This window comes from Jeotgalibacillus sp. JSM ZJ347 (assembly GCF_044383825.1).
In the GTDB taxonomy this organism is placed as follows: Bacteria; Bacillota; Bacilli; order Bacillales; family Jeotgalibacillaceae; genus Jeotgalibacillus.
In genome coordinates, this window is record NZ_JBISEN010000002.1 from 228,895 (window position 1) to 344,237 (window position 115,343).

Consider the following 115,343-nt stretch of genomic DNA (forward strand, 5'->3'; position numbering starts at 1 on the left):
TGAACATCCTGTTGAGGGATTAATTCCTTTACCTGACCAAAAGCAGAGAGAGCCTGAGGTGCTGTTATTATCAGAGGCGGATGGGGTCCCGCCTGCACAAGCAGTAGAAGTTGAAAGTCCTGCGCCTGATGAAGCACCACTCAGAAGGTTTAACATCACGGCTTTTCATGTGCCATTAACCTACAGTAAATATGGTGAGCATGATCCTTATGGCATCATTTTCGCTCATACTGAAGATATGGAGGACATTTTAACAGGGAAGAAACCACCGGAGCCGCTGATTCTGCGTGCCAATGCAGGTGAAGAAGTGGAGGTTCGGTTAACAAATGCCCTCACGCCGGGCAAATTCCCGTATCCAGATGGAATATGGCCTTATCCGAAAGTGAAAGAACAGGCTTTTTACCCACCTTCTCTACACATCTCACTTCACCCGCAACTGGTGCTGGCAGATGTGAAAACGTCATCGGGTGAGACAGCGGGTTTTAACTTCAGACAATCAGCAGAGCCGGGTGAAACGATCACCTATCGCTGGTATATCGATCATGCGTTCGGCGCAAGCGGATTATGGGATATGGCGGATATCAGAAATCACCGGTCACTTGGCACATTCGGCATTTTAATCGCAGAACCAAGAGGGACAGAAATGCTTGATCCAATGGAACTAACTGATAATAGCAAAGCTTCTTCCATTGTGTTAAAACATCCGTTTTTACCTGAAATAAGAGAGTTTGTACTTGTGATGCACGATGGAGTCAGGCTTGAGGATAAGAGTGGAGCCCTGATCATTGATCCGGCTGACGGCATACTTGGAGAGACAGAGGAAGAAGATCTGTTTGATACGTATGATCAGGGATCAAGAGGATTTAACTACCAGACTGAGCGATTAGTGAGAAGAAATGAGAAACCTTACGAGTGGCTCTTCAGTTCCAAAGCCCACGGTGATCCATCAACACCTGTATTTGAAGCCTATCCGGGCGATCCGGTTACGATCAGGCTTGTCAATCCATCTGAGCGCAGGCGGGCCCATACGTTCAGGCTGCATGGTCACTACTGGAATACAGATGCAATGGATCTGACCTCGCAGGTGAAATCATTCGATGGACATATCATTACCGGTCACACAGCCGATCTGAAGCTTCATTACGGCGCCGGTGGATGGTACGGTTTATCAGGTGATTACCTTTACCGTTCAGGCAATATCCGCTGGGATATCGAGCTTGGGATGTGGGGCATGTTAAGAGTATACAAAAGGATGCAAAAGCATTTGCCACTGCTGAATGTGCGTAAAGATGATGGGAAATGAAAGTACTCACGACTGGGATTTTCTTCTTAATACTGGCAGGCGGGTTGTGGGGGCTCTGGTATCTGCAGACCTCACTTCCTGTCCTGAAAACAATTGAACCATTTGAGATGAAGTCTGTATTGGATGGACATGATTATGGATCTGAAAACGGCCGGATAAAGGTTGTCGCATTTTTTTACACTGCCTGTCCGGATATCTGCCCGTTTACAATGAGCGATTTAAAGGAAGCGCATGATGAGCTTCACGAGCAAGGCGTTTTTGATGAGCAGGTGGAATTTGTGTCTATTACATTGGATCCTGAAGCAGATACAGAGGAGCGGGTTGTGAATTATGCTGATTCATTCGGTGCTGTCACAGATCACTGGCACTGGCTGAGAGGCACAGAGCAGGAAACCGCTGCAGTGGCTGAACAGTTTCTGATGCAGCGCGTGAAGCTTGAGGGACAGATTATGCACAGCACGACACTTTATTTAGTCGATGCAGACCACCAGATTCGCGGGACTTACCCTATGGCGACTGCGAGGGACCGGGTAAACAGGGAAGAGCTGGTTAGTGATGTTTTGAGACTGATAGAGGAGTAAAATAAAGAGGATGGGACATTTTCAATGTGTTCCATCCTCTTAACCGTTCCGCTGCGCTTCAGGTGGACGCTTTCCGTGGCCGGGCGGTGAGTTAGCAGGCTTCTTCGTGCTTTGTCTCACCTGGCCCTTCCTGCTACAGGAGTCGCCACCTTACGTTTCGCTACACTAAGTTTTCATTACTAACTTTGTTTTGCATATTAAAATAGGTTGTCCTGACTCAACCTTCCTTTGACGTATTGAAATAAAACTTACACCAGCTCAGGCTTACGCGTTTCGGCTGCTGCAAGCCCTGCTTTATTCAGGAAGTTCCATGGCTGGTTAAAATGCGGCTGGAAGAAGAAGTCGACAAAGCCGAGTTCATCGATCGTCATGCCAGTCTGAATGCAGACGCTGAGTGTATTAATTGATTGTGTAACATCTGCTTTTGATAGTACCTGTGCGCCAATGATCTTACGGCTTTCAGGCAGGTAGCTGACTTTCAGCAACACATCTTCTGCTGTCGGCATAAATTCAGGACGGTGCTTTTCAGAGATTGTGACGCTTTTCACATGAATGCCCGCAGCTTGTGCACTGGTTTCAGTCAAACCGGTTGATGCCATATTCAGATCATAAATGTGAAGTCCTGAAGTCCCTTGTGTACCGACATTTTTCATGACAGGCTCCATCAGGTTACGTGCAACGAGTGTACCCATTCTGACTGCGTTTGTTGCAAGTGGAATGTAAGCCGCTTTACCAGTCGGATTGTATTTTACTGCACAGCAGTCACCAGCTGCAAGAATATCAGAGTCGCTTGTGCGCATGTAGTCATCTACTTTAATTGCCCCGTTTGGCAGCATATCCACTTTTCCTTTTAAAAGCTCTGTATTTGGACGGAAGCCAACACACATGATGACAAGGTCCGTTTCCACGCGACCTGCATTTGTTACGACAGCTTCAACAGTGTTTTCACCTTCAAAGCGGGTAACGGTCTCCCCAAGTCGGAGCTCGACACCACGGTCAATAAATGCCTTCTCTACCTGATCTGTAAATTCCTGATCAAGATATTTATTCAGTATGCGGTCCACACCATCAATCAGCGTGACTTTTTTACCTGCCTGCTGGAATGCTTCTACAAGCTCAACGCCGATATAACCTGCACCAACAACCGTTACGTGCTTTACGTCGCGTGACTTTTCAATAATAGTATTGGCCTGGTTAAAGTTTTTTGCCAGCAGAATATTATCCAGCTTAATGCCGTCAATTGGCGGAATGATTGGCCATGAGCCTGTAGACATCACAAGCTTATCGTAGCTATCACTCACTTCTTCACCGGTTACCAGATTTAACGCTTTGATCTGCTTGCACGCAGTATCGATTTCCTGCACGGCATGCTGCATTTTCATCGTAACACCGAGGCTTCTAAGCTGTTCAGGTGAGCTGTAGAAAAGTCCCTGCGGATCTTCAACGACACCTCCGACATATAATGCTAAACCACATGAAAGAAAGGATACATTATCGTTTTTCTCATAGACTGTGATCTCTGCTTCAGGATACATATTGGCCATATTCGTTACAGCTGCTGTTCCAGCGTGAGTACTTCCGATTACTGCGATTTTCATGTAAGAATTCCTCCTAAGTTTCAATTGTGAAAAACTTCACAATCAATGATTGATTTAAGTATACGACGGGTTGAAATAGAATGCAAGGATTTTGTTCAGTATTTCACAAAGTAATTTGTGTATATCAATTTTAGTGATAGTATTAAAGGAAATGTCATTAATATAGCTTTAATGTATAAGTAAATGAAAGGAGTGGAGGGTATGCAAAGGTATGTAATTGGTCTTGATCTTGGTACGACCAGTGTAAAAGCGGTCCTTTTTACCAAAGAGGGTAGAGTGAAGGCTGAGACAGAACAACTGATTAAAACGGTATATTCAGCTGGTGGGCGTGCTGAACAAGATCCTGATGTCATCGTTTCTTCAGCTGTTTTTGCATTGAAGAATGTAATGGCAGAAGCTGAAGTTTCCGCTGAAAATATCGTTGGGATCAGCTTCTCAAGTGCGATGCATTCATTGATTTGTACTGATAAAGAGGGCCGTGCACTTTCGAAAGCCATAATCTGGGCGGACGGAAGAAGCAGCAGTCAGGTAAAGAATTTGTTGAATGCTAACGGTCGTGCGGTTTATGAACGTACAGGCACACCGATTCATCCCATGTCTCCAATGACTAAATTATTATGGATGAAAGAGACTGATTATCAGCCTTACCTGCAAGCTGCATACTTTATGTCGATAAAAGAGTACCTTGTCTTCCAATGGTTTAACGAGCGGGTTACTGATTATTCGATGGCAGCTGCAACAGGGATGCTGAATGGGGAAACTTTAAAGTGGGACAAAGACATACTAAAAATGGCAGGGATTACAGAAGATCAACTTGGTCAACCGGTTTCACCGGATTATCGTCTTGGAGATTTAAATAAAATAATAGCAGAATATTTACTTCTTCCTCATACTGTCCCATGTGTGATTGGGGCAGCTGATGGTCAATTGGCGAACTTAGGGGGCAGCGGGGTTGAAGAGGATTGTCTGACCATTTCAGCAGGAACAAGTGGCGCGATTCGTAAATGGACCAAACACTTTACTGTGAGTGAGGGAAATGAAACCTTTTGTTATGCTTTTACATCTGATCATTATATTGTTGGTGGTCCCACGAATAATGGCGGGGTAGCCATTGATTGGCTGAAAAACACGTTAAATTACCAGGGGACTCACGCTGAATTGATAAAAGAAGCAGAATCAGCCAGTCCTGGAGCAGATGGACTGACTTTCTTACCTTATATTAACGGTGAGCGGGCCCCGCTTTGGAACCAGGATGCAAGAGGAAGTCTCATTGGACTGTCTATTTCTCATAAAGTTCCGCATTATATACAGGCAGTTCTTGAAGGCATCACTTTCAATTTGTATCAAATCTACCTTTCCATGGGGTCTACAGGAGCTGATGTAGATGTGATTTATATCAATGGAGGATTATCGAAATCTGCATATTGGGTTCAAATGCTATCAGATGTCTTTAATAAACCGGTCCAGCGTTCTGAGAGTCATCACAGTGCGGCTTGGGGAGCAGTGTGGCTGTTATTAACGGCACTTGGAGAAGCCGATTCCCTCAAACAAATCAAAGAAAATATTCCTTTGGGTGATCGATTTGAACCTGATGAAGTTCAGCATAAAGAGTATCGGAAGGTTTATGAACGATACAGCAGGCTGGTCAAGGCGGTTAATGTATAAATATAAATCTGCTCCTTCTCTTCAATAGATCCGGCACTGGGAGTCCGGAACTGAGCTGCCGTGTTTCGGGTCAGATTCACAGAATTTCGGATCACATTATGAGCGCCTTCCGCTTTTCACGAGATTCAGCTCCAGCTCCAGCAGGCAGGTCCTCGAGTCATAAGCCACTCTGAGAAAATGTGGAAGTTCGCCCCATTTCTCTCAGTGCGTCTTATGCTTGTCGGACCTAACCGACTGCTTCCGCTTTTCATGAGATCCAGCTCCAGGCGCTAGCTCCTCGGGACATAAGCCACGCATCGGTAAACGGGAAAGACCACCCGTTTTCCGCTCCGCGCCTTATACCTGTCGGAGCTGACCAAGCGCCTTCCGCTTTTCATAAGATCCAGCTCCAGCAGGCAGGTCCTCGAGTCATAAGCCACCCTGAGAAAATGGGGAAGGTCGCCCCATTTGTCTCAGTGCGTCTTATGCTTGTCGGACCTAAACGCCTGCTTCCGCTTTTCATTGTTCCACGTGAAACATTTTCAGATTTTTTGCGCAATAATTTGTATCACATGCGAAAGTCCGTTATGAAGTTTTCCTTCTTTCCGCATCACTTCACCGGTGAAGAAGTGAATGATTTTCCAGTCTTTAAATGTCTCAAGCATTTTTCCTGCATCATATAGAAACGCTTCCTTTGGCGGTCCTCCGGTTTTATAGGGCAGCTGATGCTTAGAATAGACTTCGCTGATAAAATAGCCACCCGGTTTAATTGTGCTTTTAATTCCTTCAAGCATACTGTCTCTGCTGGCAGGGTCAATATGACCAAAAACGTTTATGACAGCATCGTAGGTTTCGGGTGACCAGTCTGCATCAGTCAGATCTGCCAGTGCAGTCTGAACATGGGCCTGTTTTTCAGCAGCCAGCATCTGTGTTTTCTTTAACCCTTCTTCTGCATAGTCCCAGGCAGTCACATCAAGCCCCATGCCCGCCATATAGACAGCATTTCTTCCTTCACCTTCAGCGACTGCAAGCAGTTTCCCTCTCTTTAATTTCAGCTTCTTTTGTGCGTAGACGATAAATTCATTCGGTTCTTTTCCGTAAATATAAGTTTTGTTCTGAAATTTTCTATCCCATGCGTTCATCTCATCACTCCTTATCTGAAATTATAATGGTTCGGAACAGTAATCTCATTTGTAAGCGGTTATAATGAAACTACATTTATCATACAGGAGGGATTCACATGAAAAAGACATGGTGGAAAGAAGCGGTCGTCTATCAGGTATACTGGCGCAGCTTTTATGATAGCAATGGTGATGGATATGGAGACCTCAGAGGCGTTCTTGAAAAACTGGATTACATAAAAGAACTTGGTGTGGATGTGATTTGGCTGAATCCATTCTATGAATCACCGGACCGCGACAATGGGTATGATATTTCAGATTATGAAGCAGTGATGGAAAAAGCGGGTGACATGGCTACGTTTAAGGAGTTGCTAGAAGCCATCCATGCTAAAGGGATGAAGGTGATCATGGACCTGGTCGTGAATCATACATCAGATCAGCATCCGTGGTTTCTGGCATCCAAGTCATCCAAAGATCATCCGAAACGCGACTGGTATATCTGGCGGGAAGGGAAGAATGGCGGACCTCCGAATAACTGGCGCTCATATTTTGAACCATCAACCTGGACGAAAGATGATGGAACAGGGGAGTATTATTTTCATTCCTTTGCAAAAGAGCAGCCGGATCTGAACTGGGAAAATGCTGAGGTCAGACAGGAAATCTTCCGGATGATGCGTTCATGGCTGGACCTTGGTATTGATGGATTCAGAATGGATGTCATCAATCTTCTGGCCAAAAAGGAAGGGTTCCCGGATGCTGACAACCCGAATCATATCAGCTATTTGGCTGATAACCCCGGCATTCATGATTATCTGCAGGAAATGAACCGTGAAGTGCTGTCACATTATGATGTGATGACAGTTGGAGAAATTCCATTTGTGAACCCTGAAACCGGCTTATTGTATGTGCACGAGGATCGTCATGAGTTAAATACGCTCTTTCACTTTCAGGTAGCGGATGAAATGCCGGTCATGGATCTTCCTAAGTATAAGGACATTCAGGAGCAGTGGTACAAAGGTGTATTTGAAAAAGGATGGAACTCACAGTTTTTAAATAATCATGATCATACGCGTCAGGTGACCCGCTATGGAAATGATGGAGAATATCGCACTGAATCAGCCAAACTGCTTGGAATTATGCTTCATACGCTGCCTGGGATGCCTTACATCTATCAGGGAGAAGAAATCGGGATGACGGGTGTCCGTTTTGATTCGATTGATGATTACAATGATATTGCCATGAAAAACAAGTACAAAGAAGAAGTGGCTAAGGGAAGAGATCCAAAAGAGGTATTTGAAGATCTGCTGCTTCTCAGCCGGGATAATTCACGCACGCCAATGCAGTGGAATGACACGGAACACGCAGGCTTTACTGAGGGAAAACCGTGGATTAAAGTGAATCCGAACTACCCGGATATTAACGTAGAGCAGGCGCTGAATGATCAAAGCTCGGTATTTTATACGTATCAGAACCTGATTGAGCTCCGTAAAGAACATCCGGTGATGGTATATGGTGATTACGAGGACCTGTCAAAAGGGAAAGAGCCGCTTTATATGTATAAAAGAACGTATCAGAATACGTCATGGCTGGTCGCGCTCAATCATTCAGACCAGTCGCTGGCAGTTGAGAGTCCGAAAGCCTTTTCAGGAGCCGCTGCACGCCTTGTAATCGGCAACTATAAGGTGGATGCTGAAGCAAGGTCAGTACTGCCTGCACAGCTTGACTTAAGACCTTATGAGGCACGTGTGTATGAAATTGTTTCAACAGATTAAAAAAGACAGCGCACGTGCGCTGTCTTTTTTCATGACACTTAAACTTGTAAACTGTAAAGCTCTACTTCAGACTCCACCCATTTTGCATAATCACTGATTTCCTGCAGCTGCTCGTTGCTAAACGTGCGCGGCAGATAATCTGCAATGCATAATGTACCGATCATCTCACCCCGGGAGACAATCGGAATGCCGGCATAAAATTGTAGGCCGCTCACTTTAAAGAATTCACGAATATTTTCGTTTGGATGCTCAGAAATATTTTCAATGACGAGCGGTTCCTGCTGACTGATGACATAGTTACAGAGACTTTGGTCGCGCGGGACTTCTCTGGTCGTCTGGACTGGCTCAGGAATGCCGATGCATGATTTAAACCACTGTCTTTTCTCATCAATAATTGAAATAAAACAAATAGGTGCGTGAAAAGTATTTTTAATCATCCGTGTGATGCGATCAAATCGCTCTTCTTCCGGTGTATCAAGAATACGAAGTCTCTCGATTTCCTTCAGGCGGCGTGCTTCTCCTGCAATATCTTGAGCAGCTGCTGCTTCAAGGTAAGACGGATCTTTTGAAGGGTTATTTTCAAAAAAGCGGTCAATTGTACTTTTTACCTTTTCGAGCGGCAGGGGTCTGCTGAAATAATAACCCTGAATTTCGTTACATCCAAGACTTGTCAGTATATCGAACTGTTCTTTCGTCTCCACTCCTTCAGCAGTTACGTAAAGGTCCAGTTTTCTTGCCAGCTGAATAATAAAATGCACAATACTAACGTCTTTTTGGTTGTGGTGCTGATCAATTTGTGAAATAAATGAACGATCAATCTTAATCCCATCAAGTGAGAATTTCCTCAAATAATTTAAAGATGAATAACTGACCCCGAAATCATCAATGACGATTCGATACCCCAGTTCTTTTAACTGATTGATGATTTCCACGCCTTTAATCGGATCTTTCATCAGCATATTCTCAGTAATCTCCACTTCAATGCTAGACGGGTCAATCTGATTTTCATTCACTACTTTGATAAAGTGACTGTCAATCAGGTCCGGTTCGAACAAAGCGGCAGACAGATTGATTGAAGCCCGTGCGCCTGTAAATAGTTCAGGCGAGTTTTTAATATCATGACACACCATCTGTACCACAGCTCTGGTCACATCCTGAATGAGCGTTGTTTTCTCAGCCACAGGGATAAATTTAAGTGGCGGAACTGTTCCGAGTACAGGGCTGAACCATCTGACCAATGCTTCGTAATGTACTTTATTCGTCCGGGTATTTAACTTCGGCTGATAATAAACAGTCAGTTCATTCTGTTCAAGCGCTTTATAAAGCTCAGCTTCCATAATGGCTTCATTTATGTTTGTCATCAGGTGATTTTCAGTTTCGAATAGACGAATAGAGTTTCTACCTTCTCTTTTTGCTTCAACCATTGCAGCGCTTGCATTTGTAATGAGTGAGTTCGGATGACCAGGGCTCATACAGATGCCAATACATCCTGTGACAGGAATGGCTACGCTGTTCACTTCATAAGTAAAGGCTGAAAGTGAAGATAGAATCTTTTCAGCAACCAAAAACACATCGTTTTCAGTGTGATCAGTTACAGCTACAATAAATTCATCTCCGTCGATTCTTCCCAGGATAGATTCGGACGGCAGCAGGTCAGCAATCGTTTTAGCAATCTTTTTCAATAATTCATTCGTTGCTTCAATGCCAAGCCAGTCATTAATCAGCTTAAAACGGTCTATATTTAAATATAAAATGGACATGATCCCGTCTTCCATTTTAGAAAGCTCTGATTTTACCTGCAGCAGACTCGGAAGTCCTGTTAAATAATCAATGTTTTCAATGGAAGCAAGCAGTTTCATAGATGTTTCATCGGAAAGGTCATTTGTTAGACCGATAATATACCGCACGTGGTCGTGTTGATCTGTAATTGGCATAAGTGCCGATGCGGCGTATTCAGAGATATTGGAGAGTTTATTCATCTGATCAGAATAAAAAACGGGCTGTCCGGTAGAAGCAACCTCGTCATACTGGCTGATTAAAGGCGCTGCCACATTTTCATCATAGACTTCATGAAGATAGCGGCCTTTCCAGTTATCAGGAAGAGATGACAACTGAATGGCTTCATCGGTAACATCTACATACTTGTAACCTTTTGTATCCACTTCCATCAGAAAAACCATTTTGTACAGCCCGGTGAAAAAATCAAACAGGTATTGGGGATCAGCCTTCAGATTCTTCACATATTCTCCTCCTTATTACACAAAGCCAGTTAATATAAGAAATGATTAATTATTTCTATCATAAATCGAAAGGGTACGTATGTCACGATTATCTTTTGACATGCGTGTAAAAAGAAATGATCTGAAAAGAGTCTAAAGGACCTGATGAAGTGATGAAAATGAATAGGTATTTTTGTTAAAATAAAGATAAAAAGTAAGATGGAGTGAATGGCTTGAAGGAAAATAAACTGAGACAGCTGGAGATCAGGATTTCAGATACGACGGGTACATCCTATCGAACGGTAGTGGACTTTGAACAGAGCCTGATTTTACGATCAGGAGTTATGAATCATGAAAAAGTGGATCTGCAGCCTGCTGTTCTAAATGAACTTGAAAAAACCAGGTTAATAGAAAAGCTTTCACACCTGAATATCAGCACGTTAAAAAACAGCCGGAAGTCTGATGGGCAAATGCCGGACCTCTATTGGCAGGTGATCATTTCAGGTGATGAAGTAATAGAGGAAGTGGGAATTGATCAGCTTCCGGAAGAGTGGGGGCAATTTTTCAGGCTGCTTTCTTGAGCAGCCTGAGCCTATTTTTTAGCATACTCTGACACCACATAGGCAAGCTCATCATTGCCAAATACCTGTAATACATGAATGAGCGTTCCGGAGTCAATTGTCATTCCGAAGCTTTCACCATCTTCACTTAGTTTCTTCAGCAGACTGTTAGGAGCTTGTGCCGGGTAAGCTTCATGATAGACTCTTTCCGGATCCAGGTTGTGTTCGTGGCACCACTGGATAAAAATACGTACCATTACCTGCTCATCTTCCTGATACTGCTTGATAATATAAGCTTCTTTTTCTTTCTGATTCACCGTCAATTCTCCTCTCAAATTTTCTGTTTGGTGGCTTTGTTAAAGTTGGCTGTTGATTTCCACTTTGTGCAAAAAGCTGTGTTAAGATAACAAATCGCTGTTACTAAACTTAAATTAAGGGTCATAAACTAACAATATTCGTATATATTAAACAGACAGTCGAAGCAATGTGCCCAAGGTGGTTTTAACTTTCAATACCGTGGGTAAATATTCTTTGTGACCACGTAAAACAACGGTGGGGTGGCGGAGAAATGAACCGCTATTTTGCTGCATTGTAGTGACTGCCGGGAAGACAGCGGCTTTCTTAAAGAAAAAGGATCCAACTACCCGAATTGGCGATTAAGAGGGCATATCTTCTTCCCCATATAAGTGACATTGCGGACATCTCTGGTGATAGCCAGAGATTTTTTCGCGTTTAAAAGCTTACTATCATGTATCCTAAAGCCGCGAAAAGCGTGCCGGCTAAGAATGTAACCAGTAAATAAATCAGTGCACTGAGCCGTTGATCTGCTTCAAAAAGTTTGGCGGCTTCAGTCTGCATTGTTGAAAATGTGGTAAAAGCCCCAAGAAAGCCTGTGGCAAAAAGGGCATTGAATGATGAGTTCAACTCAATTGCAATTACGATACCAAGAAGAAAAGAGCCGAGCAGATTCACCATAAGTGTGCCGAAGGGTATAAATGACATGAGTTTGTTCCCATATGATGACAACTGGTACCTTGCCATTGCACCGAGGAAGCCTCCAACACTAAGTAATACCAGATTCATACACTCCCACCTGCTTTCCTGCCAACCTTCATACCTGCATAAGCGAGTAGAAATCCACCCGTTAAGCTAATCAGAAAATATGTAAGAGCAAATCCATATTGTTCATTTCGTAAAAAATCAAATAGCTCTGCACTGACGGCTGAAAGTGTTGTAAAAGAGCCAATAAGGCCTGTCACAATAGCGAGTCTGATGCCCTGACTTATTTTCCATGGGGCTGTCGTAAGCATCCCGAGTAAAAAAGAGCCAAGCAGATTCACAATTAATGTCGAAAAAGGAAAGGAGGTTTGTATAAGCGCACCAGCTGAGGCCCTCAGCAATACACCGGCAGCCCCGCCAAGGCCGACCCACAAAAGATTCATATTCATCACCTGCTAAATGATTAAATTAAAAAATGAAGCCGTCATTAATGCTGACGGCTTGCTGAGTAACGGAATGAATCCGCTGCTTCCTTTACTTTCTCATAAGCTTCATCCATTGATTCGGCTTTAATAAATGTATGTGATCCATCCTGCGAACTGATCGCATGCTCATATCTTGGATCATAATAATGAACCAGTAATAAACGGAATGCTTCCCTGAACTCACCATTCGTCAGGAACTGACGTATTTCCCGGGAAATTGGCGTGTGAATCCGGCGCTCGATCTTCCCGAATGCTTCCATGAATTGTTCAGGCACATCATCAGGCTGATAATCTTCAAGGATGTTTTGTACACGAACATCGGCAGGAAGATCAAGAAACAGTTGTGGTGCTTTCTCTTTTTTTTGATGAAGAAATTCCGGCATGTGCACACGTCCGATTCTTCTGCTTTCCCCTTCAATCAGAATATAAGGGGAATCCTTCAGCTTTCGGAGTTCAGTTATAAGAAGTGAGTCGAATTTTTTCTGATTACTCGGATTCAGTCCGATCTGACCAAACACTGAGCCTCTGTGTCCGGCCATTTGCTCGAGGTCAATTACCGGGTAGCCTTCTTCTTTCAGCTGGTTCAGAATTACTGTCTTCCCTGACCCTGTATAGCCGTTTAACACAAGTAACTCTGGTTTGAACTCATAATCTTCAAGTGACTTCACGACCCACTGTCTGTAGGTGCGGATTCCGCCTGTCAGTCTGTTCACATCAACGCCCATCAGTTCAGTCATTGTCGCCGCCGTTTTACTTCTCATACCGCCTCGCCAGCAAAATACTGAAACAGGACCTCCCAGGGCTTTGAACTGCTTTACAAACGCCGGCAGTTTGGCAGCAAAGATTTCAAGACCACGTTCTTTTGCAGCTTCCTGTCCAACCTGTTTATAGATGGTTCCGATTTCTGCACGCTCTTCATTATCAAAAATCGGGATATTCACACTTCCTGGTATAGAACCTTCCTCAAATTCACCTGGAGAACGTACATCGACGAGAATTCTTTCGTTATGTTCATGCGCATCCATCAAATCATTTAAGCTGATTTCTCTAGTCAAACTGTTCACCTTCCGAATTATGATTGTATACTGATTGTTCCGCTATGTTCATTGACCACTTCTCCAATGATATAGGCATCCACGTCATGCTTGCGCAGCTCAGCAAGCAGCTGGTCCGCCTCCTGCTCAGATACTGAAATCAAGAGACCTCCCGATGTGACAGCATCACATAAAATATAGCGGTCAATCTGATCCATTGCATCAGGGAACATGACTTTGCCTTCTAAATGAGCAAAATTATTTTTCGTGCCGCCTGGAATTGTGCCGCCTTCAGCAAGCTCGCGAACGCGTGGTAACACAGGAACCCTGCTGCTGAAAATGCGGATCCCTGCTCCGCTACCAGCAGCCATTTCTGACGCGTGCCCCAGCAGGCCGAATCCGGTTACATCAGTTGCTGCGCGAACATCAAAGTCAGCCATCGTTTCGGCAGCCTGTTTATTCAGTGTAGCCATTACTTTTGTAACGTTTTGTTTTTCATCTTCTGTCAGCAAGCCATTTTTCAGGGCTGTCGTCGAAATACCCACACCAATCGGTTTCGTTAAAATCAATTTATCTCCAGGCTTCGCACCGGTGTTTGCTCTTACTTTATCCGGATGTACTGTACCTGTTACAGCAAGGCCGAATTTTGGTTCCTGATCATCAATTGAGTGGCCGCCTACAAGCGTAACGCCAGCTTCTTTTAACTTATCACCGGCACCGCGAAGAATATCTGTCAGAATGCTTTTATCAAGCGTTGAAATTGGAAACGCAACAATATTCAGCGCAGTTAGCGGTGTACCGCCCATTGCGTATACATCACTGATCGCATTTGCAGCAGCAATCTGACCGAAATCGTAAGGGTCATCGACGATTGGAGTGAAAAAATCAAGTGTTTGAACAAGAGCAGTCTCATCATTAATTTTATAAACGCCTGCATCATCACTTGTATCCAGTCCTACGAGCAGATTAGGGTCGGCTACTGCCTGCGGAAGGTTTTTCAGAACCTGAGAGAGATCAGCAGGTCCGATTTTACAGCCGCATCCGCCTTTAGAAGATAGTGAAGTCAGTTTGATTGTATTTGTCATGTATATCAACCTTTCATAATCAATTCATTCCTTTAAGTTTAGCACAAAACAAAAAACTTCATTCTATAGAAGGTTTGTGAGAAACAAGTAACTTGCAACGATGAGTCATTCATGTTTTAATATAAAGCGTAATCGTTACGATTTAAACAAACAGGAGGTACTATATATGAAACAGAATACACATCCCGAATATCGCAAAGTCGTATTTATGGATACAAATAGCGGCTATAAGTTTCTGACTGGATCAACGAAAGGATCAAATGAAACAATTGAATGGGAAGATGGCAATACGTATCCACTATTGAAAGTGGAAGTAAGCTCAGATACACATCCGTTCTATACAGGGCGTCAGAAATTTGCAGATAAAGACGGTCGTGCAGAAAGATTTAAAAAGAAATATAATTTGTAACATACATGTACTGCTGCATCGAATATTGATGCAGCAGTATTTTTGTCTATTTACGAAAGTTTTTCGTTATAACTTTAGAATAATTGCGGAAAAAACTGAAAATAATGTATTGACAGCGCTTTACATACAGTTTAAAATCCAAATTAACGAAACATTTTACTTAAATAAAAAATAAAGCGAAAAATTTTCGTGGAGTTTTTGAGGATGGTGGCTATGAGAAAGTTTCCTGAGAATTTTGTATGGGGTACTGCAACTTCCTCCTTTCAAATAGAGGGTGGAAGAGAGACAAGAGGAGAATCAATCTGGGATCAGTTTTGTAAGAATCCAGGTAAGGTTTTAAATGGAGATCATGGTGAAGTCGCATGTGATCACATTAACCGCTATAAAGAAGATGTACAGTTAATGAAGGATTTGAATGTACCATGGTACCGTTTCTCGATTTCATGGTCACGAATTTTCCCGAACGGTGACAGAGTTGTCAATGAAAAAGGGCTTCAGTTCTACGATAACCTGTTAACGGAGCTTGAACAGCAGGGAATTAAGCCGGCTGTAACCCTTTATCACTGGGACCTTCCACAGGCGCTTCAGGATAAAGGCGGATGGATGAACAGAGACATCGTTGAAGAGTTTGCTCATTATTGTGATGTTATTTTTGACCGTTTCGGCGATCGGGTTTCAAACTGGATTACACACAATGAGCCATGGGTAGTCAGCTGGCTTGGATATGGTTCAGGAGAACACGCACCGGGCTATCGTGATATTCCGGCGTTTCTGAAAGCTGCACACCATGTGCTTCTGTCACACGGAGTCGTTGTTAAACGCTTCAGAGAAAGACAGCTTCCGGGTGAGATCGGCATTACACTGAATCTGAATTCTTCTTACGCATTTAATGAAAGCGCTTCATCTGAAGAAGCTGCTCTCAGATGGGATGGTTTCCTGAATCGCTGGTTCCTCGATCCGGTATTCAAAGGACAATATCCTGCAGACATGCTTGAACACTACAGCGTGTACACAGACTTCTCTTTCGTAAAAGACGGAGACCTGGACACAATGTCAGCAGCTGTAGATTTCCTGGGCATTAATTATTATTCAATTTCCTACCTGACTCATCAGCCTGGCGCATGGCTTGAAGCCGGACATGAAGGTGGCGGCCACAGACGTACTTCAATGGGATGGGAAGTATACGCAAAAGGATTATCCGATCTGCTTATCAGATTGAAAAATGATTATGATAACCCTGTCATCTATGTAACTGAAAATGGAGCAGCATACGATGATGAAGTAACTAATGGAGAAGTTCAGGATCCTGAACGTGTTCAATACTTACAGGAGCATCTTGATGCATGCCTGGATGCGATTGATGCAGGTGTTGACTTAAAAGGATATTTTGCCTGGAGCTTCCTTGATAACTTTGAATGGGCATTCGGCTATTGCAAACGCTTTGGTCTGGTATATGTTGATTTTGAGACACAAAAGAGAATTCCAAAAGAAAGTGCTAAATGGTTTCAGCAGGTTATTGTGAACAATGGGTTAAAGATTCAAAAACAACATACTTAAGGGGATGAAGGAATGAAAAAGGTACTAAAAGCAGGACTTGTAGCTGGGGGAGTAATGGCGATACTTGCAGGATGTTCAAGTGATAAAGGGGATAGCGGGACAGCAGGAAGCAGTGGCGATTCAGGCACAATTGATATGTGGGTATTCGGTACAACAGGTTATGAAAAGCTTGCAGAAGCTTATATGGAAGAAAATCCGGATGTTGATATCAACATTCAGACAACTGAAATGGGTGACCACCACAACAACTTATTCACTGCACTATCAGCAGGTCAGGGAGCACCTGATATCGCAATGATCGAGGTTGGGGAAATTGAGCGTTACCGCGATGCACAGGATCGTTTCGTGAACCTTTATGACCTTGGTGCAGGAGACGTTCAGGACAACTATCTTGATTGGGTCTGGAACGTAGGCGGAAACGCTGAAGGCGATTTCCAGTTTGGACTGCCAACTGATATCGGACCAACTGCGATGTACTACCGTACAGACGTAGTAGGAGAAGCGGGCTATCCAACTGATCCGGCAGAACTTGCTGCAGAAGTTGATACTTGGGATAAATACGCAACATTTGCAAAAGACATTGCTGAAGCGACTGGCAAGCCGGTTGTAGATAATGCAGAGCTGATCTTCAACGCTAAGCGTGATCAGGCATCTGAACATTACTTCAACCGTGATAATGAACTGATTGTTGAAGAAAATGCTGAAATTCGTGAAGCATACGACTACACAGTAGAGCTGATTCAGGCAGATGCTGTTGGAAACATGCCGCTTTGGACACCTGAATGGGGTCAGGGTATGGCTGAAGGTTCTTACGCAACACTTCTTGGACCAGCTTGGATGCAGGGTGTTGTAAAAGGAAATGCACCTGATTCTGAAGAGTGGATGATCACAACAATGCCTGAAGGTGCCGGTAACTGGGGTGGTTCTTACCTGACGATCTCTGAAGAGTCAGAGCAGCAGGAAGAAGCTTATGCATTCATCGAGTGGTTAGTATCTCCTGAAAACCAGCTTGAGTCATTTAAAGATATGGGGCTATTCCCTTCAACACCAGCTGTATATGAAGAGGAAGAGTTTACAAGTTATACAGATGAGTACTTTGGTGACATCAATACTGCAGCTGTATTTGCAGAAGCTGCTGAGCAAGTAAATGATGTGTACAAAGGACGTAACTACCTGCTTGTACAAGGTGAAATTATGATGGCGCTTGATAACGTATTAAGCAGCGGCGGAGACCCTGACCAGGAGTGGGAAGATGCAATGGAAAGAATCAAACAGCGTCTTGAGCGTGAGTAAATAAGATTTACTAAGGGTGAGGTCCGCTTTAGCCGGTTCCTTGCCCTTTTCATTAAAAGGAGATGACCTTGTAAAATGGTATCAAAATCTGAGAAATACACTGAAAAAAAAGCAAGGCGATCTTTCACTGAAGAAAAGCGGCATAGTTTAGCAGGCTATCTGTTTATCTCTCCGTTTTTCATTCTCTTTGCGATTTTCGGCTTATTCCCGATGCTGTTCAGCTTCTATCTTGCTTTCTTTAAGTGGAATGGCCTTGGAGAAATGACGTATAACGGTATTAACAACTTCACAATTATATTCAATGACCCGGTCTTCTGGAAGTCGATTTATAACACCGTAGTGATTGGGCTTTTGGGGACTGTGCCGCAGCTAATTGTAGCCTTTTTACTTGCATATGCACTGAATTCACAGGTGCTTCGTTTTAAGAATACCTTCAGAGTAGCTATCTTTATGCCATACGTAACATCAATTGTAGCGGTAGCGATTCTGTTCAGTATTATCTTTAACAATCAATCATTCGGATTAGTTAACAGCTTTCTTGGCCTCTTTGGTGTTGATCCAATTGTTTTCACCCAGTCTGAGTGGGGGGCAAAAATTGCGATTGCAGCGATGATCTTCTGGCGTTGGGTTGGTTATAATACGATCATTTTCCTTGCAGGAATGCAGAGTATTTCAAATGATTTATATGAAGCTGCAAAAATCGATGGCGCAACACTTCGACAGCAGCTGCGTTATATTACGCTGCCAATGTTAAAACCTTTCGTTCTGTTTACAGTATTTATGGGAACAATCGGCTCACTGCAGATCTTCACAGAGCCGCTGATCTTCTTTAACGGAAACCTTCGTCCGGAAGGGATTACAGTTGTAGCTTATCTGTATCGTGATGCTTTTGAAAGTAACTTCTTTGGAACAGCATCTGCAACAGCGATCGTGCTGTTTGTCATCATCATGGTGTTCTCGGTATTAAACCTGTTAATTACAAACCGGCTTGGCCGCGGGAAAGCGAGGAAGGCTTAAATGAAACCAGCAACAGCTAATCAACCTAAAAAGCAACCGGGAAGATTCGTCCTGTACGGCTTACTGATTTTCGCCGGACTCGTTTCACTATTCCCGTTCTACTGGATGTTTGTCATGGCGACTCAGCCGAATCACGTAATCAATCAGACGCCTCCTGCTCTTCTGCCGGGGCCTGAGCTTGTAACAAACTTTACGAATGTACTTGGACAAATTGATTTCTTTGGAGCAATGATGAACTCACTGATTGTATCAGTAGCCGTTACTGCCGGAAGCCTTTTCTTATGTTCATTAGCAGGTTTTGCTTTTGCGAAGCTTAAGTTCAAAGGGCGAGACGTACTATTCGTGCTGATTCTGATTACAATGATGATCCCGCCTCAGCTGGGATTAATTCCGACTTACTATATCATCAGTCAGCTTGGCTGGTTAAGTGACCTGAAGGCGATCATTGTGCCGGGTCTGATCAACGCGTTCGGGATCTTCTGGATGCGCCAGTATATTAAAGAAGCTGTACCTGATGAGTTGATTGAAGCAGCGCGTATTGATGGATGCTCGATTTTCAGAGTGTATTGGAACATCGTTACTCCAGCAATTCTTCCTGCATTCGCAACACTTGGTATCATCGTCTTCATGAACGTATGGAACGACTTCTTATGGCCGTTAGTGGTACTTCAGGACCAGTCAAGTCATACTTTACAGGTAGCGCTTCGTGCACTTAATGATTCTTACAGCCGTGATTATGGTATGATATTATCAGGTACATTCTGGGCAACAGTACCATTAATTATTGTCTTCCTGCTATTCAACAAAGCGTTTATCAGCAGCCTTACACAAGGGGCTGTAAAGAGTTGAGTGTGCTGAAGACCGGGGAGTCTAAGAAAATGAAGGTAACCATAAAAGATATCGCCAAATTAGCCGGCGTTTCTCAGGCTACTGTTTCTAAAATCATTAATAACTATCATGATGTCGGGCAGGAAACGAGAAAGCGCGTCATAGAAATTATGGAACGTGAAGGCTATCGTCCTTCCCAGTCACGCATGATCAACGATAAAAAAACCAACGTAGTTGGTGTAGTATTTGCCGGACGGGTTAACGCGGATTTAACCCATCCGGTTTTTGTTGAAGTGCTCAACGAATTCAAAAAAACAATCGGTCAGCTTGGTTATGACCTTATTTTATTTTCAAATGAACAATTCTTTGAAGTGCGGGAAAACTATCTTGCCAGATGCCAGCATTTTGATGTAGATGGCTGCCTGATTATTGCTGGTGATCAGATTGAGTCCTCAGTGTATGAGCTTGATCAGAGTCCAATTCCCTGTGTAGGTGTGGATATTGAACTGACCGGACCATTTTCAAGCTATGTCATGAGTGACAGTAACAGTATTGCAGCAAAAGTCGTTGAACATTTTTATCTGAACGGACACCGAAAGATTGCTTATATCGGCGGTACAAATGGTTCTCTTGTTGCTGATTCCAGATTAAGCGCATTCAAGCAGACGCTAAAGTTTTACGGTCTTCCGATGAAAAGTGAATGGTTTTACGAAGGTGATTTCTTCGAAAAGAGTGGATATGACGGGATGCACCGTCTGCTTGACCTTGAGGATACACCGACTGCTGTTTTTGCAAGTGCGGACCTTATGGCAATTGGCGCAATGAAAGCTGCAAAAGAGCGCGGACTTCACGTGCCTGATGATATTTCTATTATCGGGTGTGATGATATTCTGCCAGCAAGATATGTGGAACCGCCGCTGACGACGATCAGACAGGATAAAGCAAAGATGGGCAAAATGGCTGCTCACATTTTGCTTGATCTGATTAAAAATCATATCGAGTCCAGTACAGTTGCTGTCGAGCCTGAACTTGTTGTCAGACATTCAACAGGTGCTGCACTGCAGACAAATAGCTGAGAAACTGCCGGGAGCACCGGCAGTTTTTTGTATGCGCATATACTAGGCTGCGCATTATATTTGTGTCATTATTTTTGATATGTAATGGTCGTGATATTCAGATGAAGAAAGGGGCTTTCAACAGATGGGTGCAAAAGTGTTTTTAATTCATGGGTTTAATAAAGAAGCAGTAGATATGTATCCTCTTGAGCGCTTTCTGAGTCAGAAGGGTTATGACTGTATTACCCTTTCATTTGAGCTCAGATATCATCCTTTTGAACGCGCGGCAGAGGTGCTTTCAGGTCTGCTGAAACATAAAATACATGATGATGAAAAAGTATTCCTAGTCGGTCACAGTACAGGAGGCATTGTTATTCGTAAGGTGCTCTCAGACCCTGAATGTGCGAGTAAGGTTAAGCGTGCTGTGTTAATTGCCGCGCCGAATCAGGGGAGCGGTCTCGCTGGCGCTGCTCATTTGATCCGTCCTTTTACAACAGTATATAAAACGCTTTTTTCAATTACCCCTGCTTTCATTAGCGGGTATCCGTTTGCAGCTTCAAATGTTGAAGTCGGAGCCATTGCAGGTGACCGTGCAGGCCTTCTACTCGGTAAAATGCTCAGGCAGCGCAACGATGGACGTGTTGAAACGGCATCAGTCTGGCTGCCGGATATAAAAGATTTTCTGATTCTTCCATACCATCATAAGCAGATTCATCATCAGCCGGAAACTGCCGGACTGATCGATCACTTTTTCCGGCATGGCCGCTTTCTTTAACATATCCGGTAGGTGGTCAACTGACTGCTGGGTATGAAACTCTGATATAGTTAAGGAAAAGAGTAACGGGGCTGATGACATGGAAGAACATAAAATCATTGAACGGCTTCAGGCGCATGAACCAATTATTCTCGGGGAAGAAGCCGTACGAAATTATTCGATCTTAATCCCTTTTATTAAAAAAGAAGGTGGACTTCATCTGCTGTTTGAAGTGCGTTCGCTGACCATGCGGAGGCAGCCGGGAGAAATCTGCTTCCCTGGCGGTAAAGTTGATCGTGATGACGATAGTGCAAAGGGTGCAGCGATCCGCGAAGCTCAGGAAGAATTAGGACTGGGTGACGCATCGATTGGACGCGTCTACTCCTTTGGGAAACTGGTATCACCTTTTGGGATGACGATCAGTACGTATGTCGGATTTATTGATCATGAATCCGAAATCCAGCCGAACTCTGCAGAAGTGGAAGAGGTATTCACAGTGCCCCTTTCCTACTTTCTAAACGAAAAACCGGATGAACATATGATTAAAGTGGAAGTAAAACCTGAAGATGGCTTTCCTTATGAGCTGATTGCCAATGGTCGGGAATATAAGTGGCAGACGAGGCAGTATTCAGAGTACTTCTATCACTATGAAGGCAGAGTGATCTGGGGATTGACAGCGCGTGTGCTGAAAGAGTTTGTAGACAAAGTGTTAAAGAAAGAATAAGAGGTTCCCCCCCCCGCGGCGATTAAAGCAGTTGGGTGGAGCTTTTTTATGCGGGTCGAATGTCATGGAGTGTCGAAGATTAGGTGATGAGTGTTGGAGATTCATGGATAACTGTCGAAGTGTTCACGCTTAATGCCGAACCCTACGTCTTTTTCGTCGAACATCAAGTGTTTTATTCTGAACCCTGTCAAAACGCCCGCTATAAAAATACAATTATTTCTGAATTTTTTCACTTTAGCACTTTTAATCACTAAAACTTCTGTGTACAATGGTTCAAATAAAGAACCAAAAAAGGAGTTATGACAGATGAAGACAAAATCATTAGAAATTGTAAAAAGACAACAGCTGAAAGAGAAGCCATCTGCGGGGGTTCCTTTTGGTACAACGTTCACCGATCACATGTTCATTATGGAGTATGAAGAAGGGATAGGCTGGCATGATGCGCGGATCACACCTTACTCACCGCTGACACTCGATCCTGCAGCGATGATTTTTCACTATGGACAGACGATTTTTGAAGGATTAAAAGCTTACCGTACAGAAGACGACCGGATCCTTCTGTTCCGTCCTGAGAAAAACTTTGAGCGCTTGAATCTGTCAGGCGAACGCCTCAGCATTCCGCCGGTTGATGAAGAGGGGGTGCTTGAATATCTGAAAACACTGATCGAGCTTGAAAAAGACTGGGTACCATCTACACCGGGACACTCTTTATATATTCGTCCGTTTATTATTGCAACAGAACCGAACCTTGCAGTCAGTCCGTCTAAAACATACCGGATGATGATTCTGCTTTCACCGGTCGGCCCTTATTTCCCGGGTGGCCTGAAGCCGGTCACGATCCACGTGGAGCAGGAGTTCACGCGCGCTGTAAAAGGCGGAACAGGTATGGCAAAAACAGCAGGAAACTACTCATCAGGCTATCAGGCGCAGGCCGGTGCTAAAAAAACAGGGAACGCAGACGTGCTATGGCTTGACGGTATTGAAAAACGCTACATTGAAGAAGTGGGCAGCATGAATATTTTCTTCAAAATCAATGGAGAAGTGGTCACACCTGCTTTGAGCGGCAGCATTTTAAAAGGTGTTACGCGTATGTCTATTATTGAAGTGCTGAATTGCTGGGGCATTCCTGTGACTGAGCGCCGGATTGCGATCGACGAGCTGCATGACTTATATGAAAAGGGTCAGGTTGAAGAAGCGTTCGGAACAGGGACAGCAGCTGTCATTTCACCGGTTGGCGAGCTGAACTGGGGAGATAAAAAAATGGTCTTCAATGACCACAATATTGGTGAACTTTCTCAAAAACTGTATGACACAATTACGGGCATCCAGACAGGTAGAAGACCTGACGACTTTAACTGGACAGTCGAGGTAAAATAACTTCCTTCATACGCTCTTCCTGATGTAAAATAACAGTCAGGGAGGGCGTTTTATATGGTTTATGTTGCATTAATTATGACGCTGATGATGCTCGCTTTAATCATTGCTGTGGTGATGAACAATAATAAAAAAATGCATCAGGATGTCTCAGGCAGACTAAGTAATGATAAAAAACTTGAGCAACAGGTAGTCAACCTGATCAGAAGCGGTCAGGATCAGGAAATGATCGTACGTTTTGTCAGAGATGAAACAGGCTTTAATCAGCCTGAAGCACAAAAATATATTCGCAGACTTCAAACCGAGCGTGGGCTGTAATTGGTTTAAGAGTATATATAGTGGGAAAAGACTTACCAATTCGTAAAAAGGAGTGGTAAGATGACCCAATTACTTGAACCGGGCAAAAATTACACAGGGGAAGAGTTGCAGAAAATCAGTGAAAGTGAAGATATTTTGTTGTTATCCTCTAATGAAGATCAGTTATTTACTGATGCGTCACGTGAGTATAGAGTTGTTTCTTGGTATGAGGGCTTTTACAGTCATGGTGCATCCTACCAGATGAAGCAGGCTTATATTGTTGAAAAAGTTTAATGTTAATGAAGCTGGGACAAATCATTGTTTCAGCTTTTTTAATGGTTCCGCTGTGATTCGGGCAAATGCTATGTGAATATGTTCAATCTTATTCACACTCTTTCTAATGACCTATTTCTCGCCTCCTGTCTATATTTTTCTGAACATTGTGATAATATGAAAGGGAACAAATGGTAGGAAGGGGTAAGTGTATGATTGAGAAAACGGTCGGTCAAATTGTGAAGGAGATGGCGCATTCATATGGGGATGTAGAAGCGTACGCGTATCCGGAACATAACATGCGAAAAACATATAGTGAGTTCGATCAGGAAACAGATGAACTAGCAAAAGCGTTTATGGGAATGGGGATTAAAAAAGGTGAACATGTCGCGATCTGGTCTGATAATAAACGTGAATGGTTGTTAAGTCAGTATGCTACCGGGAAAATGGGTGCTGTACTGGTTACGGTCAATACAAACTACCAGCAGGCTGAACTGACATACCTGCTTGAACAGTCAGACGCTACAACACTGATCCTTGGAGAGGAGTTCAAGGGCACTTCTTACATAGATATTATCAACGCAGTTTGTCCGGCGCTTGCCTCAGCTGAAAAAGGGCAGCTAAGTGATCAGAAGCTGCCGCATTTAAAGCGGATCATCGTAATGAGCGACAAAGAGTATCCAGGTATTTACACATGGTCAGAATTTCAGCAGTTTGCAACTAAGATCTCAGATAGCGATCTGACTGATAGGCTTAATGAGCTTGACACACAGGATGTGATAAACATTCAATACACATCCGGCACCACAGGTTTTCCGAAAGGTGTCATGCTCACGCATCATAATATTGTGAACAACGCCCAGCTTATCGGTGACTATATGAAGCTGACCTCAAAAGACAGGGTCTGCATTCCGGTGCCGTTTTTTCACTGCTTCGGATGTGTACTTGGTACGCTTGCAGCAGTGACACACGGTTCAACAATGGTTCTCATTGAACAGTTTGATCCACTGAAGGTGCTGCAGGCTGTTGAAAATGAAAAATGTACGGCACTACACGGCGTACCAACGATGTTTATCGCAGAGCTGAATCACCCGGATTATCATACGTTTGACACATCAACGCTCCGAACCGGCATTATGGCAGGCTCCCCCTGTCCGATTGAAATCATGAAAAAAGTGATCCATGATATGGGGGCTGACGAGATCACAATTTGTTACGGTCAGACAGAATCATCACCTGTTATTACCCAGACGAAACCAGATGATGCAATTGAAAAGCGGGTAGCGACAGTCGGTAAGCCTCATCCGGATGTGGAAGTGAAAATTATTGACCCTGTGACAGGTCTCGAAGTAAAAATAGGCGAGCCTGGAGAACTATGTACAAGAGGCTACCTGATTATGAAGGGTTATTATAAAAATCAGGAAGCAACAGAGGCTGCGATTGACCATGACGGATGGCTTCATACAGGTGATATTGCAGTGATGGATGAAGATGGTTATATTGCGATCACAGGCCGCATTAAAGACATGATTATCAGAGGCGGGGAAAACATCTACCCGCGGGAAATTGAGGAGTTTCTTTATCTGCACCCGTCCATTCAGGATGTACAGGTAGTCGGCGTACCTGATGCAAAGTACGGGGAAGAGTTAATGGCCTGGATTATTTTAAAAGAGGGATCGGTTCTTTCAGAGGAAGAACTCAGGGCTTACTGCCGCGGTAAAATTTCGCATCATAAAATTCCAAGATACATTGAATTTACAGATGCTTATCCAATGACCGCTTCAGGTAAAATTCAAAAATATGTATTGAGAGAAATGTCGCTTGAAAAAGCCGGGGTTGAAACGTCATAATTGTCATTGAACCGGATCTTTAAACAGGTCCGGTTTTTTCATGGTGCATTTTATGAAGAAAGCCTATATGATGTTTTTAAACATATATCAAAACTGACTGAATTGCAGGGAGGGATCCAGGTGGAAGAATTGGCGGAAGTTCAATATTTAATCGAAGAATCAGGCTGGCTGGGTCCTGCTCTGTTTATATTACTTCATCTCATCAGACCCCTGCTCTTTCTGCCTGTTATCCTGGTATGTGTAGCGGGTGGTCTGCTGTTCGGCTTTATAGAAGGTGCGATATTATCATTTATCGGACTCACATTAATGAGTTTTGTCTCCTATGTGCTGATTTACCGTTTTCCCAAATTTAAAGAAAAGCTTTCAAGACTGAAAGACAAAGTTTTGCCGGCTCGTCATCTTTCGGTCGGACAGATTATGGTGCTTCGCATTATGCCTTTTGTACACTTTCATCTGCTGTCATTTTATCTGATGGAAATGACGGAGACGCGTAAAGAATATATGATCTACTCCATGGTCGGTGTGATTGCGCCAGCAGTCATTTATACTGCATTTGGCGGTGCGATTCATGAGCTGCCTTGGTATGGGACAGCGATATTGTTTATTTTGCTGCTGATCGTTTATAAAGTAATTGGCAGGATGAGTGACGATGAAATGGATACGATTTCCTGACCAGAGATGAAACGAAGGGTTATTTTAATCTTCTAATCGTTCCACTACGCTTCAGGCGGACGCTTTCCCCGGGGACGGCGGTGAGCCTCCTCGGACGCTTCGCACCTGCGGGGTCTCACCTGTCCGTCATATCCCGGTGCAGTCGCCGCCTTACGCTCCGCTGCACTTAAATTTCAATTTGTATATTAATAACTTAAAAGTTCGATCGTATTATTTCCTACGACTAAAATTTTTACAAGAGTGAATCGACGATCAGTTCGTATTCATCCGGACAAATGTCCTTTTTCTGATCTGATAAGATGATGATGGAAGATCTTACAGTTTGCAGTGGTGGAGATCCACTGTAAAAAGTAGTAAGGTTGAGTGAGCTTTGCCACCAGGCAAAGCTCTTATTCTTTAAATAAGTTGGTGTCGTAATGAAAATCTGGTATTTAATCATTGCATTATTTCTTATATCTATTAATCTGAGACCGGCGATTACATCCGTCGCACCACTACTGGATACAATTCAGCAGGATCTTGGCATGAGCGGAACAACCGCAGGGCTTTTAACAACGCTGCCTGTATTGTGTATGGGGATTTTTGCGCCGCTGGCCACGAAAATCAGTGAGCGCGTCGGTCTCGAGCGGGGAATTTTCTATGCTCTTGTTTTAATTACAATTGCGACTGCATTACGAGGTTTTTTCGGTACAGTCCCTTTATTAATTGTAACTGCATTTTTAGCCGGTGTTGGGATTGGTGTGGCGGGCCCGCTTGTATCGGGTTTTATCAAGCAGTACTTTCCGACAAAGCCGGGAGTCGTTGGTGTTTATACTGTTTCGATGGCAATTGGGGCCGGCAGTGCAACCGGGATATCAGCACCGATCTATGAATCTCTTGGAAACTGGGAGCCTGCGCTTGCGATCTGGGCAGTGCTTGGACTTGCTGCAATGGTTATCTGGATCAGATTCCCCGGTAAAAAGCAGTCAGGGCTCCCTGAAAAAACAGCGCTGCCCTGGACAAGCGGACGCGCGTGGCTCATTTTGTTATTTTTCGGGCTGATGTCGAGTATTTTCTATTCGGTGACGGCATGGGGCGCACCGATTATTCAGAGTATGGGCTATAACTCTGTTATTGCCGGTTCAATGTTAACTGCATTCGTTTTAATTCAGATTCCTTCATCATTTATCATACCAAGCCTTGTAGCGAGATTTGGTTACGTGTTCCCAACCTTAATTGGGTGTACAGTGATTGAACTGACCGGTGTGATTCTGCTGATTGCCGGAGGACAGCCGCTTGTAGCGATGCTGCTGATCGGTCTTGGCGCGGGTGGATTGTTCCCGCTTGCTTTAATGCTCCCAATTATAGAAACAGATTCTTACCAGAAAGCGAGTGCGTGGGCAGCAATGTCACAGGGTGGCGGTTACATCATTTCTGCACTCGGTCCGCTTGGCGTAGGGGCAGTGTATGATCTGACAGGAAGCTACCTCAATGCGCTATATGGCATGACGGCAATTATTTGTATGATGGGCGTACTTCAGGTGATGCTATGGGTAACAGCTGACCGTACATCGCTTAAAAAACGGCGGGTGTAGTTTGAGCTGATCAAGGGTAATGAAGGGATAGAGGTGACCTGAACATGAGGACATATACTGAGGTTCGTTCAAATGAAGAACTTGACCATATGATGAAACAACCGTTAAGCGTACTATATATTTCACGGGATGGCTGCAGTGTATGTCACGCACTGCTTCCGAAAATTCAGCAGGTGATGGAAGATTATCCTGAGGTTGAATTTGGTCATATCCTTGCTGATGAATATGAAGAAGTGGCCGGGAAACTATCTATCTTCACCGTGCCGGTCGTGCTGATTTTCTCTGATGGAAAAGAGCTATTAAGAGATGCAAGGTTTATTAGAGTGGAAGAATTCAGGGATTCATTAGATAAAATGACCGACATTCTGGAACAATAAAAAGGCAGGCTGCTCAGCTTGCCTTTTTGTGATTTATTTATTATCATTATTACATTATAATAATTATAAATAAGAAAAAAGGAAGTAATGACAATGACAAAAGATGCTCAGGCTGCAATTCAGTTCAGCCATGTAAATTATCAATCAGGCGACACGAAAATCCTGCACGATATTACAGGCTGGTTTCCGAAAAACAGAATTACCACACTTGTAGGGCCGTCCGGTGCAGGTAAAACAACACTATTCAGGCTTTGCAACGGATTGATTTCCCCTGATTCAGGTGAGATCTATATAGATGATCAGAGAATTTCTTCATACGAGCCGGTTGAGCTCAGAAGAAAAGTGGGGATTGCGCTGCAAACAGCCACAATGGTACCGGGTACCGTGCGTAAAAACATGGCGCTGCCCTTTGAACTTCAGGGTAAAGAGCTCTCCGATGAAACAGCAGAAGAGATGATCAGGCTTGTTGGTCTTGATGAAAGTTTTCTTGAACGGGATGCAAAGGACCTATCAGGTGGTCAGCGGCAGAAGGTGTCGATTGCAAGAACACTAGTGATGAAGCCTGAGATTCTGCTTCTCGATGAGATTACTTCATCGCTTGACCGTGTATCCCAGCAGGAAGTTGAAGAGCTGATTGTCAGAATCAATGAAACTTATCAGACAACGATCATGTGGATCACACACAACCTGCGGCAGGCGTTATCAATTGGTGAATACACCTGGGTCATGATGGACGGGGAGCTCGTAGAAACAGGTGAAAGCAGCCTGCTGAAGGACCCGCAGAACCCAAGAGTTAAAACCTTTGTAAAGGGGGAAGCGGAATGAGTTTTCTTTTACTTGGTTTATCACTTATTTTCGTATTGATTCCCCTTGTTTTGTCAAAAACACTGAACCTCGGTCTTGAAAAGGATGCAGTTGTTGCCACGATAAGAGCGATCATCCAGCTCCTTGCAGTTGGTTATATTCTGCAGTTTGTATTTAATGCGGAGAACTTTTTCTATATCTTTCTCATGGTGTTACTGATTATTGGTGCAGCAGTTCAGAATGCGCGTAAAAAAGGCGTTTCGATTAAAGGCATCACATGGAAGCTGATTGTGACATTTGTATTTATTGAAGTGTTGACGCAGGGCATTTTGCTCGGTCTGAATATCACACCGGCTACTGCGCAGTATATAATTCCAATCAGCGGAATGGTAATTGGTAACTCAATGGTTTTATCAATCTTGTTTTTAAACCGTTTCACTTCTGAAATCGAATCAAAAGAAGCTGAGACTGAGCTCATCCTATCACTGGGCGGCACACCGAAACAGGCCATTCACCGGCCTCTGATTGCATCAATTCAGGCAAGTACAATTCCGACAATCGAAAGTCAGAAGACAATCGGACTTGTTCAGCTTCCCGGTATGATGAGCGGTCAGATTATTGCAGGTGCAGACCCACTGCAGGCAGTCATGTTTCAGCTGTTGATTATCTTCCTTTTATTGACCACAGCGGTTGTGACAAGTGCAATGCTAGGTTTTCTTTCATACCCGACGTTATTTAATGAACGTATGCAGCTATTAAAGCCTGAGAAAAAATAATGCAAATTATTTTTGCGTAGACGTCCCTTCTAAATGGTCGTATAATTTTTACAAACGAATCTGATAAGGGCAAACTTCTCCGAAAGGGAAGGACGCAAAGCCGTGAACCTGTCAAATGGTTGTCTGGCTGCCGGGTTCTCATTCTATGAGGCCCACCTTATAGAATGGAGGACAACGTGAAAAAGGTGATTTGTTCTGCGCTAGTATGTCTAATTGTAGGAATGGTGTATAGTATGTCAATACCTGCAAAAGCTTCAACAATTGAAAGAGCCACATGGTTATGGAACCCATGGTCGTTGATTAATGAAACGCCTGACACACTGAACTTTTTAACTGAAAAACAGGTAACGAAAGTATATGTACAGATTGATCATGACGTCTCCGTTGACGTCTACCGGTCATTTATTCAAGGTGCGACAGCAAGAGGGATCGACGTGTATGCGCTTGATGGTGCACCGGACTGGGCTGCACCAAAGGGATATCTGCAGCTGAGACAGCTGCTTGGCTGGGTAGAGCAATATCAGGTGGCTTCACCAGCAGACGCTGACTTTAAGGGAATTCATCTGGATGTTGAACCGTACCTGTACAGCGGGTGGAATTCAAAACGTGCGACTGTGATTAAAGCCTATCAGTCTCTGATGAAAGAGGCTGGTGATAAAGCGGGTCAATTAAATATCGGGATAGAAGCGGATGTTCCTTTTTGGTTTGATGAAATTAAATATAAAAACACATATGGAACCGGGTTACTCTCTGACTGGGTTCAGAAGGAAACGGACAGTGTTACAATCATGGCTTATCGCGATTCTGCGGCTGCGCTGATTCCATTAACACTGCATGAACTGGAACACGGTCAAAAGCTGGGGAAACCTGTCACGATAGGAGTGGAAACGGGGATGACAGCTGAAGGAGATTATCTGACCTTTTACCAGGAAGGCGAAGCTGTGATGAAACAGGAACTGGACCGAGTATACGATCAAGTAAAGAACTATGCGAGTTTCAAAGGTTTTGCCATTCATCATACTGAAAGCTGGAAAACTCTGAGGCCTTAAAACTTAAAAAACTTTCCTTAAATTAAAAGGAAAGTTTTTTTCGTTGTTAAAAGAGTTGTATAATAGGAAAAAAGAACAGAATGCTAATGTGAAAATACGAACATTTACATAGGATGTGGAGCATATGAGTACAAAATATCAGGAGATGTTGAATAAAAGAATCGAACAGACAGTAAGGGAGTGGAGTGCAAAAGACGCTGTTACTGAAGATGAGTGTTATCGCTTCTTCCATGGATTAAAAGGAACAGCGGGAACAATCGGACTGACAGAACTATCCAATCAGGCTGAGCGGGCCCTGTCGGAGCTTAAGGAAGACAGTATGCGGGTATTATCAGGAAATGAATGGAGAAAATTTTTTTCAATACCTCAAACTGAGACTATCGTGCAGCAGGCGGCAACGATTGACCGGCTTGAAGAAGACCTGCAGAGAGAAGAGGATTATCAATACGAAGATATTCCATTCATTCTGATGATAGAAAAGGATGTTGAGTTTCTTAAAAGAATGAAAGGCTTTCTTGAAGAACACGAATTTCAGGTAATTACAGCAGTGACACTCACAAAGGGACTGGAACATTACTATGATCTGTCACCGGACTTATTGATCGTTGATCTGGGTTTGCTGTCGGAAGGTGAAGATCCATTGATCAGTGAAATGATGAAGAAAGCCAGAAAAGACCTTACGCCAATTGTGCTTGTAAGCGGGGAATTGACAGATGAAAAAAGAATCGCAGCTTATGAAACGGGTGTACTGGATGTAATCGGAAAGCCGATAAATGAAAATATTATCATTCCTTTTTTAAAAAACCGGATGTTTCAACGGAATATGCTCCTCAGGCAAATTAGAAATGATTTCTTGACCGGTGCGCTGAAGAGAGACTGTCTTGATCAGGAAGTCCTGAAAGTGACGAAGAAAATGGTTGATGGTGATATGAGTTCAGCTGTGTTCGCCATGGTTGATTTGGATCATTTTAAGCAGGTGAATGATTCTTATGGTCACCCTGCCGGTGATGAGGTGCTGAAGGCTTTTGCGAATATAATATTAGAAACGAAAGATCCCGGAGATCGATTAATCCGCTTTGGAGGAGAGGAGTTCTCAGTGATCCTGCCGGATACAACGTATCAAGAAGCGGAGAAGAAAATGCAGAACTGGCGGGAGACTTTCAATCAACAGGTGTTTACAGCAGGAGAGCAGGAATTTAACGTACAGTTCTCAGCAGGTTTGATGGAATGGCATCAGACTGTTCACGTAAAAGAGATTATTGAGTGTGCTGATAAATCTCTTTATTTTGCAAAAGAAAAAGGGAGAAATTGTACTGTACGCTATACAGAGGTTATTCAAATGCAACTTGCGGCTGAACAAATGATGCTGATTGTAGTAGATGACGACGAACTGGTAAGAGAGATGCTGAAGGATCACTTTGAAAGACGCGGAAAAGTTGGCGGACGTTCTGTCAGTGTGAGAACCTATTCGAACGGCGTTGATTTTCTGCAGGATGATTGGTATGTGCCAGGCAAAAAATATATGATCCTACTTGATGGAATGATGCCTAAAATGGATGGGATCGAGGTGCTTGCAAAGCTTAGAGAATTATATGGAACTAAAAATATTCTAGTTTCCATGTTAACTGCAAGACAGGGAGACCAGGAAGTTGAAAGGGCGCTCGGACTGGGTGCTGATGATTATATGGTGAAACCGTTCAATGTGAGGGAAGTAGCTTCAAGAATTGACCGTATGATGGAAAGGATGTTCAATTAATGATCACAGTGATTTTATGGATATCAGGTTCTTTCTTGCTGCTGCAGATCATTGTGCTAATGTACTTATCGTTTTCGAAGCGGAAAGTAAACCGGCATGATCAGGAGGTCTCACGTATATATCACCAGATATTAAATTCGTATCTGGCATATCTGCATGGGGAAACTGAACATGAGCCTACTTTGCCGTCTGATGAACAAGTGCGTAATAAAGTGCTGGAAAGGCTGCTGTCGGGTTATGTATCAAATATAAAGGGTGCTGAAAACGAACAGCGTATGAAAGAGGTCGCTGAACGATACCTTACTGATCATTACCGGCACGTCCTTAAGAAAGGAAGTTGGGCAGAGCGCATTAACATACTTTTCTTTATTGAAGATTATCAAATGAGCGTGCTGCAGCAGGAAGTGAAAAATCATTATCTTTCCCTTAAGGAAAAGGATGAAGAATACAGACAGGCACTTCGTGTGCTTGCGACATTTGGAGACGACAAAGTCCTTGAGGCACTTAAAAATGATCAGACTCTTGCTGTGGGTTTTATGAAAGAGTGCTTCAGAAGACTTCCGGAAGAGTTTGTTGAAATCCTGAAAAAAGATCCGGAATTGCCAACACCAGTGCTGCTTAGCGTCATTTCTTACTTTGGCGAGACAGGTCACTATGAGCACCTGCCATATGTTGAATCACAACTGAAACATGATGAAAAAGAAGTCAGGTTAAAATCGCTTGGTGCACTATGTCAATACCGGTATATTTCATCAGCAGACCGTCTCCTCCCATTTTTGACTTCTGATATTTGGGAAGAAAGAATGTTTGCTGCAAGATTAGCAGGAATTCTCCAGCTGACAAGGTATTCAACTGCCTTGATGGAACTTGCGGGTGATACAAGCTGGTGGGTGCGTTTTGCTGCATGTGAAGCACTAAAACAATTGCCTGATGGCGAAATTCTGCTGACGTTTGCAGCAGAAGGACATGAAGATATGTACGCCAGGGATATGGCAAAGCAGCTTCAAACTTTAAGAACTGGGGTGAGCAGATAATGGAGTGGTTAAATTGGCTGGTTTACACTGCTGCTATCATCATTATTATGTATATGACCACGGTTTCCCTGCTTTATATTGGCATGTTTCTTGTTGCGGGACCACAGATCAGAAAAGAACGCCAGTTAAACAGGGCAGCTCACATTGAAGAAATTTCGATGAATAAGGATACCTTTCCAATTTCGGTGTTAGTGCCTGCGTATAATGAAGAAGTGGGGATTGTCAGCACAGCGAGGTCAATGCTTGCTTTGAACTACCCGCAGTTTGAAGTGATTGTGATCGATGATGGTTCTTCTGACCAGACGAGTGAGCGCGTCATTAATGAGTTTCGGATGAAAGAGGTTGATCTTGCCATCCGCCGCTACTTTAACACAGCGGAGGTAGAACGTGCTTATCAATCTACATTATTTCCACACCTCTTTTTAATCAGGAAACAAAATGGCGGGAAGGCAGATGCACTGAATGCAGGGATTAATTTTTCAAAATATCCATATTTTGCAGCAATAGATGGTGATTCATTATTAGATAAAGATGCACTTTTAAAAACGATGAAGCCGATCATTGATTCTAATGGTATGGTTACTGCAACTGGAGGAACAGTCCGAATCGCAAATGGTTCAAGAATTGTCAGAAGTGAAGTAGAAGAGATTGCATTGCCAAAAAAACCCATTGTGCTTCTGCAGATTGTCGAATACTTCAGAGCTTTCTTAATCGGCCGGCTGGGCTTAAGCAGAATGAATATGCTGCTAATTGTTTCAGGAGCGTTTGGCGTGTTTGAGAAAACCCGTGTGATTAAAGCCGGTGGCTATAAAGTTAATACTGTAGGCGAAGATATGGAGCTCATTGTCAGGGTGCATAAATCGATTAAAGATGAGAGGTCTGATCAAAGAATTGAGTATATTCAAGACCCGGTGTGCTGGACGGAAGCACCCTCAACTTTAAGTTCTCTAAGGTCTCAGCGCAGAAGATGGCAAAGAGGATTGGCAGAGACTTTATGGACACATAAGTCAATGCTGTTAAACCCCAAATATAAAGGGATCGGTCTTTTTGCGCTTCCATACTATCTCTTCGTTGAGCTATTAAGTGCGATTTTTGAACTGCTAGGGTATGTCATCATAATTGCCGGGCTTATATTTGCTTTTATTTCCTGGGAAATTACGCTTGTTATGTTTATTTCGACAGTTGTATATGGATCACTAATATCCAGCCTTGCAGTGCTACTTGAAGAATGGACGTATCACAAATATCCTGATGTAAAGAGCCTGCTGAAGCTGTTTGCCTGGTCCCTGACAGAAGCATTCTGGTATCGTCCACTAACTGTTTTATGGAGATGTGAGGGTCTGATCGCTGCAATCCGCCAGAAGGGTTCATGGGGAAATATGCAGCGCAAAGGTATTTCTGAAGAAGAAGCAGCATAATAAAAATCCGGAGCTAAAATGGCTCCGGATTTTTACTTACTCTATAGATTCGAATTGTTCCTGAAGTATATAATATGAATCTTTCAATCTTTCTTCAGATTCTGGAATATCCCACTTTTCCCATGTGTAGGATTCAAATGGTGTTTGTTCAATTACTTCTTGATTCTTACTACTTACAACCGCTGCCGAAATATTAATTGATTCAATCTCAATTGATGATGTCAGTCCGTCCTGCATGATATTCCCCATAAATTCACGTTGACTCGGGTCCTTGGCATTTAATAGCATCCACGGAATGCGGACTTCAAGCAAACCTTCTTCAGTATAATAATAATCAGCCAGTGAATCGTAGTCCTCGTGATCAGGATCCCCAATTCCAAACTTTAAATCACCGGTTTCATAGCTGTCAAAAGGCATTTGCTCATTTGTATCAGGTCTGATAAACGCTTTATTCAGCGCCAGACGGATTGGGTGAAATTCGTCTGGTTTTTCATTCTGAGGAATCATCCCAAGTTTTGTAGCATAATCAAAGTAAAAAGTATCATAGTCGCCGGCTACTTCTAAGTCAGCTTCCTGCCCTTTGAATCTGGCTCTAAAGTGTGCTGGTCCCTTACCGGTTTCAATCCCTTTATCAGATCTAATACTGAAGTAAAGGTCAAGCCACTTGTCGTCAAAGAAACCATCTGAAAGCTCCGCTATATCAAGTTGGAGATACAGATATCGTTCGTCATGCAACGTCTTTAGTTCTTCAATTTGACCTGAGTATTGTCCAAGGTTTTTAGCATCTTCATCTTTTTCTCCATTAATTCTTCCCAGATGCCTATCAAAGCTCAGAAGACCGAATTGCTGCTCATTTGTCTGAGCATTTGACCAGTATGGACGCCTGTCAGGATTGTCATAATCCATTGTGTTCCATGTACGCTTAAACCACTCATCCTGCCACGTGAAAACAAGACCTCCGAGCATATCAAGGTGAATCATATCTTCGTACAGCCTTGAAAGGATCTCTCCCTGCTCTGTTTCTTCAATAAAGCCCTGGTTCCATCCGAATGGATTTTCGTGTGTCTTACCTCTTGAAGCCGGTATGCCGAATTCTGCAATGAGTATAGGAAGATCGTGACTTGCCTTCAGGTCAGCTAAATATCCTGCATAGTTATTAGGCTCGCCTCTGTGATCGATATATTCTGTGTATTTTTCCTCCAGGTTTAAAAAGTCCGGATAGTATGGATAGACATGGTAAGAAGCAAACATACCTGCTTCTTTGATATCACCTGATACAGAGATATGGTTCGGATCCACTGTAGCAAGGTCCTCCTGTTCAGATGGCTCTGCCGGATGCTCAAGGTTATCTGTTGTAACCCAGTTCGTAAAGCTTAATGGCCGCATGCTCTGATATTCTTCTAGCTCGTATTTGACAAGGTATTCGAACTGCTCTGCCAGCCAGATCTCCATCGGATCTGCATTTTCAGTGGAAATATAGTCTCCCGAAAAGTCTTCCATGTCCGGATACTTTGATTTCATTTGATCAACCATAATCGGGTACCATTCGATCCCAATCATCCAGCCGATCACATATTGAGAAACGTTTGACCGATATACGCCGGAAGCGTGACCAGGTACGTGGTCAATATTCGCATTTCCATGAATGGCATCAGTAATGTGCTTCATCTCTTCTCTGAAAGCATCTGTACTTTTTTCGTTAAAAGCATCAAGTGTTTCCTCAAGCGGTTCCTCATCCGCCCAGACACCATGCATCAAATAAATAGGTTCCTCTGCCTGTTCATTGTATGCAGCAAGTGCATCATAAAATGCAGGCGGATGGAGCGTGTAGACCCTTACTGTATTGGCATTCATTTCTCCAATCATATTGAACCATCTATCATATTCTTCTCTTGTAATTGCAGCCTCTCCCGGGAAGTAGCCGGGTTTACCCATTCCCATGTTAACGCCTTTGATCGTGATTGGCTGCCATTCACTGTCGCGGTAAACTTCATACTGTTGTTCGTTTATTCTTGCAGGATATGAAATGTCGTTGATAAAAGCCTGTGCTTCCCCGGCTGAACTTTGACCTGCTGCAGCATTTGATTTTTCTGCAGCAAGATCATAAGTTGTTTTAATTAGTGGAGCTGCTGTCCGCCAGAAAAAGCTTTTATCAGGAGAAAATGTTTCAGGTGATAACCAGCTCTGAACGGTTGCCATGCCTGACACTTGGAAAAAAGACGGCAGACTTTCAACATCAGCATAATCTCCGGCGAAGTAAGTAACATTCGCCTGTTGTTTTATATGATGCATTACAGCAGGGAATTGATCTGGAATACCTGCATCCTGCAACTTTTTACTGCCCCTAGCATTTGGCGCCCAGTCATACCACGCTGCGACATCTTCTTCATCCTGAGGAATCAAAATATCGAACCAATAACGATAACCGGGACTCTCTTCAAGTTCAAAAAGTTCTGTTCCTTTTTCAGTAAAATTTAATCTGATTGTTGTATCATCAAAGTCGTTGTGATCAAGGACAAGCATGCGGTCTGAAGATTCGTTCAGTAAAATAAATCCTTCACCTTCATACTGCCAGTCACCCTGGGATTTCTCATATTGATCAATCATCCATGACGGCACTTCTTCGCCTTCGAGTGAAGGGAAGTAACGGCCGATCCATCCTGTCCAATCTGCTTTGATAAATTCCATGACATCCTGCTTTACATTGTCAGCTGTGGGAGAAGCAAAAGAATTAAACTCCATTACAAGGTCAGTATCCTCACTTAATACCTGATTTTTAATGAGGTTCCATTCTTCCTGCTTCAGCCCACCCTCAATCAGGTCGCTGCTCCCGGGTGTAGCTTCTCCATCTGCAGACCAGGGCAGGTCAGACTCATACACGCCATAAGTATCAGCGATATAAATTAAATCTTTTCCCGTCAATGACGAAGGGAAAAGATAATTGTCGACAGACTCAGCCTGTTCATCTGTCTTCAATCCGATATAATCATTTTCTTCATTAAATTCAGTACCATCAGATTTTTGATAATGATGATGATTTAGTAGCCAGGTTAAACTGTGGTGTTCACGGTACTTTTCGTCAGGAACCGTATAATCGATTATGCTGACATCCAATTCTGTTTGATCTCTTGAAAACCATATTATTATAGGCGATGAAACAACTATAATGAGTACTGCGATCAAAATCAGTAGTTTTTTCAATAATTTGACCCCCGCTTTTTAAAAGAATTTCATTTTTATTTCCTTACTCTAATAATAGTTTGAAAGTCATATTTAAACAATATTAAATACCCACCTTTTATAGAAGGTGGGCACGAATTATATAACACCTTATTAACCTTTCAGGTCACGTTGCTTATAACTGAAAACACCTGCTGCATATAAGAGTGCAGCAATTAAAATTAAACTTAGAAGAGGTATAAAGCTAAAATCCTCTCCCGGTATCTGCGGCACATGTCCAAACGGTGACAGCTTAGCCGGCCATTCAGGCAGCTGTAAAAGCCCACCGAGATAGACGACAAGAAATGAGTAAATTAAATAACCCCATGCAACAGAGGCAATTCCCGTTTTAATACCTGTAAATAGTACACCAAGACCGATCATCACCCAGATTGCAGGTAGGTAAACGAGCCCTGATAACATGACCGTCCCAAGCGCCATAGGATCATCCATTACCTGAACAGATGCGCCCCATAGGCTGAGAGTTGCTATCACCATCATCAATGAGCCGAAAAGTACAGAGATGCCCAGGTAACTTAAAAACACTTTTTGTCTCGAAACTGCCCTTGCGTATAAGTTTTCTGTCCGGTTTTTGTTCTCCTCAGATTTTAATTTAAAGAAAAACATCAGTGCCGGCACTGCAGCCATCATGGACATAATCGCCATCAGCATAGAAACAAATTGTTTTGTCAGTGTGAGACCACTATCCGGATCAACCATATTGCTTAGCATCTCATTGCTCCCAAAAAACGACTCCAGGTCACCGAGTACTGAGCCATAGGAGGCACCAATTACCATCAGGGCAACTCCCCATACAATGATACTTGTTCGGAGTAGTCTGAGTGCGAGTCCGAATGGGCTGAGTAATAGCGGAGACGCATGGCGCCGCCCGGGTCTTGAAGGCAGCAGACCACTGCCAAGATCTCTTTTTAACAGGAAGCTGAAAGCGGCACCGACAAGCAACAGGCTGCCTGCAATCAAGATTAGCACGGGGCTGACATAATTGTTCGCGTATACTTCTGTTTTAAGCGCCCAGCCAAGGGGAGAAAGCCAGGAAACAGTTTCGTTACTGACATCACCAAGTGCTCTTACAATATAGGAGACGCCAAGGATTAAGAAAGCGAATCCTGTTGTTCCGCGGCTGCTCTCTGCCAGCTGAGCAAATAATGCGGTCACTCCTGCAAAAAACAGACCCGTGGCGCCAATCGCTGCACCGTATAAAAATGAATCTGGTGCAGGAAGTGTTTCAATGCCAAGCAAAGTCAAAGACCCACCAAGTGTCAGTGCAAGTATCAGCTGTGAGAGACCGATTGTGATCAGTACAGCGGTTAATGGCGCGAGTCTGCCGGCAGGAAGTGAACCGATCATCTCCAGCCGCCCATCCTCTTCATCACCGCGTGTATGTCTTGCTGTTAAAAGAATAGTCATCACTGCAGCTAAAATCGCTGTGAAAAGCAACATCTGATGAGCCATCATTGGACCGGTTGTATAATTTTCAAGGCCATATCCAGGACCAACCATCGCAGTCATTGCAGGGTTTCTCATCGTTTCAGCTACCGCCATCCGTTCAGCTTCTGACTGATACAGATCTTCAAATGCCCATGCAGTCAGAAGGGTGAGAGCAGTAATGGAAAGAATCCAGATAACTAATCTAAGAAGGTCAGTCCGCAAATAAAACCTGATTAACGCACCGGTCTGATGAAAAGATTTCCGGTTCATGTCCGATCACTTCCTGTCCCCTCATAGTGGCGCATAAACAGGTCCTCAAGTGTTGGCGGAGTGCTCTCGAGTCTGAGGATGCCAAGTGCACTCACTTTTTTAATCACAAGATCCAGCGCTTCAGCATCTACCTGCAAAGATGTACCTTTCTCCGTTTCAACTACCTCATGCACGCCCTGGATGTCCCTGATGCCATTTAGCGGCTCTTTTGTTTCTACAATTAAATTTGTTCTTGTTAGATGCCGCATATCATCGAGTGAACCGGATTCAATAATTTCCCCCTGTCTGATAATCGCAACGCGGTCGCACAGGCGCTCTACTTCAGAAAGAATATGACTCGAAAGCAGCACACTTTTTCCTTCTGCCTTTGCTTTTAGCACGTACTCCTGAAATACACGTTCCATTAATGGGTCAAGTCCGGAGGTCGGTTCGTCAAGAATGAAAAGCTCAGCATCTGAAGCAAAAGCAGCTACAAGCGCTACCTTCTGACGGTTTCCTTTTGAGTAGGTACGGCACTTCTTCGTTGGGTCCAGCTGAAACTTTTCAATCAGCTCCTGTTTTTTATCCGGGTTTTTGCTGCCTCTCAGCTTTAAAAATAGATCAATTACTTCTCCGCCTGTCAGGTTCGGCCAGAGGTTAGCATCACCCGGCACATAAGCAATGCGTTTATGAATATCGACAGATTCCTTCCATACATCCATACCGAATATAGAAGAGCTGCCTGCAGTGGGCTTTAAAATTCCTAACAGTATCCGAATCGTAGTGGATTTCCCGGCCCCATTAGGTCCGATAAAGCCAAAAATTTCACCTTTTTGAATAGAGAGATTTACATCATTCAGCGCCAGGAATTTACCAAACCTTTTAGATAAATGGTTAGTTTGAAGAATGGTCATAAGAGACCCTCCTTTGAAAGTTATGAAATATTTATGTTTGTATATTTCATAATATACCTATTTAAGCAAAAATACAATACTTTATGAAGTCATTTCATTGTTATATTTCATATTTTTGATAAAATAATGATAGTACGCCAGAGAAAAAGAGGTGACAGCATGAATGGTTTTGAGCGAAGGCGTGAGCTGAAGAAACAGCATATACTTCAGGCAGCAATGGAGCTGTTCAGTGAGCTTGGTATTCAGAAGGTATCGATCGCAGATATCGCTAAAAAAGCCCAGGTATCACAAGTAACGATTTATAATTATTTTAAAAGTAAGCATAACCTGATTCATGAGGTATTCATTTATTATGTAGATCAGGCATCTAATCAATTTGAAGAGATTGTCCGAAGTGATAAAAGTTTTCCTGACAAAATTAAAGGTCTTATTTTTAATAAAAAGCAGGTATCAACTAATATACATCCGGAGTTTTATCAGTATTTGATGAAGGAATACGCAGAAGAGGGTAACTATATTGAACAGGTTTATGCTGAAAAAGCGCTGCCTTATTTTATTCAGCTGTTTGATGAAGGGAAAAAAGAGGGGTATGTGGATCAAAATCTGTCAAACGAGGCGATTTTATTTTATATCCAAATGATGAAGGATTATCTTCAGAGAGAAGATATCTATGAGCGGATTCTCCCGTTAACTGAGGATATCACGAATATATTTTTTTACGGCATTATTGGAAAGAAGTCCTAGAACAAGCCCTGGCATTAGCGCCAGGGCTTGTTTTTTTATAAACTTTTTATCACTACCCCCAAAAACTGGTTTCCCATGACGAAATATTGTGAATGAAGGTGAAATAAGTCACAGTTTTTGAAAAAGAGATGTTACATAAGTAAAAAGAATGTGTTTTGTATCCGCTTACAGGGACTATCTTATTAATTGTTTGTAAAGATTCTAAATATTGTAGAGAAATCCAAACTTTTCTTTTAGTATTAAATTTGCACGATTACATAACCAGGAGGTAATACGTACATGCAATCTTACAAAAAGCACTTTTCGGTTTTTGTAGCTTTAGTCATGGTACTCAGCCTGCTGACACCTTTTTCATCTGTGTCAAAAGCGGCAAGCTTTACAGAGACGTTTGATAATGCGCCATCAAGTGGGTCTTATCAAGATACATCATTTGAAGGAGTGAATGGTGTCGTTTGGGAATACACCGATGGTCGAACAGACAGGGTGATCACTGGTAAAAGTTTGACGATCAGAAATGCAGGATCTTATCTGAAATCATCCCCAATCAATAAAGGTATCTCATCGTTATCATTTGATTTAGAAAGAGAGTTTACTAATACTAATACCCGACAGTTTGAAGTTTATATTAACGATCAGCTAGTTGGGACAACCCCTGATCTAGCAACTGAAACCGAAAACAATACAGTTGCGGTTGAAATAAAAGATATTGAAATTGAAGGTAACTTTGTACTTGAGTTTAGAAAAATAGGTGCAGGTCAACTTGGTATCGACAACATCACATGGACTTCCTATGAAGATCCGACTAAAGTATCGGCTGTTCAGTCAAGCGTACCTGCAGGCCAGGTAGCTGAAGGAACAGTAGTGGCATTTTCTACTTCAACTGCAGATGCGGAGATCTTTGTTTCTCAAAATGGTGGAGATTATGAAGCATATACTACACCATTCGCATTGACTGAAGATACAACGTTTGATGTGTACGCTTCGGCAGATGGACTGGATGACAGTGACGTGAGAACGTATGAGTATTCAGTTGTATCTGAAGAAAGTATTGCTGATGTAAGAAATCAGGAAATCGGTTCAATTGTGTCGACAACTGGTACAGTGAGTGCTGTATTTAACCAGGGTGGCGCAAACAACATTTATATGCAGAATGCAGGAACCGGCATTGTTGTCAGATCAACAGCAGCTGTTACACCGGGTGACATCATTTCTGTCTATGGTGAGCTTCAGGACTATAATGGACTCGCACAAATTGCAGCTGAAGCTGACGATGTAGTGGTTACTGGTCAGGAAGAGCCGCCGGCACCACAGCCGGTTCCTGAAACAGGTCTTAGCGAAGCGCTTGAAGGAACGCTTGTGACTGTTTCAAATGTTAATATCGCTTCTTCAGGCAACGGTAATTATTATGGAACAGATGAATTTGGAAATGAGATTGTGATTCGTCCGGCAACAGAAATGGATATTCAGACTGGCCGCACGTATGAAGTTGTAAATGGCGTAGTAGGAGAATTCAGAGGGACGTATCAGCTCATTCCACGTTCAACAGACGATATTATTTTTGATACAAATCAGGTTCGCCCTGTAAAAGCTGATCCTGAAGGCGGATTTGTAGAAGAAGGCGGTACAGTGACGCTTTCGACAGAAACTGAAGGCGCAACAATTTATTACACGACAGACGGTTCAGTACCGACTGAAGACAGCAGTCTTTATGAAAATGGCGTGACAATCACTGAAAACACTGATCTAAAAGCTGTAGCTGTAAAAGATGGTATGACAGCAAGCGATGTAGCCGAATTCAGCTATGTGATTCAGACAGATGATATTGAAATTCACGATATCCAGGCAGCAGAACACTTCTCACCTTATGAAGGACTTTCTGTTCCTAATGTAAAAGGCGTTGTCACATACGTTGTAAATGATAGCAGCTTCTACATGCAGTCACTGACTCCAGATGATGATTCTCGTACGTCTGAAGGGATTCTTGTTTATCAGAGAAGCCACGGACTATCTGTAGGAGATCAGGTGGAAGTAAGCGGAACGGTTCTTGAGTATTATGTGGAAGGCTACGGAGACCGCTTTGACAATGATCTTCCTGTTACACAGATCGAATCAACAAATATTAATGAAATAGCATCAGGTCTTGAACTTCCTGAACCGATCGTGATTGGTGGGGAAAATGGAATCGACGTACCGACTGAAGTGATTGATAACGACAATTTTGCACGATTTGATCCTGAAGAGGATGGCATTGATTTTTATGAAAGCATTGAAGGTATGCGCATTGAGGTAGCTGGCGGTACAGCGAGCGGTCCTCAGAAGTACGGTGAAATTGCAGTGCTTCCGAACAAGGGAGATGAAGTGTATACGCAGGCTGGCGGCGCGATTGTAAAGCCTGACGATTTCAACCCTGAGCGTGTATTTATCGATGTAGATGATGAAGACTTTGTTGTAAAAACAGGCGATGAGCTTTCAACACCAGCTGTTGGTGTGATGAGCTACGGCTTTGGTAAATACAAAGTACTTGTGAAGAATGGTCAGGTACCAACGTTCACTGATGGTGGACTTGAACCGGACTCTACAACAATTGAATACAAAGAAGATGAGCTGACGATTGCTTCTTATAACATTGAGAACTTTTCAGCGAATACGTCAAATACAAGTGATGAAAAAGCACAGCGTATCGCTGATTCATTTATTAATGACCTTGGATCACCGGATATCATTGCACTGACAGAGGTGCAGGATACAAATGGTCCGACAGACGATGGTACGGTTTCAGGTGAGGGAAGTGCTCAGCGTCTGATCAATGACATTATCGCGCTTGGCGGTCCTGAATATGCTTATACAGAAGTTGCTCCTGAAGACAAGCAGGATGGCGGACAGCCTGGTGGTAATATCCGTAACGGTTTCCTTTACAACCCTGAACGTGTTCAGCTGACTGAAGGAGAGCAGGGTGGAGCAAATGATGCAATTGACGTTGTGGACGGTGAACTAACGCTGAATCCTGGACGTATTGCACCATCAGAATTCCCGAATACGCGTAAGCCGGTTGTAGCTGAATTCGAATTCAATGGCGAGGAAGTCATTGTAGTTGGTACACACCTGAACTCTAAAGGTGGAGACCAGCCGCTATTCGGTCAAAATCAGCCGCCGTTCCTTGGCAGTGAAGCTGAGCGTGTTGAGCTTGCAGCAATCATCAACAGCTTCGTGCAGGACGTGCAGTCACAGTCGCCTGATGCAAACATTGTCGTTGCAGGTGATATGAACGATTTTGAATTCTCTGCACCACTTGAAGCACTGAAGGGTGAAGAGCTGACGAATCTGATTGACGGAGTGGAAAAAGAAGAGCGTTATACGTATAACTATGAAGGGAATGCACAGGTGCTTGACCACATTCTTGTGAGCAACAACCTGGCTGACCAGACAGTATTTGATATTGTTCACATTAACTCTGACTTCATGGAAGTGCAAGGGCGCGCATCTGACCATGATCCGCTGTTAGCACAGATCAGTTTTGAAGCGGATGATGAAGAGCCGCAGCCTGAAAAGAAAGTTATCAACCTTGCTGATTACAAGCAAAAGAAAGTAAATATCTTTGAAGACGATGTTCATATTGTTGCTGAAAAAGATATGAAGGTTGATAAAGTAATGGTTCGCGGTTCAAACGTAAGCTTTGAAGGTGAAGGCCTTGCGGATCTTGAAGTAACGCTTCACGCGAAAGAAGCGGGTGCTGCATATGACTTCTTAGGAAATGAAGTGAAGTCAGTGGTTGTTCAGCATAAAAATGTTGAAACGATCAATGGAGCAGAAGATATCCAGAAGCTTGAGCTTCGCGGATCTGCAAAGCATGCTGGTGTCACGCTTTACGACACAGATGGAAACGAAATTGAGCTTGAAAATGAAAAGCCTGGTAAAGGCAAAGGTAAAGGTAAAAAGGCTTCATAATCAGAAACTCCCTGAAACTGCAAATGAGCGGTTTCAGGGAGTTTTTTTACGTCAGCATTTCCCGGGCAATAAGTTCATAAGATCTCTTCTTATCTTCAGCTGAAAAAATATTCGTAATCAGCAGAAAATCATCAGTCTGATAACGTTCACTCAGCTCTTCAAGTGATGCTTTCACTTTCTCAGGCGTTCCGACAACCATTCTTCTACGGTTATGTCGGATCTTCTCGATGTCAGCTGATGAAAGCCCCCGCTCTTTCAGGCGCTCCGGGGAATGAACCTGTGAATCGCCTTTCTCAATCCCAAGCAGCCACATATCCTGCGTTAAGGCAAGACGCTCAGCTTCTTCCTGCGTGTCAGCGCAGACAACAAACACACAGACATTCACAGTTGGTTCCCTAAATTGACCGGATTTGAAATGTTCACGGTATTCACGCAGCGTTTCCTCCCATTTGTCCGGGTTAATAAAGTGTCCGAAAGTCAGCCCAAGACCGCGTTCTGCTGCAAGCTTTGCGCTGCGGGGTGAGAGGCCGAGCACCCAGACAGGTGGGGCGCTGCCTGTCCTTGGTGTAACCTTCACCATTCGATATTCATGCTGCTTTGGGAGCTCATTATGCATAAAGCCGTGTAGCTCATCAAGGTGTCTTGGGAAAGCGCCCATCATACTCTCACGGCTGTCAGTCAGTGCAGCGCGTGTGCGTTCAGTGCCGCCGGGAGATCTGCCGACACCGAGATCAACACGACCTGGAAACAATGCCTCCATCGTCTTGAAGATTTCTGCAACCTTTAATGGGCTGTATTGAGGCAGAAGAACGCCACCTGAACCGACCCTGATTAATTCAGTTGCTGATGCAATCCGGGTCATGAGAATTTCAGGCGCTGCGCTTAACAGACCGTTTGTATTATGATGCTCCGCAAGCCAGTAGCGTGTATACCCCATCTTTTCAGCAAATTGTGCAAGTTCAATCGTATCATTCAGCACATCAGTTGGTTCCGTTCCTTGTGGCATTGGAACCTGATCTAAGATACCAAGTTGCATGACAGCATCCTCCCTTGTCATTCAATGACTCAATTATGCCATGATCAATTACTGATCTGCATGGGGTTTGCTCAGACGAAACCTGTTCAAAGAAATGTCTGACTGCAATCAATTTTCTCTTGAAAATAAAAAGGTTTTGTGATTTGTTTTGGATAATCTCTTGCAATTAACAGGTAACCCATCGTACAATGAAGAATGAATGTCATTTTCGAAATGAGGGTAAAAATGAAAACTTCCATTTATGGATTAACGTTGGAGCAACTTGTTGCCTGGCTTATGGAACATGGTCAAAAGAAGTTTCGTGCAGAACAGATTTGGGACTGGCTTTATCGTAAGAGAGTCACAACTTTTGAAGATATGAAGAACGTCAATAAAGAATGCCGTGAATTACTTGAAGAGAACTTTGTCATCGAGACACTGGATCTTCAGATTCGTCAGGATTCACAGGACGGCACTGTGAAATTTTTATTTAAGCTGCAGGATGGTAACCTGATTGAAACTGTACTGATGAGACAGAAATATGGTCAGTCAGTATGTGTAACAACACAGGTAGGCTGTAACATCGGCTGTACATTCTGTGCAAGTGGTCTGTTAAAGAAAAGCCGTGACCTTTCAAGCGGTGAAGTCGTTGAACAGATTATGCGTGTTCAGAAGTATATGGACGAAAAAGGCGATGGCGACCGCGTCAGCCATATCGTTGTCATGGGGATCGGAGAACCATTTGATAACTATGATAACCTGATGAGCTTCCTGCGTGTTGTGAATTCAGCTAAGGGTCTTGGAATCGGTGCACGTCATATCACGGTTTCAACAAGTGGTCTTGCGAACCGTATTTATGACTTTGCAGATGAGGATCTTCAGGTAAACCTTGCATTATCTCTGCATGCGCCGAATGATGAACTGCGTACGCGGATTATGAAGATTAACCGTGCATACCCAATCGAACCGCTGATGAAAGCGATCGACTACTACCTTGAAAAAACGAACCGTAGAATTACGTTTGAGTATATTCTTTTACATGACGTAAATGATCATGTTGAAGAAGCAGAACAGCTTGCGAAGATGCTCTACAACAAGCGTCACTTGGCATATGTAAACCTGATTCCATACAATCCGGTTGACGAGCATATCCAGTATGAGCGAAGCAAACAGGAAAACATCATGAAGTTTTACGATACGCTGAAAAAAGGCGGCATCAACTGTGTGGTACGTCAGGAACATGGTACTGATATTGATGCAGCATGTGGTCAGTTGCGCAGTAAGCAGATCAAAAAGTCAGCGGTATAAGAAAAAGTCCGGGAAAACTCCCGGACTTTTTTCTATTTACCACTCACCCTTTATTTCTATTGAAATGTAACGCTTCCATGTATTATAATTAATTTGTGACAAATTACCTATTAGGAGGAGGCGTGATGGAGGGACTATTTTTAACAGCATCCTTTATCGTTGTGGCGTTTCTTGCCAACACGTTTCGATTTTTTGTAAACGGATACATGAATCGGTTAATATTTGTAGTCTCCACAGTGCTGCTTGTTCTTTTTGAGCAATGGCTTGCATCACCTTCTCATGTTGCGTGGATGCTTCTGTTTGTCATCGCTGCGACTGTCATCAGTTTTCATTTCAGTGGGGGTATGATAGCAGCAGGCGTTTCATCTATTTATTTATCGATGATTACGGGGCAGGCTGATCTTAATGTATATGCTGCCTATTTTTTATTTGCACTCGCAATCTATGCCGTCAGATATTATGTCAGAAAAATACGCAGGCAGCGGGATCACTGGCTTGAGATTTTAACGTTTAACTCGAAGCAGCTGAACGTCACAAAAAGTGTCAGCCAGGCGATGCAGCAGACGTTCAACACAAAACGGCTGCTTGAAACGATTTTAACTTCAATGACAGCCGGGCATGGTCTTGGATATAACCGTGCAATGATCTTTTTATTAGGAGAAGACCGCCAGTTGTTAAAAGGAATCATGGCCACTGGACCTGTCAGGGCAGAAGAAGGGTTTGCAATTTGGGAAAACATAACGGTTAATCGCTACGAACTGGCTGAGTTAATTGATAAAAAAGAAGAGGAAAAGTCTGATCAGTTATTAAATGAAATCGTGCAGGAGATGACGATTCCACTTACCCAGAACAGCTTTCTTACAACTGTCATGAACTCCGGCAATCCTATGCTTGTTAAACAGATCGACCAGCAGGATGAATTGATGAAGCAATTTCAAAATCTGTTGAATCTAAACGAGTTTGTTGTTATTCCGATGATGCATCAGGGAGAAAAATCAGGTGTTGTCATTATTGATAATCTCGTCAATCAAAAACCGCTGAATATGCATGATATTGATATTATCACGCCTCTCGCTACCCAGGCTGCGATTGCTCTTCATCAGGCAAGCCAGTATGAATCAGTTGAGCGGATGGCATTAAAAGATGGATTAACGAACCTTTATAACCAGCGGGCATTTCAGCAGTCGTTATCTGCTGAATTCTGCAACGCGCCATTTGCTATTATTCTGCTGGATATAGATTTCTTTAAAAATTATAATGATACAAATGGACATTTGCTTGGTAACGAGGTGCTGATGCAGCTTGCAGGCGTCATCACTAAAAGTCTCCGTGGAGATGACCTTGCCTACCGTTTTGGCGGGGAAGAATTTGTCGTCTTATTACCGCGTACCGCAAAAGAGCAGGCATGTGTGGTTGCGGAGAGAATTCGTAAAAAGGTGGAAACAACCGTTTTTCCAAAAGGGGAGCTTCAGCCGGAAGGAAAGCTGACGGTCAGCCTTGGTGTATCGGCATCTGACGGATCAGTGGATCCTTTTGATGTGGTGGAGCTGGCTGATCAGGCATTGTATGAAGCAAAAAAACACGGGAAAAATCGGGTAGCTGTCTGGCAGGAGGTGTAAAAGTGGAATATGCCTTATTCTTATTAAATATTATTGTTTTTACGGCGGTCTTCCTTATTTCGACAAGACCGCTTTATGTGAGATCATTAAAAATAAAGGCTGACCGCGTTGCGAAAAAGATGGGGCTATCACTGGGTGAGCTAGTGTATTCCTATGAACAGATGGTTTTTTTCACAGCACTTCCAAGCCATTTACCTCAGCTGAAGCATGCCGGGAAGCAGGATATTAAGCTGAAACTGGATTATCATTCAATGTTTTTTCCAAGGTTAAAAGGTGTTAAAGTGATTGTGACCAAAGGGAGCCATCCTTTTGTCCTCGCTTATTTACCCATCAAAGATTTCAGACTTCCCGCGCTGGACCGGCTTTCTTCAGAGTCTCACTTAAATGATAAGGAATATTTAATGGTCAGCTCTTATATCGCAAGCAATCCGCGAACACTTTCTGAGATCAAAGATGAAGTTTTTAATAAAATGCAATTTAAAGAGGAAGAGGCAGGCTAATGACCAATGATCACCAATTGTCCATTCAGACATCAAGCCTGCTTGAAACAGTGAGTTCATCTATCCACCATAATCGCTATGAAGCCACGCCCTATGAGGGTCTGGAAGCACTGAGTGATGCTTATCCTTTACAAGGAAGAAGTGTCGTTGATTACGGTTGTGGAAAAGGACGGGTATCATTTTACTTACATCACCGGTTCGGAATTGATGTAACAGGTATCGAAATGAATCCGAGGCTCTATCAGGCAGCGCTTGAAAACCAATCATCCTATCTGGCTAAAAGGAAGCTGAAAAAAGGCAGCATACAATTTGAACGTGCCTTCGCTGAAAAGTATGAAGTAAGAGCTGAACAAAATGTGTTTTACTTCTTCAATCCATTTTCACTGCAGTTATTCTCAGCTGTCATGAACCGGATCGCAGCGTCACTTGAAGAACACCCGAGGCATGCAACGTTAATTTTGTATTATCCAACTGTTCAATATATTCACTATGTAGAAGAAAATTCAGCATTTCATCTAACACAGCAAATTCCGGTTCCGGGCTTGGTTGAGCAAAATCACAATGAGCGATTTGTGATTTTTGAATATGAATAATAACAGGAATGTAACTGAAACGGTTTGAATTGAAAAGTTAACACTAGATTTAATTTACACTTGAGTGTAGCGGAGCGGAAGGTGGCGACTCCGGGACGATTAAAGGGGAAGCTGAGACCCCGCAAGGCGAAGCCTGAGGAGCTCAACAACCTCCGTCCGGAAAGCGTCCACCTGAAGCGCAGCGGAACGCTTATTTTGTTCCATTGATCAAAACGGATTCGTCGCCCAAATGGCTGAGGTTTTGATAAATGACCGCTGTTCGAGTTTCAGCAGGCTGACAATGTATTCTGCCAGGTCCTCAGCCTGTGTGAATTTGTCAGGATTGCGCTCTCCGTCTTCACCCCGGGTCAGGTCTGTTTCGACTAAACTTGGTGTAATCGTTGAGACTCGGATATTATGTGGACGAACTTCCTGCATCAGTGATTCAGTCAGTCCATTTACAGCAAATTTTGATGCGCTGTATGCACTTGAACCCTTGGTACCTTTAAGGCCCGACATAGAAGAAATATTGATAATATCACCTTTTTTACGTTCAATCATGTCCGGCAGAACTGCTTTTGTTGTATGAACAATCCCCATAACATTGGTTTGCAGCACTTTATTCCAGTCATCTGTCGTAAGCTCCAGAAACTCTCCGTATGCACCTAGACCTGCATTATTAATTAATATATCAACTTGTCCGAGCTTTTCAGCCAGCTCTTTAACTGCATGCTGGATATCCGCTTCATAGCTGACATCAGCTGCGGCAGTTTCAACCTTAACGCCGTACTCTCGTAATTGCCCGCTCATTTTTTTCAGGTGATCTTCAGAGCGTCCGATAATTCCGAGGTCCACTCCTTCTTTCGCCAGTTCAATTGCAGTTGCCGCGCCGATCCCCCGGCTCCCGCCAGTTATAATTGCTTTTTTGCCTTTTAAAGATTGCATAGTGACATCCTTTCTGGATTAGATTCTCTTCATACTATTCACATAATAGTAGCGTTGAAAACGTGTATATCTGTATAATAACTGTTGAGGTGAAAAAATGAAAAAACTGTTAATTGGTTTAGTGGTTCTAATTGCGCTGATTGGCGGAGGATTATACGCAGTCTATTATTTTGGGACAGAAATGGCAGCTGATCAGGTAGTTGAATCGGTTACTTCTGATATGAAGGAAACCGGTCAGATGGATCAGGTGAAAACATATATTGAGCAGGACCCTGTTTTAAGCAGCTATCTTAAGGAAGCAAAAGCTGCACAGGATGACGAAAATCTGGCATTCACAACAAGGGCTGAAGCGTCCCGTGTCATGATTCAGAAGGTAGGAATAAGCGAACTCCGTCAAATGCAGTCAGATGCAGAATCAGGCACCCTCTCTGAACAGGAAGTCATTCAAAAACTTGAACAATCCCTGACTGAAGAAGAACTGAAAGCGCTCAAGGTACTCGCGTACAAAGAGATATATGGTGAATAACAGAGGTTTGAATAAATTGAAAAATATGAGTTTTATATTCTTCTTATGAAGGTCAAATTTAGTGTAGCGGAGCGTAAGGCGGTGACTCCGGGACGATTAGTGAGAAGCTGAGACCCCGCAACCGAAGGTGAGGAGGCTCAAGCTTTACTCCGTCCGAAAAGCATCCGCCTGAAGTGCAGCGAAACGTTTGTAGAGGCTAAAACAATCATGTTGCAGTCTCTTTTTTATTACCTGTCACCACCAAGAATATCAAAAAGATTACTTGCTGCGCTGCCTTCACCCTTTGAACCGCCATTACGAGGCATTGCAGAGAATACCCGGCTTGCCAGGCGGCTGAATGGTAATGATTGCACCCACACTGTCCCCGGCCCCCGCAGCGTTGCCAGGAACAATCCTTCCCCACCAAACATAGCTGTTTTAATTCCGCCAACCATTTCAATATTGTAGTCAATTCCACCGGTCATCGCGACCAGACATCCCGTATCAAGGCGCAGAACTTCACCGGGACCGAGCTCCTTTTTATGAATCGTGCCGCCTGCATGTACAAATGCCATGCCATCGCCTTCGAGTTTTTGCATAATAAATCCTTCCCCGCCAAAAAAGCCGGTTCCGATTTTCCGCTGAAACTCAATACCGATTGAAACACCTTTTGCAGCAGCTAAAAAAGCATCCTTCTGACAAATCAGTTTTCCGTCAATTGTGCTGAGGTCAAGCGGAATAATCTTACCTGGGTAAGGGGAGGCGAAGCTGACGTGTTTTTTGCCACTGCCTTCGTTAGTGAATGCAGTCATGAATAAGCTTTCACCAGTTAACACACGTTTACCTGCGCCAAGCAGTTTACCCATCAGTCCGCCAGAAGACGCGGCACCGTCTCCGAAAATCGTCTCCATTCTGATTGCGTCATCCATCATCATCAGACTGCCTGCTTCAGCAATTACCGTTTCCTGAGGGTCGAGCTCCACTTCTACAAACTGCATGTCATCTCCATAAAGCTTGAAATCAATTTCATGATTATTCATTCTGCCTTCACTCCTTTTATTAGTTTCTTTCATCATAACCTATTTTACTGAAAAATCTGAACAAGTTTTTGTTAAACTAAAAAGGGAAGGAATATAACATAAAACATTTGAAAGGGGTAAGGATGAAGAATTACTTGATCTGACTCTTAATCTCCCTGATCCTGATGACGGCGGTCGCTTATATTCTGGTCAGGTTTACTTTTATGGATTGGCAATTTGCAGGACTTGCGATCTTAGCGGCAGCCTTCTTTTTTGGTTCATCAGGCGGTCTTTCATCTAACTTGGGAGAGGCACATGCTGTGACTGAAAGTAATGGACTTTACAAACCTCGCTTTGAAAAGGCGGTCGTGTTCTTCACTCCATCCATTGCAGCTGCAGTGATTCTGCTGATCGCAAGCTTTTTGATTCCGTTTATTTTAAATGGCTGAGGGTGATAATGATGAAATCCATTTATCAGATTATGCAAATGATTGGCCGCTTAGACGTCCATGTTGCAGATGATTTTGAAGGGCAGGACCTGGATTTTAAACAGTGGAGTTTAAAAACTGAGGATAATGTGCGTAAGATGGTAGAATACGCGATCTGTATGGCAAACGGTGGTGGCGGCAGTGTCGTATTTGGTATCGCTGATCGCGTAAAAGGACATGGACAAACGATTTTGGGTGTACCGGATGATCTGGATATTGAATCATTTCATGACCGGATCTATGAAGAGACAAAACCTCCCTTGTCTGCTGAATTTGACCTTGTTGAACTGAACTATGGAACGGGTCAGCTTTTAATTATGACAGTGGAAGGAAAAGGCGGACCATATTCGTTTTTAAACGGCAAGTCTGTAGTACGGAAAGGCAAGGAATGTCTCACGATTGAAGAAAATACTCTATCCTGAAAGGGGATTTAATAATGAAAGCAGTATATCACAAAGGAACTAAAGGAATGGATGGCCTTACATACGGAGATCTGGATCAGGCTGAAGTGAAAGCGGGGGAAGTACGAATTAAGCTGAAAACGGCTGGTTTAAATCATCGGGATTTATTTGTACTGACACGACATGCCGAGGAAGATCCTGCGCTTGTTGTAGGCTCTGATGGAGCCGGTATTGTCGATGAAATCGGTGATGGGGTGACAAACGTCAGCAAAGGTGACGAAGTGATTGTAAACCCCGGTATCAACTGGAAGGATAATACGGATGCGCCACCAGCTGACTTTGACATCGTCGGACTCCCGGGTCACGGTACATTTGCAGAAAGTATTGTACTTCCAGCAGATAACGCTGTCAAAAAACCGAACCACCTCAGCTGGGAAGAAGCGGGTGTTGTCGCGCTTGCAGGATTAACAGCTTACCGCGCGCTGTTTACTCGTGGTCAGATAAAAGAAGGGATGAAAGTGCTGATCCCTGGTATCGGCAGCGGCGTTGCTACATTTCTTCTACAGTTTGCAAAAGCAGCCGGCGCTACTGTATATGTGACTTCACGTTCAGAAGAAAAGCGTCAGAAAGCGCTTGAGCTGGGTGCTGATCATGCGATTCACAGTGAAGGTGACTGGGAAGAAGCACTAAACGGAGAGAAGATGGACCTTGTGATTGAGTGTGTAGGGGCAGCGACTTTTAATAAGTCTTTAAAGCAGCTTAGAAAAGGAGGCACGATCGTCACGTTTGGCGCATCAGCCGGAGACGAAGTGACCATTAATCTGCGTGACCTTTTCTATGGCCAGCAAAACCTGCTTGGCTCTACAATGGGCAGTGCTGAAGAGCTTGATGAAATGATTGCTTTTATTGAAAAACATCAGATTCACCCTGTGATGGATGAAGTGTATGATCTAGCGGATTACAAAGCTGCATTTGAACGGATTGAAAGAGCAGAACAGCTTGGGAAGATCGGTTTTAAAATCAGCGAATAATTCATGTTATAAAAAATAACTGCCCGGGTAAGCGGAACATCCGCCTGCCCGGGTAGTTTTTGATTTGAGAGCAGTTCTGGTAAAAATCAACTGTTCAGCTGAAAGCCTTCCGTGTATGATAAATCAAAAGTTATGGGAATTTTCGGAGGGATTACAATGGATACTGAAAAACAACTGCGAAGCCTAATTAATTCAGTTCAGGCAATGACATCGACACTTCACATAGATGAAGTGCTCGACCAGCTGATTAAAGAGGTGCTGAATGTCATTGACGGATCAAACGCGAGTGTCCTGTTTCTATATGACGAAAAGATCGGTAAGCTCTATGCCAAAGCAGCAGCAGGGTTCAATATGAAATATTTGAAGCATGCATTACTTGAGCCTGGTGAAGGGATGAGCGGGAAGACATTTGTCTCTCAGCAGGGTAGAATCTTTTCGACGCATGACGATACATTAAAGGGCATGACGGATATCAACAAAGAAACGAAAAAGTACTATTCACAGGCTCGCGGCGATATGGAGTATCCTGCGAGTGCGATTTGTGTGCCGCTGATGACGAAAAAAGGGTGTATCGGTGTTTTGACGGTAGACATCTATGATGAAAACGTGGTTTTTAATGCGCAGGATCTGAAGCTGCTTGAAACATTCGCAGTACAGGCGGTCATTGCGATAGAAAATGCCACACTTTTTTCGAAGAGTGAACGGACGCAAAGGGTGCATGAAGCGCTCAGCAGGGTATCACTTTCGCAGGGAGGACTTGAAGAAATTACAAAAACACTTGCTTCTCTTGTCCATGCTGAAGTCATTGTTTTTAACGAGTTTTTTGACATGCTGGAGGCTTCAAGTGACCATGCTTCCGCCAGAGGCCGGTTGTTAATACAGCAATATCCACAGGAATTATCAAATGGATTGGCGCAGGAAAAAGGGTCTGTATGCAACATTCGGGATCATCATATTCAGGAGCGAGTTTATTTCTTTCCGGTGCGTACTGATCAGCGGGCAATGGGATTGATCTGTATTTATCTGGATGAACGAGAAGTGCTTGACCCCTTGGATCAGTTTGCAATTGAGCAGGCATCTATGATTTTTGCGCTTGAAATGAACCGGCGGGATAAAAGCTCTTATGAAGCACTGACATACTCAGGCTATGTACTTGATCAGCTGTTATATGGAAAGCTGGATGAGCTGACTGTGAATGAAATTGCGCGCACAACCTCAGGCGCCATAGAGGGTCGTCAGTTTTTTCTTGTGCAATTAACAATTGAGGAATCATTGATGTCATTGAAAGAAATCTCTGTGAAAAAAGAGACGCTGTTGCGTGTCATTACAAGAAAGCTGGCTCAGTTTCCCTATAAAGCGTTCATTCTTGATCAGAATCTGGATATGATTTTTATGTTTGCCTATCCTGAATACATAGATGAATCATCAGCTTATGAGCGTATCAGAATTTTGTTTACTCAGCTGGTTGAGGAAGTAAGGCAGACTGCCGGTCTTTCCATACTGATTGGTATCGGGAGAACCGTCACACACCTTGAGGATGTGAAAATATCAGCTAATGATGCGTCAAAGTGTGTCGATTACCTGCTGACAAAAAACAAGGACAGCTCCCTTTTAGCCTATTTTGAGCTTGGTTTCCAGCGGTTATTTTTAAAGACAGAAGTACGTGAACTTGAAGCGTATGTGGAAGATACAATGGGGAAGTTGAAAGCATTTGATCAGGCTCATAACGGCAGTCTGATGATCACGCTGAGCGTCTATCTTGAGCTGAATCAGAATATGAAACAGACTGCTGAAGCGTTATTTATACACGTAAATACAGTAAAGTATCGTTTGAAACTGATCAAAGAGGTGCTCGAACTGAATGCTATTCAGGGAAAAGAAGCTTTTGAGTTGCAATTGGCAGTAAATATAGACAGCTTTTTGGAAAATTAATTGTATGATTGTCCTTTAAAGACAAAATAAAACTTATATCTTTGTCTGTAATAGACATTATAAAATAGTCTGACTTATTTTATAATTTCAACTATTACAAAGATAAAGAGGTGATCAAGTGGCGATGCAGGCAACAGCCAGTTTTTCAAAACTATTTCTATCAAGATTGCTCCATCAATATCCTGCAGCACTCGATCGGGAGGGTATTTCCGGAAAAAGAGTAGCTCAGAGGCTCGCTGAACTTAGTAGAATCGGATTGACAAATAAGCAGGGAAGCAACAGAATGTCATTTTCTGATGAAGAGCGTGCTGCAAAAGAGCTGATTAAAATCTGGATGAAAGAAGCAGGGCTATCCATTTATGAAGATGGAGCGGGGAATGTATTTGGCATGCTCTATGGAAAGGATCAGAGTCAGTCAATCATGTCCGGCTCTCATGTGGATAGTGTACCTAATGGCGGCCATTTTGACGGCCCGCTTGGTGTACTTGCTGCTTTAGAAGTCGCGCAGGCCTGGAAAGAAACAGGGTATGTGCCGGAAACGAATTATGAAGTGGTCATTTTTACTGATGAAGAAGGTGCGCGCTTTAATGGTGGACTGACTGGCAGCAGAGCGATGGCAGGAGAAGTCGATATGGCAAAGCAGGTTAAGCTGACAGATTATAATGGCACTCCTTTTGAGGAAGTCCTCAAACAGCACGGTCTTTCACTCAAAAACTTTAGTGAGTCGAAGCGTTCACTTGATAAAATAAAAGCGTATGTAGAGGTTCACATTGAACAAGGCAAACAGCTTGAGGAAAGAAATCTTTCAACAGGTGTAGTAACCGGTATTGCAGGTCCATCATGGCTGACTATTACATTCAAAGGAGATGCTGGACACGCTGGTAATACGCCGATGATCGGAAGAAAGGATCCACTTGTTGCGGCCGGTGAGTTTGTCTTAAGACTGAAAGATATTCCGGGTCAAATCAGCAGTTCTGGTGTTGCGACTGTCGGAAAGCTTGAGGTGTCGCCAAACGGCGTTAACGTGATACCGGGTCAGGTGAAGCTGACCGCTGATATACGCGATATAGATATGGAATTAAAAGATCGCATTGTAGAGAAAGCAAGAGAATTGATCACTGAGATTGAAGAAAAGCACGGGATTAAGATTAATGTGCAGGAAACGTTGAATGTGACGCCTGTCAAACTGTCGGACACAATGCAGAAGATTGCTGCTGAAAGTACGGCTTACGTAACAGGAAAAGAAGCCTTCCATCTGCCAAGCGGGGCAGGACATGACGCGATGGTGATGGGCCGCTACGTGCCGACTGCAATGCTTTTTACAAACAGCAAAGATGGTGTCAGTCACAATCCAAAAGAATGGTCATCACTTGAACATTGTGTAGAAACGATTCATGTACTGAAACATATGCTTGAAAAAATTGATCAATCAGACAGGAGTGAGCTTGAATGAAAAAGTTTAAATGGGTTGGCGCAACAATGATGCTTGGAGGTGCACTTGCATTATCTGCGTGCGGCAGTGAAGATAGCGGCGGTTCGGGAGAAGCTGAATACCAGTGGAAGCTTGGGTGGAATTCAGGTGAAGAAGGAGATTCAAAAGGGGAAGCAGCAATTGCATTTAAAGAGTACGTTGAGGCAGAGTCAGATGGACGTATTGAAATCGAGTTTTTTCCGAATGAAACATATGCTTCATCCCCTGAAATGATTGAAGCAGTTCAGGTAGGTGCGCTTGAAATGGCGATCCCGGGAGCGAATGAACTGGCGAATGTTGTGCCTGAATATGCAGCACTGTCACTGCCGTTTATCGTGGAAACGCCGGAAGAGGCACATGCTGTACTTGATAGTGACATCGGTACTGAGTTAAGAGAAAAAGCAACGGATCAGGGATTTGTTGCATTAACTGATACAGAGCTAGGTTTTACTCATATTACAAACGATGTCCGTCCAATTAACGAGCCATCAGACCTTGAAGGCTTAGCGATGCGTTCACCAAACGATGTGAGCTTAATCGAAACATTTAAAGCATTCGGATCTTCCGTTTCAACGATGGCTTATACAGAGCTATATAGCGGTCTTTCACAGGGTGTCATAGATGGTCAGTTCAACCCGCTGTTAAACATTTTCGATCAGAACATGCATGAAGTGCAGGATTATCTTGCAATGACAAATTTCACTTATTATTACTGCTATATGATTTTAAATCAGGATGTATTTAACAGCCTTGATGAAGATCTTCAGCAGATTGTCATGGAAGGTGCTGAAAAAGCACGTGACGCTTCGCGTGAAGTGGTAGCAGAGAGTGAGCAGGAATACTTCGAGCGTGCACAGGAAGAGTTCGTAGAAGTAACTGAGCCTGACCTTGCAGCGTTCCAGGAAGCGGCGCAGCCGGTGTATAAGGAAGTGGAAGATGTTATGGGTGAGGAAATTATCCAGGATATTCAAGGGTTCTTAGAGAAATATCGTCAATAAAGCCAGGAGCGGGGCAGCTGAGCGGGCCCCGCTTTTTCTGAAAAAGGAGGCAGACGCATGTCAGCTGTTCATAAAAAAACGTGGATTGACCGGGTGGTTGATGGTCTGGATCTCATCGCTTCTATCATGATGGTCGTATTGACGATTGTTGTGTTTGGAGAAGTGTTAAGCCGCTATGTATTTGACCTCCCACTGGTTTTTTCAAATGAATTAACGCTTTTATTATTTCCGTGGGTTATATTTATCGCTGCGATTGCAGTGACAAAAAATGAAGGACACTTATCAATTAATTTTTTCAGAAGCCTGATGCCAAAAGCCGTTCAGAGATGGATGTTTGCTTTTTCAAAATTAGTGATGCTGTTTTTCTCTGTATATATGTCTTTTTCAGCGTATCGCATGGGAGAGAATACAGTCAGTCAGGTGATGCCGGTATTAAGGATTTCAAAGACGTGGCTGATCACGTCGGTCACTGTATCGTTTGCGGCGATCTCGCTTATTTTAATCTATCAGTTTGTGATGATTGTACTTGGTAAGCTTGAAGTTCCAGATGAGGAGGAGATGCTCGATGATCTGGATCATGGTCATTAGTTTTTTTCTGTTGATCGTATTTGGCGTACCAATCGCGTTTGCAATGGGCGCTTCAGCACTTATGTATATTCTTGTAGCGGGTATTCCGCTTGAAATGTTTTCACAGCGTTTCTTTTCAAATACGCAGTCATTTGCATTTTTAGCGATTCCATTTTTCATTCTTGCGGGGAATCTGATGATCCATGGGAAAATCGCGCAGCGGATTATCAATGTTGCTGATTCAATGGTCAGACAACTGCCCGGTGGTCTTGGATGTGTGTCAGTCGTGACCAGTATGGGGATGGCCGGCGTATCGGGCTCATCAGTCGCTGACGCTGCCTCTACGGGAAGTGTACTGATCCCTGAAATGAAAAAGAGAGGGTATAGTGCATCTTTTGCTGCATCTATCAATGCTTCGAGCTCAGTTGTAGGGATTATCATTCCGCCAAGCAGCACGATGATCATTATTGCATGGCTTGCAAATCTATCAATTGCTGAAATGTTCATTGCGGGTATTATCCCCGGCATTCTCGTCGGGATCATTTATTTAATTACAACAGTGATTCTGTCTGTGAAACGCGGTTACCCAAGAGAAGAGAAGCCTACTTTTAAGGAATTCTTATATCATATCCGCAAAGCTTCATGGGCGCTGCTGTTACCGGTGATTCTGTTAGGGTCAATTGTGCTTGGAATCGCTACTGCCACTGAAGCGGCTGCAATTTCAGTGGTCTATGCACTGCTTGTCGGGTTATTCGTCTATAAAAGTCTTACGTGGAAAAACATCTACAAATCATTAAAAGAAACCGTTCATGGAACGAGTGTCGTGATGGTCACGGTATGTACATCAATGATTTTTACGTGGGTGCTGATCTCTGAAGGAATCCCACGGATGATATCAGAAGCATTGAATGGCTTAGGGCTGCCTGGTTGGGCACTGATTTTAGTGCTGATTGCGATCATGCTGTTTGCTGGCATGATCATGGAGCTCGTACCTAACCTGTTCTTGTTTATTCCGATTTTCTTCCCGATTGCAGCAGAGATTGGAATGGATCCAATTCAGTTTTCAATTGTCATGCTTGTTTCACTGGCACTCGGGATGTTCACTCCGCCGGTAGGAGCTACATTATTCATTTCATGCTATATCGCAAAAGTGGGTATTGAAAAAACAATTAAAGACATACTGCCGTATTTTGTGTCAGGCATTATTGTCGTCTTGCTTCTTGCGTATATTCCATTCTTAACGCTTGGACTTCCATCGTTATTTGAATAAGGGGGAACAAAATGAGTCAGGTTCATTTAGGTATCTGGAAAGATTGGCGTCTTCATGTCATTGTGTTTTTAATCGTTGTGTTTGCAGAGGTTATCGGTACGCATCAGTTTTCAGTCGGTCCCGGTGTCGTGCTCCTTTTACCAATGCTTTATGCGCTGCTGATCGGGCTTGGGCTTTATTTCACGCCGGCTGTAAAAGAAAAGCAGTCTAAAAATGCTGAGCCTTTAATTGTTCTTGGGGTGACGCTGCTGATTGCAAAAATCGGTGTTGTCATCGGACCGTCGCTTCCGCAGATCATTGAAGCGGGTCCTGCACTTTTACTGCAGGAGTTTGGTAACCTTGGTACGATTCTGCTTGCTTTACCTTTAGCGGTTCTTCTCGGACTCAAACGTGAGAGTATCGGAATGACGCATTCTGTTGCAAGAGAGCCGAACGTCGGTCTGATCATGGACAAGTATGGGTTCAACTCACCTGAAGGCAGAGGGGTCATGGCAATCTACATTTTCGGTACTGTTTTTGGCGCTGTTTTTATGGGGCTGATCGCTGGCTTCCTGGCCACGCTGACACCTCTGCACCCGCTGTCATTTGCCATGGCATCCGGTATCGGAAGCGGCAGTATGATGGCAGCTGCGAGTGGATCACTCATCGGAGCCTTTCCTGAATTTGAGAACGATATCATTGCATTTGCAGGCGCCAGTAACCTGTTATCACTTTCAACGGGTCTGTATATGAGTATGCTGATTGGTCTTCCGCTTACAGAAAAGATGTATCAGCTTATGACAAGAAATAAAGCAGGGAAGGGGTAGTCCTAATGTTAAAAAATATTCAGGAGTGGATCATTTTATTAAGTATCTTTGCGGTTGTCTCGCTAGCGGCCAACTGGATTGGTTACGATGTCATGCCACTTTCAGCGCTGCCCGGTATGCTTATTCTTGTTTTGATTTGCTTAGCAGGTCTGATCATTCAAAAAGCACTGTCCTATAAGATTCCGAGTGTTGCATATATTGCAATTATCGGGATTGTACTTTCGATGCCCTGGATGCCCGGATCTTCAATCGTTGTTAAATGGACATCGGAAGTTCAGTTGCTCGCACTGACTACGCCAATATTGGCGTATGCAGGTATTGCAATTGGCCGTTCCTGGACAGACTTTGTGAAGCTTGGATGGAGAACAATTGTCGTTGCAGTGTTTGTACTCCTCGGTACATTTTTAGGATCTGCAATCATCGCAGAAGTTGTCCTGCGTTTCCAGGGCATTATATAGAAAAAGAGTTTGAGAGGGTCATATAATATAAATAGAGATACCCCTGTGGTGAGCATGCTGCAGGGGTTAAAATATGTGCATCCTGAGGCAAATACCCCCTCCACCTTCCCCGGAATATGGTATACTATTATATAAATAGAAAATTCAGACTTATTGGATGAGGGGGAAATAAAATGATTGGGATGTGGAAGCGAAGGCGACTGACCTTCATCACATTTATTGCGGCCTGTCTGATTTTACTGGTGGGATATATCAGTCAGCCGGTTAAAGACGTGAGTGTAGAAGGGTTAATTTCAGTTGCTCATAGAGGGGCAGCAAGTTATGCGCCGGAAAATACACATGCAGCTTTTCAAAAAGGGATAGAGCTCGGTGCAGACTTTATTGAAGCAGACGTTCATTTATCCAAGGATGGTGAACTGATCATCATGCATGATGAATCGGTCGACAGAACCACAAACGGAAGCGGTCTTATTAAGAATATGACGTTAGAGGAACTGAAAGGACTTGAAGCAGGATCGCATTTTCACCCTGACTATTATGGTGAACCGGTCATTACGCTGAATGAATTAATGGAATCATTTTATGGGCAGGTAGGGCTTCTGATAGAGATTAAACACCCTGCATTATATCCCGGAATAGAAGAAAAAGTAGTAGAGGTATTATCACAATACCCTGCAACAGAAAGTGTCATTGTACAGTCATTTGATATTGACGCAATGAAGCGTATCCATGAACTGGACTCGGACCTCCAAATCGCAGTCCTCATGAAAGCCTCCTTTGTACCCGTATCACTATGGCAATTGGATGATCTGACCTCATTTGCAACATACATTAATTTTAATATCTCTTCCGTTGTGAAAAGAACCGTCGATGAGATTCATGCACGCGGCGGGAAAGTGCTGGTTTGGTCGAAGAAAGATAAGAGGCTGATTCAGAAGGCGGTTTCTTATGGTGTTGATGGGATTATTACTGACTTTTCTAGATGGCCGGTAGAGGAAGATGTTCAAGCGGTGACTGAATAGAAAAAAGGGGCTGAGACAATGTCTGAGCCTCTTTGACTCGTTTCGTTGCGCTTCAGGGGGACGCTTTCCGTGGCCGGGCGGTGAGCCATCAGGCTTCGCCGTGATCGTCTCACCTGTCCCTTCCTGCCACAGGAGTCGCCCCCTTATGCTTCGCTGCACTAAGATTGCGATATAAAGTTAGAGGGCTAATTAAGTCTCATCATCTTGCCTTAGGCTTCACATAAAGTCATTAGAGAGTTTTCTCAATATCTGCTTTCATGTCAGCAGGTTCTACTGCGGGTTCGTAGCGTCCTGTTACCTGGCCGTCGCGGTTGATGAGAAACTTGGTGAAGTTCCATTTGATGTCTCCGCCATTTTCTTCTTTAAGGAATTTAAACAGGTTCTCAGCTTCTTCCCCGTTTACTTTTACTTTTGCCATTAGTGGGAAAGTCACGCCGTAGTTGACCTGGCAGAATTCTGTTGTTTCTTCGATGTTTTCAAACTCCTGATTTGCAAATTGATCACATGGGAAGCCAAGTACGACGAGTCCGTCATTCTGATACTGCTCGTGCAGCTCCTGTAAGCCTTTGAACTGAGGCGTATAGCCACACTTGCTTGCCGTATTTACAATCAGAAGCGGCTGACCTTTATAGGCATCAAGTGATATTACATCTCCATTGGTTTTGCGAACCGTATAATCGTATACCTTGTTCATATGTACAACCTCCTTAAAAATCTTCACTTTCTTAAGCATAGCAAACTTAAAAATGTTACGCACTTTTGTTCTCTCGGCGCGAGATCATTATCAAAAATAACCATTTTTCTTACATCATTAGGTAATATGGGTGTGAGTTTCGGAAGCTCAAACTGTTTTTTTATAAAAAATCATCTTTTTTTTGAATTTTTCTTCTTATTAAATATAAACGCATACATACCAAGGGGTGTAAGACGTTTTTGTATATAAGGAGACGTGATATGATAGCGTTTTCATTCATTTTTATTCATAAAAATGCAATAAAAATCGTTATCTGAATTTTATGTGAATGTCATTTTCATGATATACTAGTTCGAAAATGAAAGTACTATGGGCAATTGCCTCTCTTCACTACAAATGAAGAACGACTTTCACACTTTTAAAAAAGAGAGGGGACGTTTAGATGAAAAAGACTGGTTATCCGGATCCGCAGGGTTTATATAGCCCGGAACTCGAACATGAAGCATGCGGTATTGGCATGATTGCCAATATTAATGGGGAAAAGACGCATAATATCGTTCAGAATGCGATTAACATTCTATGTAACCTCGAACACCGTGGAGGTCAGTCAGCCGATACAAGTACCGGTGACGGAGCCGGAATCCTGACACAGATCCCACACCGTTTCTTCCAAAAACAATGTGAAAAAGAAAATATATTTCTCCCTGACTCAGGTAAGTACGGCGTAGGAATGGTTTTCCTGCCTCAGGAACATAACACAAGAATGAAAAGTAAAGAGCTGATCGAACAGATTATTCAGGAAGAAGGACAGGGCTTCCTTGGCTGGAGACCGGTACCGATCAACGATTCATTTGTAGGTAAGGTCGCAACAAAATCAAAGCCGGCGATTCGCCAGGTATTTGTTGAAGCTTCTGAAGATCTGCAGGATCAAATGGATTTTGAGCGTAAGCTGTTTGTGATCCGCCGCAGAATTGAACGTGAACTCCCAATGATTGAAGGCTTTGAAGATGTGTATGTGAGCAGTCTTTCAACAAGAACCATTGTGTACAAAGGGATGCTGATCCCGGAACAGCTGGATTCTTTCTACATTGACTTGAATCACCCAGACTTCAAATCCGCGTTAGCGCTAGTCCACTCGCGTTTCAGTACGAACACCTTCCCAAGCTGGAAACGTTCCCACCCGAACCGTTATACGATCCATAATGGAGAATTTAATACGCTTAGGGGAAATGTGAACTGGATGAGAGCACGTGAGAAGATGTGTGCTTCTGAACATTTTAACGAAGATGAACTGCAAAAAATTCTGCCTGTTATTGATGACGACGGAAGTGACTCTTCGATGTTTGATAATGCATTTGAATTCCTGCACCTGTCAGGACGTTCACTTGCCCACACCGCTATGATGATGGTGCCAGAGCCATGGTCAAATGACAGTACAATCCGCGAAGAAAAGCGTGATTTCTATCAGTATCACAGTACATTAATGGAGCCTTGGGATGGTCCGGCTGCCCTTGTAACAACTGACGGTAACCAGATCTGTGCATTCCTTGACCGTAATGGACTTCGCCCTGCGCGTTATTACGTAACAAAGAGCGGCATGATTGTACTTGGATCTGAAGTTGGCGCACTTGATATCTTTGCTGATGACATTGAATACAAAGAGCGTCTGACACCAGGGAAAATGCTGCTTGTTGACCTTGAAAAAGGAACGATTATTCCGGATGAGGAAGTGAAGCTGCAAATTGCTTCTGAGCAGCCTTATAAAGAATGGCTGACAAATCTGAAGGATCTTGAAGAGCTGGAAGAGCCTGCAGAAATTGCGCCTGAAATTACAGGCGAAGACCTTGCAGAGCAACAGGTTGCATTCGGTTACACACGTGAAGAACTAAATAAAATCATTAAGCCGCTCGTCTCAGACGGGAAAGATCCTGTAGGGTCAATGGGCTATGATTCACCAATTGCTGTGCTATCTAAAAAGCCTCAGCTTTTATATAACTATTTCAAGCAGCTGTTTGCACAGGTGACAAACCCAGCTATTGATGCGATCCGTGAAAAACTGATTACGATGGTGGAGACGACAATCGGACCTGAAGGAAACCTTGTTGCACCGGGACCTGAAAGCTGTAAACATATCCGTCTTAAGACACCAATTTTAAATAATAGAGAGCTTGAATCTCTTCGCCAGCAAAACCTTGATGGCTTTAGTGCAGTGACGATTTCAACACTGTTTGATGCAAAAGAAGGCAGCCTTGAGCCGGCAATGGAAGCTATTTTTGAAAAAGCTGACCAGGCTGTAGCAGATGGCAAAGTATTATTTATCCTTTCTGACCGCGGAGTAACAGCAGGTCAGGCAGCGATCCCTGCACTTCTGGCAGTAGCGGGTCTGCATCATCACCTGATCCGTCAGGGAACACGTACAAAGGTTAGTATTTTAATTGAATCAGGTGAACCAAGAGAAGTTCATCATTTCGCAACGCTTCTCGGCTATGGGGCTGAAGGCATTAATCCATATCTTGCGTTTGAAACGGTGCGAGACCTGATCAAAACGGGTGAAATTGAAGGAAAGACATACGATGAGGCAGTTGAAAGCTTTATCAATGCAGCGACAGATGGTGTCATCAAAGTACTGTCTAAAATCGGAATTTCAACAATTCAGAGTTACAGAGGGGCTCAGATCTTTGAAGCATTCGGTATTCACCCTGAAGTAGTAGATAAATACTTTACAAGAACGCCGTCACGAATCGGTGGAATCAAGATGGATATGATCGAAAAAGAAGTGCTTCTTCGTCATGAGCGCGCATATAAAGACAAGCGTGCGGGTACGCCAAGCCTGGATTCAGGGGATGATTACCAGTACCGTGCAGATGGAGAACATCATACGTATAATCCAAGCACGATCCATACACTGCAGCATGCCTGCCGTACAAATGATTATGCTGCATTTAAAAAATACTCACAGCTGCTTGCAGGAGAAGGGGCAAACCTTCAATCGCTTAGAGGCTTAATGAGATTTAAAAAGGGACAATCCATCCCGATTGAAGAAGTTGAATCTGTAGAAGCAATCTGCCGCAGGTTTAAAACTGGTGCGATGTCCTACGGCTCTATTTCGCAGGAAGCACACGAAGCACTTGCCATTGCGATGAATCGTATCGGCGGTCGCAGTAACTCCGGTGAAGGCGGGGAATCTCCTGAACGCTTTAAGCCGTCACCAAATGGAGACTCACGCAGAAGTGCGATCAAGCAGGTTGCATCCGGCCGTTTTGGTGTGACAAGTCATTATCTTGTCAATGCAGATGAGATTCAGATTAAAGTCGCACAGGGCGCGAAGCCTGGTGAAGGTGGACATCTTCCTGGTAAAAAGGTCTATCCATGGATTGCAGAAGTGCGTGGATCAACAACAGGCGTTGAACTGATTTCACCTCCGCCGCACCATGATATTTATTCAATTGAAGACCTTGCAGAACTGATTCATAACCTGAAAAATGCAAATCCGAGCGCGCGTATCAGCGTGAAGCTTGTGTCAGCTGTAGGAGTTGGCACAATCGCTGCCGGTGTTGCAAAAGGGCGTGCTGACCTTGTTCTGATCAGCGGATATGACGGTGGTACCGGTGCTGCACCGAGAACGAGCCTGAAGCATACAGGCCTTCCTTGGGAAATCGGACTTGCTGAAACGCACCAGACTTTGCTATTAAATGGTCTGCGTGACCGTATTGTGATCGAGACAGACGGAAAAATGATGACCGGGCGTGACGTTGTCATGGCTTCACTGCTTGGTGCAGAAGAATACGGCTTTTCTACAGCGCCGCTTGTCGTGCTTGGCTGTATTATGATGCGCGTGTGTCATCTGGATACATGTCCGGTTGGTGTCGCAACACAAAACCCTGAGCTTCGTAAAAAGTTCACCGGTGATGCTGACCATGTAGAAAACTTTATGCGATTTATCGCTATGGAAACACGTGAAATCATGGCAGAGCTTGGTTTCAGAACAGTGAATGAAATGATCGGACGCACAGATTTCCTTGAGCGCAATCCGAACATTGATCACTGGAAAGCTGGAGACATTGACTTGGCACCGCTGCTTTATTCACCGGATCTGCCTGCTAAAGTGGGCCGTTATCATATGCAGAATCAGGATCATGGTTTAGATAAAACGCTTGATTATCAGGAACTGATTCCACAGGCGAGAAAAGCAATTGAAGAAGGAGAGAAAGTCTTCTTTACGACTGCAATCCGTAACATTAACCGAGTAACCGGTTCGATGCTAGGCAGTGAGATTTCACGCCGCTACGGTGCTGAAGGGCTTCCTGAGGATACAATCAACTTTACGTTTAAAGGATCAGCAGGGCAGAGCTTTGGTGCCTTTATCCCTAAAGGTATGACACTTCGTCTCATTGGGGATGCCAATGACTTTGTCGGTAAAGGCTTATCCGGTGGTAAAATCATCGTTCACCCGGATCCGGTTGTCACATTCCAGCCTGAGAAGAATATCATCATCGGTAACGTTGCATTCTACGGTGCTTCTGATGGTGAAGCCTATATTCACGGGGTAGCAGGAGAGCGTTTTTGCGTACGTAACAGTGGAGTAGAAGTAGTTGTCGAAGGTGTTGGAGATCATGCATGTGAATATATGACTGGCGGACGGGTTGTTGTACTCGGTGAAACCGGGCGTAACTTTGCAGCCGGTATGTCCGGAGGCGTCGCATATATTTTCGATGAAAGCGGCTCATTCAAAGAGCGTTGTAACGAAGAGCTTGTCCTGATTGAACCGTTAGTGGATCCACAGGAGAAGCAGGACGTCTATAATATGATTGAAAAACACGTTGAATATACAGAGAGCGGTCACGGCAAACGGATTCTGACTTACTGGGAGAAGTACTCAGAGCAGTTTATCCGCGTCGTACCGAAAGCGTATTTGAAGATTAATACACGTATTTCAGAACTGATCGAAAGCGGCTCAACAAAAGAAGAAGCAGAAATGACTGCATTTGAAGAAAGCAAGCGTGAAGCCGTTGCGCACTAATCTTTAAGGAGGGATTTGATGGGGAAAGCTACTGGATTCATGGAATATGAGCGTCATTCGCAGCGTGAGCGTGATCCTAAAGAACGAATTAAGGATTGGAAAGACTACACTGCGCGGATGCCTGAAGAAGAAGTGAAGCTGGAAGGAGCGCGCTGTATGGACTGCGGCGTGCCTACCTGCCACACAGGAACAGAAATCAACGGACAGACAACAGGATGCCCTGTTAACCACTTAATCCCTGAATGGAATGACCTTGTCTACCAGGGTAAGTGGAAGGAAGCACTTGAGCGTGAACACGAGAAAAATAACTTCCCTGAGTTTACAGGTATTGCATGTCCTGCACCTTGTGAAGGCGCATGCGTACTTGGTATCAACGAAGATCCTGTAGCGATCCGTACAGTCGAGCGTTCAATCATTGAGCGCGGCTTTGATGAAGGATGGGTTGTTCCGGAACCACCTGAACAGCGTACGGGCAAAAAGGTTGCTGTTGTCGGTTCAGGTCCGGCAGGTCTTGCCGCTGCAGCTCAGCTGAACAAAGCAGGTCACTGGGTCACTGTATTTGAAAAAAGTGACCGTGTAGGCGGACTGCTGACATACGGAATTCCTGAAATGAAGCTGCCGTATGCAGTTGTTGAGAGACGTGTGAATATCCTGAAAGAAGAAGGTATTCAGTTCGAGACAAATGCAGAAATCGGCGGAAATGTACCAGTGCAGAAGCTGCGTGACGAGTATGATTCAATTATTCTCTGCGGCGGTGCTCAGGTACACCGTAATATTCCTGTTGAAGGCCGTGATCTGAAGGGGATTCATTATGCAATGGACTTCCTTCATGCCAACACAAAGAGCCTTCTTGACACGAACCTTGAAGATGGCAATTACATTTCCGCTAAAGGAAAAGATGTCATCGTTATTGGCGGTGGAGATACAGGAACTGACTGTCTGGCAACTGCGATCCGTCATGAGTGCAATAGCCTGACGCAGTTTGATATTTACGATAAAAAAGGCTCAATCCGTGATGGAATGGGTAATCCATGGCCACAGTATCCAATCGTTCACCGAATCGAATACGGTCAAAAAGAAGGAGCCGCAAAATTCGGCTCTGATCCACGTGCATTTGCTGTACAGACAACTAAATTTGTCGGCGATGAAGATGGAAACGTCAAAGAAGTACACACAATCAACGTTAAGCTTCGCATTGATGAAAACGGCAACCGTATCCGTGAGACGATTCCAGGTACAGAAAAAGTCTGGAAAGCAGACCTTGTGCTACTTGCAATCGGCTTCAGCGGACCGGAGCAGGGACTCATCCAGCAGCTTGAGCTTGAAACAACTGAACGTTCTACTGTCAAAGCAGAATACGGTGACTACCGTACAAACGTAGAAGGCGTATTCTCTGCAGGTGATATGAGACGCGGGCAGAGTCTGATTGTCTGGGCAATCAACGAAGGCCGTGAAGCAGCACGCGAATGCGACCGCTACCTCATGGGCTCGACGGTATTACCTTAAATAGCAGGCACCTCACTTTTGAAGTGGGGTGTTTTTTATTTTTGAAATTTTTCGCAAAAAACTGTTTGTCGAAACAACTAATAGGGAAACAGATAAAGGCAGTTTCATCACAAATTTACATAAGGAGGAACTACATTGAGTAACGAAAATCCGAACAAAAAGCAGCAGCAGCTCGAACAGTTCAAAACAGATGACTCCGGTAAAAAGATGACAACCAATCAGGGGCTTAAGATATCAGAAGACGAATTCTCACTAAAGGCGGGTGTCAGAGGACCAACCCTTCTTGAAGACTTTCAGTTCAGAGAAAAAATGACCCACTTTGACCATGAGCGTATTCCTGAGCGAATTGTGCATGCCAGAGGATCAGGTGCCCACGGTGAGTTTAAATTATATGAATCACTTGAAGACGTAACGAAGGCCGGTTTTTTAACAGATACTTCAAGGACAACACCTGTATTCGTCCGTTTTTCAACAGTAGCAGGATCAAAAGGATCAGCAGACCTTGCGCGTGATGCGCGGGGCTTTTCTACAAAATTTTATACAGATGAAGGGAATTATGACCTTGTAGGAAACAATATTCCTGTTTTCTTTATTCAGGATGCAATCAAATTCCCGGATCTTGTTCATGCGGTAAAACCTGAGCCACATAATGAAATTCCGCAGGCAGCTTCTGCCCACGATACATTTTGGGATTTCGTAGCAAATAATCAGGAATCTGCCCATATGGTGATGTGGACAATGTCAGACCGTGCGATTCCACGGAGCTATCGTATGATGGAAGGCTTTGGCGTTCATACATTCCGCTTCGTAAATGCTGAAGGGAAAGCGCATTTTGTAAAATTCCACTGGAAGCCTGTACTCGGTACACATTCTGTTGTATGGGATGAAGCGCAAAAGCTGAACGGTAAAAATCCTGACTTCCATAAGGCGGATCTGTTTGAGTCAATTGAAAACGGTGACTATCCTGAATACGAGCTTGGTGTTCAGCTGATTTCTGAGGAAGATGAATTCAAATTTGATTTTGATGTGCTGGATCCGACTAAGCTTTGGCCTGAGGAAGATGTACCGGTACGAATCGTTGGTAAGATGACACTGAATCGCAATCCTGATAATTTCTTTGCCGAAACTGAACAGGTTGCCTTTCACCCTGGACACCTTGTACCAGGAATTGATTTTACAAATGACCCATTGCTTCAAGGACGTCTATTCTCGTATACAGATACGCAGCTGATCCGCCTCGGAGGTCCTAACTTCCATGAACTTCCGATCAACCGTCCTGTCTGCCCGTTCTTTAACAATCAGCGGGATGGCTATGGCAGACAAACGATTAATAAAGGCAAAGTGGCTTACCATAAAAACTCACTTGCAAACAATACACCTGAGCCTGCATCACCGGAAGAAGGCGGCTTTGAACACTATCAGGAGAAGATGGAAGGACGTAAAGTCCGTGCAAGAAGCGAAAGCTTTAAAGATCATTTCTCCCAGGCAACACTATTCTGGAACAGTATGAGTGCACCTGAAAAAGAACATATCAAAAACGCATTCAGCTTTGAGCTTGGAAAGTGTGAGAGTGAATCGGTACGCCGTCAGGTAGTGGATATGTTTGCAAATGTAAGCATGGAGCTTGCGACTGAAGTGGCGAACAACATCGGTATTGACGCTCCGTCAGGCAGTGATACAGGAGTAACCAAATCCTCACCTGCACTGAGTCAGGAAAATACGGTTAAATCTGCAGCAACGCGCAAAGTATTGCTGATCGCCGGAGATGGTTTTGAAGGTAATGTACCTTCGATCATTGAAAAGCTTGAAGGAGAAGGTGCAGAAGTTGAAATCGTCAGTGAATCGATGGGTGTGCTGAAAGGTGCAGACGGTTCTGAACTGAAAGTGGATCAGACTTTCCTGACTGCTGATTCAGTACTCTATGATGCACTATACGCAGTAGGTGGTAAGGACCTCAGCAAAAAATTTGTTCAGACGACTTCATACTTCCTGAATGAAGCGTTCATGCACTTTAAGCCAATTGGTGCAACGCATGAAGGAACAAAGTGGCTTGAAGCCAACGATATTGCAAACAGCCCTGGTGTCATCCACGGTAATGATGCAGATAGCTTTACACATTCATTTGTTGAAGCGATCAAAGCGCACCGTCATTGGAGTCGTGAAGTATAACTAAATGTGTGATCATACTGCCCGCATCTAATCAGGTGACGGGCAGTTTTTTCTGTTCACCACGTGGTATACTAAACAGCATCACTCAATAAAGGAGCAACACATGACAAACAACTGGCAACAATTTAATCTCAGCCCTTCCATCATAGAAGCACTTGAGAAGCTTTCATATACAGCACCAACAGAAGTACAAGAACAGGTGATTCCTGCATTAAAAGCCGGGCACGATCTGATGGCTAAAGCACAGACAGGAAGCGGTAAAACAGCTGCTTATGCGATCCCGATTTGCGATGAAGTCATCTGGGAAGAGAATAAGCCTCAGGCGCTTATTATTACGCCCACCCGCGAACTTGCAGATCAGGTTCGTCTTGATGCACTCGCAATCGGCCGTTTTAAACGTCTGAAAGCGGCTGCCTTATATGGCAGACAGTCTTTTGCCAAACAAAAACTTGAACTCAAGCAGAAAACGCATATGATTTCCGGAACGCCGGGAAGGCTGCTGGATCATTTAGAAAAAGGCACATTTGATCCATCAAAATTAAAATATGTGATCATTGATGAAGCAGATGAACTTTTTAATAGAGGATTTATCGAACAGGTAGAAGCGATTATGGCTTTCATGCCAAAAGAGAGGCTTACAGCGCTCTTCTCAGCGACTTTCTCAGAAGAAGTAGAGTCATTGGCTGCTAAGTGGTTAAAAACGCCTGAGCGCTTCGAAATCGACTCTCAGCACAAGGTGGAGGATCTGATTCAGCATTTTTATATGAAAATGGAAGAAAAGCAGAAATTTGAGCTTTTAAAACAGGTCACTATGAGTGAGAACCCGGATACATGTATGATTTTCTGCCGTACACAGGACCGGACAGATGAATTAACGGAGCGGCTGGACCGTGCAGGGTATTCATGCGATAAGATTCATGGTGGCATGGTGCAGGAAGAACGTTTTGACGTCATGAATGAATTTAAACGCGGAGACTTCCGTTATTTAATCGCGACAGACATAGCTGCGCGCGGAATTGATGTTGCGAATGTCTCATTAGTCCTCAACTATGATATTCCGCTTGAACTTCCTTCTTATACGCATAGAAGCGGCAGAACCGGAAGAGCAGGACATAGCGGAAAAGTGATCTCATTTGTAGAGTCTGGTCGTGAAGACGACCGCCTTGCAGCAATTTTGGACTATACAAATGCAGATCTGACAGAGTTACATGCAGTGCCACCTGCTGACATCGGTGCTTTCTGGGCGAAAATGGAAGAACAACAGGAACGTAAAACTGCGGCCATTGAAAAAGTGAGTGAAGATATACTGAAGATCTATGTGAATGGCGGTAAGAAGAAAAAGCTGAGAGCAGGAGATTTTGTAGGAACAATCACTGCAATAGATGGTGTAACTGCAGCCGATATCGGCATTATCACGATTGAACCAACCTGCTCATTTATAGAAATTCATAATGGCAAAGGTCACCAGGTCATCAGCGCTTTAAAAGAAACGACAATCAAAGGGAAAAAACTTAAAGTATATCCTGCGAAAAAGTAGGAGGGATTTTATGCTTACACTGATAAAAAACGCAGACGTATACAGCCCTGATCACATCGGGTTAAAGGACATTCTGATTACAGACAAACGAATCGCAGCGATTGAAGATCATATTGATATCACTGCACCTGGACTGCATGTCATTGATGCAAATGGAAAAATCGCTGTACCCGGATTTATTGACTCCCACGTTCATATTTTAGGTGGCGGTGGAGAAGGCAGCTACAGGACACGCACACCTGAGCTGCAGCTGACTGATGCCACACTTGGCGGAGTAACAACGCTTGTCGGTGTGATTGGTACGGATGGGACGACGCGTACGATGCCTGCGCTGATTGCTAAGGCAAGAGCCCTTGAAGAGGAAGGCATCACCTGTTACGTACACACAGGGTCCTATCAGGTGCCTGTTAAAACGTTAACCGGAAAGATTGAAGATGATTTAATACTCATTGATCGTGTGATTGGTGCGGGTGAAATTGCGATATCTGACCATCGATCCTCCCAACCGACTGCTCAGGAGCTTGCTAAAATTGCATCAGCCGCGAGAATCGGCGGAATGCTGTCCGGCAAAGCGGGTATTGTTAATATCCATGTAGGGGACAGCCATGACCATCTATCACTGATTGAAGTAGTCGTTGAAACGACAGATATACCAATCAAACAGTTTTATCCAACGCATATTAACCGAAATCCTCATCTATTCGAGGCAGGAATTCACTATGCGAAAAAAGGCGGCTACGTTGATTTCACTACCAGCTCAATCCCTAAATTCCTGGAAGAAGGGGAAGTGAAGTGTAGCGTAGCTTTAAAAAGAATGCTGGAGGCAGGCGTAGATGTTTCCCAGATCACTTTTACTTCCGATGGTCAGGCAAGTTTACCTGATTTTAATGCGGACGGAGAGTTAATAGGGCTTCAACTCGGCAAGGTAATGTCTTTATACGAAGCAGTGCGTGAAGCTGTTACTGATGAAGGTATTGATCTTGCTGCAGCCATTCGGGTTATTACCAAAAACCCCGCTCAAATTTTAAAGCTATCATCAAAAGGTGAAATTGCTGTAGGAAAAGATGCGGATATTGTACTCTTACAACAAAGTGATTTCTCAATCGACAGTGTATTTGCTATGGGGCAGGTAATGGTGGGAAATAATCAGGCGGTCATTAAGGGTACTTTTGAATAACAATAAGCGCTTCTGAATTCATTTGTCAGAAGCGCTTTTTCACGAAAATTTACGCTAGCATTAAACCAGTGATCACAAAGATGATCGGGATTGCCAATATGCCTAATGAGACAGCAATAATCAATGAAACCCCGAGGCCTCTCCAACTTGAGAATCCGTGTACAACACCAATCGCTTTACTAACCACTACGATATTCCAGATTCCGATTACAAGAACAATTAAATTTAATATGAGTGAAGGGACTGCTGGCAGGGTAGAGAATTCATTCCATGCAGGACGCTGAAAAAAGACCTCTCCATAGAGTGCAATATAAATCAAATAAACAGGTATGAGTACAAGGTTAGGTATTGCCGTTACACCAATTGCTTTTCTCATGTCCTGTAACGAGCCGCTTCCGTTCATCCATCTTCCAACAATCGTATAAAGCCAGCTTCCTACATAAAAGCCTATGATGCCTAACAATGGTCCTGCCAGTAATACTAATAAGATTACTAACCAGGGTGACCATCCATCTATAAATCCTGTCTCTTGAAGCCCCCCTAAGACATTTGCGTATGTAGAGAAGATGAACAGCATAATGGAGAAGCCGACCGCTTTATTTTCGATCACATCATTTGTCGTTTCCTTTGGTTTAAACCAGATATTTAAAAATGGATTCATTCTCTCATGCTCCTTTCTTCTTAATTTATAGTACGATTGAGCTGGAATATAGTTTCATATTTTCCCGTAAATTAGAAAAAATATCATTGTATACAAATATGTATACTTGTAAACAAAATGTAAACATGTTGTATACAATATTGTAAACGTGTATACAAATATGTACACATGCTTTTATATAGGCATGTATACGTTTATGTAATCAAGTATACATAAACGTATACAACAAGTCAGATTTTTCGGTACTTAAGATTGATTGACGGTTCATCTTCTATTATATAAAGTTAAAGGAAGCGGAATAAATCCGTAGATTTTTCAGGAGGTTTAATGATGACAACTACAAGAATTGCAGCAGTTGATGTTGGTAATGATTCAGTGAAAGCTTTATTTGGACAATCAGATTATGAATTGAATATCCCGAATGTCATTGCAAGAGATCGCGAGGATCGCCCGGTAATCGGAATTGAAGATCTTCACGAAAAAGATCCGCTGGATGGCTTACATATTCGCGTACACTCCCCTGCTCTGCAGGATAACAACGCAATTTACCGTGTAGGTAACCTTGCAACTAAGAGTGATAATGCGACAGAACTTGACCCGGGCAGCAGCAAATCAGAAGAAGATCAGTCACTTGTCATGCTATTTGCAAGCATTGCACTGGATGCAGCGCGTGAAAATAGCGGTTTTGAAGCAAAGAATAGCGTGATTGATGCGACTTATATACTTGGTACAGGATTGCCTCTTAGAGAAGTAAAAGAGGGTAAAGACGTAGGATTCCGTTCACAGCTCTTAGGTTCTGTTCACCAGGTGGAATTCTTGGTAACACCAAAGCACCAGGGTAAAAAAGTAAATATCAAGTTTGAAGAAGTAAAAGTGTATCCAGAGGGATTCGCAGCGTTTATTAACCTTGTTATGGACAATGAGGGCAAAATCATTAACCGTGACCTGATTGACAAGCAGATCCTGATTCAGGATATCGGAGGATTATCAACAGATATCGCTGTTATCCGCAACCGTAACGTTGATGATGACAAAGCACAGGGCTTTAATCTCGGCGTGTCTGAATCACTAGAAGCAATTCGTGAAGAAATCCGCTCACGTCATGGTGTAGAGCTTGATACGCGCCGAGATGTAGTAGACATTATCACAAAGAAAAATGACCGTAACCACATTATGGTGAAAGGGTCACGTACAAGTGTGCATGACATTACTGACCGCATCCTTCTTGACCTTGCGAAAAAAGAATACCGTCACCTTCGCAACGTATGGGCTAAGAATTCGCAGACAGAGATCTGCTATTTTGTCGGCGGTGGTTCAATGGTGTTAAAAGACTACCTGAAGACGCTTAACAACAACCTGGATGGCTATAACATCGACTTTTTTGAAGACGAAAAAGAGAGCATCTGGATGATGGCAAACGCTTATCACAAGCTAATCAATGACTTTGTGCGCAGAAATAGTAAGGAAGCTGCTCCTAAGAAAACTGAAGCGAAAGCAGCTTCAAAATAAGGTGTATTAAATGAGTGGGTCGATCAAGAAGGGACAGGCGATTACATTTCGCCTGCCTTCTGATACACCGGACCATTTGCTGCGGGAATTGCAAAGACTGAAAGAAGCTGAGAAAAGAAATTTCTCAAGTAAAATTGCAGAGTTTGCACTTGAAGGGCTGGGTAAACATTCGCAGAAAGAAAGAGAAACAATTACCGTCCCAATCCCAAAACAGCTATCCAAAGAACAGCGGGCATGGCTCAGACATGCACACTCTGAAGCCTTACTCGGTAACATTGTCTATCAGCTTCTAAACGATCCTGTCAGAGCAACAGCGATCCTGGCATCAATGAACAGCACTTCTTTATCAGTAGATGAAGCACTCTACCTGCAAGAAGAAGAAACACTGGTTGAAGAGACTCAGCCTGCACAACCTGCAAAAGAGCCTGATTTCGACGACCTGGATCAGATAGACTCTATCGAAATCGAACGTGAAGAAGTCGAAGAGGAAAAAGAAGAAGACTTAGACGATCTTTTAGGAAGTTTCTTGGATAAAATGAATAAATAAATGATTAAAAAGGAATCTATTGGAATAGATTCCTTTTTAATTTATTAATTAATTTGCATATTTTATAAAAATATTAATTAATTTATTTTAATTAGCACGGAAAAAGCTTAACTAATTATTAAATTAATATAAAGCGCAGCGGAACGTAAAAGGATGAGACCACTTGAGCCCCACCCTTTTTAAAATGAACAATTCTATTCTTCCTAACGACCCTCTTCTTTCATCTTCCTGCGGCGACTATTCATAAATAAAATAACAGCTCCGACAGTAGAGAAAAATAACACCATATAATCAAACGGTACTGGATCATCATTTGTCACAATCAAATAAAAAATTCTGATTGAATTAATCAGTAAAACCACACTTAAAATTAAATCAAGTTTTCTTAAGTCCACAATGTACCCCTTTCGATGTTACTTATCCACATGTGGAAAACGTTTTGCGATTTCAACAATCACCTGAGACGCTTTTTCCATGTTATCCACAGAGATATACTCAAATTTCCCGTGGAAGTTCTCTCCGCCGGTAAAAACATTTGGTGTTGGCAGCCCCATATAAGATAGCTGCGAACCATCTGTACCACCACGAATTGGCTCAATGATTGCATCAATACCAAGTGAATTCATTGCTTCTTCAGCAATATCCACAATATGACGCACAGGTTCAATCTTTTCGCGCATGTTATAGTACTGATCTTCAATTGTAATGTCCACAGTTCCATCACCATGCTTTGCATTTACTTCATCTGCTGCGCGCTGCAGTGTAGACTTACGTTTCTTAAACTTCTCACGATCATGGTCACGGATAATATATTGGAGCTCCGTTTTTTCAACATCACCATTCATCTGCATTAAATGAAAAAATCCTTCATAACCGGCTGTAAACTCAGGTGCTTCATCTAAAGGAAGCATCTGATTCAGTTCCATCGCAATCTTAAGTGAGTTCACCATCTTGTTTTTAGCAGTGCCAGGGTGGACGTTTGTCCCGTGTATGGTCAGCTTTGCACCGGCTGCGTTAAAGCTTTCATATTGAAGCTCTCCAAGTGGACCACCATCAATTGTGTAGGCATAGTCAGCGTCAAAGCGCGTCACATCAAACTTGTGAGGGCCTCGGCCGATTTCTTCATCCGGCGTAAAGGCAACGCGAATTCTACCATGCTTGATTTCAGGATTCTGGATCAGATGCTCCATAGCAGTCACAATCTCAGCGATACCAGCTTTATTATCCGCGCCTAAAAGCGTTGTGCCGTCTGTGGTAATCAGAGTGTGACCTTTATACTTGCTCAGTTCCGGGAACTCAGCAGGGGACATCGTTACTTTGTCATTTAACTGAATATCTCCACCATTATATTCAACAACCTGTGGATTTACATTCGTCCCGGTAAAATCAGTTGCAGTATCCACATGGGCAAGGAAGCCGATTGTTGGAATATCACCTTCTGTATTTGCAGGAAGTGTGGCCATCAGGTATCCGTATTCATCTACTTCAACTTCTTCAAGACCAATTTCTTTAAGCTCTGTTTCTAAATGTCTAAGCAGATCCCACTGCTTTTCAGTGGATGGTGTTGAAGAGGAATTCGGGTCAGATTGTGTATCGATTTTTGCATATGTAATCAAACGGTCCATCAATTTCTTTTGCATGAGACAACCTCCAGGATTTTTCTTTATTATAGCATGTAAAAGCACCAGTCAGGAAAATGCCCGGCTGGTGCTTACTTGTTAAACGGGTCCTGTCTGCATTGACTGCTGACGGATCCACGGTTTTAGTTTTACGAATAAAGGAATAAACAGTGCTGCCACACATGCTGATTTGATTAAGTTGAACGGAATAATTGCGCCAGTTGTCAATCCTAACTTAACAGCTGGATCAAGCATGTAATCCATTCCAAAGAACCACGCATATGCAGGCAGAATTAAAAAGTAATTCAATACTGCAAGCAGCAGAACCATTAATACAGTCCCTGCAACAAGGCCTTTAGCAAGTGCACCTTTTGTTTTACGCTTGTGGTAAAAGAATGCGACTGGCAGGATAAACGCACAGCCTGCAATAAAGTTCGACAATTCGCCAATTGGCACGCCACTGCCTTTAAAAAGGTAGTACAAAATATTCTTTAATGCTTCAACAATTACACCAGCCATTGGCGAAAACATAATTGCTGCAAGTAAAGCAGGCACGTCACTGAAGTCAATTTTCAGGAAATCCGGTAAAAACGGAAGTGGAAAATTGAGCATCATCAGTAAGAATGCCACTGCGCTAAGCATGGATAGCTTAACTAAAAGTTGTGTGTTTTTTAACATGAGTAGCTCCTGTCCTCGTTCCACACAGAAGTTTCGGCACCCGTACACAAATAAACCCTGCAGATTCGGCGTAATCAGCAGGGAGAATTCAGCACGAAATAAAGGGTCAGCTTTACGCAAATCCCTCATCAATGCCTCCATCTTCTCCCATCCAGACTATACTGTCGGCCTCCGGTTTTCACGGAGTCAGCAAATAGCTCCCTATTCGCTCGCGGGCTCACTCTTACATTTACCGCCGGTCGGGAATTTCACCCTGCCCTGAAGATGGAACGATATTTAGTTTAGGATTTTAGTATAGCGTAGAGTGAATGGTTATTCAATTTAAAAGTTTTGACTCTGTATTACTGGCCGGTGATTTCCGTTTCAGGGGGACTTCGCGGCCGGGCGCTGAGCCATCAGGCTTCGCTGTGATCGTCTCACCTGTCCCTTCCTGCTACAGGAGTCGCCCCCTTCCACTCCAATCACCGGCTGTGCAAGTACAATGAGGGGTTTGAATACAATATTTCTTAATGGCATAGTAGAAAAACGAATGCTAAATTTCGCTATAAAAAAGGATTATCATATTAATTGATCGAATATTACGGAGAACGAAACAAATAGGGAGGATTTTTAGAGATGATTAACTTCAGACAGCCTGATGTCGAAAACTTTTTTCAGACGTTTGGCATTCAGACATTTACAGTAAATAAAGAGGAAACGCAGCTTGTTTTCAGTACAAATTTGAATGGTAAATATAATCTCTGGGCGATGGATCTGCCGAATGCATTTCCCTATCCGCTCAGCTTTTATAATCAGAGTTGTTCAGAGCTTGCATATGACAAGCAGGGGCGATACATTCTTGCGGTGATGGATCAGGATGGTGATGAAAATGGTCAGATTTATGCAGTACCGCCAACCGGAGGCAGCTTAGAGCCGCTGCGCACACATGAAGGCGCACGTCATATGGGAATGAATCTGAGCAAAGACGGTGAGAGACTGTATTTTACTTCTACAAAAGAAGACCAGACTTATCTGAAATCCTATTGCTATGACATCAAAGAACAAGAAGAAAAGGTGATCCATGAAGGAAAGGATGCAGCAACGTACCTTACAGCAAAAAGCCCGAATGAACAGGCAATTGTCTATGTAAAACATTATGCAAATACATACGTGCTGGCATTCGTTAAAAAAGACGGTCAGGAAGTATATCTGACCCCGGACCGTGAAGAGCAGCATACAGTTTCAGGTATAGAATTTGTCTCAGATACACTGATCTATTTTACAACGAACTACGGAGAAGATTTTTCTTACCTGGCTCGATTTAACCTTGAACACGAATCCTTTGAAAAAGTTGCAGCGATTGAAAAAGAGGATTTCGATGACGTCTACTACGATCAATCATCAAACAGTCTTTATATCAGAGCTGAAAAAGGTGTAAAAGATAAGTTGTATCAGTTTGACTTGAAGGAAGAAACGTTAGATGAAATTGATATCCCAACAACTGAAATTGCAGGATTGAAGGTAGCTGATTCCGGCAACCTTTATCTCTCAGGCAGAACGGCTGTGAGACCGGCAAACATTTATATGAGAAAAGACGGTCAGTGGAAGCAGCTGACAAAATATAATGTGCCAGGTGTGAAGGAAGAAGAAATGGCAGAGCCGGAGCTTCATACTTATAAATCATTTGATGGTCTGGAGATTGAAGCACAGTTCTTTAAAGCGAAACCTGAAAACAGCAATGGTCACGTCATTCTGTGGCCACACGGCGGACCACAGGCAGCAGAACGTGCAACATTCCGTTCGCTATTTCAATTCCTGGTCTACCGAGGCTACAGCATTTTCGCACCCAACTTCCGCGGTTCAACCGGATACGGCCTGAAGTTCTCGAAAATGGTTGAAGGTGACTGGGGACACGGACCACGCCTTGATAATATAGAAGGGCTTGAGTATCTATTTAAAAAAGGACTCGCAGACCGCGACAAAGTCCTATTGATGGGCGGAAGCTATGGCGGTTATATGGCGCTGCTTCTTCACGGTCGTCACGCAGACTACTTCAAAGCAGTCGTGGATATCTTCGGACCAAGTAACCTGTTCAGCTTTATTGAATCAGTTCCTGAACACTGGAAGCCTGTAATGAAACAGTGGGTAGGCGATCCGGTAGAGGATAAAGAAAGGCTCACAAAAGATTCACCGATTGAGTACCTGGATTCCATGACAAAGCCAATGTTCGTCATCCAAGGCGCAAAGGACCCGCGTGTTGTGAAAGCGGAGTCTGATCAGATTGTTGAAGCGCTTAAAGAAAAGGGTCGTGATGTGAAGTACCTTGTATTGGATGATGAGGGGCACGGGTTTTCGAAGAAGGCGAATGAGATGAGGGTTTATGAGGAAGTGCTAAGGTTTTTTGACGCGTATATAAATTCATAAGAAAAGGGCGGGGACTATTTGTCTCCGCCCTTTTCTTATGAAGAAGTAACCTTTGAAGGCTGGAAATCTTGCGGGTGTGTATCAAACATCTTCCAAAGAATCTGCTGACCTTGTGAATATTCAGAGAGCACCTGATCCAGACAAGTATCACAATTTTTTATAAATCCTCTCCAGTTCATCGAAGTGTAATAGCGATATAGTCTGTCGGCAAAGTCAGCATCATGAGAATCATATTCTATGCCTGTCCCCGTGTTCATGCCTTTTTCACCCATAAACGAACCTGCAGTGAAGATCTGCGGGATATAATGAATGATCCCATCATAAAACTTATTACCCATTGCCTGTGACAGGAGTTTATCTTCTTTGTAGATATTATGCAGAATATCGGTTTCTTCTATAAATTGATAACGTTCATTTGGCAGATAAGAGCCGTGAAAAAAAACATTATAAATCTGCTGCTGCTGACAAAAGCGCTCAAGATTTCTACCTGTCTTTTGCATTCTGCCATTATAATGAAGTTCAAATCTTGGATCATTTGCCAGCTTTTTAATCAGCGCCATATTCATACTTTCATCTCTAATCATGCCCCAGTATCGAATTCTTACAGGATACTGCAGCCTATTTTGCTGATTTCTAATATCTCTTTGCAGAAGTGCTTCAGCTATCAGATTGTGTGAAGTGTATATGTGATCATATGAAGGCAGGAATTTTCTGAAACCATCAGAGCTGACAAAGGTTACTTGTGAGTGCTTAACCATTCGGCCCACCAGCCACTTATACCACAAAAAATTCTCATGGGTCGGATCTCTGTAATCGTAAATATATTTTTTCCGGTAAGTTGTCGAAAGAAGGTCCTGTATAAGGAAACCGGTTGCTGTATTTAGGATAATTAAGAAATCAAAATTTTCATTTTTGATCAGCTCCAGTGCATGTCTGCGATAGTTGATAAAGCCTCTCATTTTTTTAGCTTTTGTCACCTCGTCTTCCTGCATATGTGTAAATTCATGAAGTGTGATATCCTTTTTAACCTCGCCATCCTCTTTTCCGTCTCGGTTCCAGTAAAGCAGGTGAATATCATGCTGATCCGTGCTCAGGTTGCTGAGATAAAAATCAATGTAAGGCATAAATTTTATTTTTTGTACGCCCAGCAGCAGTATTTTCATCAAACCACTCCTTATTTTATATCATTTTGTTCATTATAAAGAATAAAGAGGGAAAATAGAAGGAGTTTACAAAAAATATTCTACATAAAGAACAAAGGGTGTAGAATTTTCTTCAGTAATGGATTACACTAGTATCAGATTACATAAGCCGTGAAGCGGTCAGGAGGACATATATGATGAATAAAGAATCTGGTTTTTCAAAGGGATGTGTAATAGGTATACTTATAACAACACCTTTCTGGCTCGTTTTGATGATTGTGGTCAAGAAATTATTATAGAAGAAATAACGTATAAACACGTAAAAAGTAAGATTGAAAAGAAAATTGCATAATATTGTTGCTTTTAAATAAAATCCGGTTTACAATATGGAAAACGTTCTTTTTAAAGAACATAAAATCCGGCGAAAGCGGATTTATTTTTTACTTCATTTGTTCTTTATCGAGAATATAAGGGTGGAGGTAAGAAGCATGAGAATATTAATTACAGGTGGAGCGGGCTTCATCGGCAGTTCGTTATCTATGAAATTACTAGAAAAGGGGTACGACGTGAGGGTCATCGATAATTTGTCACCACAGATCCATGGAGAAAATCCTCAGCAATCTGAATTATTTCAGCGAATCAAAAATAAGGTGGAGTTCATCTCAGGTGATGTAAGAAACAAAGAGGACCTTGAGTTGGCAGTAAAAGATGTGGAGGTTGTTGTGCATCTTGCTGCTGAAACAGGCACAGGTCAATCAATGTATGAAGTGGAAAAGTACATTGATGTCAATATTAACGGCACAGTTAATTTGCTGAATGTAATAGCTGCCAATCGTCATCAGATCAAAAAAATGGTTGTGGCATCATCGAGAGCTATTTATGGTGAAGGGAAGTATAGGTGTGAAGAGCACGGAGAAGTATTCCCGGATAGCCGTTCAGATGAAGATTTGTCAAAAGGGGATTTCTCGGCAAAGTGTCCGGTATGTGCGCGTGATGTAAAAGTGCTCGCTACTTCTGAAGAATCCCGCATCAACCCGCTTTCGATTTATGGTTTCACAAAGTATGGGCAGGAAAATCTGGTTATGCTGACAGGAAAATCATTAAATATTCCGGCAGTGGGGCTCAGATATCAAAATGTATATGGTCCGGGTCAATCGCTTAAAAACCCGTATACAGGAATTTTATCTATCTTCTCAACAAGAATTAAAAACGGTAATGATCTGATGATTTTTGAAGACGGGGAGGAGAGTCGGGATTTCGTCTTTATTGATGATGTGATAGACGCTACGGTCAAAGCGATTGAACTGGATGAAGCAAATCACCGGGTGTTTAATGTTGGAACTGGAACTGCAGTCTCTGTAACAGAGGTAGCACGTGCGCTTCTTCATCATTACAAATCAGACCTGTCGTATCACATAAGTGGTCATTACAGACTTGGGGATATTCGTCATAATTTTGCTGACTTAACTCAAGTGTCTGATGCGCTTTCATTTACACCTTCTTATTCTTTTAATGAAGGAATTAAAAGATTTACAGAATGGGTTAACAATCAGGAAGTTGAAGAAGACCGTTATGAGCATGCCATGATGGAAATGAAAGCAAAGGGTTTATATAAATGAAGACGATGTACAAAGGCAAAAGAATATTGATGATATCAGCGAATTTTTTCGGTTATGAAAAAGAAATCCGTCAAAAACTTGAGTCCTTTGGCTGTGAAGTGGACTACTTTGATGAACGTCCTGAAAATGATTTTCTGACAAAATCTCTGATCAGAGTCAATCGTAAGCTGCTGGCGCCAAAGAACAATGCCTATTACAGCAGAATCATAGAGCAAACCATAGACCGGGATTATGACTTCATTTTTATCATCAAAGGAGAAGTCATATCAAAAAAGCACATAGAGCGTTTAAAAAACGCACATAAGCATGCAGCATTTATTCTTTATTTATGGGATGCACTTAGCTATTCTCCTAATTCGAAGGCAATTAAAGAGATGTTTGATGCAGTCTATACATTTGATCAGGATGATGTGAAGCAATATCGTGATATGCACTTCAGACCATTGTTTTTTATTGATGACTACAGACGATCAGCAGAAGCAAAGGTCATTCAGGACATTGATGTTCTCTTTATAGGTACAGTCCATACTGACAGGTTCAGCGTGTTGAAGAGAATTGAACAGCAGCTTAAGGATAAAAACCTGAACTTTTACTTTTACCACTATTATCCGAGCAGAAAGCTGTATTATCTGAAGTGGCTGCGTGATAGGGATATCAGGCGGTACGGAAAATCAGAATTGAAATATGACAAACTTTCAAAGGAAAAGATTACACAGCTTTTTAACAGGTCCAGAGTCATAGTTGATATCGAAAGACCGAAACAAAATGGTCTGACAATGAGAACAATTGAAGTGTTTGGTGCACACAAAAAGCTGATCACAACAAATGAATCAATTAAAAATTATGACCTTTATAACAATCAGAATATGTACATCATAGACCGTCATACTCCTGTGATTGATCCGGCTTTCATCTATCAGGAGTATGTAAAACCTTCTGAAGAAGTGTATGAAAAGTATTCGCTGGATGAGTGGCTGCATGATATCTTTTTTGGTAAAAAACAGTTAAATCACGACATTGTGCGTGTGAAATGAGGGGAGAATCATTCTATGAAAATCATAAAGACCAGATTTGAGGATGCACTGCTTATTGAGCCGAATATGTTTGAGGACAGCAGAGGATATTTCATGGAAAGTTATAAAAAAAAGCTCCTTGAAGAGCATGGAGTGGTAATGGACGTCGTTCAGGAAAATCATTCACTTTCAAAGCATGCGGGAACACTAAGAGGGATGCATTATCAGCTTAAATCAAAAGCACAGGCAAAATTGTTAAGGGTCACAAATGGTGCGATCTATGATGTGATCGTGGATATCAGAAAGAACTCTCCTACATTCGGAGAGTGGGAAGGTTATATACTTACCTCGGAGAATAAGAGGCAGCTTTTGGTACCTAAAGGATTTGCTCATGGTTTTTGTACACTCGTAACGAATACGGAAGTACAGTACAAGGTTGATGAGGTATATTCACGGGAACATGACCGGGGGTTTGTATGGAATGATCCTTTAGTCGGTATTAACTGGCCGTTTTCGAATCCGGTTTTATCAGATAAAGACAGTACTCACCCGTTATTTGATCAGGCAGAATATGATTTTACGTGGGAGGGGGTTAAAGCATGAGATATCTTGTTACTGGTGGTGCCGGTTTTATTGGAAGCAACTTTGTCAAACATCTTTTGAATGACAATCCGGATCATTTTGTGGTCAATCTTGATGCGCTGACTTATGCAGGAAATCTCTATAACCTTAAAGAGGTGGAAGAAAATGAGAATTATGTATTTGTCAGAGGCAGCATTGAAAATAGAGAGCTGACAGATCTGATCCTCGAGCAATACAGCATTGACACAATCGTCAATTTTGCAGCTGAATCCCATGTGGACAGAAGTATCACAGGACCGGATGTTTTTGTAAAAACCAATGTACTTGGTACGCAATGTCTGCTTGATGCGGCAAGATCATATGGTGTCAGTAAGTTTGTCCAGGTTTCAACTGATGAAGTGTATGGAAGTCTTGGAGAAACGGGATATTTTACTGAAGAAACGCCTCTTTCACCCAGCAGTCCATATTCAGCCAGTAAAACTGCAGCTGATTTACTGGTCAAAGCCTATCATGAAACATATGGAATGAACGTCAATATTACAAGGTGTTCAAATAATTATGGGCCGAACCACTTCCCGGAAAAGCTGATCCCGCTACTGATCACCAATGCACTGCAGGATAAGAAGCTTCCGATCTACGGCGACGGCAGTAATGTAAGGGACTGGCTTCATGTCAGAGATCACTGCAAAGCGATTGACCTTGTTGTACACAAAGGAAGACCTGGAGAAGTTTATAATATCGGCGGTCACAACGAGAAAACAAATAATGAAATCGTTCAGATGATTACAGATCAGCTGAAGGTATCAAAAGATCTGATTACTTACGTAGCTGACCGTCCGGGGCATGATAAGCGTTATGCAATCGATCCGGCTAAGATTACCGCTGAACTCGGATGGCAGCCATCTTATTATTTCGAAGAAGGACTGAAAGAAACAATAGAATGGTATCTGGAAAATGAAGGATGGTGGAGAAAAATTATGAATGGCTCATATACAAACTATCGTCCAAAGAGATCCGGTGATCAGTTATGTCCCCATTAAAAGTACTCGTGACAGGCAGTAAAGGTCAGCTGGGACAGGAATTGTGTCACGTGCTGATCAATGAAGGGCATGACGTAACCGGTCTCAGCAGAGTTGAACTCGACGTCACAAATGCTGAAGCCGTTCTCAATATGCTGAACCGCTGCCAGCCTGATATCGTCATCCATACTGCAGCTTATACAGATGTTAACCGGGCAGAAAAAGAGCCGGAAAAAGCTTTTCTCGTTAACAGTCTCGGTACAGAAAATGTTGCCCTGGCAGTAAAACAAATAGGAGCGAAAATGGTCTATATCAGTACGGATTATGTATTTGACGGAACGTCGCAATATCCAATCCGTGAAGAGGAAGCTACAAATCCGCTCAGTATCTATGGGAGATCCAAATTATTAGGAGAAGAGCATGTCAGAAGGATTTTAAGTCATTACTTTATAATCCGTACTTCATGGCTTTATGGCAGATATGGAAGCAATTTTGTGAAGAAAATCCTCGAAGCGGGTGATCATGCGAAGACAGTTACTGTTGTCAACGACCAGTTCGGCTCACCTACGTACACGGGTGATCTGGCAGATGCAATAGCAAAGCTGATTGTCACTGATCAATTTGGTCTTTATCATCTGTCGAATTCCGGCAGCTGCTCCTGGTACGAATTTGCCAGGGAAATTTTTTATCTGGCAGGGAAGGATGTGTTAGTCGAGCCCTGCAAGACAGAAGAGTTCAAAAGCCCTGCAAAACGTCCAGCCTACTCAATTCTCGAGCACAGCAGGTGGAGAGACAATGGTTATGCAGAGATCAGGCACTGGAGTGAAGCACTCGAAGAATTTCTGGCACACTATTTGATTTCTTCATAAAAAATCGTCAGAGAGGGTGAAGATCATGAGAATGGATAGAGAAGGGGAAGTTCCTGCACCAGTTGCAGTGACTTATAAAGCGCCGGTCAGAAAAAAAGTCCATATGATGAGCAAGCATAAATCTTATCTGCTGGTGAAAAGGGTCATCGATGTATTAGGGGCATTGGCAGGTCTGGTGATTTTATCTCCGCTTTTTTTATGCATTGCTGCAACGTATCTTTTCGGTGAAGGGAAAGGTCCTGTAATGTTCAAACAGCGGCGTTTAGGCAAAGGTGGGAAAGAGTTTTACATTTATAAATTCCGTTCAATGGTTATGAATGCAGAAGATTACCTGAAAAATAACGAAATTCTATATAAAAAATATGTTGAGAATAATTTTAAGCTGGAGCCTGAGGATGATCCGAGGATTACCCGCGTAGGCAAGTTTCTCAGAAAAACCAGCCTGGACGAACTGCCTCAGCTGATTAATGTATTAAAAGGTGAGATGAGTCTGGTTGGTCCAAGACCAGTTGTAGAAGCAGAGTTGCAAAAATACGGTGAGCTTTCCGGGGAGTTTTTATCTGTAGATCCAGGAGTGACCGGCTACTGGCAAATATGCGGCCGAAGTGAAGTAGGCTACCCTGAACGTGTGGATATCGAACTTTATTATGTGCATCATCAATCCCTGACACTGGATGTGAAAATCCTAGTAAAAAGCATATTATATGTTTTGCAGAGAAAAGGGGCCTACTAAAGTGGAGCAGTCACTTAAAATCAGAGAATCCTGGTCAGTGATCAAAAGCAGAATCATTTTTATTGTGATGGCAGGCTTCATCTTTGCTTTTCTGGGCGGAGCAATTTCTGCTTATATGGTAGACCCGTCATACGAAGCGTCGAGAAAGATTGTCGTCAATAATCAGGCAGAGCAGCTTGATTACAATACAGTGATGACTAACTTTCAATACGCCAACACCTATAGTGACTTCATCTATTCTGAAGTGGTGCTTGAAAAAGTGATCAGCGACCTGAGTCTTAATACTTCCGTAAAAGACCTTGGGAAGCAAATTGATGTCACAAGTAAAAATGAATCACAGGTGATTACGATTACGGTTAAGGATAGTGATTATGAACGTGCTGTTCAGATCGCTAATACAACAGCAACTGTATTTCAGAACAGAGTAAAAGAAATTATGCGCATTGATAATGTCATGCTTTTTCCTCCTGCTGAAGTAAAGACGAATGTGGAGTCCAGCAGTCCGGGAACGATGTTGTTTGTTGTAGTAGGAATGGTAGCGGGTATCGGAATTGGACTTTCAATCGCATTTGTACAAAAACTTTTCAGCACAACAATAGATTCAGAGAAAGATGCGATGGTTCTGCTTGAGAGCCCTGTACTCGGTATAGTATCGAAAGAACGTCATAAACAGTCGAAACAGATAACAGTACCAAAAGATGCTCAGCGCGTTTATTCACCCTATAAAAACCTGGGGAGGGAAGCTGAATGATCTTGCAGTCTAAAAAGTACAAAGCTGAAAAAAGAATTATTACACAACAGCAACCAATGTCGCCATATAGTGAACAATATAGAATGATCAGAACCAACCTGGAATTTCTTACACAGCGCACTTCTATGAAGACAGTTGCTGTCACTTCAGCTGGTAAAGAACAGGGAACAACCACGGCGCTGGTCAATATGGGTGTGGTCATGGCACAAAAAGGGAAAAAGGTGTTGTTGATCGATGGGAACATAAGGGATCCTGCACTGCATTTGTTTTTCAGAAAGAAAAATCAGTATGGACTTACAGATATTCTGGCGGATCCGCACATGAGAACGGCTGAATATATACTTCCCACTTCTGTTGAAGGGTTAGGTATTCTGACTTCCGGGTCAAAAAAAGGAATGGGAATGGACCTGGTTATGGAACAAATGACAGGATTATTTGAAAAGTTTAAGCGAATCTACGATGTCATTTTAATTGATTGTCCGCCTGTGGTAGAGAACGCCAATGCGCAAATTATTGCAAGCTGCTCGGACGCATCTGTGATGGTCATTAAAATTGGAAAAACAAAAAAAGATATGGCGCAAAAAGCAAAAGAAAACCTGACAAAAGGACATTCACACTTTCTTGGTACTGTTATCTTGGATAAAAGAAAGCTGAAAAAGTCACATTTTTTTTAATCAGATCGTTCTTTATTAAGAATAAAAAATGAGGAGTGAGCGGAATGAAAGGCATTATTTTAGCAGGTGGAACCGGCTCAAGGTTGAATCCATTAACAAAGGTGACGAATAAACATTTACTTCCTGTAGGAAAATATCCAATGATTTTTTATTCAATTGCAAAGCTGAAGCAAGCCGGTATTACTGAGATGATGATTGTTACAGGTAGACATCATGCCGGAGATATTATTAATCTGTTGGGCAGCGGATCTGAGATGGGATTAAAGCTTACTTACAGAGTTCAGGATCAGGCAGGTGGGATCGCTGAGGCACTTGACCTGGCTGAAGAATTTGTCGGCAGTGACCTGATGGCTGTAATTCTGGGGGATAACATCTTTACGACAGATATTACGCCATATGTAGCAGAATTCAAGGAGCAGGGAAGAGGAGCAAAGATTCTTATGAAGGAAGTCAGCGACCCTGAGCGCTTTGGGGTGGCGGAAGTGAAGCAGGATCATATCGTCTCGATTGAAGAAAAGCCTAAAAATCCAAAATCAAATTATGCAGTGACTGGATTTTATATGTATGACGCAAGAGTATTCAACATTATCAAGACACTGCAGCCGTCAGGTCGCGGAGAGCTTGAGATTACAGATGTGAACAATGCGTATATTAATATGAACGAATTGCAGTTTGGCATCGTAGACGGTGACTGGATTGATGCAGGTACACATGAATCGCTGGCCCGCGCGAATAAAATCGTTGAAGATATCGTAATTGATTTGAAGGATACAACGCATGAAGTGCCTGCTCCGGCGAAACAGCTGAAGATTGCCACGGTCTGAGTGTTCTTTATGAAAAATAAATGATATTTAAGTGAGGTGAACCGTACTGTGGACGAGAAGTCAGTCGCGATTATTTTATTGAACTGGAACGCTTACAATGACACAGTAGAATGTCTGCATTCTCTTGAAAAGCTGGTCTACCGGAACTTTCGTGTATTTCTTGTAGATAACGACTCTAAGGATCAGTCTTATGAAAAGCTGAGAGCAGATCAGCTTTCAGGGGCATTCAGTCTTCCGCTGACGATTATTCAATCAGGCAGTAATATCGGCTGTGCCGGCGGAAATAATGTTGGACTGAAAGCGGCTTATGAGGAGGGATATGAATACTTATGGATGCTCAATAACGATACAATTGTCGATCAGCATTCCCTCACCAGACTAGTAGAAGAAATGGAAACAAATGTTCAAATCGGAATTGTCGGTTCGAAGATCATAAATATGAATAATAACCTTGTATGGTTTGCAGGTGGTTCAATTAATCAATACCTTGGGACAAGCACACCCTACGGCATCGATCGGCAGGAGTCGGAAAAATTCAACACGAGAAAAGAAGTAGGTTTTGTCGTCGGATGCAGCATGCTGTTTCGCAGGGAATTAATCGACTTGATAGGCTGGTTGGATGAAGACTATTTTATCTATTATGAGGATACAGACTGGAATCTGAAAGCAAAAAAAGCAGGTATGAAAATTGTTTACGTACCGGATTCCCTGATCTATCACAAGGAATCAAGCTCCACTAAGTCTGAGGAATTATCACCGCATTATGCTTACTATCTGATGCGGAATGGCTACTTGTTCGTCAAAAGGAACAATCCGAAATACAAACTGATCGCACTTCTTTATATGACTTACCGGATTGTAAAATTCCATTTGCTTTACGTGTGGAATAAAGATCACAAGTTAAAGCGCAGCAGAATGATTTTCAAAGGCGCATTGCATGGGCTGAAGAATCAGAACGGGCAGTTTTCAGATTAATGGTGAGGAGGGGAAAGTATGAATGAAGCGATGGTCTCTCATAAAGAAAAATTTTTTATCTTTTTAATCTTATTCAGTTTAATATTCTTACAGAGATTTGCCATTACAATAGGTGACATTCAGCTTTCCCCGGTCTTTTTATTGTCTCTGCTCTCGATCACAGTGCTATATGTCCTCAACACAATCGAAATAGATCAAAGGAGACTGACATTGTTTCTATTGGCAGTCAGCGGATTGAGCCTTGTCAGTCTTTACGCACTGATGGAACTCAAGTCAGTAGGTGTTGCTTCTCTGCTCTCTGTCATTGTTTTTTACTTACCGCTGCTTTTTATTCACAGAAAGAAAGGCAGTCTGGATTATATTCTATCTACTTATCAGGCAATGATGATTATCGTTGCTATTATCGGCATTGGACAATATGCAGCCCAGTTTACAGGATCAGGATTTTATGATCCCCTTCAGTCGCTGCCTGAACAGTTCATACTACAGGATTATAATACGCTTAACCCGATGTCTTGGGATTCACCGGTTATTAAAGCAAATGGCATGTTTATGCTGGAACCATCTTTCTTTTCAAAAATGCTGGCAATCGGACTTGTGATCGAATTCATCACAAAACGGAGAATTATCGTGATGCTGCTATTCTTTATCGGAATGCTACTCGCGTTTTCAGGTACCGGGTTCATTATTCTGGCGATTGTGGCAGTTCCGCTGCTGATCAAAATGAAGCCCGTCCAGTTTTTTCTGGTTACACTGATCTGCGGCATTTCAGTTTATATTATGTTCGCACAGGGGTACGGTGACATTTTTGTCGAACGGCTGGAAGAGTTTAATACACCAAGAACAAGTGGCCACGTCAGATTCATCGCACCATGGCAGGCTTACGGTGAGTTTTTCCGAACAGAAGATACCTCAACAGTCATTTTTGGTTACGGAGCAGGAAGTGTACAGGAATATTATTCAGCTAACTACACGTTTGATGAATTATCTCCTTCTCATATTACAGCTCATCCGATTGCTTATATCAAGCTGCTCGTTGAATACGGAATCATCGGCGGGATTCTCTTCACGATCTTTATTGTCTATACGTTCTTTTCAATTACACATCACAAGATTTTAACACTGGCACTATTCATCAATTATTCATTTCTGACAGCTTCTCTTCTTCAGACAACAACCATTTATGTGTGCTTTATACTTGGAACGCTAGCGGTGAAAAACAGCCTGGAGAAAAAAGAGCAGGAAGCTGAGCAAGTTTGTGAAACTTGGCACCACTTAAAAGTAATTAATGCAAAAATAGATTAAGGAATAAAAGGTGGTGAGCGGACGTGGTGACAAAAAAAGACGGCAGGACGATTAGAACAGGCGGCATCTGGGCGTTTCTGGGAAAGTTTTCTACTTCCATTATGACGCTGGTGATCAATGCAACACTTGCAAGGATCCTGCTGACAGAAGAGCTTGGTTTATACTTCCTTGTATTTAATATTGCGATCTTTGGCGCCTACGTAGCAACCGCCGGCTTTGAACAGACAGTGGTAAAGTACGTAGCAGATAGTCTGGCCCAAAACAGACCTGAAAACGTTCTGTACATGATTAGGACAGCATTTCTTGGTACTCTTGCCGGATCAGCAGCGGTCGGAGTGTTATACTACCTCAGTTCCAAAGTGATTGCATCGGTCATTTTCAACATTGAAGGATTGACAGCGATTACACTGGTATTGATTTTTTGGATGATTTCCAATGGTTTTCAAGTGCTCATAGGAGAGTCATTTAGAGGATTCCAGAATATTAAGTTTGCAACGATCTTTGGCGGACTTTCTTCTACAGTCATATTTATTGCACTGCTCACAATCATTAGCCGATTTGACTGGTACAGTTTATCTATTCACTCTGTCATTGTGTTGTGGATCACTGCTATTTCCTTATCCAATGTAATTGGTCTGGCTGTGCTGATCAAAAAACTTTCCGTTTTAAAAACAGACCAGCACTTCAGCCGGAAACCGACACTCACATTGAAAAAGATTATGCCGGTTACCTTGCCATTTATGATTACAGCTCTTAGCTACTTTTTTATCACACAGGCTGATATCTGGATGATCAGTATGATCGGCAACCAGCATGATATTGCGATCTACGGAGCGGCAGCTAAGCTGGCGATTCTGATGTCGATGCCTTTTATTATATTGAACTCTGTCACACAGCCGATGATTGCGAGTAAGTTCGCAGCCGGCAGAATAAAAGAATTTGAAAAAACGCTCAGGACTGTCACTGCATTAGCTTTTATACCGGCATTCCTGCTTTTTATAGTATTTGTACTTTTGGGAGACGTATTGTTGACGCTTATTTTCGGATCTGAAGTATACGGTAATGGGGCACTGATTCTGTTTCTGCTGGCTTTAAAGCATCTGCTGGTGATCTGGAGCGGTACAGCAGCGAATCTGCTGGCCATGACCGGTTATCAGAGAAAACTGATGATGATTACGATCATCACAGGATTCATCTCTATGGCTGCAGCAGCCTTAGCAGGTCAGCATTATGGAGGAGTGGGAGTAGCGCTTGGATTTTTAATAGCGGGGACACTGGCGCAGGTCTATATGATGGTCAGCGTATACAGGGCACTTCGCATAAAAGGCTATGCAGACTTCACAGGTATATACAGCCTGGTCAGAAAAGAAATTGTCAGACTCAGACCTGCAAGAAAACTAGTGTAATCGGTGCAGGATCATTAACAATTGAGGGGTGTAGAAGATGTACTTACAAACAAGAGTAGGAATTGCAGGGACTGGATTTATCGCATCGGGGCTAATTAAGGCGCTCCATCTGCAAAAAGATATGACAGTAACGAGTGTGCTGACGAGAAGAAATCTGAATGACTTTCATTCATTCCCTTATCAGGACAAGCTGACAAATGAAATAGACAGACTGGTAGCCAGTTCAGACTTGATTGTAGAGTGCAGTGGAGATCCGATCTACGGAACAGAAGTTGTATTACGGGCTTTCGCAGCAGGACTTCCTGTCGTTACGATGAACGCTGAGCTGCATGTCACGTCAGGATCCTATCTATCTGAAAGAGGGTTTATTACTGAAGCTGAAGGAGATCAGCCGGGATGTATTGCAGCTTTGCGTGAAGACATTATGCAGATGGGCTTTAAACCAATCGTATACGGAAACATCAAAGGTTTTATCAACCTGAATCCGGATCGCGAAGAAATGATGTATTGGAGCAAGCGCAATAACTTGAGCCTTCCGAAAGTGACTTCATTCACTGATGGAACAAAAGTTCAGATTGAGCAGGCCCTCATTTCAAATGGCCTTGAAGCGGATATTTATCAGGACGGGTTGCTGGGACCTTCTGCTGAAGACATTAAATCAGGTGGTGAATACCTCGCTGAAAAAGCAAAGCAGCATGGTGCACCGATCAGTGACTATGTCTTATGTCCAAAAGGTCCTGCGGGCGTTTTTATTACCGCCGAGCATGAAGAGGATCAGCAAGGCGCGCTGGAATATTTGAAGCTTGGTCCCGGTCCATTTTATACGCTCGTCCAGAACTATCACTTGTGTCATCTTGAAATTGTTAAAACAATCAGAAGGGTTATGGATGGTGGGGGCGTACTGCTCAATAATTCTACACTCCCTTCAGTCAGTGTAGGATCAATCGCTAAAAGAGCAATCAGTAAAGGAGAAAAGGTTCAATCAGCTAACGGCAGCTTTGATGTCAGAGGAGAAGCAGTAAGAATTAAAGATCATGAGGGTCACTTACCGATCGGTCTATTTGAAAATGCAGTACTGCTTAATGATATAGAAGAAGGACAGTTGATCACAATGAAAGATGTCTATATCGAAGAAACGACAGCACTTAACGCCTGGCTTGAAACGGAAAAGAAAGTGCTGAATCAATATAAGGCGGCGAGTAAATGAAAAAATTAATGATTACGCTTGTTCTGTTCAGTGGAGTCATCGCGCTGATCTCTCTCTGGCCGGAGGATGAAAAAACACAAGGCACGATGGATCCCAGGCCGGAAAGCTCAGATACTGCTTATGTGAATGTGAAGGAATACGGTGCAATTGGAGACGGTGAACATGATGATACAGAAGCGATCAGAACAGCGATCGAAGAAAATGACCACATCTATTTTCCAACAGGTACTTATCTGATTACCGGTTCAATCGAAGTGGACTCAAAAAGAGTGGAAGGGTCAGGGATGGATACAGCTGTGATTCACAGTACTGCAAATGAGCCGATTTTCAGAATTACCGGTTCGAAAAATGACGTCAGAAACCTTGGGCTCAGTTATGAAGGCTGGGATCAGCGGGAATATACGAAGCGAAATGCCATTCAGTTTGAAGAACAGGTTGCTAATTCGGTCTTTGAAAGTATTCATATGGTATCAGTCTACAGAGGCTTTTACATTTCACAGGACAAAGAAAACTATGCATTCTCAGTGAATATGAGAAATATTTATATTTATCAGTATGCTAAAAATGCGATTCATCTGGTGCCTCCACAGGGCGGAAATACAGGAAGTGTAATAGAGAATATTTACACATCCAATGGCCTAAGAGACAACCGTTATGAAGCGGAAGTTGTGCCTTTTGTCTTTGAGCGTGCCAGTGAAATGACGTTGATTCAGCTGAATGCAGAGTGGGCGAATATAGACACTGCATTTCAATTCGACTACTGCTTTAATGTTGTTGTCATCAGTCCACATATCGAAGGAAATAACCTGCGAAATGAAAACAATACATTTTTTGATATCAACGACTCAAATATAAAAATCGTCGGGGGACGTGCATATGACAACGAAATTGAAGCAAATTCTTCGATTTTTACAATGAAGTGGAACTCAATGGTATCAGCCGATACATTTTATGCAGAATCCAATGAAGAAACAGGTGGAACGCTTTCACTCCTGCATACCCGGGACAGTACAGAAGGACGCCTCGAGTTAACAGGTTTTAAAACAGATAAAGATGAGCTGCTACAAAACCAATTTCTGTTGAATGAAGATGGAACCCCCATACTGACAAGGCTGAACGATCAGAGTTACTTTGATGGAATGGGTGTCTACACAGCAACAGAGCTGCCGGAACCTTCAGCATCATGGAGAGGGAAAATGATACTTGTTGAACGCGGTGGAAGCGACAGGATCTATATATGCGTGTTCACAGGAAGCGGGTATGCATGGCAGGAAATGTCTAAGAGCGGAGAAAACACTTAAAAGAGGAGGAGATGAAGATGCAAAAAGTGAAAAAAGCGATTATCCCGGCTGCGGGTCTTGGAACGAGATTTTTACCGGCCACTAAGGCTATGCCAAAAGAAATGCTGCCGATTGTTGATAAGCCGACCATTCAATATATTGTGGAAGAAGCGGTGGCTGCAGGAATTGAGGATATTATTATTGTAACCGGTAAAGGAAAAAGAGCGATTGAAGATCACTTTGATTATGCATCAGAACTTGAGAGGAATCTGATAGAAAAAGAGAAATTCGATCTGCTGGCAAAGGTGAAATTTACATCTAACCTGGCAAATATTCATTATATTAGACAGAAAGAGCCGAAAGGGCTGGGTCATGCAGTCTGGTGTGCCCGCCAATTTATCGGGAATGAACCTTTTGCTGTATTGCTTGGTGACGATATTGTAAAGAGCAGTGTCCCTTGTATCAAACAGTTGATGAATCAGTTTGAACAGACCGGCACTTCAATCATTGGCGTACAGCAGGTAAAAGAAAAAGAAACGCACCGTTATGGCATTATCAATCCTGCAGGCAGAGACGAAAGAATGATTCATGTTAAAGGGTTTGTAGAAAAACCCCTGCCTGGTACTGCACCATCGAATTACGCCATTCTCGGCAGATATATTCTGACACCGGAAATCTTCAGCCTTCTTGAAAACCAGGAGACCGGGGCAGGCGGAGAAGTCCAGTTGACGGACGCAATTGAAAAGCTAAACCATTTACAGGAAGTATACGCATATGATTTCGAAGGCATCCGTTATGATGTCGGGGAAACACTTGGTTTCATAAAAACAACGATTGAATTTGCACTCAATGATATTTCCATTAAAAGCGAATTTGAACAGTACCTGAAAGAAGTAATCCGCACAATTGAAGCGAAAAATACAGTGACGTATTAATCTTGCGTAAGTAGTATGAGGCGTCTAAATCAATTAAAGGGGAAGTGAAAATGATTGGGGACAAAATCAAATATTTGAGGCTGAAAAAAGGATACTCCGTCTCTCTTCTAGCATCCAGATCAAATGTCTCAAAATCCTACCTGTCAAACCTTGAAAACAATAAAAAAAGTAATCCTTCATTATTCGTTTTATCAAAGATTTCCACCACGCTCGGCGTACCTGTGGAGTATCTGGTTGATAAAGAAATTGATTTTGAAAAGAGAAATCTTGACCCGGAGTGGCTGACTCTCATAGAAGAAAGTATAAAAGAAGGAATGTCAAAAAAAGACTTTTTAGAGTTTAGCGAGTTTTTAAAATTCAAAAAGAGTAAGTTACTGATTGAAAGGGGAATGGTGGAAAAATCAGAAATATAACACTTAATTTGATAAATATATATAGTTAAATAAACGGGCAGCCTGAATGGCAGCCCGTTTATTTAACTATTTTATGATTAAGTAGCTCCTGTTCTGAAATCAAAGGTAACAGGTTATCAAAAATATGGGTATCATCATCGTATACAGAATATCCGCCTTTGTATTTTCCTCTCGCTTTTCGGAAATCTGTCATTCGTTCGTATATATCTTTTGCTAATGCATGATCTCCATACTCTATCATATATAGAATAAGCCAGCCATATATGGCAGGAGACTCATAATCTACTACAGCATCTAGTGAATCAATGTGGTATTTTCCATAAACTTTATTGTTTTCTCTCATTTCTCCACTAATAAATCGATAGAAATCTTCAGTTTTCTTCCCTTCCAGCTGAGCATAATAAGCAGCAATCGACTGATCTACGATATTGATTTCTTCGTCATACTCATATTCCTCAGACTCGATGTGAAATCTCTTAGGTAAAAATGGTCCCTGATAAGGTGCGTTTATCAGTACATTTGTTGTTTTTGTGTAGATTTCTTCTGTAATAAACCTGTTTTCTTTCATTATGTTCAAAGCATCCGTTTTCACATAAGAAAGAGTTAGGTACTGCCCTGCAAGGTCAATTTCTTTATCATAGAAATCAGTTAAGTACTGATTCCGGACGTTGTGCTTTGTCGAGTACAGGCTGATATTTTGTGCAGCTTTTAAATATGAAAGATTATTCCATTTTAAGTGTGCATTCATTAACATGTGAGCAATCCTGAGATCATCTACCAGGGCGTTTGCCACTACATTTTTGCTGCCTGACTCATCGAGCTTCCAGTAAATAAATCCAGATGCATCGAGAAAATTGTCGTCAAGAAGCCTATAAGCCTCTCTAAATAGGACCTGATCATCTTTTGCAAGGCTGTATTGCATCCATAAACCAAGTGATTCGGCTAACGCTTCCCTCCCGGCCGTCAGGTCTTCATCAATCGGTGTGCGCCGCTGAATATAAGTTGCAAGTGTGTCATTCTCATTTGTCAGCCATTTCCGGATAAAGTGTTCTGTATCATTTTTATGAGACTTCCCTGTCTGCAGGAAAATAGAAATTCCCCCTCCGACTAGTAAAATCGATAAAATAACTAAGCTAATCTTTAATTTCATTACTACACCTCATCTTCCGGATCTGACCTTTATATCAGGCGATGGAAGTAATGAATATTTCTTTATCGCTGAAAGGAAGGTTCCCTGAATATTTTTTTTGTTGTTCTGAGGTGAGCAGGCAGTATTTACTTAGCCTGATAATGAGCTCTTCATTTTCTGACTGACCTGCATTGTTCATGTCATCAAATCTGGCAGCTTTTAAATTCATGTACCCGGCAGGGACCTTATGACTGAATGCTGAATACACTCCTGCTAAGGCAGCGGGGGAGGCGCCCCCGACAACAATCAAATCGGGCTTTTCATAGCTAACAATCGGATCGATTCTTTTGATCATATCCTTAGCGCTATATTCATCCCAATCACAGGATTCATCAAGATAAAGTGAGTATACAGGCACATTATGATGCTCTTTTGTAAAGCCTAATGAAACAATGGCTGTTAATTCATTACAAGAATCAGTTGAAAACAGGTCTCCAAATGCAATTAGTGAATCAAGTTCTGCGATATTATCTGCAATCAATAAAATTCTCATACGAATTCCTCCAGTTTATTAGATTTATGATGCATGATTCTTCTCAGCAGGCTGCTTAAAGCGCTGTGTTTTATACCATACAGATTCCTGCTTGAGCATAACCCGCTTCGCTTCAAGGAACGATGCATAGATAACCAGAACGACCCACATTTGTGAATAAGTAAAGTACATGAATAACACTGTTACAAAGTTCTTCTTTGTCAGCTGGTCTTTTTCAAGACTTAATGCCAGACAAACCTCAGTTACGAAAAGCAGAAAACCGGCGATTAATAGCATGTAAGAGACTGGTCCGATCGTCAGTTCCAGGTCATAAAAGAGATTTGTGATAAAAATTCCATGTGATAACAGCACACCACCAAAGAACAGATAATACGTAAATAAGAAGTAAAAGAGATCCAGTAAAACCTTTTTACTCTCAAGCTTATAGAATTGAAGGAAGTATTTCAGAATGACATATAAGTTTCCACGTGCCCAGCGCGTGCGCTGCTTCCACCAAACCCGAAGATTCTCAGGTTCCTGCTCCCACGTGATGGCAGCCGGGAAGAAACGGATATGAAATCCCATATTATAGACTCTGATACTTAGTTCAGTATCTTCAGATAGAGCTTTTTCATCCCATCCGCCTGATTTTTCAAGGATGCTTCTGCGGATTGCGAAGTTGGTTCCCGGGATTGTCGCCATTTTGAACCAATACCATCTGCCGGCCTGAGCAAGCCACTGGAATGTTAATGTCTCACTGTTAATTAATCTTGTTAGCAGGTTTTTACCTGCATTGATCACTCTGAATTTACCAACTACAGCACCGGCTTTTTTATCGTTTGCAAGTGCCAGTGCCAGATTCATAACTGCATCAGGTTCAGGAAGATTATCCGCATCATAGACAACGATCATTTCGCCTCTGGATTTAGTCAGACCATAATTCAGTGCAGATGACTTTCCTTTACCTGAGTATGGAGGCCGTGTATGAACCGTTTTAATATATGGGAACTGGGAAGAAAACTTCTCCCCGATTGCTCCTGTCTGATCAGAAGAATTGTCATTGATTAAGATGATTTCAAGTTTATCTTTAGGGTATTGCAATTTTGTCATGGCTCTCAAGGTATCGTCAATGACGACTTCTTCGTTGTGAGCAGGTATCAGTACACTGACTACAGGAAGAGAAGGTGGATTTTTACTGATCAGGCGTTTAAAGTCCATATACTTTGAGTGATGTAAATAACCCCCAAGCATAAGAAATGCGTGATAAAATAGCATTGCCCAGATTAAAAATAATGAGATGTATACGAGTAAATCCCCCATACGTTAAACCTCCTCGATTTCATTGATGTGACGTCTTCTGATACCAATAAATATAATGAAAAGTGTGACCATACCAAGCCCTGTAAATGCGATCACCCATGAAAGAGTTTTTACCCATTCATGTATGTGATAAAGTGGGAAATCAAAAGATGTCATTAGCAGACCAGCAGTTTGGATATCAGTTACAACCTGCCCATCTTCAGTTGAAATCACGATATTTTCAGCTTGAACTGTAATCTCTTTTTCTTTTAAATCAATCCAATCAATATTTGGAATACTAGACATTACTTCAATTACATCTAGTAAACCCTCGGGTCCTAAGTACGGATGATAAAAGGCAGAAGCGATTCCGTCCTCAGTCAATTGAATCAACGCTGCTTTTTCCTGCATTACCGCCAAAGCGTCGGGATCATCTTCCGGGAGATAACCAAGTGTCTCCGGTAATACTTCAAGACCGGGAAGTAATGATGGTTTTGTAACAAATGGGGAAGAATCCATAGTCTCCCAGTTTTTATCACTCAGCTGAATCTGTCCGACATAAGTGTTAAAGAATTCTGCCACTGTATGATAACCATTCTGCGACATGGTATAGTGCGGTGCTTCAAATGCCAGTGGATACAAACCATAATTGGTCAGCTCCTGAATCCCGCGTGTAATTCTTGAGCGAATATAATTTGATTCAAATGCTTTTAATCGATCCATATATTTTTCATAAGCCTGTGCTGAAGGGAAGTCGGAACGGGCTTTTAATACAAAATTCTCATTATCAGCTTCTGCATAGATTGGGCGGTCATTTTCTACATCCCAGAATTCAAATCCTTCCCCTGTCTCGCTCTTTCTGAATTGATGGGTGTATCCGTGGAGAACAATACTTCCACCTTTATCCTGCATATCTTTTAGTACCTTTAATAGCTTCGGGGAGTCAGAAAAATGTGTCTCTCTGCCTGTTTCGGGATCTGTATATACCGGGATCACCGCGATCATGTACGGTATGTTATGCTCAGCAAAGATCTCTCCGGTCGCTTTAAGGTTTTCTGGATCAACTAACGGGTGCACATCTTCAAGCCGGATATACCCTAGTCTTGTCTGAGCCTCCTGTATACCGAGAAAATCTTTAATTGCAGACCCCGCAACCAGTGCTTCAGGATAAGAATAATGAATCATACTAAAATAGTAGGATGTTCCTTTTTTAACTAAAACAGGATGAGCTGTCATGTGATCATATTCAAGTCCACGCACCAATATTTCAGTAGCTGTGTCAGTCGTAATACGCTTTGCTATTCCTCGTGATGGCACATGAGTTTTGGTGATACCATCTTCTTTAAGGTAGGAAGTAATTTCATATTTGCTTCCAAAAGTGAGAAACTCATAATGAGCATCAATTTGATGAACGTTATGTCCGATTGAAAAGATCGGTCCATTAAACTCTTCAATTAATTTTAGAGCGGGCTTCGTTATATGATTTCTGCTGAAGCCGTAATAAATTAAGTGAGTTATCCCTTTAAAATCTTTTTCAGTGACCTGATTGACACTTTTATACTCTACGCTTTCAGCGGCTGCTCCGACTGTCAAATCTAGCATCCGGATATACTCGTTCACTTCACTATCTTTAGTAGAATAAAGAACCAACGGCTTGATTTCAGAGGTATCATCATTTGCAGAGGCTGGAGTAGCGTAATTCAGTAAAGCAGAGCCAATCAGGATAAACAAAACAATAGCAATAAAAGCGTTCTTTTTGTTCTTATTAAAGAATTTATTGTCCATATCGATCCTCCTGATGTGAATTTTATTGGTTAATAAAAACAACCCTGGAGTCTTTTTTACTTTTCAAGGAACAATATGTTCTTTATGAAGAACATATATATCAGAGTATATCACGCTTGAAGTGAAAATTGGTAGGTATATTTGCTTATTTTATTCTTTATTAAGAACTATAAAGGTTATTTCTTTAAAAAACACTTTCTATTTTTATATCGTTCGTTATAATGAATTTAAAAGATTGAAGGGGAAATGAAAATGATTGGGAACAAGATCAGAATGCTAAGACTAAAACATGGTTATTCAGTTTCTCAATTATCTGCTAAAGCAAATGTTTCAAAATCTTATTTATCTAATCTGGAAAATCATAAAAAGAAAAATCCATCTCTTTCTGTTTTATCAAAAATTGCTGAAACCTTAGGTACTACAGTTGATGATCTCATTGGAGGACAAGATGAGCCTTCAGTAAATGATAATTTTTACATGGAAGAGCTCGATGATGAATGGGTCCGATTGCTGAAAAAAGGGGTGCAGGAGGGAATGTCAAAAAAGGAATTTAATGAATTTCAGCTGTATCTTAAGTTTCGTAAAAAACATTTTCATTAAAAAGGTACTGTCTGACTGCTCAATCGTGCAGTCAGACAGTACCTCTTATTTATTTTAAGCTGTTTTAGGTTCAGGAGGAAGATGAGTTGTCCTTTTATAGGACCTGGTCAAGAATAATCTCAGGATTTTAACCAAAGGTTTCTCCATAAAATGATAAACAAGAACTCCACTCAGTATCATAATGATAAAAATAAGCATCATAATTCCTGGAGCTCCAATTGTATTATAAAAACCGAGCTGATAAAAATATTCCATGGTGAGATCAAGCACAGTGTTATGAAAAAGGTAAATTGAAAAAGCTGCATTTCCGAGCATATTTAAAAATGCTGGAAGCTGTAATTTTACCTGGATGTCTATTGAAGCAAGACCGATAATGAGAAGAAATGATGCTAACCCTGTGCTGAAATCAAAATCGACGTAAAACCAATCATGTAAATAATTTACCCAGGTAAAAGGAAACATCAGTATACCGGCAGCAATTAATAGCATACTTGTTTTTATATTGAGTAAGCTTCGGCTGACAATGAATCCTGCCAGCATTCCTGCCATGAAGATCAGACTGCTTAAACTGAATATGAAATGAATTGGAAAAACATTCAGATCAATCATACCAGAATAAAATGCGATTGAAAGAAATGCCCATATTGAATAAAAAATGATTATTTTCTGTCTGGACAGTAAAAATGAAAAACTAAACATGAGATAAAAAAATACAGTAAATACTAAAGACCAGGCTACAATCAAATATGGATCACTCTGATTTGGGACTGGAATAAGAAAAATAGAGGTAATCATAGATTGTGTATCAAACGCACTGTTTCCCCATATGTTTTCATGAAAGAAAAACCAAAAGAGCAAATAATTAATGGTGATAATCCAATACAAAGGATAGATACGGATTGCCCGATTCAGTATAAAGGGTTTCCATTCGCTCCGTTTTGTCAATTTATCTTTATACAAATAAAACATCATAAAACCGGAAAGTGCGAAGAAAAAATTTACACCTCCTGATATAGGTAGCTCATGAAGTGACATAAAACTAAATTCATAATACCCATATATACTTTCTGACAAATGGAATGTCATTACCATTAAAGGAACGAGTGCTCTTGATAGCTGAATTAAATTTAAGCGGTTGCTTGGCTGAGCTGTCAATGCTTCCACCCCCTGGATTCATATTGATCATGATTTGAAAAAAATTATAACATTAATATAATTCTTAATAAAGAACAAATTTATATTTTTTTCTTTTTAGAGAACAACAGTTAAAAAACAGACCCTCAATCAAGTGAGAATCTGCTAAATTAGCTTATTAAGTAAACATCTAACGTTGGTTGTTTAAGCCGCCTCCCCAAAACTCATCTGCGAACTCTTCAACCTCTCCCTCACAGCAATCCCTATCCACGCTGCGAGCAAAGCCTTAATCACACCTACTGCTAAAAACGGTGTTACGCCTGCTGCAAGTGCTGCCGGCCATGACAAGTCAAGAAGAAGCTTAAGCCAGATCGCACCGAATGTCAGCGTGACGATCATACCGATCAGATTAGCGATGATCGCCATTTTATAGGTGAAAGCTGTTTTTTCTAAGAATAGACCAGTAAAGAATGCTGCTGCAATAAAACCGATGATATATCCTCCGGTAGGTCCCGCCACTACGTGTGCGCCTCCTGCAAATCCTGCGAAAACAGGCAGTCCGATGATACCTAGCATCATATAGATGATCATTGAAAAAGCACCGTACCTGCTACCTAAAATGGTTGCAGCAATCCCGACTGCAAGTGTCTGTCCGCTGATTGGTACGAGCGGAAGCGGAATTTCAATCTGTGCAAAGATTGCCGTCACTGCTGCCATTATACTGCTGAATAGATACATTCTTAAACGACTGGATGACATCTGAATTCTCCCCTTTAAATGAGTTAACTAATAACAAAATATAGTTTACACAAATAAAGCAAAAGATGCCATTACTTTTAGAAATTTTAGATAACAGTTGAATTTCAAATCTTTTGTTATATAATAATAAATAACTAAATAAACTGTTATATAACAAAAGGAGGAATACTACATGAATAAAAGCGGCATGCAGGTGAACCCTGCACTATATGAATTTATCGAAAAAGAAGCGCTGCCTGGTACAGGGGTAAAGAGTGAGGATTTCTGGAGTGGTTTCAGTGAGGTTGTTCACGCGTTTGCACCTGAAAACGGACAGCTGTTACATAAGCGGGAAGAGCTGCAGCAGAAAATCGATGAATGGCACCACTCACATCAATGGCCAAATGAGCGCGATGCATATGAAAGCTTTTTAAAAGAAATAGGTTATCTTGAGGATGAAACAGAGGATTTTCACATCACGACTCAGAATGTTGATCAGGAAATTGCTAGTCAGGCGGGGCCTCAGCTTGTGGTGCCTGTTAATAATGCGCGCTATGCGATCAATGCTGCAAATGCGAGGTGGGGAAGCCTGTATGATGCGCTGTATGGAACAGATGTGATCAGTGAGGAGAATGGTGCTGAAAGAGGGACTTCGTATAATCCTGAACGTGGAGAACTGGTCATTGCCTATGCGAAAAAATTCCTGGATGAAGCGATTCCCCTTAAAAATGGGTCACACGCAGAAGTAACACGTTATTTCATCAAAAATGGACAGTTGTCAGTTGATACAAGTAATGGGAAGACAGCTTTGCAAGATCCGAACGCTTTTAGAGGGCATCAGGGCTCAGCAGACCATCCGACAGCTGTACTATTACAGCATAACGATCTGCATATTGATATCAGGATTAATCATCAGCATCCGATTGGCAGGACTGACAAGGCAGGTGTAAAAGACGTATGTATTGAAGCTGCACTGACAACCATTATGGACTGTGAAGATTCAGTTACAGCAGTAGATGCTGAAGATAAAGTGCTTGTCTACAGGAATTGGCTTGGACTGATGAAGGGATCGCTTACAGAAAGATTCGTTAAAGGCGGGGAAACGGTTCACCGGACGCTTTCTGATGATCGCTATTATACAGGTCAGGACGGCAGTGATCTGAAGCTGAGAGGCCGTTCACTTCTTTTAATCAGAAATGTTGGTCACTTGATGACAAATGGTATGCTGCTTGACAGAAATGGGAATGAAGTCCCGGAAGGAATCGCGGATGCAGTGATTACAAGCCTCATTGCGCTGCATGATATAAAAGGGAAGCGGACAAATTCTGAAGAGGGTTCTATCTATATTGTTAAACCGAAAATGCACGGATCCGAAGAAGTTGCATTTTCAAACAGATTGTTTAATGCAGTAGAAGATCTGCTTGGGCTTGAACGTCATACGATTAAAATTGGCGTCATGGACGAAGAACGAAGAACAACGCTGAATCTGAAAAACTGTATTCATGCGGTTAAGGATCGAATTGTCTTTATTAATACAGGCTTCCTGGATCGCACAGGTGATGAAATCCATACGTCTATTCAGGCAGGGGCTGTAATCAGAAAAGGTGAAATGAAACAGTCTGTGTGGCTGAATGCGTATGAGAAATCGAATGTAGACAACGGGCTGTTATGCGGGCTTCCGGGTAAAGCGCAGATCGGAAAAGGTATGTGGGCGATGCCTGACAGAATGAAGGAAATGATGGAGCAGAAAACCGGTCATCTGAAAGCTGGGGGTAATACAGCATGGGTTCCGTCACCAACCGCAGCCACACTGCATGCCCTGCACTACCATCAATTACAGGTGAAAAGCATTCAGGAATCACTTCGCAGCAAAATCACAAACCGTAAGCAGGCATTACTGACCATTCCGCTTGCAGATCAGCAGTGGACAGCTGAAGAAATCGAACAGGAACTTGAAAACAACGCCCAGGGTCTACTTGGCTATGTCGTTCGCTGGGTTGAACACGGTATTGGCTGCTCAAAAGTGCCGGATATTCATAACGTGGGCCTTATGGAAGACCGCGCTACGCTGCGCATCTCTAGCCAGCACATCACAAACTGGCTGCAGCATGGCATTGTGACAGAACAGCAGGTCGTTCAAATGCTGGAGAAAATGGCAAAAATCGTTGACCATCAAAACGCTAACGACCCTGCCTACCAGCCAATGAGTGAAGACTTCGGAAATTCCGTTGCGTTCCAGGCAGCAAAAGAACTCATTTTCGAAGGTACAAAACAACCAAGCGGCTACACAGAACCGATTCTGCATAAAAGACGGTTAGAGTATAAAGAGAAGATGCTGGCTTTGAAGGAGTCATAAAGTTAGGGAGTAAAAATTTTATAATTAATGTATCGAGCTAAACTTATTATGAATTGCAGCGCGGATCGCAGCGGAAGGCGGCGACTCCAGCAGGAGAAGCCGGACAGGTGAGACCCCGCAGGCGCGCAGCGTTGAGGAGGCTCACCGCCGGCCCTGCGGAAAGCGTCCGCCTGGAGCTGCGATCCGCGCCAACCTAATAAGAAAAACCCATTTTCAAAAAAATTTAAATTTTCTGTTATAAAACAGTTGCAAAATAAATCACGCTGTTATATATTAATATCAATCAAAGGAAAACAAAACCATTTGGAGGGATGACAAATGCAAACTCAAATGACAGGTACAACCAACCAGGAACTGATCGAAAAGTGGGTAACCCAGCAACTGATGAATGGCAAAACAAACTGTGAAATGGACGGTACGCTATTCGTTTATGGAAATGAAGCGCATCGCCTACATCATCACCCGACAGGCGAAATTGAAATCGTACCAGAACAGATCTCAGACGTTGTTGTATTCAGAAAGCGTGAAGAGCCAATTGAACTGAATCACTGCAGAGCCTGCGGGATGGAATATGATACTTTCAAGGATGCAATTGAATGCTGTTCTGATGTAGACTAATTTTTTTGGAATGTGTGTTATATAACAAATTTAAAATAAAAGAATTGTAATAATACAAAAGGGGATGGAAGTCATGACAAACACAAACAATCAGCAGGTTGAAGAGCTAGAGCAAAACTGGCAGGGGGAGCGCTGGGAAGGGGTCCAGCGCCCTTACACTCCGGAAGATGTAATCAAACTGAGAGGGTCAGTTGTCATAGAACAGACGCTTGCAAGAATGGGTGCAGAAAGACTTTGGAAGCTGATGCATGAGGAAGATTATATTAATGCACTTGGCGCACTGACTGGAAATCAGGCAATGCAGCAAGTAAAGGCGGGTCTAAAGGCCATTTATCTGAGCGGCTGGCAGGTTGCAGCAGACGCAAACCTTTCAGGTCACATGTATCCGGATCAAAGTTTATATCCGGCAAACAGTGTGCCGCAGGTTGTCAAAAGAATTAACCAGACGCTTCAGCGTGCTGATCAGATTCAGCAGGCTGAAGGAAAGGGCGATACATACTGGTTCGCCCCAATTGTAGCAGATATGGAAGCTGGCTTTGGGGGCAACCTGAACGTATTTGAATTAACAAAAGCGATGATCGAAGCAGGAGCAGGCGGCGTTCACTTAGAAGATCAGCTTTCTTCAGAAAAGAAATGCGGACACTTGGGAGGTAAAGTACTTCTTCCAACGCAGACAGCAGTCAAAAACCTGATCTCAGCAAGACTTGCAGCAGATGTAATGGGTGTACCGACAGTGATTATTGCCCGTACTGATGCAAACGCAGCGAATCTGATTACAAGCGACGTTGATCCATACGACCATCAGTTCATTACAGGTGAACGCACACCTGAAGGATTCTTCCGTACAAATGACGGACTTGATCAGGCGATTGCAAGAGGTCTTGCATATGCACCTTATGCAGATCTGATCTGGTGTGAGACATCTGAACCGAATCTTGATGAGGCACGCAGATTTGCTGAAGCGATTCATGAGAAGTTCCCTGGCAAGCTGCTTGCTTATAACTGTTCACCTTCTTTCAACTGGAAAAAGAAGCTGGATGATGAAACGATTGAAACGTTCCAGCAGGAGCTTGGTAAAATGGGCTACAAATTCCAGTTCGTTACACTTGCAGGCTTCCATTCACTGAACTATGGCATGTTTGAACTGGCGCGTGGTTATAAAGCACGCGGAATGGGTGCTTATTCTGAACTGCAGCAGGCAGAGTTCGATGCAGAAGAGAATGGTTACACAGCAACACGTCACCAGCGGGAAGTTGGTACAGGTTACTTTGATGAGGTATCAATGGTCATCTCAGGTGGTACATCATCAACGACTGCTCTATCAGGATCTACAGAAACAGAACAATTCCAAAAAGCATAAAGAATAATAGAGGCGCCCTTATAAAGGGCGTTTCTTTTGCTATGAAAAATAAATAAGTGAGAAATTTTTGAAAACATACTTTATAAGCCTATCGGCACGCTTAACTTTTGTTTAATAGTGGTATGATAAAAGTACTATGTCAGATGGGCGGAGGTTAAAGATATGAAACAGAAATATGAAAACAACATACACCCATTTATTACGATGATGGATAGGGTATCTGACATTGTTTTAATTCTTGAAGTATTTCCAGGTCCTGAATTTATCTATGAATTTATTAATGAGCGTGGAAAAGAAATTCTTGGTCTCGATGAAAAAATTCTCGGAAACAGTTTTGCAGATATATATGATCCGGAACGGGCTAAGTATATAGAAGAAAAATATATTGAGGTATTAAATACAAAGTCTCACACGCATTTTGAGCTGATTGGAAAAGGTGGGTGGATTGGAGAGACCACACTTAATCCAATTGTAGATGAAGAGAATCAGGTAACGCACGTCTTGTCAATTACAAGAGATGTAACTGAGCGGAAAGAGCTTGAGGAAGACCTGGCGAAAACTTCAGCTGAACTAGGTCTTGTATGGGATCACGCGTCTGATGCCATCTTTTTTATGAATGAAAACGGTTCGGTTTACAGAGTGAACCGGGCTTTTGAAGAAATGCTTGGCTACCAGGAGGATGAAGTCAGGGATGTGCTGATTCCGCCTTTTTTCACAGGACATAACCAGGAGAAACACGAGGCTTTCTTAGCATCTTTATTTGGCGGTCAGGCTTTTGAAAATATGGAGCGCCAGCGCAAGTGTAAGGACGGCAGTGTCATTGAAGTCTTAGCCTCTTACCGTCCTGTGAAGTTAAATAACAGGTCTTACGCAATTGTCATGTATAAAGATATTACTCATTTAAAGAAAGTGGAAAAGCAGGCAAGAGAGCGTGAAGAACGGTTTAAATCTCTTTTTGATGCAAATCCTGATATGATTTGGGCGATTAATAAGCATGGTTGCGTGGAGAATGTAAATGCGGCTGTATACGATATTTTAGGTTATTCAAAAGAAGAAATTCTGCAGATGGATCGCCACCTGCTAGCGAATAATACTGATTGTCAGGCCCATGAGTATGGGGAAGCAATGAGAAAAACGCTTGAGGGGGAATCTGTTGAATATACAGCGGTGTTGTTTCATAAAGAAGGAAAGAAAGTAGAGTTGAAAGTCAAAACGCTTCCAATCAGAGTGAATGGGGAAACCATTGGAATCTATGAAGTCGGTCAGGATGTGACGCAGCGTAACCGGGCTGAGAGAGCATTAAAAAGAATGGCCTTCACTGACAGCCTGACGGGTCTTCCGAACCGACGCTATATTACTGAAAAAATTGATGAAACGATTGCAGCTGCAAAAGAGCATCAACAGCAGTTTGCGCTCCTTTATATTGATATGGATCACTTTAAGGAAATCAATGATACATTCGGTCACGATGCCGGAGATGATCTGCTGAAATTATTTGCAAACCGGATTCGAAGTGAGGTGGATGAAGACCAGCTTGTAGCAAGGATTGGCGGGGACGAGTTTCTGGTGCTGCTGCCACAAATTTCTGATGAGGAAAATGCTACAGGAAAAGCTGGAGAAATTTTAAATGCACTTAGCAAGCCTTACAGAATCCGCGGTCAGCAGCTCGATGTGACATCAAGTATGGGCCTCTCAATCTATCCGCTTCACGGCAAAAACAAACGTGAACTGATCAAGCAGGCAGATGAAGCATTATACAGTGCAAAAGACACCGGCAAAAATATGCTGAAGATTTTCGGAAAATAAGCACGCTTCTGTGCTTGTTTTTTTTGGGTTTTGCAAAACCGTTTGGCAGGGTATGAATAATAGAAAGAGAGGAAGTGCAAAGATGTCTGAATTACATAATGGAAAATTATATTGGCCTGAAACCGCAGAAAGGGACGTTTCATTTCCGGCATTAAAAGATGAACAGCATTGTGATGTGCTGATTATTGGTGGAGGGATGGCCGGTGCGCTTTGCGCCGAAGAATTGTCACACACACAGTTAAAGGTCGCAGTAGTGGATAAAGGCGGTGTGGGAGAAGGAAGCTCATCTGCAAACACCGGACTGCTTCAGTACTCGAATGATAAAATGCTGCATGAATTTATAGAGGAAATCGGTGAAGAGAAGGCCGTCATGTTTTATAAAATGTGCCTGGATGCGGTAGAGGAGCTGCAGAAGGTAGCTGGCACTTTACCTGGAAAAGTTGATTTTATCAGAAGGCCGAGCCTGTATTATGCATCTGACGAATCAGATATTGAAAAGCTGGAGAAAGAATATGAAGCTTTAACAACACATGGCTTTGAAGTCGAGTATTTTGATGCTGATAAAATAGAAGAGCTGTATGGGTTCAGAAAACCGGCGGCGCTTATGACGCATGGTGATGCAGAAGTTAATCCATTCCGGCTGATCAGGGCACTGTTTGAAAGTGCGCAAACGCGCGGTGTTAAGATCTATGAACATACACCGCTTGAAAGCCTCAAGACAGAGGATGGCAAGTATATGTTACAAACAACAGAAGGAAAAATCATTGCTGATCGCGTCATTTACTGTACTGGATATGAGGCGAAATCACTGGCAGACAGATTTGGCGGAGAATTGAACCGGACGTATGCGATTACGACAAATCCAGTTGAAGACCTGGAGTCGTGGATATACCGCGCGATGATCTGGGAAACAAAACGTCCTTACTTTTACATGAGAACCACTGAAGACGACAGGATTATTGCCGGCGGTCTTGATGAAGACAAAATGGACGCCGATGTTAGTGATGAAAAGCTGCGCGATCGTGGAGACCGACTGATTAATCGTATAAAAGAGCATTTCCCTGACCTCGACATCCAGGCTGAATACTTATGGTCAGCGGCTTTTGGAGAGTCAGAGGATGGACTTCCCTTTATCGGTAAGGATCCTAAGCAGGAAGGTATTTATTATTGTCTTGGATTTGGCGGGAACGGCACAGTGTACAGTAAGCTGGGTGCGAAACTGTTATGTGAGATGTTCCATGACGAACATGATCCGGAAGAAGCAGCCATTGTAGATCCGGGACGAGACTGAATAGCAAAAAGCCGGGACGCTCCCGGCTTTTTTCATTTACGCCTCAACAATTTTTACTGCTTCTTCATCAATCATCTTTTCAGCAGCAACTTCATCATCAACCTTCGAAGGTCTCAAGCCAATCACTGTCACCATCATCAGAAAGACTGAGGAGACTAAAATAATCAGCACCGGCGAAGTCACGTCATACAAAAATCCGAATAGGAGCAGCCCAATTGGTGAGATCCCTGAAGCAACCATTTCGAGCAGTCCGAACACTCTTCCGCGGTAATGCTCCGGTGTGGTCTTTTGCATCAGAACCATAATTGGCGTATTGATCATCATCAGATTTCCACCAAACAAAAAGCCGAGCACCATATAGTAGATAATAAATCCTGGAGAACCCATTGGGACCAGCATTGGAAGTGCAAGCAATGCGAATAGAATACCGATATTCAGCATACCAAACCGCATCGTGCGAATCGGCTTTGTGAATTCTTTTCGTGTAGAAATATAAATAGAAAGAACCAGTGTGCCAACGCCAAACATGGCTTCGATCAACCCGAACTGATCAGAGGTAGCACCAAGTATTTCAATCGTAATATAGGGCAGTCCGACGACTGATGCCATAAAGAAGAAGTTAACCCAAAGCGCTACCAGCATAATCGGCAGCAGAACACGATGCCTTTTTACATAAGAAGCTCCTGCCT

At 42.7% G+C, this 115,343-nt stretch carries 101 protein-coding genes and 2 riboswitches (2 of these 103 only partly in view); of the genes, 74 read left to right on the forward strand and 27 right to left on the reverse strand.

The genetic code is table 11. From position 1 onward, the window contains the following. Together ACH6CZ_RS07045 and ACH6CZ_RS07050 are read left to right on the forward strand one after the other, a co-directional pair. Window positions 1-1,303, forward strand: partial view of a multicopper oxidase domain-containing protein gene (locus tag ACH6CZ_RS07045; RefSeq protein ID WP_374096722.1) — the final stretch only. It extends 2,354 nt beyond the left edge of the window; only the last 1,303 of its 3,657 coding nucleotides appear in the window; the start codon falls outside the window, past its left edge; the stop codon is at window positions 1,301-1,303. Further along, on the forward strand, window positions 1,300-1,884 hold the full coding sequence (locus tag ACH6CZ_RS07050; protein WP_374096723.1) for an SCO family protein: 585 nt from the start codon (window positions 1,300-1,302) through the stop codon (window positions 1,882-1,884). The genes ACH6CZ_RS07045 and ACH6CZ_RS07050 overlap by 4 nt, the downstream gene beginning before the upstream one ends. A gap of 248 nt (window positions 1,885-2,132) precedes the next feature. On the opposite strand, the gene ACH6CZ_RS07055 is transcribed toward ACH6CZ_RS07050, so the two are convergent. Beyond that, complete coding sequence (locus ACH6CZ_RS07055) at window positions 2,133-3,482, reverse strand: FAD-dependent oxidoreductase (protein WP_374096724.1); 1,350 nt, start codon at window positions 3,480-3,482, stop codon at window positions 2,133-2,135. A gap of 201 nt (window positions 3,483-3,683) precedes the next feature. Here ACH6CZ_RS07055 and ACH6CZ_RS07060 point away from each other — a divergent pair, with 201 nt between their 5' ends. Beyond that, the gene (locus ACH6CZ_RS07060) at window positions 3,684-5,147 is read left to right on the forward strand and encodes a gluconokinase (RefSeq protein WP_374096725.1); all 1,464 of its coding nucleotides are present in this window, start codon (window positions 3,684-3,686) and stop codon (window positions 5,145-5,147) included. A gap of 521 nt (window positions 5,148-5,668) precedes the next feature. Here the strand turns inward: ACH6CZ_RS07060 and ACH6CZ_RS07065 are convergent. Continuing rightward, the gene (locus ACH6CZ_RS07065) at window positions 5,669-6,268 is read right to left on the reverse strand and encodes a class I SAM-dependent methyltransferase (protein WP_374096726.1); all 600 of its coding nucleotides are present in this window, start codon (window positions 6,266-6,268) and stop codon (window positions 5,669-5,671) included. 98 nt (window positions 6,269-6,366) lie between these two features. On the opposite strand from ACH6CZ_RS07065, the gene ACH6CZ_RS07070 reads away from it, so the two are divergent. Beyond that, a complete protein-coding gene (locus ACH6CZ_RS07070; RefSeq protein ID WP_374096727.1) occupies window positions 6,367-8,019 on the forward strand; it encodes a glycoside hydrolase family 13 protein in 1,653 nt (550 codons plus the stop codon). Between the two features lie 38 nt (window positions 8,020-8,057). On the opposite strand, the gene ACH6CZ_RS07075 is transcribed toward ACH6CZ_RS07070, so the two are convergent. Continuing rightward, the gene (locus ACH6CZ_RS07075) at window positions 8,058-10,259 is read right to left on the reverse strand and encodes an EAL domain-containing protein (protein WP_374096728.1); all 2,202 of its coding nucleotides are present in this window, start codon (window positions 10,257-10,259) and stop codon (window positions 8,058-8,060) included. 212 nt (window positions 10,260-10,471) lie between these two features. On the opposite strand from ACH6CZ_RS07075, the gene ACH6CZ_RS07080 reads away from it, so the two are divergent. Further along, window positions 10,472-10,819 carry a hypothetical protein gene (locus ACH6CZ_RS07080; RefSeq protein WP_374096729.1) on the forward strand — a complete coding sequence of 116 codons (348 nt, stop codon included), beginning with the start codon at window positions 10,472-10,474 and terminating at the stop codon, window positions 10,817-10,819. Between the two features lie 11 nt (window positions 10,820-10,830). Here the strand turns inward: ACH6CZ_RS07080 and ACH6CZ_RS07085 are convergent, their stop codons facing one another. The 5 genes from ACH6CZ_RS07085 to selD form a co-directional block, all read right to left on the reverse strand. Further along, complete coding sequence (locus ACH6CZ_RS07085; protein WP_374096730.1) at window positions 10,831-11,115, reverse strand: hypothetical protein; 285 nt, start codon at window positions 11,113-11,115, stop codon at window positions 10,831-10,833. 415 nt (window positions 11,116-11,530) lie between these two features. After that, window positions 11,531-11,881, reverse strand: coding sequence for a fluoride efflux transporter CrcB (crcB, locus tag ACH6CZ_RS07090; protein WP_374096731.1), 351 nt, complete (start codon window positions 11,879-11,881; stop codon window positions 11,531-11,533). Further along, window positions 11,878-12,240, reverse strand: a complete 363-nt coding sequence (locus ACH6CZ_RS07095; RefSeq protein WP_374096732.1) for a fluoride efflux transporter FluC — start codon at window positions 12,238-12,240, stop codon at window positions 11,878-11,880. Before ACH6CZ_RS07095 ends, crcB begins: the two co-directional genes overlap by 4 nt. A gap of 44 nt (window positions 12,241-12,284) precedes the next feature. Then, entirely contained in the window at window positions 12,285-13,337 is a 1,053-nt protein-coding gene (gene mnmH, locus ACH6CZ_RS07100) for a tRNA 2-selenouridine(34) synthase MnmH (RefSeq protein ID WP_374096733.1), read from the reverse strand. 17 nt (window positions 13,338-13,354) lie between these two features. Then, the gene (selD, locus tag ACH6CZ_RS07105; protein ID WP_374096734.1) at window positions 13,355-14,401 is read right to left on the reverse strand and encodes a selenide, water dikinase SelD; all 1,047 of its coding nucleotides are present in this window, start codon (window positions 14,399-14,401) and stop codon (window positions 13,355-13,357) included. A gap of 166 nt (window positions 14,402-14,567) precedes the next feature. On the opposite strand from selD, the gene ACH6CZ_RS07110 reads away from it, so the two are divergent. From ACH6CZ_RS07110 to ACH6CZ_RS07210, 21 genes are all read left to right on the forward strand, one after another. Then, window positions 14,568-14,810, forward strand: a complete 243-nt coding sequence (locus tag ACH6CZ_RS07110) for a type B 50S ribosomal protein L31 (RefSeq protein WP_374096735.1) — start codon at window positions 14,568-14,570, stop codon at window positions 14,808-14,810. A 213-nt stretch (window positions 14,811-15,023) separates the two neighbouring features. Further along, entirely contained in the window at window positions 15,024-16,367 is a 1,344-nt protein-coding gene (locus tag ACH6CZ_RS07115) for a GH1 family beta-glucosidase (protein WP_374096736.1), read from the forward strand. 12 nt (window positions 16,368-16,379) lie between these two features. After that, on the forward strand, window positions 16,380-17,660 hold the full coding sequence (locus ACH6CZ_RS07120; RefSeq protein ID WP_374096737.1) for an ABC transporter substrate-binding protein: 1,281 nt from the start codon (window positions 16,380-16,382) through the stop codon (window positions 17,658-17,660). Window positions 17,661-17,735: 75 nt separating this feature from the next. Continuing rightward, complete coding sequence (locus ACH6CZ_RS07125) at window positions 17,736-18,677, forward strand: carbohydrate ABC transporter permease (protein WP_374096738.1); 942 nt, start codon at window positions 17,736-17,738, stop codon at window positions 18,675-18,677. Further along, window positions 18,678-19,526, forward strand: a complete 849-nt coding sequence (locus tag ACH6CZ_RS07130; protein WP_374096739.1) for a carbohydrate ABC transporter permease — start codon at window positions 18,678-18,680, stop codon at window positions 19,524-19,526. A gap of 29 nt (window positions 19,527-19,555) precedes the next feature. Next, on the forward strand, window positions 19,556-20,581 hold the full coding sequence (locus tag ACH6CZ_RS07135) for a LacI family DNA-binding transcriptional regulator (protein WP_374096740.1): 1,026 nt from the start codon (window positions 19,556-19,558) through the stop codon (window positions 20,579-20,581). A gap of 124 nt (window positions 20,582-20,705) precedes the next feature. Continuing rightward, the gene (locus ACH6CZ_RS07140) at window positions 20,706-21,335 is read left to right on the forward strand and encodes a lipase family alpha/beta hydrolase (protein WP_374096741.1); all 630 of its coding nucleotides are present in this window, start codon (window positions 20,706-20,708) and stop codon (window positions 21,333-21,335) included. Between the two features lie 79 nt (window positions 21,336-21,414). Next, window positions 21,415-22,038 carry an NUDIX hydrolase gene (locus tag ACH6CZ_RS07145; protein ID WP_374096742.1) on the forward strand — a complete coding sequence of 208 codons (624 nt, stop codon included), beginning with the start codon at window positions 21,415-21,417 and terminating at the stop codon, window positions 22,036-22,038. 306 nt (window positions 22,039-22,344) lie between these two features. Further along, entirely contained in the window at window positions 22,345-23,415 is a 1,071-nt protein-coding gene (locus tag ACH6CZ_RS07150; protein WP_374096743.1) for a branched-chain amino acid aminotransferase, read from the forward strand. A gap of 54 nt (window positions 23,416-23,469) precedes the next feature. Beyond that, on the forward strand, window positions 23,470-23,730 hold the full coding sequence (locus tag ACH6CZ_RS07155; RefSeq protein ID WP_374096744.1) for a hypothetical protein: 261 nt from the start codon (window positions 23,470-23,472) through the stop codon (window positions 23,728-23,730). Window positions 23,731-23,790: 60 nt separating this feature from the next. Further along, a complete protein-coding gene (locus ACH6CZ_RS07160) occupies window positions 23,791-24,003 on the forward strand; it encodes a hypothetical protein (RefSeq protein ID WP_374096745.1) in 213 nt (70 codons plus the stop codon). 191 nt (window positions 24,004-24,194) lie between these two features. Continuing rightward, window positions 24,195-25,832, forward strand: a complete 1,638-nt coding sequence (locus tag ACH6CZ_RS07165; protein ID WP_374096746.1) for an AMP-binding protein — start codon at window positions 24,195-24,197, stop codon at window positions 25,830-25,832. A 120-nt stretch (window positions 25,833-25,952) separates the two neighbouring features. Further along, window positions 25,953-26,504, forward strand: a complete 552-nt coding sequence (locus tag ACH6CZ_RS07170) for a TVP38/TMEM64 family protein (RefSeq protein WP_374096747.1) — start codon at window positions 25,953-25,955, stop codon at window positions 26,502-26,504. 416 nt (window positions 26,505-26,920) lie between these two features. After that, window positions 26,921-28,078, forward strand: a complete 1,158-nt coding sequence (locus ACH6CZ_RS07175; protein WP_374096748.1) for an MFS transporter — start codon at window positions 26,921-26,923, stop codon at window positions 28,076-28,078. Window positions 28,079-28,122: 44 nt separating this feature from the next. Next, window positions 28,123-28,455 carry a thioredoxin family protein gene (locus tag ACH6CZ_RS07180; protein WP_374096749.1) on the forward strand — a complete coding sequence of 111 codons (333 nt, stop codon included), beginning with the start codon at window positions 28,123-28,125 and terminating at the stop codon, window positions 28,453-28,455. Between the two features lie 93 nt (window positions 28,456-28,548). Continuing rightward, window positions 28,549-29,280 carry an ABC transporter ATP-binding protein gene (locus ACH6CZ_RS07185; protein WP_374096750.1) on the forward strand — a complete coding sequence of 244 codons (732 nt, stop codon included), beginning with the start codon at window positions 28,549-28,551 and terminating at the stop codon, window positions 29,278-29,280. Continuing rightward, window positions 29,277-30,035: an ABC transporter permease gene (locus ACH6CZ_RS07190; protein ID WP_374096751.1), complete on the forward strand. Its 759-nt coding sequence runs from the start codon at window positions 29,277-29,279 to the stop codon at window positions 30,033-30,035. The genes ACH6CZ_RS07185 and ACH6CZ_RS07190 overlap by 4 nt, the downstream gene beginning before the upstream one ends. Window positions 30,036-30,093: 58 nt before the next feature. Then, window positions 30,094-30,170, forward strand: a riboswitch (cyclic di-GMP riboswitch). A gap of 41 nt (window positions 30,171-30,211) precedes the next feature. Further along, window positions 30,212-31,084 (forward strand): amidase, encoded by an 873-nt coding sequence (locus tag ACH6CZ_RS07195; RefSeq protein ID WP_374096752.1) that lies wholly within the window; start codon window positions 30,212-30,214, stop codon window positions 31,082-31,084. Window positions 31,085-31,208: 124 nt separating this feature from the next. Continuing rightward, a complete protein-coding gene (locus ACH6CZ_RS07200) occupies window positions 31,209-32,840 on the forward strand; it encodes a diguanylate cyclase (RefSeq protein WP_374096753.1) in 1,632 nt (543 codons plus the stop codon). Beyond that, window positions 32,840-33,874 (forward strand): HEAT repeat domain-containing protein, encoded by a 1,035-nt coding sequence (locus tag ACH6CZ_RS07205; protein WP_374096754.1) that lies wholly within the window; start codon window positions 32,840-32,842, stop codon window positions 33,872-33,874. The genes ACH6CZ_RS07200 and ACH6CZ_RS07205 overlap by 1 nt, the downstream gene beginning before the upstream one ends. Beyond that, window positions 33,874-35,292 carry a glycosyltransferase family 2 protein gene (locus ACH6CZ_RS07210; RefSeq protein WP_374096755.1) on the forward strand — a complete coding sequence of 473 codons (1,419 nt, stop codon included), beginning with the start codon at window positions 33,874-33,876 and terminating at the stop codon, window positions 35,290-35,292. Before ACH6CZ_RS07205 ends, ACH6CZ_RS07210 begins: the two co-directional genes overlap by 1 nt. Window positions 35,293-35,328: 36 nt before the next feature. Here ACH6CZ_RS07210 and ACH6CZ_RS07215 read toward each other — a convergent pair whose 3' ends face one another. The 3 genes from ACH6CZ_RS07215 to ACH6CZ_RS07225 all read right to left on the reverse strand — a co-directional run bounded on the left by ACH6CZ_RS07215 (window position 35,329) and on the right by ACH6CZ_RS07225 (window position 41,123). Continuing rightward, window positions 35,329-38,493, reverse strand: coding sequence for a hypothetical protein (locus ACH6CZ_RS07215; protein ID WP_374096756.1), 3,165 nt, complete (start codon window positions 38,491-38,493; stop codon window positions 35,329-35,331). A 132-nt stretch (window positions 38,494-38,625) separates the two neighbouring features. Then, the gene (locus ACH6CZ_RS07220; protein ID WP_374096757.1) at window positions 38,626-40,230 is read right to left on the reverse strand and encodes an ABC transporter permease; all 1,605 of its coding nucleotides are present in this window, start codon (window positions 40,228-40,230) and stop codon (window positions 38,626-38,628) included. Continuing rightward, window positions 40,227-41,123: an ABC transporter ATP-binding protein gene (locus ACH6CZ_RS07225; protein ID WP_374096758.1), complete on the reverse strand. Its 897-nt coding sequence runs from the start codon at window positions 41,121-41,123 to the stop codon at window positions 40,227-40,229. The genes ACH6CZ_RS07220 and ACH6CZ_RS07225 overlap by 4 nt, the downstream gene beginning before the upstream one ends. A gap of 159 nt (window positions 41,124-41,282) precedes the next feature. On the opposite strand from ACH6CZ_RS07225, the gene ACH6CZ_RS07230 reads away from it, so the two are divergent. Together ACH6CZ_RS07230 and ACH6CZ_RS07235 are read left to right on the forward strand one after the other, a co-directional pair. Next, the gene (locus ACH6CZ_RS07230) at window positions 41,283-41,867 is read left to right on the forward strand and encodes a TetR/AcrR family transcriptional regulator (RefSeq protein ID WP_374096759.1); all 585 of its coding nucleotides are present in this window, start codon (window positions 41,283-41,285) and stop codon (window positions 41,865-41,867) included. A gap of 279 nt (window positions 41,868-42,146) precedes the next feature. Continuing rightward, entirely contained in the window at window positions 42,147-45,812 is a 3,666-nt protein-coding gene (locus ACH6CZ_RS07235) for a chitobiase/beta-hexosaminidase C-terminal domain-containing protein (RefSeq protein WP_374096760.1), read from the forward strand. Between the two features lie 46 nt (window positions 45,813-45,858). Here ACH6CZ_RS07235 and ACH6CZ_RS07240 read toward each other — a convergent pair whose 3' ends face one another. After that, a complete protein-coding gene (locus ACH6CZ_RS07240) occupies window positions 45,859-46,848 on the reverse strand; it encodes an LLM class flavin-dependent oxidoreductase (RefSeq protein WP_374096761.1) in 990 nt (329 codons plus the stop codon). 225 nt (window positions 46,849-47,073) lie between these two features. On the opposite strand from ACH6CZ_RS07240, the gene rlmN reads away from it, so the two are divergent. From rlmN to ACH6CZ_RS07260, 4 genes are all read left to right on the forward strand, one after another. Then, on the forward strand, window positions 47,074-48,135 hold the full coding sequence (gene rlmN, locus ACH6CZ_RS07245; RefSeq protein ID WP_322419899.1) for a dual-specificity RNA methyltransferase RlmN: 1,062 nt from the start codon (window positions 47,074-47,076) through the stop codon (window positions 48,133-48,135). Between the two features lie 125 nt (window positions 48,136-48,260). Continuing rightward, complete coding sequence (locus tag ACH6CZ_RS07250) at window positions 48,261-49,754, forward strand: sensor domain-containing diguanylate cyclase (protein ID WP_374096762.1); 1,494 nt, start codon at window positions 48,261-48,263, stop codon at window positions 49,752-49,754. A gap of 2 nt (window positions 49,755-49,756) precedes the next feature. Next, window positions 49,757-50,254, forward strand: coding sequence for a hypothetical protein (locus ACH6CZ_RS07255; RefSeq protein WP_374096763.1), 498 nt, complete (start codon window positions 49,757-49,759; stop codon window positions 50,252-50,254). Next, the gene (locus ACH6CZ_RS07260) at window positions 50,254-50,847 is read left to right on the forward strand and encodes a class I SAM-dependent methyltransferase (RefSeq protein ID WP_374096764.1); all 594 of its coding nucleotides are present in this window, start codon (window positions 50,254-50,256) and stop codon (window positions 50,845-50,847) included. The genes ACH6CZ_RS07255 and ACH6CZ_RS07260 overlap by 1 nt, the downstream gene beginning before the upstream one ends. Before the next feature lie 207 nt (window positions 50,848-51,054). Here ACH6CZ_RS07260 and ACH6CZ_RS07265 read toward each other — a convergent pair whose 3' ends face one another. Further along, a complete protein-coding gene (locus tag ACH6CZ_RS07265) occupies window positions 51,055-51,771 on the reverse strand; it encodes a 3-ketoacyl-ACP reductase (RefSeq protein WP_374096765.1) in 717 nt (238 codons plus the stop codon). A gap of 97 nt (window positions 51,772-51,868) precedes the next feature. Here ACH6CZ_RS07265 and ACH6CZ_RS07270 point away from each other — a divergent pair, with 97 nt between their 5' ends. After that, window positions 51,869-52,297, forward strand: coding sequence for a hypothetical protein (locus ACH6CZ_RS07270; RefSeq protein WP_374096766.1), 429 nt, complete (start codon window positions 51,869-51,871; stop codon window positions 52,295-52,297). Window positions 52,298-52,524: 227 nt separating this feature from the next. Here ACH6CZ_RS07270 and ACH6CZ_RS07275 read toward each other — a convergent pair whose 3' ends face one another. After that, window positions 52,525-53,316: a TIGR00266 family protein gene (locus tag ACH6CZ_RS07275; protein ID WP_374096767.1), complete on the reverse strand. Its 792-nt coding sequence runs from the start codon at window positions 53,314-53,316 to the stop codon at window positions 52,525-52,527. A 203-nt stretch (window positions 53,317-53,519) separates the two neighbouring features. Here ACH6CZ_RS07275 and ACH6CZ_RS07280 point away from each other — a divergent pair, with 203 nt between their 5' ends. From ACH6CZ_RS07280 to ACH6CZ_RS07330, 11 genes are all read left to right on the forward strand, one after another. Continuing rightward, window positions 53,520-53,744: a hypothetical protein gene (locus tag ACH6CZ_RS07280; RefSeq protein ID WP_374096768.1), complete on the forward strand. Its 225-nt coding sequence runs from the start codon at window positions 53,520-53,522 to the stop codon at window positions 53,742-53,744. 8 nt (window positions 53,745-53,752) lie between these two features. Beyond that, the gene (locus tag ACH6CZ_RS07285) at window positions 53,753-54,205 is read left to right on the forward strand and encodes an AlbA family DNA-binding domain-containing protein (RefSeq protein WP_374096769.1); all 453 of its coding nucleotides are present in this window, start codon (window positions 53,753-53,755) and stop codon (window positions 54,203-54,205) included. A gap of 14 nt (window positions 54,206-54,219) precedes the next feature. Beyond that, window positions 54,220-55,215, forward strand: coding sequence for a zinc-binding dehydrogenase (locus ACH6CZ_RS07290; protein ID WP_374096770.1), 996 nt, complete (start codon window positions 54,220-54,222; stop codon window positions 55,213-55,215). Window positions 55,216-55,371: 156 nt separating this feature from the next. After that, window positions 55,372-57,147, forward strand: coding sequence for a helix-turn-helix domain-containing protein (locus tag ACH6CZ_RS07295; protein ID WP_374096771.1), 1,776 nt, complete (start codon window positions 55,372-55,374; stop codon window positions 57,145-57,147). A 124-nt stretch (window positions 57,148-57,271) separates the two neighbouring features. Continuing rightward, window positions 57,272-58,600 (forward strand): M20 family metallo-hydrolase, encoded by a 1,329-nt coding sequence (locus ACH6CZ_RS07300; RefSeq protein ID WP_374097443.1) that lies wholly within the window; start codon window positions 57,272-57,274, stop codon window positions 58,598-58,600. Then, on the forward strand, window positions 58,597-59,616 hold the full coding sequence (locus ACH6CZ_RS07305) for a TRAP transporter substrate-binding protein (protein WP_374096772.1): 1,020 nt from the start codon (window positions 58,597-58,599) through the stop codon (window positions 59,614-59,616). Before ACH6CZ_RS07300 ends, ACH6CZ_RS07305 begins: the two co-directional genes overlap by 4 nt. Window positions 59,617-59,673: 57 nt before the next feature. Continuing rightward, window positions 59,674-60,204, forward strand: coding sequence for a TRAP transporter small permease (locus ACH6CZ_RS07310; RefSeq protein ID WP_374096773.1), 531 nt, complete (start codon window positions 59,674-59,676; stop codon window positions 60,202-60,204). Continuing rightward, window positions 60,182-61,453, forward strand: coding sequence for a TRAP transporter large permease (locus ACH6CZ_RS07315; protein WP_374096774.1), 1,272 nt, complete (start codon window positions 60,182-60,184; stop codon window positions 61,451-61,453). Before ACH6CZ_RS07310 ends, ACH6CZ_RS07315 begins: the two co-directional genes overlap by 23 nt. An 11-nt stretch (window positions 61,454-61,464) precedes the next feature. Next, window positions 61,465-62,259: a DUF3100 domain-containing protein gene (locus ACH6CZ_RS07320; RefSeq protein WP_374096775.1), complete on the forward strand. Its 795-nt coding sequence runs from the start codon at window positions 61,465-61,467 to the stop codon at window positions 62,257-62,259. Window positions 62,260-62,264: 5 nt separating this feature from the next. Next, window positions 62,265-62,717 (forward strand): hypothetical protein, encoded by a 453-nt coding sequence (locus tag ACH6CZ_RS07325; protein ID WP_374096776.1) that lies wholly within the window; start codon window positions 62,265-62,267, stop codon window positions 62,715-62,717. Between the two features lie 173 nt (window positions 62,718-62,890). Further along, window positions 62,891-63,739: a glycerophosphodiester phosphodiesterase gene (locus ACH6CZ_RS07330; protein ID WP_374096777.1), complete on the forward strand. Its 849-nt coding sequence runs from the start codon at window positions 62,891-62,893 to the stop codon at window positions 63,737-63,739. 229 nt (window positions 63,740-63,968) lie between these two features. On the opposite strand, the gene ACH6CZ_RS07335 is transcribed toward ACH6CZ_RS07330, so the two are convergent. Further along, a complete protein-coding gene (locus ACH6CZ_RS07335; RefSeq protein ID WP_374096778.1) occupies window positions 63,969-64,433 on the reverse strand; it encodes a glutathione peroxidase in 465 nt (154 codons plus the stop codon). 442 nt (window positions 64,434-64,875) lie between these two features. Between ACH6CZ_RS07335 and gltB the strand changes: the two genes are divergently transcribed. The 5 genes from gltB (at window position 64,876) to iadA (ending at window position 75,842) form a co-directional block, all read left to right on the forward strand. After that, entirely contained in the window at window positions 64,876-69,453 is a 4,578-nt protein-coding gene (gene gltB, locus ACH6CZ_RS07340; protein WP_374096779.1) for a glutamate synthase large subunit, read from the forward strand. 18 nt (window positions 69,454-69,471) lie between these two features. Then, complete coding sequence (locus ACH6CZ_RS07345; protein ID WP_374096780.1) at window positions 69,472-70,959, forward strand: glutamate synthase subunit beta; 1,488 nt, start codon at window positions 69,472-69,474, stop codon at window positions 70,957-70,959. A gap of 135 nt (window positions 70,960-71,094) precedes the next feature. Beyond that, window positions 71,095-73,128: a catalase gene (locus tag ACH6CZ_RS07350; RefSeq protein WP_374096781.1), complete on the forward strand. Its 2,034-nt coding sequence runs from the start codon at window positions 71,095-71,097 to the stop codon at window positions 73,126-73,128. Between the two features lie 103 nt (window positions 73,129-73,231). Then, complete coding sequence (locus ACH6CZ_RS07355; protein ID WP_374096782.1) at window positions 73,232-74,665, forward strand: DEAD/DEAH box helicase; 1,434 nt, start codon at window positions 73,232-73,234, stop codon at window positions 74,663-74,665. A gap of 10 nt (window positions 74,666-74,675) precedes the next feature. Next, window positions 74,676-75,842, forward strand: coding sequence for a beta-aspartyl-peptidase (gene iadA, locus ACH6CZ_RS07360; RefSeq protein ID WP_374096784.1), 1,167 nt, complete (start codon window positions 74,676-74,678; stop codon window positions 75,840-75,842). Between the two features lie 49 nt (window positions 75,843-75,891). Here the strand turns inward: iadA and ACH6CZ_RS07365 are convergent, their stop codons facing one another. Continuing rightward, on the reverse strand, window positions 75,892-76,503 hold the full coding sequence (locus ACH6CZ_RS07365; RefSeq protein WP_374096785.1) for a YIP1 family protein: 612 nt from the start codon (window positions 76,501-76,503) through the stop codon (window positions 75,892-75,894). A 330-nt stretch (window positions 76,504-76,833) separates the two neighbouring features. Here ACH6CZ_RS07365 and ACH6CZ_RS07370 point away from each other — a divergent pair, with 330 nt between their 5' ends. Both ACH6CZ_RS07370 and ACH6CZ_RS07375 read left to right on the forward strand, forming a co-directional pair. Next, on the forward strand, window positions 76,834-78,012 hold the full coding sequence (locus tag ACH6CZ_RS07370; protein WP_374096786.1) for an Alp7A family actin-like protein: 1,179 nt from the start codon (window positions 76,834-76,836) through the stop codon (window positions 78,010-78,012). A 10-nt stretch (window positions 78,013-78,022) separates the two neighbouring features. Beyond that, window positions 78,023-78,559 (forward strand): hypothetical protein, encoded by a 537-nt coding sequence (locus tag ACH6CZ_RS07375; RefSeq protein ID WP_374096787.1) that lies wholly within the window; start codon window positions 78,023-78,025, stop codon window positions 78,557-78,559. Window positions 78,560-78,762: 203 nt separating this feature from the next. Here the strand turns inward: ACH6CZ_RS07375 and ACH6CZ_RS07380 are convergent, their stop codons facing one another. The 3 genes from ACH6CZ_RS07380 to ACH6CZ_RS07390 form a co-directional block, all read right to left on the reverse strand. Beyond that, a complete protein-coding gene (locus tag ACH6CZ_RS07380) occupies window positions 78,763-78,954 on the reverse strand; it encodes a hypothetical protein (RefSeq protein WP_374096788.1) in 192 nt (63 codons plus the stop codon). Between the two features lie 18 nt (window positions 78,955-78,972). Further along, on the reverse strand, window positions 78,973-80,199 hold the full coding sequence (gene pepT / locus ACH6CZ_RS07385) for a peptidase T (protein WP_374096789.1): 1,227 nt from the start codon (window positions 80,197-80,199) through the stop codon (window positions 78,973-78,975). Between the two features lie 78 nt (window positions 80,200-80,277). Further along, the gene (locus ACH6CZ_RS07390) at window positions 80,278-80,856 is read right to left on the reverse strand and encodes an ECF transporter S component (protein ID WP_322419927.1); all 579 of its coding nucleotides are present in this window, start codon (window positions 80,854-80,856) and stop codon (window positions 80,278-80,280) included. A gap of 135 nt (window positions 80,857-80,991) precedes the next feature. Further along, window positions 80,992-81,126, reverse strand: a riboswitch (FMN riboswitch). A 345-nt stretch (window positions 81,127-81,471) separates the two neighbouring features. Here ACH6CZ_RS07390 and ACH6CZ_RS07395 point away from each other — a divergent pair. Continuing rightward, a complete protein-coding gene (locus tag ACH6CZ_RS07395; protein ID WP_374096790.1) occupies window positions 81,472-83,259 on the forward strand; it encodes a S9 family peptidase in 1,788 nt (595 codons plus the stop codon). Between the two features lie 35 nt (window positions 83,260-83,294). On the opposite strand, the gene ACH6CZ_RS07400 is transcribed toward ACH6CZ_RS07395, so the two are convergent. Further along, window positions 83,295-84,422: a glycosyltransferase family protein gene (locus tag ACH6CZ_RS07400; RefSeq protein ID WP_374096791.1), complete on the reverse strand. Its 1,128-nt coding sequence runs from the start codon at window positions 84,420-84,422 to the stop codon at window positions 83,295-83,297. 467 nt (window positions 84,423-84,889) lie between these two features. On the opposite strand from ACH6CZ_RS07400, the gene ACH6CZ_RS07405 reads away from it, so the two are divergent. From ACH6CZ_RS07405 to ACH6CZ_RS07480, 16 genes are all read left to right on the forward strand, one after another. Then, window positions 84,890-86,020 (forward strand): SDR family NAD(P)-dependent oxidoreductase, encoded by a 1,131-nt coding sequence (locus ACH6CZ_RS07405; RefSeq protein ID WP_374096792.1) that lies wholly within the window; start codon window positions 84,890-84,892, stop codon window positions 86,018-86,020. Further along, window positions 86,017-87,054, forward strand: coding sequence for a WaaS/CpsH family glycosyltransferase (locus ACH6CZ_RS07410; protein ID WP_374096793.1), 1,038 nt, complete (start codon window positions 86,017-86,019; stop codon window positions 87,052-87,054). Before ACH6CZ_RS07405 ends, ACH6CZ_RS07410 begins: the two co-directional genes overlap by 4 nt. 15 nt (window positions 87,055-87,069) lie before the next feature. Continuing rightward, window positions 87,070-87,636: a dTDP-4-dehydrorhamnose 3,5-epimerase gene (rfbC, locus tag ACH6CZ_RS07415; protein WP_374096794.1), complete on the forward strand. Its 567-nt coding sequence runs from the start codon at window positions 87,070-87,072 to the stop codon at window positions 87,634-87,636. Next, complete coding sequence (gene rfbB / locus ACH6CZ_RS07420; protein ID WP_374096795.1) at window positions 87,633-88,655, forward strand: dTDP-glucose 4,6-dehydratase; 1,023 nt, start codon at window positions 87,633-87,635, stop codon at window positions 88,653-88,655. The genes rfbC and rfbB overlap by 4 nt, the downstream gene beginning before the upstream one ends. Continuing rightward, window positions 88,643-89,503, forward strand: a complete 861-nt coding sequence (gene rfbD / locus ACH6CZ_RS07425; protein WP_374096796.1) for a dTDP-4-dehydrorhamnose reductase — start codon at window positions 88,643-88,645, stop codon at window positions 89,501-89,503. The genes rfbB and rfbD overlap by 13 nt, the downstream gene beginning before the upstream one ends. Before the next feature lie 103 nt (window positions 89,504-89,606). Beyond that, entirely contained in the window at window positions 89,607-90,236 is a 630-nt protein-coding gene (locus tag ACH6CZ_RS07430; RefSeq protein ID WP_374097444.1) for a sugar transferase, read from the forward strand. A 1-nt stretch (window position 90,237) separates the two neighbouring features. Further along, window positions 90,238-90,987 (forward strand): YveK family protein, encoded by a 750-nt coding sequence (locus tag ACH6CZ_RS07435; protein ID WP_374096797.1) that lies wholly within the window; start codon window positions 90,238-90,240, stop codon window positions 90,985-90,987. Next, the gene (locus ACH6CZ_RS07440; RefSeq protein ID WP_374096798.1) at window positions 90,984-91,661 is read left to right on the forward strand and encodes a CpsD/CapB family tyrosine-protein kinase; all 678 of its coding nucleotides are present in this window, start codon (window positions 90,984-90,986) and stop codon (window positions 91,659-91,661) included. Before ACH6CZ_RS07435 ends, ACH6CZ_RS07440 begins: the two co-directional genes overlap by 4 nt. A 44-nt stretch (window positions 91,662-91,705) precedes the next feature. Further along, a complete protein-coding gene (locus tag ACH6CZ_RS07445) occupies window positions 91,706-92,485 on the forward strand; it encodes a sugar phosphate nucleotidyltransferase (protein WP_374096799.1) in 780 nt (259 codons plus the stop codon). 48 nt (window positions 92,486-92,533) lie between these two features. Further along, complete coding sequence (locus ACH6CZ_RS07450) at window positions 92,534-93,460, forward strand: glycosyltransferase family 2 protein (protein WP_374096800.1); 927 nt, start codon at window positions 92,534-92,536, stop codon at window positions 93,458-93,460. An 18-nt stretch (window positions 93,461-93,478) separates the two neighbouring features. Then, entirely contained in the window at window positions 93,479-94,765 is a 1,287-nt protein-coding gene (locus tag ACH6CZ_RS07455; protein WP_374096801.1) for an O-antigen ligase family protein, read from the forward strand. Window positions 94,766-94,788: 23 nt separating this feature from the next. Next, window positions 94,789-96,171 (forward strand): oligosaccharide flippase family protein, encoded by a 1,383-nt coding sequence (locus tag ACH6CZ_RS07460; protein WP_374096802.1) that lies wholly within the window; start codon window positions 94,789-94,791, stop codon window positions 96,169-96,171. Window positions 96,172-96,208: 37 nt separating this feature from the next. Continuing rightward, window positions 96,209-97,378: an NAD(P)-dependent oxidoreductase gene (locus ACH6CZ_RS07465; protein ID WP_374096803.1), complete on the forward strand. Its 1,170-nt coding sequence runs from the start codon at window positions 96,209-96,211 to the stop codon at window positions 97,376-97,378. Then, on the forward strand, window positions 97,375-98,679 hold the full coding sequence (locus tag ACH6CZ_RS07470; RefSeq protein ID WP_374096804.1) for a glycosyl hydrolase family 28-related protein: 1,305 nt from the start codon (window positions 97,375-97,377) through the stop codon (window positions 98,677-98,679). Before ACH6CZ_RS07465 ends, ACH6CZ_RS07470 begins: the two co-directional genes overlap by 4 nt. Before the next feature lie 17 nt (window positions 98,680-98,696). Beyond that, on the forward strand, window positions 98,697-99,593 hold the full coding sequence (galU, locus tag ACH6CZ_RS07475; RefSeq protein ID WP_374096805.1) for a UTP--glucose-1-phosphate uridylyltransferase GalU: 897 nt from the start codon (window positions 98,697-98,699) through the stop codon (window positions 99,591-99,593). A gap of 50 nt (window positions 99,594-99,643) precedes the next feature. Further along, window positions 99,644-100,006, forward strand: coding sequence for a helix-turn-helix domain-containing protein (locus ACH6CZ_RS07480; RefSeq protein WP_374096806.1), 363 nt, complete (start codon window positions 99,644-99,646; stop codon window positions 100,004-100,006). Between the two features lie 58 nt (window positions 100,007-100,064). Here the strand turns inward: ACH6CZ_RS07480 and ACH6CZ_RS07485 are convergent, their stop codons facing one another. The 4 genes from ACH6CZ_RS07485 to ACH6CZ_RS07500 are packed head-to-tail and all read right to left on the reverse strand — an operon-like array spanning window position 100,065 to window position 104,751. Then, window positions 100,065-101,156: a glycosyl hydrolase family 8 gene (locus ACH6CZ_RS07485; protein ID WP_374096807.1), complete on the reverse strand. Its 1,092-nt coding sequence runs from the start codon at window positions 101,154-101,156 to the stop codon at window positions 100,065-100,067. A 34-nt stretch (window positions 101,157-101,190) separates the two neighbouring features. Beyond that, window positions 101,191-101,688: a hypothetical protein gene (locus ACH6CZ_RS07490; RefSeq protein WP_374096808.1), complete on the reverse strand. Its 498-nt coding sequence runs from the start codon at window positions 101,686-101,688 to the stop codon at window positions 101,191-101,193. 24 nt (window positions 101,689-101,712) lie between these two features. Next, complete coding sequence (locus ACH6CZ_RS07495; RefSeq protein WP_374096809.1) at window positions 101,713-102,987, reverse strand: glycosyltransferase family 2 protein; 1,275 nt, start codon at window positions 102,985-102,987, stop codon at window positions 101,713-101,715. A gap of 3 nt (window positions 102,988-102,990) precedes the next feature. Then, window positions 102,991-104,751, reverse strand: coding sequence for a DUF2334 domain-containing protein (locus ACH6CZ_RS07500; RefSeq protein WP_374096810.1), 1,761 nt, complete (start codon window positions 104,749-104,751; stop codon window positions 102,991-102,993). 252 nt (window positions 104,752-105,003) lie between these two features. Between ACH6CZ_RS07500 and ACH6CZ_RS07505 the strand changes: the two genes are divergently transcribed. Further along, a complete protein-coding gene (locus ACH6CZ_RS07505; protein ID WP_374096812.1) occupies window positions 105,004-105,351 on the forward strand; it encodes a helix-turn-helix domain-containing protein in 348 nt (115 codons plus the stop codon). Between the two features lie 54 nt (window positions 105,352-105,405). Here the strand turns inward: ACH6CZ_RS07505 and ACH6CZ_RS07510 are convergent, their stop codons facing one another. Beyond that, window positions 105,406-106,506, reverse strand: coding sequence for an acyltransferase family protein (locus ACH6CZ_RS07510; RefSeq protein ID WP_374096813.1), 1,101 nt, complete (start codon window positions 106,504-106,506; stop codon window positions 105,406-105,408). 183 nt (window positions 106,507-106,689) lie between these two features. Then, window positions 106,690-107,244, reverse strand: coding sequence for a biotin transporter BioY (locus ACH6CZ_RS07515; protein ID WP_374096814.1), 555 nt, complete (start codon window positions 107,242-107,244; stop codon window positions 106,690-106,692). A 172-nt stretch (window positions 107,245-107,416) separates the two neighbouring features. On the opposite strand from ACH6CZ_RS07515, the gene ACH6CZ_RS07520 reads away from it, so the two are divergent. The 5 genes from ACH6CZ_RS07520 (at window position 107,417) to ACH6CZ_RS07540 (ending at window position 114,654) form a co-directional block, all read left to right on the forward strand. Continuing rightward, window positions 107,417-109,579: a malate synthase G gene (locus ACH6CZ_RS07520; protein WP_374096815.1), complete on the forward strand. Its 2,163-nt coding sequence runs from the start codon at window positions 107,417-107,419 to the stop codon at window positions 109,577-109,579. 318 nt (window positions 109,580-109,897) lie between these two features. Beyond that, window positions 109,898-110,197: a hypothetical protein gene (locus ACH6CZ_RS07525; RefSeq protein ID WP_374096816.1), complete on the forward strand. Its 300-nt coding sequence runs from the start codon at window positions 109,898-109,900 to the stop codon at window positions 110,195-110,197. A gap of 73 nt (window positions 110,198-110,270) precedes the next feature. Beyond that, the gene (gene aceA / locus ACH6CZ_RS07530; protein ID WP_374096817.1) at window positions 110,271-111,557 is read left to right on the forward strand and encodes an isocitrate lyase; all 1,287 of its coding nucleotides are present in this window, start codon (window positions 110,271-110,273) and stop codon (window positions 111,555-111,557) included. Window positions 111,558-111,719: 162 nt separating this feature from the next. Next, a complete protein-coding gene (locus ACH6CZ_RS07535; protein WP_374096818.1) occupies window positions 111,720-113,363 on the forward strand; it encodes a sensor domain-containing protein in 1,644 nt (547 codons plus the stop codon). A gap of 82 nt (window positions 113,364-113,445) precedes the next feature. Continuing rightward, window positions 113,446-114,654, forward strand: coding sequence for an NAD(P)/FAD-dependent oxidoreductase (locus tag ACH6CZ_RS07540; RefSeq protein ID WP_374096819.1), 1,209 nt, complete (start codon window positions 113,446-113,448; stop codon window positions 114,652-114,654). A 36-nt stretch (window positions 114,655-114,690) separates the two neighbouring features. On the opposite strand, the gene ACH6CZ_RS07545 is transcribed toward ACH6CZ_RS07540, so the two are convergent. Next, window positions 114,691-115,343, reverse strand: the 3' portion of a protein-coding gene (locus ACH6CZ_RS07545) for an MFS transporter (protein ID WP_374096820.1). It continues 646 nt past the right edge of the window; the window shows 653 of its 1,299 coding nt (coding positions 647-1,299); its start codon lies beyond the right edge, outside the window — the gene reads right to left on this strand; the stop codon is at window positions 114,691-114,693.

Excerpts from the sequence above, each read along its gene's own strand:
- ACH6CZ_RS07050 (WP_374096723.1), top strand. The coding sequence starts at position 1,300 with ATGAAAGTACTCACGACTGGGATTTTCTTCTTAATACTGGCAGGCGGG.
- ACH6CZ_RS07055 (WP_374096724.1), bottom strand. The coding sequence starts at position 3,482 with ATGAAAATCGCAGTAATCGGAAGTACTCACGCTGGAACAGCAGCTGTA.
- ACH6CZ_RS07060 (WP_374096725.1), top strand. The coding sequence starts at position 3,684 with ATGCAAAGGTATGTAATTGGTCTTGATCTTGGTACGACCAGTGTAAAA.
- ACH6CZ_RS07065 (WP_374096726.1), bottom strand. The coding sequence starts at position 6,268 with ATGAACGCATGGGATAGAAAATTTCAGAACAAAACTTATATTTACGGA.
- ACH6CZ_RS07070 (WP_374096727.1), top strand. The coding sequence starts at position 6,367 with ATGAAAAAGACATGGTGGAAAGAAGCGGTCGTCTATCAGGTATACTGG.
- crcB (WP_374096731.1), bottom strand. The coding sequence starts at position 11,881 with ATGAATCTGGTATTACTTAGTGTTGGAGGCTTCCTCGGTGCAATGGCA.
- ACH6CZ_RS07095 (WP_374096732.1), bottom strand. The coding sequence starts at position 12,240 with ATGAATCTTTTGTGGGTCGGCCTTGGCGGGGCTGCCGGTGTATTGCTG.
- selD (WP_374096734.1), bottom strand. The coding sequence starts at position 14,401 with ATGACAAATACAATCAAACTGACTTCACTATCTTCTAAAGGCGGATGC.
- ACH6CZ_RS07110 (WP_374096735.1), top strand. The coding sequence starts at position 14,568 with ATGAAACAGAATACACATCCCGAATATCGCAAAGTCGTATTTATGGAT.
- ACH6CZ_RS07115 (WP_374096736.1), top strand. The coding sequence starts at position 15,024 with ATGAGAAAGTTTCCTGAGAATTTTGTATGGGGTACTGCAACTTCCTCC.
- ACH6CZ_RS07120 (WP_374096737.1), top strand. The coding sequence starts at position 16,380 with ATGAAAAAGGTACTAAAAGCAGGACTTGTAGCTGGGGGAGTAATGGCG.
- ACH6CZ_RS07125 (WP_374096738.1), top strand. The coding sequence starts at position 17,736 with ATGGTATCAAAATCTGAGAAATACACTGAAAAAAAAGCAAGGCGATCT.
- ACH6CZ_RS07130 (WP_374096739.1), top strand. The coding sequence starts at position 18,678 with ATGAAACCAGCAACAGCTAATCAACCTAAAAAGCAACCGGGAAGATTC.
- ACH6CZ_RS07135 (WP_374096740.1), top strand. The coding sequence starts at position 19,556 with ATGAAGGTAACCATAAAAGATATCGCCAAATTAGCCGGCGTTTCTCAG.
- ACH6CZ_RS07140 (WP_374096741.1), top strand. The coding sequence starts at position 20,706 with ATGGGTGCAAAAGTGTTTTTAATTCATGGGTTTAATAAAGAAGCAGTA.
- ACH6CZ_RS07145 (WP_374096742.1), top strand. The coding sequence starts at position 21,415 with ATGGAAGAACATAAAATCATTGAACGGCTTCAGGCGCATGAACCAATT.
- ACH6CZ_RS07150 (WP_374096743.1), top strand. The coding sequence starts at position 22,345 with ATGAAGACAAAATCATTAGAAATTGTAAAAAGACAACAGCTGAAAGAG.
- ACH6CZ_RS07155 (WP_374096744.1), top strand. The coding sequence starts at position 23,470 with ATGGTTTATGTTGCATTAATTATGACGCTGATGATGCTCGCTTTAATC.
- ACH6CZ_RS07160 (WP_374096745.1), top strand. The coding sequence starts at position 23,791 with ATGACCCAATTACTTGAACCGGGCAAAAATTACACAGGGGAAGAGTTG.
- ACH6CZ_RS07165 (WP_374096746.1), top strand. The coding sequence starts at position 24,195 with ATGATTGAGAAAACGGTCGGTCAAATTGTGAAGGAGATGGCGCATTCA.
- ACH6CZ_RS07175 (WP_374096748.1), top strand. The coding sequence starts at position 26,921 with ATGAAAATCTGGTATTTAATCATTGCATTATTTCTTATATCTATTAAT.
- ACH6CZ_RS07180 (WP_374096749.1), top strand. The coding sequence starts at position 28,123 with ATGAGGACATATACTGAGGTTCGTTCAAATGAAGAACTTGACCATATG.
- ACH6CZ_RS07185 (WP_374096750.1), top strand. The coding sequence starts at position 28,549 with ATGACAAAAGATGCTCAGGCTGCAATTCAGTTCAGCCATGTAAATTAT.
- ACH6CZ_RS07190 (WP_374096751.1), top strand. The coding sequence starts at position 29,277 with ATGAGTTTTCTTTTACTTGGTTTATCACTTATTTTCGTATTGATTCCC.
- ACH6CZ_RS07200 (WP_374096753.1), top strand. The coding sequence starts at position 31,209 with ATGAGTACAAAATATCAGGAGATGTTGAATAAAAGAATCGAACAGACA.
- ACH6CZ_RS07205 (WP_374096754.1), top strand. The coding sequence starts at position 32,840 with ATGATCACAGTGATTTTATGGATATCAGGTTCTTTCTTGCTGCTGCAG.
- ACH6CZ_RS07210 (WP_374096755.1), top strand. The coding sequence starts at position 33,874 with ATGGAGTGGTTAAATTGGCTGGTTTACACTGCTGCTATCATCATTATT.
- ACH6CZ_RS07220 (WP_374096757.1), bottom strand. The coding sequence starts at position 40,230 with ATGAACCGGAAATCTTTTCATCAGACCGGTGCGTTAATCAGGTTTTAT.
- ACH6CZ_RS07225 (WP_374096758.1), bottom strand. The coding sequence starts at position 41,123 with ATGACCATTCTTCAAACTAACCATTTATCTAAAAGGTTTGGTAAATTC.
- ACH6CZ_RS07230 (WP_374096759.1), top strand. The coding sequence starts at position 41,283 with ATGAATGGTTTTGAGCGAAGGCGTGAGCTGAAGAAACAGCATATACTT.
- ACH6CZ_RS07235 (WP_374096760.1), top strand. The coding sequence starts at position 42,147 with ATGCAATCTTACAAAAAGCACTTTTCGGTTTTTGTAGCTTTAGTCATG.
- ACH6CZ_RS07240 (WP_374096761.1), bottom strand. The coding sequence starts at position 46,848 with ATGCAACTTGGTATCTTAGATCAGGTTCCAATGCCACAAGGAACGGAA.
- rlmN (WP_322419899.1), top strand. The coding sequence starts at position 47,074 with ATGAAAACTTCCATTTATGGATTAACGTTGGAGCAACTTGTTGCCTGG.
- ACH6CZ_RS07250 (WP_374096762.1), top strand. The coding sequence starts at position 48,261 with ATGGAGGGACTATTTTTAACAGCATCCTTTATCGTTGTGGCGTTTCTT.
- ACH6CZ_RS07260 (WP_374096764.1), top strand. The coding sequence starts at position 50,254 with ATGACCAATGATCACCAATTGTCCATTCAGACATCAAGCCTGCTTGAA.
- ACH6CZ_RS07265 (WP_374096765.1), bottom strand. The coding sequence starts at position 51,771 with ATGCAATCTTTAAAAGGCAAAAAAGCAATTATAACTGGCGGGAGCCGG.
- ACH6CZ_RS07270 (WP_374096766.1), top strand. The coding sequence starts at position 51,869 with ATGAAAAAACTGTTAATTGGTTTAGTGGTTCTAATTGCGCTGATTGGC.
- ACH6CZ_RS07275 (WP_374096767.1), bottom strand. The coding sequence starts at position 53,316 with ATGAATAATCATGAAATTGATTTCAAGCTTTATGGAGATGACATGCAG.
- ACH6CZ_RS07280 (WP_374096768.1), top strand. The coding sequence starts at position 53,520 with ATGGATTGGCAATTTGCAGGACTTGCGATCTTAGCGGCAGCCTTCTTT.
- ACH6CZ_RS07285 (WP_374096769.1), top strand. The coding sequence starts at position 53,753 with ATGATGAAATCCATTTATCAGATTATGCAAATGATTGGCCGCTTAGAC.
- ACH6CZ_RS07290 (WP_374096770.1), top strand. The coding sequence starts at position 54,220 with ATGAAAGCAGTATATCACAAAGGAACTAAAGGAATGGATGGCCTTACA.
- ACH6CZ_RS07295 (WP_374096771.1), top strand. The coding sequence starts at position 55,372 with ATGGATACTGAAAAACAACTGCGAAGCCTAATTAATTCAGTTCAGGCA.
- ACH6CZ_RS07300 (WP_374097443.1), top strand. The coding sequence starts at position 57,272 with ATGCAGGCAACAGCCAGTTTTTCAAAACTATTTCTATCAAGATTGCTC.
- ACH6CZ_RS07305 (WP_374096772.1), top strand. The coding sequence starts at position 58,597 with ATGAAAAAGTTTAAATGGGTTGGCGCAACAATGATGCTTGGAGGTGCA.
- ACH6CZ_RS07310 (WP_374096773.1), top strand. The coding sequence starts at position 59,674 with ATGTCAGCTGTTCATAAAAAAACGTGGATTGACCGGGTGGTTGATGGT.
- ACH6CZ_RS07315 (WP_374096774.1), top strand. The coding sequence starts at position 60,182 with ATGATCTGGATCATGGTCATTAGTTTTTTTCTGTTGATCGTATTTGGC.
- ACH6CZ_RS07320 (WP_374096775.1), top strand. The coding sequence starts at position 61,465 with ATGAGTCAGGTTCATTTAGGTATCTGGAAAGATTGGCGTCTTCATGTC.
- ACH6CZ_RS07325 (WP_374096776.1), top strand. The coding sequence starts at position 62,265 with ATGTTAAAAAATATTCAGGAGTGGATCATTTTATTAAGTATCTTTGCG.
- ACH6CZ_RS07330 (WP_374096777.1), top strand. The coding sequence starts at position 62,891 with ATGATTGGGATGTGGAAGCGAAGGCGACTGACCTTCATCACATTTATT.
- ACH6CZ_RS07335 (WP_374096778.1), bottom strand. The coding sequence starts at position 64,433 with ATGAACAAGGTATACGATTATACGGTTCGCAAAACCAATGGAGATGTA.
- gltB (WP_374096779.1), top strand. The coding sequence starts at position 64,876 with ATGAAAAAGACTGGTTATCCGGATCCGCAGGGTTTATATAGCCCGGAA.
- ACH6CZ_RS07345 (WP_374096780.1), top strand. The coding sequence starts at position 69,472 with ATGGGGAAAGCTACTGGATTCATGGAATATGAGCGTCATTCGCAGCGT.
- ACH6CZ_RS07355 (WP_374096782.1), top strand. The coding sequence starts at position 73,232 with ATGACAAACAACTGGCAACAATTTAATCTCAGCCCTTCCATCATAGAA.
- iadA (WP_374096784.1), top strand. The coding sequence starts at position 74,676 with ATGCTTACACTGATAAAAAACGCAGACGTATACAGCCCTGATCACATC.
- ACH6CZ_RS07365 (WP_374096785.1), bottom strand. The coding sequence starts at position 76,503 with ATGAATCCATTTTTAAATATCTGGTTTAAACCAAAGGAAACGACAAAT.
- ACH6CZ_RS07370 (WP_374096786.1), top strand. The coding sequence starts at position 76,834 with ATGACAACTACAAGAATTGCAGCAGTTGATGTTGGTAATGATTCAGTG.
- ACH6CZ_RS07375 (WP_374096787.1), top strand. The coding sequence starts at position 78,023 with ATGAGTGGGTCGATCAAGAAGGGACAGGCGATTACATTTCGCCTGCCT.
- pepT (WP_374096789.1), bottom strand. The coding sequence starts at position 80,199 with ATGCAAAAGAAATTGATGGACCGTTTGATTACATATGCAAAAATCGAT.
- ACH6CZ_RS07390 (WP_322419927.1), bottom strand. The coding sequence starts at position 80,856 with ATGTTAAAAAACACACAACTTTTAGTTAAGCTATCCATGCTTAGCGCA.
- ACH6CZ_RS07395 (WP_374096790.1), top strand. The coding sequence starts at position 81,472 with ATGATTAACTTCAGACAGCCTGATGTCGAAAACTTTTTTCAGACGTTT.
- ACH6CZ_RS07400 (WP_374096791.1), bottom strand. The coding sequence starts at position 84,422 with ATGAAAATACTGCTGCTGGGCGTACAAAAAATAAAATTTATGCCTTAC.
- ACH6CZ_RS07405 (WP_374096792.1), top strand. The coding sequence starts at position 84,890 with ATGAGAATATTAATTACAGGTGGAGCGGGCTTCATCGGCAGTTCGTTA.
- ACH6CZ_RS07410 (WP_374096793.1), top strand. The coding sequence starts at position 86,017 with ATGAAGACGATGTACAAAGGCAAAAGAATATTGATGATATCAGCGAAT.
- rfbC (WP_374096794.1), top strand. The coding sequence starts at position 87,070 with ATGAAAATCATAAAGACCAGATTTGAGGATGCACTGCTTATTGAGCCG.
- rfbB (WP_374096795.1), top strand. The coding sequence starts at position 87,633 with ATGAGATATCTTGTTACTGGTGGTGCCGGTTTTATTGGAAGCAACTTT.
- rfbD (WP_374096796.1), top strand. The coding sequence starts at position 88,643 with ATGTCCCCATTAAAAGTACTCGTGACAGGCAGTAAAGGTCAGCTGGGA.
- ACH6CZ_RS07430 (WP_374097444.1), top strand. The coding sequence starts at position 89,607 with ATGATGAGCAAGCATAAATCTTATCTGCTGGTGAAAAGGGTCATCGAT.
- ACH6CZ_RS07440 (WP_374096798.1), top strand. The coding sequence starts at position 90,984 with ATGATCTTGCAGTCTAAAAAGTACAAAGCTGAAAAAAGAATTATTACA.
- ACH6CZ_RS07445 (WP_374096799.1), top strand. The coding sequence starts at position 91,706 with ATGAAAGGCATTATTTTAGCAGGTGGAACCGGCTCAAGGTTGAATCCA.
- ACH6CZ_RS07455 (WP_374096801.1), top strand. The coding sequence starts at position 93,479 with ATGAATGAAGCGATGGTCTCTCATAAAGAAAAATTTTTTATCTTTTTA.
- ACH6CZ_RS07465 (WP_374096803.1), top strand. The coding sequence starts at position 96,209 with ATGTACTTACAAACAAGAGTAGGAATTGCAGGGACTGGATTTATCGCA.
- ACH6CZ_RS07470 (WP_374096804.1), top strand. The coding sequence starts at position 97,375 with ATGAAAAAATTAATGATTACGCTTGTTCTGTTCAGTGGAGTCATCGCG.
- galU (WP_374096805.1), top strand. The coding sequence starts at position 98,697 with ATGCAAAAAGTGAAAAAAGCGATTATCCCGGCTGCGGGTCTTGGAACG.
- ACH6CZ_RS07480 (WP_374096806.1), top strand. The coding sequence starts at position 99,644 with ATGATTGGGGACAAAATCAAATATTTGAGGCTGAAAAAAGGATACTCC.
- ACH6CZ_RS07485 (WP_374096807.1), bottom strand. The coding sequence starts at position 101,156 with ATGAAATTAAAGATTAGCTTAGTTATTTTATCGATTTTACTAGTCGGA.
- ACH6CZ_RS07490 (WP_374096808.1), bottom strand. The coding sequence starts at position 101,688 with ATGAGAATTTTATTGATTGCAGATAATATCGCAGAACTTGATTCACTA.
- ACH6CZ_RS07495 (WP_374096809.1), bottom strand. The coding sequence starts at position 102,987 with ATGGGGGATTTACTCGTATACATCTCATTATTTTTAATCTGGGCAATG.
- ACH6CZ_RS07500 (WP_374096810.1), bottom strand. The coding sequence starts at position 104,751 with ATGGACAATAAATTCTTTAATAAGAACAAAAAGAACGCTTTTATTGCT.
- ACH6CZ_RS07505 (WP_374096812.1), top strand. The coding sequence starts at position 105,004 with ATGATTGGGAACAAGATCAGAATGCTAAGACTAAAACATGGTTATTCA.
- ACH6CZ_RS07515 (WP_374096814.1), bottom strand. The coding sequence starts at position 107,244 with ATGTCATCCAGTCGTTTAAGAATGTATCTATTCAGCAGTATAATGGCA.
- ACH6CZ_RS07520 (WP_374096815.1), top strand. The coding sequence starts at position 107,417 with ATGAATAAAAGCGGCATGCAGGTGAACCCTGCACTATATGAATTTATC.
- ACH6CZ_RS07525 (WP_374096816.1), top strand. The coding sequence starts at position 109,898 with ATGCAAACTCAAATGACAGGTACAACCAACCAGGAACTGATCGAAAAG.
- aceA (WP_374096817.1), top strand. The coding sequence starts at position 110,271 with ATGACAAACACAAACAATCAGCAGGTTGAAGAGCTAGAGCAAAACTGG.
- ACH6CZ_RS07535 (WP_374096818.1), top strand. The coding sequence starts at position 111,720 with ATGAAACAGAAATATGAAAACAACATACACCCATTTATTACGATGATG.
- ACH6CZ_RS07540 (WP_374096819.1), top strand. The coding sequence starts at position 113,446 with ATGTCTGAATTACATAATGGAAAATTATATTGGCCTGAAACCGCAGAA.